The following is a 112916-nucleotide window of genomic DNA, read 5'->3' as shown; positions in this document are numbered from 1 at the left end:
CCGCCGAGACGTACCGTCTCTACGTCCTCGACGAGTTCGCGTACCCGATGCACTGGGGCTGGGTCGACACCGACGAGGTGATCGAGGTGCTGCGGAGCCGTCCCGGTACGCAGCATGTGGTCATCACCGGGCGCAACGCTCCCGAGAAGCTGGTGGCGGCCGCCGACCTGGTGACCGACATGTCGAAGGTCAAGCACCCGATGGACGCCGGTCAGAAGGGTCAGCGGGGCATCGAATGGTGAGGGGCCCGCGGTGAACGTTCCGCGTCTGGTGATCGCCGCGCCCGCTTCGGGGAGCGGCAAGACCACCGTGGCCACGGGGCTGATGGCGGCCTTCGCGGGGCGGGGTCTTGCCGTGTCCGCGCACAAGGTCGGGCCCGACTACATCGATCCCGGGTACCACACGCTGGCCACGGGACGCCCGGGGCGCAATCTCGACGCGTACATGTGCGGACCCGAGCTGATCGCCCCGCTGTTCGCGCACGGGGCGCTGGGCTGCGATCTGGCGGTCGTCGAGGGTGTGATGGGGCTGTACGACGGGGCGTCGGGGCAAGGCGAACTGGCGTCCACCGCCCAGGTCGCGAAACTGCTGCGGGCGCCCGTGGTGCTGGTCGTCGACGCGTCGTCGCAGTCGCGGTCCGTGGCCGCGCTGGTGCACGGCTTCGCCTCGTGGGATCCGCGGGTGCGGATCGGCGGGGTGATCCTGAACAAGGTCGGCTCCCCGCGGCACGAGGCGCTGTTGCGGGACGCGTTGGACGAGTCGGGCGTGCCGGTGCTGGGGGTGCTGCGGCGGACGGAGCGGGTGGCCGTGCCGTCGCGGCATCTGGGGCTGGTGCCGGTGGCCGAGCGACGGGCCGACGCGTCGGCCGCCGTGGCGGCGATGGCGGACCGGGTGCGGGCGGGGTGCGACCTGGACGCGCTCATGGCGTTGGCCCGTTCGGCGCCCGGGGTGCCGGGTGAGGTGTGGGACGCGGCCGGTGCGGTGGCCGGGTGCGGCGAGCCCGTTGCCGGGGCCGGAAGGGTCGCCGTCGCGGGCGGGCCCGCGTTCACGTTCTCCTACGCCGAGCACACCGAGCTGCTCGCCGCCGCCGGGGCCGAGGTCGTGCCGTTCGATCCGTTGCGGGACGAGGCGTTGCCCGAGGGCACCCGGGGGCTGGTCGTCGGTGGCGGATTCCCGGAGGTGTACGCGTCGGAGCTGTCCGCCAACGAGGCGCTGCGCGGGGCCGTTGTCGAGCTGGTGGAGTCCGGGGCGCCGGTGGCTGCCGAGTGTGCGGGGCTGCTGTATCTGGCGCGTTCGCTCGACGGGCTGCCGATGTGCGGGGTACTCGATGCCCGGGGGCGGATGTCCGAACGGCTGACGCTCGGCTACCGGGAGGCCGTGGCGGTCTCCGACAGCGTGCTGGCGGCGCCCGGGACGCGGGTGCGCGGGCACGAGTTCCACCGGACCGTGCTGGAGCCGGGCGCCGGGGCCGAACCGGCGTGGGGTCTGCATCAGCCGGAGCGCCGCGTGGAGGGGTTCGTCCAGCAGGGCGTGCATGCGAGTTATCTGCATACGCATTGGGCTTCGGCGCCCGGTATGGCCCGCCGATTCGTTGAGAGGTGCAAGGGATGAACCACGGTCACGGTACGAGCAGGCTGGTCGGCGTCGGTGTCGGGCCCGGTGACCCGGAGCTGGTGACCGTCAAGGGCGTGAACGCGCTGCGTGACGCGGCGGTCGTCGTCGTGCCGGTGATGGACACCGGTGAGCGGGGGCGGGCCGAGGCGACGGTGCTGCACTACGTGTCGGCCGACAAGGTCGTGCGGGTGGTGTTCGCGCTGAACGAGCGGACGGACCGGGCGCGCCGGGAAGCGGCGTGGGACGCGGCGGGCGAGCGGGTCGCGGAGCTGCTGCGTACGCACGGTTCGGTGGCGTTCGCGACGATCGGCGACCCCAATGTGTACTCGACGTTCACGTATCTCGCGCACACGATCGGTGAGTTGCTGCCGGGGACGGCCGTGGAGACCGTACCGGGGATCACCGCCATGCAGGATCTGGCCGCCCGCAGCGGTGCGGTGCTGACGGAGGGCACGGAACCGTTGACGCTGGTGCCGGTGACCGCCGGGGCCGCGGTCCTCAAGGAGGCTCTCGAAGGTCCGGGCACGGTCGTCGCGTACAAGTTCGGGCGGCTGGCCGCGGAGGTGGCCACGGCGCTGCGGGAGACGGGACGTACCGAGGACGCGGTGTGGGGTTCGGCACTCGGGCTGCCCGAGGAGTCGATACGGCCGGCGGCGGAGCTGGACGAGGGGCCGTTGCCGTATCTGTCGACGCTGATCGCGCCCGCACCGCGCGACGGCGGGCGGGGCGGGAAGTTGTGAGGCGCCGGGGTCCGGCACGGTGGTCAGTCCGCGATGCCCACCACCAGCCAGATGAAGCCCACCCCCGCCACGGTGCACAGCAGCGTGGAGCGGGCCGGGTGTGCGTGGTGTGCCTCGGGCAGGATCTCGGCGGCGGCGAGGTAGAGCAGTACACCGCCGAAGAAGCCGAGATAGCAGCCGAGCGCTTCCTCCGGAAGGGTGAACAGCAGCGTCGTCGCCGCGCCCACGAGCGGTGCCAGGGCGTCCGCGAACAGCATGAACATCGACTTGCGACGGGCGTTCCCGTACAGGCTGGTGACCGTGTAGGTGTTGAAGCCGTCGGCGAAGTCGTGCGTGATGACGGCGAGGGCGACGGCGGCTCCCATGCCGGCGCCCACCTGGAAGGCCGCACCGAGCGCGACACCGTCCATCAGGCTGTGGCCGACCATCGCCGCCGCTGCCGTGAGTCCGACCTGCGGCACCCTGCCCTCGCCCGCGCCGTGTGCCGCCTGGCGTACGGCGAGCAGACGCTCCACCAGATGGGCGGCCAGGAAGCCGCCCACGAACAGCAGCAGGGCCGCCGGGACGCCGAAGACCGGATCGCCCGCGGCACCGATCGCCTCCGGCAGCAGATCCAGGCCGACCACGCCGAGCATCAGTCCGCCGGCGAAGCCGAGCACCAGGTGACGGCGGTCGGTGACGCGCTGGGCGACCCAGCCGCCGGCCAGGGTCATCAGGAACGCGCCGAGCGCGACGAACACCGCCATGCGCTCTTGCTAGCCGATTGACCCGGGTGCGCGCATCTCACCGCGCCCTGCCTCACGCCCCGCCCTTCTGTCCGCTTTTCCCGTTTCCCCCGTTTCCCCCGTTTCCCCCGTTTCCCCCGTTTCCCCCGTTTTCTTCGTTTTCCGTTTCCCGAAAGGACCCCGTCCCATGTCCGAAGCAGTCGACGCAGCCGGCACGGTCGCCGCGCCCACCCACGGCAAGGTGACGTTCGTCGGTGCTGGCCCCGGCGCCGCCGATCTGCTGACCTTCCGGGCGGCGCGGGCCATCGCGGACGCCGACATCGTCATCTGGGCGGCCAGCCTGGTGCAGGCGGAGGTTCTGGAGCATGCCCGGGAGGGCGCGGAGATCCTCGACTCGGCGCAGATGTCGCTGGAGCAGGTCGTCGCCGTCTACGAACGCGCGGCGGCCGAGGGGCTGAAGGTGGCCCGTATCCACTCCGGCGATCCTGCGCTGTGGGGCGGCACGCAGGAACAGGTCGACCGCTGTGCCGGCCTGGGGGTCGCGGTCGAGATCGTGCCGGGGGTGTCGTCGTTCTCCGCCGTCGCGGCGATCGCGCAGCGGGAGCTGACGATTCCGGAGGTCGCGCAGTCCGTGATCCTGACCCGTCTCGGTGGCGGCAAGACGCCGATGCCGCCGGGCGAGGAAGTACGGGAATTCGCGCGCCACGGCACGACGATGGCGCTGTTCCTGTCGGCCGCCCGGTCCGGCCAGCTCACCCAGGAGCTGCTGGAGGGCGGCTATCCGACGTCGACGCCGGTCGTGATCGCGTACCAGGCGACCTGGCCGGAGGAGCTGATACTGCACTGCACGATCGGGACCCTGGAGGAAACGGTCAAGGAGCACAAGCTCTGGAAGCACACCCTCTTCCTGGTCGGCCCGGCGCTTTCGGCTTCGGGGACACGCTCGCACCTCTACCACCCGGGGCACTTCCACGGCTTCCGCAAGGCCGACAAGGCGGCGCGGGCCGAACTGCGCGCCCGGCGGTCCGGCTCGTGAACCCGGTCTTCGGCATGGGGACCGCGCCGATCCGGGTCTTCGGTACGGGGACGGGTCAGCCGCTCGGTTCCGACGCCCAGGACGCGCTGGCCGCGGCCACGTTGGTGGTCGGCGCCCGGCGGCATCTGGAAGCCGCGGGGCTGCCGGAGCAGGTCGAGCGCATCGTGCTCGGCCCGCTCGCGCCGGCGCTCGACCGGATCGCGGAGCATGCGCACGGAGGCGGGGCGCGGGTGATCGTGCTGGCCTCCGGTGACCCCGGATTCTTCGGGGTCGTACGGGCGCTGGCGGAGCGTTTCGGGGCGAGCGCGCTCGATGTGCGGCCGGGTTCGCCCTCCGTCGCGGTCGCGTTCGCCCGGCTCGGGCTGGCCTGGGACGACGCGGTCGTGGTCAGTGCGCACGGCCGTGACCCGCGTACCGCGGTGAACGCATGTCTGGCGCACCCGAAGGTGGCCGTCCTGACCGGGCCCGGCGCCGGGCCCGCGGAGCTGGCGGCCGGGCTGGTGCACGGTGCGGAGGGACGCACCCTGGTCGTGGCGACGGCGCTCGGCGATCCGGAGCGGGAGCGCATCGAGCGGCTGACCCCTGCCGAGGCGGTGGCCCGCGACTGGCCGGATCCGGTGAGTGTGGTGCTGTGTCTGGACGAGTCCCGGGTGCTCTCCCCGGTACGGACCGTCGCGGGGCCGCCCGCCGGGCCGGGCGGATGGGCGCTGGACGAGAGGGAGTTCGAGCACCGCGACTCGATGATCACCAAGTTCGAGGTGCGGGCGCTGGCGCTGGCCCGGCTGGGACCGCGCACCGGTGACCTGGTGTGGGACGTCGGTGCGGGTTCGGGTTCGGTCGCGGTGGAGTGCGCGCGGCTCGGCGCGGCCGCCGTCGCCGTGGAGAAGACCCCGGACGGGGTCGAGCGGATCAGGGCGAACGCGGTCGCGCACGCGGTGCATGTGCGCGCGGTGCACGGCTCCGCGCCCGCCGTGCTCGACGCTCTGCCCGACCCGGACGCGGTGTTCATCGGAGGCGGCGGGCGTGAGCTGCCCGCCATCGTGACGGCGTGCGCCCGGCGGGCGCGGCGCTCGGTGGTGGTGGCGCTGGCGGCGCTGGACCGGGTGCCCGAGGTCCGGGCGGCGCTGGCCGGTGCCGGGCTCGTGCCCGAGGGCGTGCTGCTGCAGTCCTCCCGGCTGGCGCCGCTGCCCGGTGAGGTGACGCGGCTCGCCGCGACCAACCCGGTCTTTCTGCTGTGGGGCACCCGCCCCGCGGTCCGTGCAAGTGAAGGAGCAACCCAGTGATCGGCCTGATCTCCGCCACGGCGGCGGGCACCGTCGCCCGCGACCGGCTGGCCGCGGCCTGGCCCGGCCGCACCGTGGTCTACGAGGGACCGGTGCGCGAGGCCGTGCAGCGGGCGTTCGCCGAGTGCGAGCAGCTGGTGTGTTTCCTGGCGACGGGGGCCGTGGTGCGGCTGCTCGCGCCGCTGCTGTCGGACAAGGCCTCGGACCCGGGTGTCGTCTGCGTCGACGAGGCGGGACGCCATGCGGTGGCACTGCTCGGCGGGCACGGCGGCGGGGCGAACGCGCTGGCCGGGGCGGTCGGTGAGGTGCTGGGCGCGGCGCCGGTCGTGACGACGGCGACGGACGCGGCGGGGGTGCCGGGGCTGGACATGCTGGGCCTGCCCGTGGAGGGCGATGTGGCGGGGGTGTCGCGCGCGATGCTCGACGGGGCGGGGGTGGAGCTGCGTGCTGATGCGGTGTGGCCGTTGCCGCCGTTGCCGGCGAATGTCTCCCCCGACGCCGGGGGTGGTGCGGTGCTGCGTGTCACCGACCGGATCGTGGAACTGGGGGCGCGGACCGCTGTGTTGCGGCCCGCGTCACTCGCCGTCGGGGTCGGCGCGTCAAAGGACGCACCGGCCGAGGAGGTCCTCGGGCTGATCCTGGACGCTCTGCACGACGCCGGGCTGTCGCCGCTGAGCATCGCGGAGTTGGTGACGGTCGACGCGAAGGCGGACGAGCCGGGGATCGTCGGCGCGGCCTCGCAGCTCGGCGTACCGCTGCGGACGTACGCCGCCGACGAGTTGGCCCGTATCGAGGTGCCCAATCCCTCCGGCGCGCCGCTGGCCGCCGTCGGGACATCCTCCGTCGCGGAGGCCGCCGCACTCGCCGCGGGGGGCGAGCTCCTCGTACCGAAGCGGAAGTCGAACCCCGCGGGGCGGGCCGCGATGGCTACCTGCGCGGTGGTGCGCCGGGCCCCGCGCGGGCGCCTGGCCGTCGTCGGTCTCGGCCCGGGCGCGCGTGATCTGCTGACGCCGCGCGCCCGTGAGGAGCTGCGGCGGGCCTCGGTGCTGGTCGGGCTCGACCAGTACGTCGACCAGATCCGGGACCTGCTGCGGCCCGGCACCACAATCCTGGAGTCGGGGCTGGGCGCCGAGGAGGAGCGGGCCCGCACCGCGGTCGCCGAGGCGCGCAAGGGGCATGCGGTGGCACTGATCGGCAGTGGTGACGCGGGCGTGTACGCGATGGCGTCGCCCGCGCTCGCCGAGGCCGGCGCCGACATCGATGTGGTGGGTGTGCCGGGTGTGACGGCCGCGCTGGCGGCCGCCGCGATCCTCGGCGCCCCGCTGGGCCACGACCATGTGTCGATCAGCCTCTCCGATCTGCACACGCCGTGGGAGGTCATCGAGCGCCGGGTACGGGCCGCGGCCGAGGCCGACATCATCGTGACGTTCTACAACCCGCGCAGCCGGGGCCGTGACTGGCAGCTCCCGAAGGCCCTGTCGATCCTGTCCGAGCACCGGGAGGCGGCCACTCCGGTCGGTGTCGTACGCAATGCCTCGCGCCCCGACGAGAGCAGCCGGGTGACCTCGCTGGCGGCTCTGGACCCGGCGACGGTGGACATGATGACGGTCGTCACGGTCGGCAACACGGCCACCCGGGAGATCGCCGGCCGCATGGTGACGCCGCGCGGCTACCGCTGGCAGTCGGCCACCGCGGCCCCCGCACAGGAGGGAGCCGAGTGAACCGGCCCTGGGAGAGAACCGTCCACCCCATCGAGCAGGAGTCGTACCGGCGGCTGCGCGCCCGCCTGGACACCTCGCACTTCCCCCCGCTCACCCGGGCCGTCGTGGAGCGGGTCATCCACTCCGCGGCGGATCCGGCGTACGCGACGGACCTGGTCTGCGACGAGGCGTCGCTCGTCCTCGCGCACGCGGCGCTGCACGCCGGCGCTCCGGTCGTCACCGACGTGGAGATGGTCGCGGCGGGCATCACCCGCCGCGAGACCGTGTGCCGTCTGAAGGAGGCCAGGTCCGCTCCCGGGCTGACCCGTTCGGCACACGCGATCCGGCTCGCGTACGAGCAGGTCGGGCCCGGCGCGATCTGGGTGATCGGCAACGCGCCGACCGCACTGGAGGAACTGCTCGTCCTCGACACCGCGCCCGCGCTCGTCATCGGGCTGCCGGTCGGTTTCGTCGGCGCGACCGAGTCGAAGGCGGCACTGCGCGAGAGCGGCCTGCCCGCCGTGAGCAACGTGTCCGAGAAGGGTGGCTCGGCGGTCGCCGCCGCCGCCCTGAACGCCCTGCTGTACCACCCCGTACCCCCCACGAACACCGAGGAGAACCTGTGACCACCGCGTCCACCCGGCCCGCACTGCTCATCGCCGGACACGGCACCAGGGACGAGGGCGGGGCCGCGGCGTTCCGTGACTTCGTGACCGAGCTGGGCGAGCGCCACCCCGAACTGCCCGTCGCGGGCGGCTTCATCGAGCTGTCCCCGCCGCCGCTCGGCGACGCCGTGACCGAGCTGGTCGGGCGCGGTGTGAAGCGCTTCGCCGCCGTGCCGCTGATGCTGGTGTCGGCCGGGCACGCCAAGGGGGACATTCCGGCGGCGCTGGCCCGTGAGAAGGAGCGCCACCCCGGCATCTCCTACACCTACGGCCGCCCGCTCGGCCCGCACCCGGCGCTGCTGAAGGTGCTGGAGCGCCGGGTCGACGCGGTGCTCGGCGACACCGACCGGTCCGAGGTGACGGTGCTGCTGGTCGGGCGCGGTTCGACGGACCCGGATGCCAACGCCGAGGTGTACAAGGCGGCGCGGCTGTTCTGGGAGGGCCGTGGCTACGCGGGGGCGGAGACGGCGTTCGTCTCGCTCGCGGCCCCGGACGTGCCGTCCGGTCTCGACCGTTGCGTGAAGCTGGGTGCCGGGCGCATAGTCGTTCTGCCGTACTTCCTCTTCACCGGCATCCTGCCGGACCGGGTGCGTCATCAGACCGAGGAGTGGGCCGCCGCCCACCCGGAGCTCGATGTCCGCTCGGCCGAAGTCATCGGTGCGGCCGAGGAATTGTACGACCTGGTCATGGAGCGCTACCGGGAGGCCGTCGAGGGCGATCTGCGGATGAACTGCGACTCATGCGTGTACCGGATCGCGCTGCCGGGCTTCGAGGACAAGGTGGGGCTGCCGCAGCAGCCGCACTTCCACCCCGACGACGACGGCCATCATCACCACCACACCCACGGCGGTCATGCACACTCCCACTGAAAGTCCCGACGCGACAAGCGCGGGCACGCACGATCTGCGGCACCACGGTGACGCGGAAGTACGGGGACGGGGACGGGATCTGACCGATCTCGCCGTCAACGTACGGGCGGATACGCCCCCGGCCTGGCTGAGGGCGCGGATAGCCGCATCGCTGGGCACGCTCGCCGCCTACCCGGACGGGCGTCCGGCGCGGGCGGCGGTCGCGGCCCGGCACGGGCTTCCGACGGAGCGCGTGCTCCTGACGGCGGGGGCGGCGGAGGCGTTCGTGCTGATCGCACGGGCGTTGCCGGCCCGCCGTCCGGTCGTGGTCCATCCGCAGTTCACCGAGCCGGAGTCGGCGCTGCGCGCGGCCGGGCACGAGGTGCGGCGGGTACTGCTGCCGGCCGAGGACGGCTTCCGGCTGGATCCGGCGGCCGTGCCCGAGGACGCGGATCTGGTGGTGGTCGGCAATCCGACCAACCCCACGTCGGTCCTGCATCCGGCGGCCGTGCTGGAGCAACTGGCGCGTCCCGGGCGGACGCTGGTCGTCGACGAGGCGTTCATGGACGCGGTGCCGGGCGAGCGCGAGGCGCTGTGCGGGCGTACGGACGTCCCCGGGCTCGTGGTGCTGCGCAGCCTCACCAAGACCTGGGGGCTCGCGGGGCTGCGGATCGGTTACGTACTGGCCGCCCCGGGGACGATCCGCGCGCTGGCGCAGGCGCAGCCGTTGTGGCCGGTGTCGGCCCCGGCGCTGGCTGCGGCCGAGGCGTGCGTGGAGCCGCGGGCCCTGGCCGAGGCGGCCGCCGCGGCGGAGCGGATCGCGGTGGACCGGGCCCATCTGGTCGCGGGGCTAAGGGAGTTCACCGAAGTGCGGGTGATGGAGCCGGCCGAGGCGCCGTTCGTGCTGGTGCGCCTGGAAGGGGCCGACGAGGTACGGGAGCGGTTGCGGGCGCTGGGGTTCGCGGCGCGGCGTGGAGATACGTTTCCGGGGCTCGGTCCGCAGTGGCTGCGGCTGGCGGTGCGCGACCGTGCCACGACCAATCGCTTCCTGCAGGCGCTCGACCAGGCGCTGCAGACGCTGACCGCGGTCACGCGCTGAGCCGACGGCTCGCGGGGAGCGGCGTTCCGTTGCGCGAACGCCGCTCCCCGCCCCCCTGGCCCACGGCCACCCCCTCGGGCCCCGGGCCCCGGGCCCCGGCCGAGCGGCTCAGTCCTGCGCGCGCCGCCTGGCCACGACCATCGCCCCGGCGCCCACCGCCAGCAGCAGGGCCGCACCGCCCGCGATGTACGGGGTCGCCGAACTGCCGCCCGTCTCCGCGAGGTTGGAGTCGACGTCGGGGGCATGGCCGGTGCCGGTCTGGGGCTTCACATCGCCGCCCGTGCTGCCGCCGCCGGAGGTGTTCGCGCCGCTGGTCCCGCCGTTGCCGGAGCCACCACTGGTGGAACCACCGTTGCCGGAACCGCCGTCACTGGAGCCACCACCGGTCGAACCACCGTTGCCGGAACCGCCGTTGTCACCGCCGCCCGACCCGCCCTTCGGCGTCTCGCAGGTCGCCTCGGCGAGCGTGACCTCGCCCTGCACATCGGCGACGTTGAGTTTGAGCGGATTGACGGAGACCTTCAGCTGGAGCGCTGCCGCCGCGGCGGTGCGCGAGGTGGTGTGCGTCTTCGACAGGTCGAGGGTCACCTCTCCGACGCCCGGCACCTTCACCTGTGTGGTACCGCCCGCGCTGAGGCTGATCCGCTTGCCGAGGATCGTCACGTGCCCGAGCACGTTCGACTCGGCGACCGGCTTCCTGCCCACCTCGCAGACCGCCTTGGAGGTGACCTGCTCGACCTCGATCAGCGAGAGCAGCGGCAGTCCGGGCACATGAACGCGGGCCTTCGCCACATTGCTGTACCCCTCGGCCTTGTGCTTGCCGACGGTGGCCCTCGCGGTGGCCACATCGGCGCTCAGGACGCTGAACGGCCGTCCGTCGTCCACCCCGTCGAGCCGGACGCTCAGCGCGGTCCGGTCGGCGCTGGCGGGCGCCTGCACCTCGTTGAGCGTGGCCTTGAGCGGCACATCGATCGTCTTGTTCAGGAGCGAGACGTCGAGTGCGGTACGGAGCACGACCGCGCTCGCCTTCCCGTCGCCGGTGGTCGTGGTGGTCGCGGCGGTGGCGTGCGCCGGGGCCGCGGCCAGCAGGGCGACGGGAGCGACGGCGACCGCCAGGGCGGCCAGGCGGAAGGTATTGCTGTTCAAGATGGTGGAACCCCCACATGAGACATGGAGCCACCGGCACCGTCCAATGGGGGACATCGCGGGCACCGGTGACCTCGACCCCGAAAGCTTTACGCACGGAGGGTGAACTGGCAGACACCTGACGTGAGTTCACCCCAAAGGGGGGTTTTCGCGTTTGTATTCGAATATCTCGGTACGTTCGTTCCTCGCAGTCACCCGATCCGCCGAGCGTGGAGGGCTCGGAGGCCGATTGCGCCGGAGTGCGCGCGAAAATGGTTCAACGACAGGGCAGGGACGCGGTAACTGCCCGTCAACGCGATGCCCCGGCCCGGAGCGGCCCCGCGAACCACTGCTCAGCCGATCACCCGCCCGTTCAGCACCACCCGTCGCGGCGCCGCCAGTACCCGTACGTCCGCCCGCGGATCCTCGTCGTACACCACCAGGTCCGCCGGGGCGCCCTCCTCCAGCACCGGCCGCCCGAGCCACCGACGCGCGCCCCAGGTGGTCGCGGACAACGCGTCCAGGGCCGGGATGCCCGCCTTCACCAGCTCGGCGACCTCGTCCGCCACCAGCCCGTGGGCGAGCACCCCGCCCGCGTCGGTGCCGACGAAGACCGGAATCCCGGCGTCGTACGCGGCGCGCACGGTGTCGTAGCGCCGCTCGTGCAGCCGCCGCATATGGGCCGACCAGCGGGGGAACTTGGCGTCGCCGTTCGCCGCGAGCGAGGGGAACGTGGCGATGTTCACCAGGGTCGGGACGATCGCGACACCGCGTTCGGCGAAGAGCGGAATGGTCTCCTCGGTGAGCCCGGTGGCGTGCTCGATGCAGTCGATCCCGGCCTCGACGAGATCGCGCAGCGAGTCCTCGGCGAAGCAGTGCGCGGTGACCCGGGCACCGAGCCGGTGCGCCTCGGCGATGGCCGCCTCGACCGCCTCACGCGGCCAGAGGGCGGTCAGGTCACCCACCTCCCGGTCGATCCAGTCGCCGACCAGCTTCACCCAGCCGTCGCCCCGGCGCGCCTCCTGCGCGACGTACGCGACCAGTTCGTCGGGCTCGATCTCGTGGGCGTAGTTCCGGGTGTACCTGCGGGGCCTGGCGATGTGACGGCCGGCCCTGATGATCTTCGGCAGGTCCTCCCGGTCGTCGATCCACCGGGTGTCGGCGGGCGAACCCGCGTCCCGCAGCAGCAGCGCGCCCGCCTCCCGGTCGGCCAGGGCCTGCTTCTCGCTGGTGGCCGCGTCGACGGCGCCGTGATGGTCGAGCCCGACGTGGCAGTGCGCGTCGACCAGGCCCGGCAGCGCCCAGCCGGTGACGGTCACCGCGTCGTCCGCGCCGGCCGGCCTCCCGTACGAGATCCGTCCGTCGACGGCCCAGAGCTCGTCCCGGACGTCCTCGGGACCGACGAGCACCCGCCCCTTCACGTGCAGCACCCGCGGTGCCGTGTGATCACTCATGAGCAGCACTGTAACGAGGCGGGGTGCGGCCCCCTGGGTACGCTTCGACGGAAACCCCGTCCGTACGCGGCACCCGCGCCGCGCCGACCCGATCCGAAGAGAGCACCACCGTGACGCACCCCTTCCTCGACCTCGCCCCGCTCACCGCCGCGCACTTCGCGGCCATCGAGAAGCGGGTGGCCGGCCTCCTCGCCACCGAGCAGGACGTCGTCATCATGCAGGGCGAGGCGCTGCTCCCCCTCGAAGGCTGCATCCGGGGCGGCGCCCGGCCCGGCTCGACCGCGCTGAACGTCGTCACCGGCCCGTACGGGCAGACCTTCGGGAACTGGCTGCGGGACTGCGGTGCCAACGTGGTCGATCTGGCGGTTCCGTTCCACACGGCGGTCACCGCCGACCAGGTCGCGCGGGCGCTGGCCGAGCACCCGGAGATCGACTTCGTCTCCCTGGTGCACGCCGAGGCGGCGACGGGCAACACCAATCCGGTCGCCGAGATCGGTGAGGCGGTCCGTTCGCACGGGGCCCTGTTCATGCTGGACGCCGTCGCCTCGGTGGGCGCCGAGCCGCTGCTGCCGGACGTGTGGGGCGTCGACCTCTGCGTGATCGGCGCGCAGAAGGCGATGGGCGGCCCGGCCGGGGTCTCGGCGGTGTCGGTGAGCGAACGGGCCTGGGAGCGGATCGCCGCCAACCCCGAGGCCCCGCGCCGCTCGTACCTCTCGCTCCTGGACTGGAAGGAGCGCTGGATCGACGGCGGCCGCAAGGCGCTGCTGCACGCCCCCGCCCAGCTGGAGATGCTGGCCCTGGAGGCCTGTGTGGAGCGGATCGAGACCGAGGGCCTGGACGCGCTGATGGCCCGGCACGCCTCGGCCGCCGCGGCGACCCGTGCCGGTGCGTTGGCTCTCGGCGGCGGGCTGTCGCCGTATGTGCACGAGGCGAAGGAGGCGGCACCGGTCGCGACCACGCTGCGTGCCCCCGCGGGGGTCGACGCCGCGGAACTGGTCGCGCGGGCGCTCGCGGCCGACCCGTCGCTGCCGCTGATCGCGGGGGGCGGGGCGCTGTCCAAGGAGATGATCCGGGTCAATCACTACGGTGTGGATGCGACGCGGGGCGCGGTGCGGTCCTCGCTCGCGGCTCTGGGGGCGGCGCTGGCCGATGCGGGCCGGCAGGTCGACTTCGAAGCTGCCCGCAAAGCCGTTTCGGAAACCTGGCCGAGCGAGTAGATCCACTCCGGGACATCAATATTCCACAAATGCGGGGAGCTGCTTTATTCAGAGCAGCTCCCCGCATTCTTCTGCCCGCTTTCCCGATTCCTAAACACCCGAGTTTTCCGGCGTTCGCCTCGGGACCGATCCACGCAATTCCGTTGCGTCACCCGAGAGTTACGACCTTGTGACCGACTCCACAGCGCGACCGTTATGCCGGATAAATAGACGCCAAAACGGTAGAAAGCGCAGCCGGATCGCACCGGCGTACGCGCCCGCGTGATAACACGACGGATCGTCCCGCCCAACCCCTTGCTTCGATGCAATTTGACAATTTGCTGGGTAAATTCAATTCACATGACCGCCGCACCAGCAGATTTTGCAAGTGCCCGAAGCGAATTTCTCACCATCGACACCCCACGAGTGGAGGACGGGGCCGCGATCTGGCGCATCGCCCGCGACTCCGAGGTCCTGGACCTCAACTCCTCGTACAGCTACCTGCTGTGGTGCCGCGACTTCGCGGAGACCTCCGTGGTCGCCCGCGACGAGACCGGCGAACCCATCGCCTTCGTGACGGGATACCTCCGGCCGGACCGCCCCGGGACGCTCGTCGTCTGGCAGGTGGCCGTCGACCACGGCCGCCGCGGGACCGGACTGGCGGGAAAGCTGCTGGACGCACTGACCTCGCGGGTCGCCGCCGCCCAGGGGCTGGCCTCGGTCGAGACGACCGTCACCCCGGACAACACCGCGTCGGACCGGCTGTTCACCTCCTACGCGCAGCGCCACGACGTCGCCCTGGAACGCGAAGTGCTCTTCGAGGGCGAACTGTTCCCCGAGGGAACGCATCTGCCGGAAGTGCTGTACCGCATCGGCCCGTTCCACACCTGAGCGCGTCCGCCGTTCCGTCTCCGGGCGCGTCGGCCGCCACCGTGTCCGCCCGCCCCGGCCGCTCCGTTCCCGAGCACCCCCGCACCCCTGCACCGTCGTCCGTCACACCCCCCTCAAGCAGGAGATTCCCTGTGACCATCACCCCGCCCGCACTGAGTGTCTTCGAGACCCTGGAGTCGGAGGTACGGAGCTACTGCCGCGGCTGGCCCGCGGTGTTCGACCGTGCGCAGGGCTCCCGTCTGACCGACGAGGACGGCCACGGCTACCTCGACTTCTTCGCCGGCGCGGGCTCTCTCAACTACGGCCACAACAACCCCGTGCTGAAACGCGCACTGATCGACTACATCGAGCGCGACGGCATCACCCACGGCCTCGACATGGCCACCACCGCCAAGCGCGCCTTCCTGGAGTCCTTCCAGAACAACGTGCTGCGCCCGCGCGACCTCCCGTACAAGGTGATGTTCCCCGGCCCGACCGGCACCAACGCCGTCGAGGCGGCTCTGAAGCTGGCCCGCAAGGTGAAGGGGCGCGAGTCGATCGTCTCGTTCACCAACGCCTTCCACGGCATGTCGCTGGGCTCGCTGGCCGTCACCGGCAACGCCTTCAAACGGGCCGGGGCAGGTATCCCGCTGGTGCACGGCACCCCGATGCCCTTCGACAACTACCTCGACGGCAGAGTGCCCGACTTCCTCTGGTTCGAACGGCTCCTGGAGGACCAGGGGTCCGGTCTCAACAAGCCCGCCGCCGTGATCGTCGAGACGGTGCAGGGCGAGGGCGGCATCAATGTGGCGCGCCCCGAGTGGCTGCGGGCGCTCGCCGATCTGTGCCACCGCCGCGACATGCTCCTGATTGTCGACGACATCCAGATGGGCTGCGGGCGCACAGGGGCGTTCTTCTCGTTCGAGGAGGCCGGTGTCACCCCCGACATCGTCACCCTGTCGAAGTCCATCAGCGGCTACGGACTGCCCATGTCGCTCTGCCTGTTCAAGCCGGAGCTGGACATCTGGGGACCGGGCGAGCACAACGGCACCTTCCGCGGCAACAACCCGGCGTTCGTCACGGCCGCCGCCGCGCTGGACGCCTACTGGGCGGACGGGCAGATGGAGAAGCAGACCCTGACCAGGGGCGAGCAGATCGAGCAGGCGCTGCTCGCGATCTGCGACGAACACACCCGGCTGGGCGCGCGGTTCCGGGGCCGCGGCCTGGTCTGGGGCGTGGAGTTCACCGACACGTCGCGCGCCGCCGCCATCTGCGCCCGCGCCTTCGAGCTGGGTCTCCTGGTCGAGACCTCCGGTCCGCGGAGCGAGGTCGTGAAGCTGCTGCCGCCGCTTACCACCACTCCCGAGGAGCTGGACGAGGGCCTGCGGACGCTGGCCCGCGCGGTCCGCGAGACCACCTGACCACCTGTCCGGGCCCTCCCGTCCCGGACAGGTACGAACCACGAGCACCGCCACAGAGAGAAAGGCACCGACCCACCGTGATCGTCCGATCGTTCAGTGACATCGAGAACACCGACCGGCATGTGAAGGCCGCTTCCGGAACCTGGGAGAGCAAGCGCATCGTGCTCGCCCAGGAGAAGGTGGGCTTCTCGCTCCACGAGACCACGATGTACGCGGGCACCGAGACGTCGATGTGGTACGCGAACCACATCGAGGCCGTGCTGTGCGTCGAGGGCGAGGCCGAGCTCACCAATGACGAGACCGGCGAGAAGCACTGGATCACCCCCGGCACGATGTACCTGCTGGACGGCCATGAGCACCACACCATGCGGCCGAAGACCGACTTCCGCTGCGTCTGCGTCTTCAACCCTCCGGTCACCGGACGGGAGGAACACGACGAGAACGGTGTCTATCCCCTGCTGACCGAGGAGGGCTGAACCATGACCACCGATGTACGCGCCGATCTGTACCCCACACGCGGTGCGGCCGAGATGACCACTCCCCGCCAGGACCCGGTCATCTGGTCCCCGCCCGGAGCCCCGGGGCCGGTTTCCGTGAAGGACCTGCAGGGCTTCGAGCGCGACGGGTTCCTCACCGTCGACCAGTTGATCACGCCGGACGAGGTCGCCGTCCACCACGCCGAACTGGAGCGGCTGATCGCCGATCCGGCGGTGCGGGCCGACGAGCGCTCGATCGTGGAGCCGAAGTCGCAGAAGGTGCGGTCGGTCTTCGACGTCCACCGGATCAGCGAGGTCTTCGCCCGGCTGGTCGGCGACGAGCGCGTGGTGGGCCGGGCCCGGCAGATCCTCGGCTCGGACGTGTACGTCCACCAGTCCCGGATCAACGTCAAGCCCGGCTTCGGTGCTTCGGGCTTCTACTGGCACTCGGACTTCGAGACCTGGCACGCCGAGGACGGTCTGCCGAACATGCGGGCGGTGTCCGTGTCGATCGCTCTGACCGAGAACCACGACACCAACGGCGGGCTGATGATCATGCCCGGTTCGCACAAGTCGTTCCTCGGCTGTGCGGGCGGGACGCCGAAGGACAACTACAAGAAGTCCCTGAAGATGCAGGACGCCGGCACCCCGTCCGACGAGGCGCTGACGAAGCTGGCGGACCGGCACGGCATCAAGCTCTTCACGGGCAGGCCGGGTTCGGCCACCTGGTTCGACTGCAACTGCATGCACGGCTCGGGGGACAACATCACCCCCTATCCGCGCAGCAATGTCTTCATCGTCTTCAACAGCGTGGAGAACGCCGCCGAGGAGCCTTTCGCGGCTCCGGCGCGGCGTCCGGAGTTCATCGGGGCGCGGGACTTCACGCCGGTGAGGTGAGGTGAGGGCTGGAGCGGGGTGGGGCGGCGCCCGTCGCCCCACCCCGCTCCGCTCCGAACTCGGTGGACCGCGGCGGCTGCCTGCGGCAAGAGTGGGGCCCATGACTTCACTCGTCCGTCACATCACGATCGACTGCGCCGACGCCTACGAGCTCGCCGGCTTCTGGTCCCGCGTACTCGATGCCCCGCTCTCCGACGAGGACGCCCCCGGCGATCCCGAGGCTCTCGTGGAGGCTCCCGGCGCCGCGCTGCTGTTCATCACCGTGCCGGAGCCCAAGGGCACCAAGAACCGTCTGCACCTGGACATACAGCCGCAGGACCGCACCCGCGACGAGGAGGTGGAGCGGCTGCTGGGCCTGGGCGCCGCTCTTGTGGCCGACCACCGCAAGCCCGACGGCCGGGGCTGGGCGACGCTGGCCGACCCGGAGGGCAACGAGTTCTGCGTCGAGTGCAGCGCGGCGGAGCGGGCGTCGCTCACCGGAACCCGGCTGCCGGTCACCGCGGACGACGTGACCACCGCGGTCCGTCTCGCGGTCGACGCGCTCCGGGAGTCCCCGGTGGACGACTGGCTGGTCCCGGCCGGGTCGTTGGAGTGGAACTGCTGGGAGACCGCGGAGCACCTGAGCGACGACCTCTTCTCCTACGCCACCCAGCTGGGCCCGCGGCGGCCGGCGCTGGACGCGTACATGCCGTACCGCTGGGGCGCCACTCGCGAGGGCGGTCCGGCGAACGCGGTCTTCGCGGACCCGTCGGCCGGACCGGCCGGACTGCTCCAGACGCTGGAGGCGAACGGCGCGCTGCTCACGGCGATGGTGCGGACGGCCTCGCCGGAGGTCCGCTCGTACCACTCCTACGGGGTGTCCGACCCGGAGGGCTTCGCCGCCATGGGCATCGTGGAGACCCTGGTGCACACGCAGGACCTCGCCGCGAGCCTGGACATCGCCTGGGCACCGCCCGCCGACCTCTGCGACCGGGTGCTGGCCCGGCTGTTCCCGGACGCGCCGAAGGACGCCGACCGGTGGGCCGTCCTGCTCTGGGCCACCGGCCGCGCCGAGCTGCCCGGCCGGCCGCGGGTCACGTCGTGGAAGTGGCACAGCGCGCCGCTGGACGAGCCCGGCCGGGAGTGACGGGAGCCCGGGGCGGCCTGGACGGCCGCCCCGGGACCTCTCGTCGGGATCGTGCCCGGCTCGCGTGCGCCGTCTCCCCGATCCGGCCCGACCCGGTCGAAGGGTCCTGGAGCGCCTCCCGGCCTCAGGACCGATCGGCGTCCAGGGACGGGTAGTCGATGTACCCCTTCGCGTCCCCGCCGAAGAAGGTCGACGGGTCCGGGGTGTTGAACGGGCCGCCGGCCTTCAGTCGGGCGGGCAGGTCCGGGTTGGCGATGAACAGGGCGCCGTAGGAGATGATGTCGGCGATCCCGTCGTCGATCACCGAGTGGTCGTCCGGCCCGGTCGGCCCGTCCGTCAGCACGTTGAGAATGAACGTGCCGGAGAACTGCTTGCGCAGCGCGAGGGTCAGCTCGCGGATCTCCGCCGCCTCCAGGACGTGCAGATAGGCGAGGCCGAGCGGCTCGATCTCCCGCACCAGCGCGGTGTAGACGGAGTCCAGCACGGGCTCGTCGATGTCGTTGTACGTGTTTCCGGGCGAGATGCGCAGCCCGGTCCGCTCCGCGCCGATCTCGGCGGCGACGGCCTTGACCACCTCGACGGCGAACCGGATGCGGGCCTCCTCGGAGCCGCCCCACTCGTCGTCGCGCAGGTTGGTGTTGGGCGAGAGGAACTGGTGGATGAGGTAGCCGTTGGCGCCGTGCAGCTCGACCCCGTCGAAGCCGGCGTCGATCGCGTTGCGGGCGGCCGTCGCGTAGTCGCCGATGGTCTGCCGCACTTCGTCGCCGGTCAGCTCGCGCGGGGTGGTGAAGTCCTCCAGTCCCGCGCCGGTGTAGAGCTGACCGGCGGGCTTGACCGCGGAGGCGCTGACCGGGGTGAGTCCGTCCGGCAGCAGGACCGGGTGGCCGATCCGGCCCGCATGCATGAGCTGGGCGAAGATCCGGCCGCCCGCCGCGTGCACCGCGTCGGTGACCTTGCGCCAGGACGCGATCTGCTCCGCGCTGTGCAGTCCCGGGGTGTCGGGGTAGCCCTGCCCCACCACCGACGGCTGGATGCCCTCCGTGATGATCAGGCCCGCCGACGCGCGCTGGGCGTAGTACTCGACGACGAGATCCGTGGCGGTACCGCCCTCACCGGCCCGGCTGCGGGTCATCGGAGCCATCGCTATGCGGTTGGTGAGCTGGGTGCCGGACAGGTCGATCGGGTCGAAAGCGGTGGTCATGAGAGCTCCCAGAAAATTATATGGTCGGCCAACTATTTTCCGTGTGCGTCACTGTAGCCCATTAATTGGCCGACCAAGGTAAAGTTCGCAGAAAGCGCCCGGATCCGCGCTTCCGGCCCGCCCCGCACCGCCGGGAGCGTCGGCCCGGCACCATCCCGAGGAGTACCGATGAAGGCCGATCCCGCCTGTACCGACCTGCCGAGCGCCGCCCTCGGCGGTCCCGTCAGCCATGCCGTCTCACGGGTCGCCCGGCTGCACCGGATCGCCGCGGGCAAACTGCTCAAGGGGCTCGGGCTCTACCCCGGCCAGGAGTTCCTGATGATGTACCTGTGGGACGCGGGTGCGGTGCGCCAGTCCGAGCTGATCAAGGCCGTGGACCTCGACCCGTCCACCGTCACCAAGATGCTCCAGCGCCTCGAACAGACCGGGCACGTCCGCCGCTGCCCCGACCCGGACGACCGCCGGGCCGTCCTGGTCGAGGCCACCGACGACAGCTGTGCGCTGCACACCGCCGTCCAGCGGGCCTGGACGAATCTGGAGGAGCACACCCTCGCCGGACTGGACACGGCCGAGCGCGAGGAGTTGGCGCGGCTGCTCGGCAAGGTCGAGGCGAACCTCTGCCAGGAGACCGCGGACTGCCCCGAGCGCCGCTGATCCCCCGGCATCCGGGCGGGCTCAGCCCGAGAGCACGTCCAGGGCCCGGTCGACATCCGCCTCCGTGTTGTACAGGTGGAAGGCCGCGCGCAGACTCCCCGCCCGGTCCGAGGCCACCACTCCGGCCCTCGCCAGCTCCGGCGCCCGCCCGCCGAGTCCGGGCACGGCGACGATCGCCGACTCCCCCGGCACCGCCTCGTGCCCCATTCCGGCCAGTCCCGCCCGCATGCGGCCCGCGAGACCGGTGGCGTGGGCATGGACGGCGTCGATCCCGACCTCGCCCAGCAGTGCGAGCGAGCGCTCGGCGCCGTGGTACGAGAGGAAGGCGGGCGGCTCGTCGTAGCGGCGGGCGCTCGGGGCGAGCCGCCCGACCGGGCCGTACGTGCTGTTCCAGGGGTCGTCGGAGGCGACCCACGCGGCGAAGACGGTCGGCAGGCTGCGCTGGGCCTCCTCGGTGACGGTGAGGAACGACACGCCCCGCGGACAGAGCAGGAACTTGAAGCCGCCGGTGACCGTGTAGTCGTACGCCCCGGCGTCCAGCGGAAGCCAGCCGGCCGACTGGGTGGCGTCGAGCAGTGTCCGGGCGCCGTGGGCGGCGGCCGCTTCGCGTACCGCGTCCAGATCGGCGATCCGGCCGTCGGCGGACTGCACGGAGGAGAAGGCGACCAGCGCGGTGCCGGGCCGTACCGCTTCGGCCAGCCCGTCCAGCGGGACATAGCGCATCCTGAGATCGCCGCGCACCGCGAACGGACTGACGACGGAGCTGAACTCCCCCTCGGGCGCCACGACTTCGGACCCCGGCGGCAGCGAGGCCGCGATCAGCCCGACGTGTACGGAGACCGAGCTGCCGGTGGCGACCCGGTCGGCGTCGACTCCGGCGAGGCCGGCGAACCCGGCACGGGCGGCGTCCACCGCCTCGAAGTCACCGGAACCGTTCCTGCGCCCCGTGGCGAGCGCCCCGGCGAGCGCCCCGACCGCCGCCACCGTGCGCCGGGGCAGCAGCCCGCAGCTGGAGGTGTTGAGGTAGGTGGTCTCCGGTGCGAACTCGTCGTCCACCGCACGGCTGAGCGAAGTAGTCTCCATGAGCCCAGCCTGGAGCCCCCTTGATCCATCGTCAATCACCACAAAACAAGGGGTGCACCCAAGTAATGCTTATGCGTGCGGCTCAGGACGGACCGTCGGGCGTCGCGCCGGCGTACGGGCCGCGCAGGCGACGCCACCGCCCGCCCACGGGGCCCTGCGGGCAACCACACGGCCCGGCTCGCGGATCCGCTCGGACGCCCCCGCCGCACCGGGCAACCGCTACCGTCTGCCCGCAGGCTCTCAGGCGCCGTTTCCCTGCGGGACCTCGCAGGCGCCATCGGCGTCGCAGGCCGCGGCGTCGCCGCCGATCACGGTCAGCGGCCGGTCCTTCCACGCCTGTTCGAGCGCCTGGGCGAAGACCTCGGCGGGCTGGCCGCCGGAGATCCCGTACCGCCGGTCGAACACGAAGAACGGCACCGCGTTCGCCCCCAGCTCGGACGCCTCGCGCTCATCGGCCCGCACCTCGGCGGCGTACGCCTCCGGGTCGGCGAGGACGGCGCGTGCCTCGTCGGCGTCGAGCCCGGCCTCGACGGCCAGCTCGACCAGCACGTCACCGTCGTAGACGGAACGCTCCTCGGCGAAGTTCGCCCGGTAGGCGAGGCCCAGCAGCTCGTCCTGACGGCCGCGGGCCTTGGCCAGGTGGAGCAGCCGGTGGATGTCGAAGGTGTTGCCGTGGTCACGGCCCTCGGTGAGGTAGCCGAGCCCTTCGGCCTGCGCGTTGGCCGCGACGTTCGCCTCCATGGCCTGCGCCTCTTCACGGGTGCGCCCGTACTTCCGCGCCAGCATGTCGATCACCTGCGCGGTGTCGCCCTTGGCGTGCCCCGGGTCGAGCTCGAAGGACCGGTGCACGACCTCGACCTCGTCGCGGTGGGCGAACCCCGCCAGGCCCTTCTCGAAGCGGGCCTTGCCTATGTAGCACCAGGGGCAGGCGATGTCGCTCCAGATCTCGACGCGCATGTCTCTTCTTCTCTCCGTGTTCTCGTCACTACGGCCGGGGCGGCACAGAGCCACCCTCCGCTCCCGATGCTCAACGCGGGAGCGGACTTCCTCATTCCCCGCCCGCGTGCGACGGCTCCCCCGCCGGGGTGCTCCGGTCGTCGAGCTCGACGACCGGGCGGTCGGCGACCACGGCCACGATGACCATCGGTGCGTCGCCGTCGCTCTGGTTGAGGGAAACCGCCACCCACCGGCCGGCCACCGGCCCCCACACCGCCAGATCACCGAGACAGTCCCGGTCGCACAGTGCCCGGTACAGCGGCGGCATGGGCTCGTCCGCGAGGTCGCGGAGATCGGCATCTCCGGCTCAGGTCACTGGCTGGCGCAGGTCAGGTCCCTCGCGGGCAGCCGGCCCGTGGTCAGGTACCGCGTGACGCCGGCGTCCGCACAGGACGGGCCGGCCACCACCACGCCGTGTCCCTCACCGCCGGCCACCGTGATCATCCGCGCACCGTGCAGCGCCCGACGCATGCCCTGCGCCATGGCCAGCGTCGCCTGCGGGTCCCACTGGTTCTGCACGATCAGCGCGTTGACGTCGTTGTTCACCACGGTGGCCGGCTCGCTTGCCGCCGACTTCCAGAACGCGCACGGCTGAATGTTGGCCCCCAGGTCGCCGGCCAGCGGGTACGTGGCTCGGTCTCGGATCACGTCCCGGCGGTACTGCTCGGGGCTGCGCGGCCAGCTGCGGGTGTCGCCGCAGAAGACGCTCCACACGACGGCGGACTGGTTGTCCGCCGGAACGTCCGCAGTGAACGCCCCCGCATCGGCGGACCGGACCGGGGCGGAGTCGGGGGCCGCCGATGCGGCCGACACCGCCGACGCGGTCGGCGCGGGCGGTCCGCCCTCGGCCGCAGCCTTCAACCCGACGATCCACGGGGTGACGCTCTCGACGTGGACGAACGCGTTGTACGCGGAACGGATGGCGCCGCCGCTGAGCGCCCCGCCCTCCGTCGGGACGGGCGTGCGGTCGGCACGGGCGATGAGCTCCCAGTACGTCTTCCGGACCTCCGCCGGAGTCGGGCCCAGCCCGTACGTGGCGTTGCGTGCGGCGGCCCACTCGGTCCACCGGGTGAAGGCGAGTTCGGCCCCGGCCGGCCATCCCCGGAACATCCCTCGCCACGCGAGCGTCGGATCGAGCGCGCTGTCGAGCACGAACCGGTCCGAGCGCTGGGGGAACATCTGCGTGTAGACGGCGCCCAGGTAGGTGCCGTACGAGTACCCGAAGTAGGAGATCTTCTTCTCTCCCAGTGCCGCCCGGACGACGTCCATGTCCCGTGCCGTGTTGCGGGTGGTGATGTGCGGCAGCACGTCCCCCGCCTTGGCCCAGCACTTGTCGGCCACCGTCCGGGCCCGGGCCACGTCCTTCGCGAACGTCCGTGCGGTGTAGGGGTGCTGGAAGGTCTGTTCGTCGTCCGTCAGGCCGCAGCCGATCGGCGCACTCTGCCCGACCCCGCGCGGGTCGAAGCCGATCAGGTCGAACCGCTCTCGTACCTCCGCCGGCAGCAGCGACTCCATCTCCGCGGGCATGGTCAGCCCCGGAACGCCCGGTCCCCCGGGATTCATCAGCAGCACGCCGTGCCGCTCCTTCGCGCTGCCCGCCTTGATCCGCGATATCGCGAGGTCGATCTTCCGGCCCCCGGGGGTGCTGTAGTCCAGCGGCACCTTGACCTTCGCGCACTCCAGGGCCGCCGGCTGGCCCGTGTCGCAGCGTGCCCAACGGAGCTTCTGCTGCGCGTACTGCTGGAGCGGATCCCCTGCCGCGAACGCCGTCACGGGGGTGAGCGCTGCCATCACGGTCGTCACCGCGCCGACCGTCAGCACGGAAATCGTTCGGGCGCCTCGCAGAGCCATGCCAGTCCTCTGTACAGAATCAGTGTCTCGGATTGCCTCCAGTCTCTGTTCGCTCCCATTCGTGCCTGTACGGCGCGGGGATGGGCTCGTGATCCAACTTGTGGAGTAGGACGACGCGCCGCCGTCCTGCTGGAGTCCTGCTCCTTGCCGTTCATCTCTCCGGGTGGGCGGCCGATCGGCCGGCTGCCGGCAGTCACGCCGTGGACCCCGGCCCGCAGCGCGGCGACGGCACGGGCGGCCGCAGCGCCGGCCTCCCTGTCTTCCGGGCTTGTCGGATCAGCGCGCGGATCCCCCGCCCCTAGGGGTTAGGGGAGGGATACCCGGCGTCGCGCGGCGAGCGAGATCCGGGAGAGAGGACCTGGACCAGGCGACTGCGGCCGTGACCGGCCAAGCCCCACGGCCCAACAGATCGAGGACGAGTGCGGCGATGTTCCACGCGTCGTCCTCGCCGCGGTGATGGCGTCCCTCAAGCGACAGTCCGGCGATCTGCAGGGCATGGTCCATGCCGGGCTTCTTGCGCAGCCCGTAGGCCGCGGCGAATACGGCCTTGGCGTTGGTGTGGGTGCGCTCCGTCGGATGGCCGAACGGGTACGCCACCCCGTCGGCCCGGCTCTGCCGAGCGAATTGCCGACGGTCGTACTCGCCCCAGCTCGCCCAGGGGCGCTCACCGGCCTCGTACTCCTCGACGAGGATCCGGCATGCCTCGGCGAAGGTGACGCCCCGTTCCACCTCGGCTTGCGTCAGTCCGGTCAGTTCGGCGCAGAAGTCGCTCACCGCCGACCGGGCGGGGCGGACCAGGACCCGGTGCCGGGACACGCGGCGCCGTTCTGACACGTCCACGACGGTGAGACCGATTTCGATGATCTCGTTCACAGAGCCGGGCGGCGGCTGTCCGTCCCAGCAGGTGGCTTCCACATCGATGACGTTCAGCAGGGCGGATCCGTGGCGCATGGGGCCGAGGGTAGGGATGCGCGCCCGGTTCCGGCACCCCAAATTCCGCATGCCCACACCGTCACCGCCAACAGCAACCTCTTCGAGCCGGACCTCAGACCTCACACCTTGATCTGAACCAGGAACACTCCCTAACGGCCATCGGGGCGCCGCACGGAGATCTCGGCCCAGACCGTCTTCCCGGACGGCGGGGACGGTCGCACGCCCCAGTCCGCGGCGAGAGCGCCGACGATGACCAGCCCCCGGCCTCCTTCGACCGCTTCCCGCTGCTCGGCGGGGAGAAGCCGTTCGCCACGCGGGTCGGTGACCTCGATCCGCAACCGGCTGGCCGGGAGGAGGGCGAGCCCGAGGCGGAATCCCCGCCCGTCCAGCCGCCCGTGCGTGACCGCGTTCGCCGCCAGTTCGGCGACGACCAGCGCGGCCGCGTCGGTGCGCTCGCCGTCACGCGGCCATCCCCACGCCGCCAGTTGTTCCACGGCAAGCAGGCGGGCAAGTCGGGCACCCCGGCGGGTGGCACTGAACAGCTGGGTGAACTGCGGTGCGGAGGCGGCCGGTTGCGGAATTTCGATCTCTACGGATTCGCTCGTCACGGCACTCAGCGTGGCCAAGCGACCGTACGCTGACCAGCAACGACAGCGGTACGTAGCGTGCGTGTACCGCTACTTGCGGCGACCGGTACCGGTTGTCCCCCGTACCGGGGCGACGAACGCGGTCGGCCCCATGGAGCGAAGGCGGGCAGCGATGGAGCTGGACGGTGCGATCGGTGACAACGACGACTCGGAGGAGGCCGCGGACCTGTTCCACGTGATCGGCAGCCAGCTCCGGCTGCTGCGCGAGCGGTCCGGGCTCACCCAGCGCGAGCTGGGCGACCGGCTCGGATACAGCGAGGACCTGATCCGTTCGCTGGAACGGGGACGCAGGACGCCGCAGCCCGAATTCCTGGACGCGGCGGACGACCTGCTGGCGGCGGGCGGCCTGCTGCGGGCGGCGAAGGAGCAGGTGGCACGGGCGAAGGCGCGGGCCCGGGTGAAGCATCCGGCGTGGTTCAAGGACTACGCGAAGCTGGAGGCGGATGCCGTCGAGCTCTCGTACTACAGCAACCACACGGTACCCGGCCTGTTCCAGACCGAGGCTCATGCTCGTGCCCTGTATGCCATGCGCAAGCCGCTACTGGACGACGACCTGATCGAGCAACGGGTCGCGGCACGCCTGGCACGGCAGGTGGTGCTGACGAAGCGACCAGTTCCGATGGTGAACTGCGTCATCGAGGAGGCTGTCCTGCGACGCCCGATCGGTGAACGGGACGTTCACAAGGAACAGCTCGACGAGCTGATCAGGCTGAGCAAGCTGCGCAACGTCGAGCTTCAGGTCATGCCCTTGGAGCACTCTGAACACGCCGGTCTGGGCGGCCCGTTCATCCTCCTCACTCCGGCGCGCAAACCCCAGGTCGGTTACCTTGAGGTGCAGAACATCAGTCGGCTGATCACCGACCCGGAGGAGGTCCGTATCCTGGCGTCACGATACGGATGCATCCGGTCCCAGGCACTCACACCGCGCAAGTCCTCGGCGCTCATCGAAAGGTTGCTGAAAGACCAATGAAGCCCGACGTCCGCGTTCAGAGGTCGACAGACAACTCGTGGTTCAAGAGCAGCTACAGCTCCAACGAGGGCGGCGAGTGCGTCGAGGTATCCGTCGCCGGACAGACGGTCCGCATCCGCGACTCCAAAGACACGACCCTCCCCCACCTCACACTCGACCGCACCGGCTGGGCACACTTCGTGCGGTACGCGGCCGGGGCCTGAGCGTCGGGACCGCCCGGTGCCGGTCGCACGACGCCGGGCGTTCATCCACGGGCCGTCGCCCGCCGACAGGAAATCCGGTGGCGGCCGGGCCCGTCCGTGGTGAAGATCGCGGCATGCCCATCTTCCTGGAGACCGACCGGCTCGTCCTGCGCGAGTTCACGACGGCCGACACCGACCACCTGGTCGCGCTGGACAGCGATCCCGAGGTCATGCGCTTCATCAACGGCGGCCGTCCCACCAGCCGTGAGGCCATCCAAGAGCGGACCCTGCCCCGGCTCCTGCTCGACCACCCCTGCTGGGGGGCCCGCGGCTACTGGGCCGCGCAGGACAGGGCCACCGGCGCCTTCCTGGGCTGGTTCGAGTTCCGGCCGCTGCGACAGGACAGCCCCGCCGTCGTCGAACTCGGCTATCGGCTGAACCGGACGGCGTGGGGGCGGGGCTGTGCCACCGAGGGATCCCGGGCCCTGATCCACAAGGGGTTCACGGAACTGGGGGTCGAGCGGGTCACGGCGAACACCATGGCCGTCAACGCCCGCTCCCGCCGCGTCATGGAGAAGTCGGGCCTGTCCTTCGTCCGGAACTTCACCGGGGACTGGCCGGAGGCGATCGAGGGTTCCGAGCACGGCGAGGTCGAATACGAACTCACCCGGACCGCGTGGGAGAAGTCTCGGTAGCCACCGGCGTTTTTTGTGGCCTCGGCCGAGTGGCCGAGGCCCTGGTCCTGTCCTACTTGGCGGTCCAAAGGCCCAGGTCGTTCACCTCGGAGTCCGCCGCCCGCTGCAGCGCCTTCGGGGAACCCAGCATGCCGTGCGGCAGATAACCGGACCGGACGCCCAGCTCCCACCCGTGCGCCTGGACCGCGAGGGCGGCCACGGCAAGGGCGCCGAGCGGCAGAAGGGTCCTGGGGGCGGGATCGGGGCCCGTACTCTCCCGGTGCTCGATGAGCCGGGCCACGAGGGCCTGCTCGAAGGCGTGCTGATCGTCGTCGAGGAGCACACGAAGGAGGCGCTGGTCCGGTGTCATGGGGCCGGCCGCGTCGAGTTGCCGGGCCGCCCCGGCGCGCTCGTCGGCGTCCGGCTTGCACAAGGTCACCGTGGGCCAGTCACGGGGCAGGTGCCCGCGGGACTCGGTCAGGTAGCCGCACAGTGCGTCCATCGCCGCGAGGTCCGCCGGATCCGACGTCGAGGTCAGCTTCGAGTACGGCACTCCCTCCCGGATCGCGGGTGCGTAGTCGTCCCGCAGCAGCAGGCCGATCACCCGCTGCCAGTCCCACACCAGGCCGCTGACCAGACACATCTCAAACGTTTCGATCCATGTCCTGGCCGTGGGGGCGTGCTCGACGATGTCGCCGAAAGCGATGTTCTCGCTGCTGAGCCCCTCGTCGATGAGCGGGAAGACGATCTCCTGGTCACCCTCGGGGAAGCAGCCGATGCTCAACACGCCCAGGGAGCATTCCGCCGCGGTCCGCAGTGCCGTGTGCGCCTGCTCGTCGAGCACCGGTTCCGCCACGGTGCGGGCGGCTATGTGGTCGAGGAGTTCGTCACGCATCTCCTGCAGCTTCTCCGGGGACGCGTCGTCGTAACGCATCCCGTGCCACCGCCCCCGGGTTCGCGGGCGGATGTCGTCGAGCGCCTGGTCCATCCGCTGTCCGCCGACCTCATGGCGCGTCACTTCCTGCACAGCTGCCGTCCTCCCGTGATCTTTCCGGCTGGACGCGGCACGCTACCAGCGGGCTCGGACATCGCCCGGTTCCGGCCACGGGATCCGAGCGTCCGCATGGGCATCGAGTGGACGGCGCCGCCCGGCTGGTCGCCCGGCCACAGGCCGCACAGCACGGCACAGGCATCCCCGCGGACGGAGCCGCCGGGGCCGGCACGGCCTGTCGGACCACTGGGAGGTCAGGCGTAACTGAGGATCAGCAATGCCGTCATGCACTGCGCCACGATGTGCAGGACCAGCAGCCAGGAGCGTGCGCGGACGAACGGCAGCCACCTTCTCGGCCACGCGACCGCCGCGATGCCGAGCACGATCGCCGCCACGAAACTCCCGGGGATCCAGCCCCGGGGGACGTTGGCGCAGTCCACGCCGTACGTCACACAGCCGGACGCCCGGGTCGTGCTCAGCACGAAGAGGCCGCAACCGATCAGCACGGGCACGAGCATGCACAGGGCGATCCAGGAGGCCGCGCGGGTATTGCGGTCCGTGCGTTCATGGTCGGCGGGTTCGGCGTCGGCCGTGCGGACCTCGGTGCAGGAGGGTGTGGCGTTCATGCCCTCCACCCAACCCTCCGCGGAGGCCGGAGGGTTGGGGGCCGGTACTCGTTTCCAGTGAGTACGTACGCTCATTCATTCGATGGCTCGAAGAATGTTCGGGAGAACTCAGCTCCCGTCGCGCAGATCCTCAAGTCCCGTCGCATGGAACGCGATCCGGTCGAATGATGCCTCGCAGCCCTCGCCCGTCGGCGACTGGACCAGGAAGCCGACCGACGCCTCGGCCGCGCGCTCCGGCTCGCCGAGGGCGAAGACACGGACGAAGGTCCACTTCTCGCCGTCGGCCGAGGCGTGGAAGGCGAACGCGTCGCCCGTGCGACTGAGGCGCAGCCAGCAGCTGTTGCCTTCCACGACGAAGGAGTTGACGTCGTCGGAGTGACCGCGGGTGACGACCGTGCAGACGGTGGGCAGGTCCGGGGAGAGTTCCAGGCAGATCTTGGCCCACTCCCGTTCCCCGACATGGAGGTAGAGGACCCCCGCGTCGAAGGCCGCGGCGAAGTCGACCTCGACCCGGGCGAGCAGCTGGAAGTCGCCCCGGGGTGCGGTGCCGAGGAGGCGGGGTGCGTCGCTCACGGAGTCCAGGGCTTCGCCGCCGGGTGGTACGAACCGGTCCTGGCGGGCTCCGGCCCGGCCGGTCAGCGTGCCGTTCTCGTACGTCCAGTCGGCCTCGGGTCCGAACGGGCTCAGCTCAAAGGGGAGTTCGGGAAGGTGCGGGGTCATGCGCGGTGGCCGTTCACTCGACGGGGCAGGTTCAGGGGGTTGTTGTCGCGGAGCTCCGGAGGGAGCAGGGCCTCGGGGGTGGTCTGGTAGGTGACCGGGCGCAGCCAGCGTTCGACGGCGGTGGCGCCGACCGAGGTGGACGTGGAGGTGGTGGCCGGGTAGGGGCCGCCGTGGTGCTGGGCGGGGGCGACGGCGACACCGGTCGGCCAGCCGTTGACGAGGACCCGGCCGGCCAGGGGCGTGAGGGCCGCGAGAAGTCCGGGGGCGTCGGCGTCGGCGTCGTCCGTGGCGATCTGGAGGGTGGCGGTGAGGTTGCCGGGGAGCCGGGAGAGGACGGCGGTGATCTCGTCCTCGGATGCGTAGCGGGCGACGACCGTGACCGGCCCGAAGCACTCCTCCAGAAGCGCGTCGTGCGGGCCCGGTGCGGCGAGCAGGTGCGCCGGCACGGTGAGGAAACCGGCCGAGACGGTGTGGTCGCCGCCCGAGCCGGGGGTGACCGGGGCCTCCACACCAGGGAGTTCGGCCCGCTCCCGTACCCCCGCGACGAAGGCGTCACGCATCCGGTGGTCGAGCAGCACCGCGGCCTCGGTGTCGCTGACGGCGTCGGTCAGCGACTTCAGCAGCCGGTCGCCCCGCTCGCCCGCCGGGGCCAGGACGAAGCCGGGCTTGGTGCAGAACTGGCCCGCCCCCATGGTCATCGAGCCGGCGAGCCCGGCGCCGATCTGCTCGCCGCGTTCAGCGGCTGCCGCCTCCGTGACGACGACGGGGTTGAGGGAGCCCAGCTCGCCGTGGAAGGGGATCGGTGCCGGACGGGCCGCCGCCGCGTCGAACAGGGCACGGCCGCCGCGTACGGAGCCGGTGAAACCGGCGGCGGCGACGAGCGGGTGCTTGATCAGTTCGACGCCTGCCTCGAAGCCGTGCACCAGGATCAGCACGTCCTCGGGCAGGCCGACCTGCGCCGCCGCCCGGCGCAGGAGGGAGGCGCACAGTTCGGAGGTGGCGGGGTGGTCGGGGTGCGCCTTGACGACGACCGGACAGCCGGCCGCCAGTGCGCTGGCGGTGTCGCCGCCGGGGACGGAGAAGGCGAGCGGGAAGTTGCTGGCCGCGTACACGGCGACGACGCCGAGCGGGATCTTGTAGCGGCGCAGGTCGGGCCAGGGCGGGGTGCGGGTGGCGTCCTCGTGGTCGATATGGATGTCGAGGAAGGCGCCCTCGTCGACGACCTCCGCGAATGCCCTCAACTGGGCTGCGGTTCGGGCGAGTTCGCCGGTGAGCCGGGCCGGTCCGAGCGCGGTCTCCGCGTCGGCGGCCTCGATGACGTGCTCCCCGGTCGCGGTGAGCAGATCGGCCGCGGCGCGCAGGAACGCGGCGCGCAGGGGGCGGTCGGCGAGCGATTCGCGTACCGCGTGGGCGGCCCGGACCGCGCGGTCGACCTCCTCGGCTGTAGCCTCCACCGCAACCTGCTCACGCGGGTTCCCGGTGCGGGGGTCGACGCTCCAGACTGGTGCTGCTGCCACCGTGATTCCTTCCGCTCCGCTGCCACACATCAGAAGTTGTTCGGTATTCTGAACAGAGTTCCCGATCGTGAATATGGGGCGACTCTATTTCCGGGCGTTCAGTGTTGGCAAGAAGTCACTGAGGTCAAGAAGTCGCAGGGTTTCGTAAGTGGGCTGGAAGGGGCGTAGGGCGATGTCGGCTGCCGAGTCTGGTGGGGCACAGGTCAAATCCGCCGTGCGGACGGTGGAACTGCTCGAATACTTCGCCGGGCGGCCCGGCATGCACTCGCTCGCGGCGGTGCAGGAGGCCGTCGGCTACCCGAAGTCGAGCCTCTACATGCTGCTGCGCACGCTGGTCGAGCTGGGCTGGGTGGAGACCGACGCGACGGGCACACGGTACGGGATCGGCGTACGCGCCCTGCTGGTCGGCACCTCGTACATCGACGGCGACGAGGTCGTCGCGGCCTCCCGCCCGACCCTGGACCGGCTCTCCGACGACACGACGGAGACCATCCACCTGGCCCGCCTCGACGGCACGAACGTGGTGTACCTCGCCACCCGGCAGTCCCAGCACTATCTGCGCCCCTTCACCCGTGTCGGCCGTCGGCTGCCCGCCCACTCCACCTCGCTCGGCAAGGCGCTCCTGGCCACCCACAGCGACGAGCAGGTCCGCAAGATGCTCCCGGAGACCCTGCCCGCGCTGACCGAACACACCATCACCGACCGCGAGAAGCTCATCGAGGAGCTGCACCTCATCCGCGAGCAGGGCTACGCGGTGGACCGCGAGGAGAACACCCTCGGTCTGCGCTGCTTCGGCGTGGCCATCCCGTACCGCACCCCCGCCCGCGACGCCATCAGCTGCTCGGTGCCGGTGGCCCGGCTCACGCCCGCGCACGAGCAGATGGTGAAGGACGCGCTGTTCGACGCGCGGGACCGGCTGACGCTGGCCACCCGCAGGCTCTGAATCATGCGAGTGGCACTGCGCGAGGTGTGCGACGGGGATCTGCCGCTGTTCTTCGCCTTCATGTCCGACCCGGAGTCGGTCAGGACGGCGGCCTTCACCAGCGAGGACCCCACCGACCGGCGTGCGTTCGACGCCCACTGGCGAAGGATCCTGGCCGACGGGTCCGTCGTGATACGGACGGTGGTCGTGGACGGCGTGGTGGTCGGCAACGCCGGGGTGTACGGACCGCCGGGCGACCGCCAGGTCACCTACTGGATCGACCGGGCGCACTGGGGCCGCGGGATCGCGACGGCCGCGCTGCGCGCGCTGCTCGACGCCGTACCGGAACGCCCGCTGCACGCACGGGCCGCGGCCGACAACACCGGTTCGCGCCGGGTGCTGGAGAAGTGCGGGTTCGCCGTCACCGGCGAGGACCACGGTTTCTCGCACGTCCGCGGCGAGGAGACCGACGAGCTGCTGTTCACCCTGCCGGGGTGACGCGGCGACGGTCCGCCCGCCACGCGGCGGAGGGGGACGCCGCCGCCGATCGGGGTCCGTGATCTCCCGGCCCCTGTGGGCACACCTCGGACACCGCCGCACCCCCCGGCCGATCATGAGGAATGGGTGAGAAACGGTACAACCGGAAACCCACGCCGCGCCCGGCTCGTCCTTTGAAGGGATGAACAAGACGATCAGGCGCACCTCGGTCTTCTGCCTGCTGCTGGTCCTCGCCCTGCTGATTCGGGCGACCTGGGTGCAGGCGTACCAGGCACGAGCGCTCGCAGACGACGACCACAACCGGCGGAAGACCATCGCGCAGTACGCGCAGCCGCTCGGCGACATCATCGTGGCCGGGAACCCGGTCACCGGATCGAAGAGGACGGTGGGCAGCGACCTCGCGTACAAGCGCACCTACACGCAGGGCGAGCTCTACGCGGCCGTCACCGGCTACAGCTCGCAGGCGTACGGCGCCACGCAGCTCGAAGGGATCTACAGCCATGTGCTGGACGGCACCGACAACCGGCTGAAGAACCCCATGGACGTGCTGACGGGCAAGCAGGCGGCCCCCGGCAACGTCCTGACCACGATCGACCCCGCCGTGCAGAAGGCGGCGTACGAGGCGCTCGGCAACGACAAGGGCGCGGCGGTCGCGATCGATCCGAAGACCGGCAGGGTCCTGGGCGTGGTCTCCACCCCCTCGTACGACCCGTCGAAGATCAGCGGGACGGGGGACGGCGACGCCTGGAAGAAGCTGCTGGACGACAAGGACAAGCCGACGGTCAACCGTGCGCTGCGGCAGCCGCTCGCGCCCGGTTCGACGTTCAAGCTGGTGGTGGCGGCCGCTGCCCTGGAGGACGGGCTGTACAGCTCGGTCGACGTGCCCACGGACAGCCCCAATCCGTACCCGCTGCCCGACACCAGCCGGAACCTGGAGAACGAGAGCGCCTCGGCCCCCTGCGAGAACGCCACACTGCGCACCGCGCTCCAGTACTCCTGCAACAACGTCTTCGGGAAGGTCGCCGTCGACCTCGGCCAGGACAAGGTCCGGGCGATGGCGGAGAAGTTCGGCTTCAACACCGACAAGCTCGACATGCCGGTGCGGGCCTCCAAGAGCATCTACCCGTCCGGCATGGACAAGCCGCAGACGGCCCTGTCGGGCATCGGCCAGTTCGAGGTCACCGCGACGCCGCTGCAGATCGCCATGGTCTCGGCCACGCTGGCCAACGGCGGCGAACTGGCGGCACCCCACATGGTGTCCGCGGTGACGGACTCCAAGGGCAACACGTTGCAGGACTTCGCGGACGGGGACACCAGGCGCGTCGTCTCGCAGTCGACCGCGGAGCAGTTGCGCAGCGCGATGGTGACCGTCGTCGAGGAGGGCACCGGCAGCAACGCCAAGATCGCCGGGGCCGAGGTGGGCGGCAAGACGGGTACCGCGCAGAACGGCGTGGGCAACAGCAAGACCCCGTACGCCTGGTTCACCTCGTACGCGAAGGACAAGTCCAGCGGCAAGGAGGTCGCGGTGGCGGTCGTCGTCGAGGACTCGGGCGCGGCCCGCGCGGAGGTCAGCGGCAACGGTCTGGCGGCGCCGATCGCCCAGAAGATGATGAAGGCGGCGCTGGCGGGCTGAGGGAGGGGCTGAAGCCCAGGTCGTGGTTCAGCATGCCGATGGTGCCGGAGTCCCACCGGGCGACCATGAGTCAACACTTCTGACCGGAGGACGTCGCCGAAATCCGGCATGCGCCGTAGGGCCGACGGGAGGACGACGGGCCGGGGCGGGCCGGGGTAGGCCATCCGCCCGATGCCGCCGGGCGTCCTTGGTCACCAGCCTGATGACGTGACGAAAGCACGGGTCAGGAGGGTTGTGGTGGGTGCGATGTCGGGGTCGGCGACGGTACGGGTGCTGCGGGACCGTACGGCGGGGCTGTTTCTGGCGGCGGTCGTCGTCTCCGGGTTCGGGACGTCCGCGATGTGGCTGGCGGCCGGGGTCTGGGTCAAGTCGCTCACCGGGTCGGACGGTCTGGCGGCGCTCGCCGTCTTCGCCATGTGGCTGCCGGTGCTCATCGGGCCCGTGCTCGGGACGATCGCCGACCGGCTCCCCAGGAAACCGCTCCTCGTCTGGTCGAACCTCGTCATGGCCGGGCTGCTGACCTCGCTGCTCCTCGTCGATTCGGCGGGGCGGATCTGGATCCTGTTCACCGTGCTCGTCCTGTACGGGGCGAGTTTCGTACTGATGGGCGCGGCCGAGTCGGCACTGATCGCCGGGGCCGTCGACAGCCGTCTGCTGGGTGATTTCAACGGGCTGCGGATGACGGCGAGTGAGGGCATGAAGCTGCTGGCGCCGCTGACCGGCGCCGGACTGTACGCCCGCTTCGGGGGCGGCACCGTGGCGCTGCTGGACGCGGTGTCGTTCGCGCTGGCGGCCGGGGTCTGCGCGATGCTGCCGGTGCGGGAGCCCGCCGGGACCGCTCCGGCCGCCCGACGGGGCGAACTCGCCGCCGGCATACGGTTGGTGTGGACGTCTCCGGTACTGCGGCCCCTGGTGCTGACGGGTTCGGTGACGATGCTCTGCGCGGGGCTCAACGGGGCCGCGATCTATGCCGTCGTCGACGACGGTCTCGGGCACTCCCCCACGTACGCGGGGGTGTTGTACGCGGTGCAGGGCGTCGGGTCGGTCGCCGTCGGGCTGCTGGCCGGGCCGCTGCTGCGGCGGATGCCCGAGCGGGTGTTCACGGCGGCGGGGGTCGCTCTTTTCGCGGTGGCGGTGGCGTCGCGGGCGCTGCCGGACGACGCGGTGGCGCTGGTGGCGAGCGCGGCCATCGGGTTCGGGCTGCCGTGTGTGCTGATCGCCGCGATGACGGCGGTGCAGCGGGAGACTCCGGACGCTGCGCTGGGCAGCACCACCGCGACCGCCAACACACTGATGATGGTGCCGAACGCGGTCGCGCTGGCGCTCGGCGCGGGGCTGATCGCACTGGTGGACATCCGGGTGCTGCTGCCGGTGGTCGGTGCGGCGGCGCTGCTGACCGCGGTCCTGCTGGTCACGGGCCGGCGGACGAGGTCTTCCCGGCTCGAACAGGATGGGGAGCCGGGGATGGCCGACGAAGGCCCCACCGGCCCGGTCCCCTCACCGCCCGAGGCGTGACAGTGCTCCGGCGACGGCTCGAAGATCCGGGTCGGAGGCGAGCCCGGCATGGTAGAGGCGCAGTTGGTTCGCACCGAGCGAGGCCGCGTGCGCCGCGTCCCGCTCCAGCGTGGCGGGGCTGCCCCCCATCCCGGAGACCACGGTGAAGTTGGCCGCGAGCACCCCCTCGCGGCCGGCGAACGGGCCGAGCACCGCCTCGCGCGCCGCGTCGCCACCGGTACAGGGCAGCACCACGCCGTCCACCACCGACACGATGTGCTCCGGGTCGACTCCGACGTTCGCACCGGAGCGGTACGGGGCGGGGTCGGCGTGCAGCAGCACCTGGAAGTCGGGCCCCGCCGCCGCCCGCACGGCGGCGACCACGGACTCCTGGAGCGTACGGGCGACCCGGCCGCGCCACTGGAGGGTGGTGGCGGCGAGGTCGGCGCCCAGGAGCTTCTCGACGCCTGCCCACCCGGCCTCCGGAGAACCGGAACCGGACCAGGCCGGCTCCAGCGCCCGACGCACGGAGGTGGCCAGCACGGCTGCTTCCAGGCCGTGTGCGGCGTAGCCGGCCCGGCACTCGGGGCAGAAGCAGAGCGACATCAGATACTGCGCCGCGTCCCCCAGGCCGACGCCCGCGATCTTGTCGTGGGCGTGCAGATGCGCGAAGCCGTACCAGCCGCAGGACTCCAGCTCGGTGCCGTACGCACCGCCGCGCACCGCCGCCTCCGCCGCCAGGTCCACCAGATGGGCGCGGACCGCGGGCTGCGCGATGCAGGGCGCCCAGGGATAGCGGTCGCCGTACGCGTTGACCACGGAGGTCTCCGGATGCTCGGCGCCCATCCGGGAGTTGTGTGCGAGGACCACCCAGGTGTGCACCTGGAGACCGGCGTCGGTCAGGGCTTGCGCGGCCTCGGTGTACGGGTCGTCCGAGGCCACCCAGGACTGCTCGTACGGGCGCAGTGCGCGCCCGGCCCACCGTGCGGCGTCGGGCGGGTAGAGCACCGCGGCGTGTTCGGCGGTGACGATGCGACGGCCGGGGTGGCGCGGGGTGAGCGCCCGGGTGGAGTGGTAGGCGGCGGCGAGCGTCACCTGCTGGACGCCCAGGTCCGCGACGCGGGCGGCCGCGTCCGGGTCGCCGACGACGTCCCAGGGGTAGAGGAAGGCAGAAGTCCTCATCCGCGCCGCTCCTGTCCGTACTTCTCCAGCAGGGCACGGCCGCGCGCGATGATCCCGGCCAGTTCCTCGATGTGGGCGGCGGACGGCTCGGTGAGCGGGGTCCGGACCTCGCCCACGTCCAGACCGCCGAGCCGGACCGCGGCCTTGACGAGTGAGACGGCGTAGCCGCGGCCCTTGGCGCGCAGTTCGACGAGCGGCCGGTAGAAGTGGTCCAGGAGCGCGCCCGCCAGGTCGTCGTCGCCGGAGTCCAGCGCGCGGTAGAAGGCCAGCGCGATGTCGGGCGCGAAGGCGAAGACGGCGGAGGAGTAGAGCGTCACGCCGATGCCCCGGTAGGCGAGCCCGGTGAGTTCGGCGGTGGGCAGTCCGTTGAAGTACAGGAAGTCCCGGCCGGGCAGTGCGGTGCGGACGGCGCTGACGATGCGCTGCATCAGATCGAGGTCGCCGTAGCCGTCCTTGAGGCCGATGACGCCGGGTGTTCCGGCCAGGGCGACGACGGTCTCCGGGGTGAAGACGGCGTTGTCGCGCTGGTAGACGATCGTCTCCAGACCGGTGGCCGCGGCCAGTGCCGCGTAGTGGCCCAGCAGCCCCGCCTGGTCGGCGACGACGAGGTACGGGGGCATGGCGAGGAGCCCGTCCGCGCCCGCCTCCTCCGCCAGCCGCGCGTACTGGATCGCGAGCGCCGTGCCGTATCCGGCCCCCGCGACGACGGGCACCTCTCCGGCGGTCTCCTCGACGGCCGCGGCGACGACGAGACGGAACTCCTCGGGCATCAGCGCGTGGAACTCGCCGGTGCCGCAGCAGGCGAAGACGGCCGCCGCACCGGCGTCGACGCCGGTGCGCACATGCGCCCGGAAGGCATCGAGGTCGACGGAGCCGTCCGGCCCGTACGCGGTGACGGGGAAGAAGAGCGGCCCGGCGACGCGGCCGAGTCGGGCGGCAAGGGGGGCTGAGGTCACGGGCGCTCCCTGAGCGAGTTCAGGCGTGCACAATTCTGATCGACGTCCATATTCATGAACGCCCTCACGCTAAGGCAGCCGCCCGGCACAGGTCAAGACGGGGGCGCGCGGCCCGTCCGGCCCCGAACCCGGAGCCGCCGACTCCGCGAGCGACTCCACCAGGAAGCCCCCGACACTTGACGCGAAACGCGGTGGCTTCTTAGCTTGTCCATACATATGAATGTCGTCCATGGATTTGATGTCCCGCGCCGCGTGCCGCAGGTACCGCCGGGGTCGCCCACACGCGCGGGCCGCGCGCGTGGGCCTATGTACCGAGGAGATCCGCGTATGCCCGCTCCCCGCACCGTCCTGCTCACCGGCGCCGCCGGCGGTCTCGGCACCCTGATGCGCGGACTGCTGCCCGCGTACGGCTACGAGCTCCGCCTCCTCGACCTCGTCCCCGTCGAGGGCGAACCCGACGCGATCACGGCCGACCTCGGCGACAGGGCGGCGCTGCGCGAGGCCGTGCGGGGCGTCGACGCGATCATCCACCTCGCCGGCATCTCCCTGGAAGCCTCGTTCGACAAGATCCTCAAGGCGAACATCGAGGGGACGTACAACCTCTACGAGGCCGCGCGCGAAGAGGGCGTCGGGCGCGTCGTGTTCGCCTCCTCGAACCACGTCGTCGGCTACACGCCCCGTCCGCTGCCCGGCGATCCGCTCATCCCCGTCGGGACACCGCGCCGCCCCGACACCTTCTACGGCCTGTCCAAGTCCTTCGGCGAGGACCTCGCCCAGCTGTACTGGGACCGGCACGGCATGGAGACCGTCTCCGTACGCATCGGCTCCTGCTTCCCGCAGCCGACGTCCGTACGGATGCTCTCGGTCTGGATGAGCCCCGAGGACGGTGCCCGGCTCTTCCACGCCGCGCTCACGGCCGAGAACGTGCGGCACACCGTCGTCCACGGCTCCTCCGACAACACCCGGCTGTGGTGGGACCTGACGACGGCCCGTTCGCTCGGGTACGAGCCGAAGGACGACTCGGAGCCGTACGCGGCCGCACTCGTCGCCGAGCAGGGGGAGCTGGACCCGGACAACCCCGACCACGCCCACCTCGGCGGCCACTTCTGCACCAACCCGCCGATCTGGCCGCACTGACACAAGGTCCGGGCGGCCGGGACGGTCCGGGTGATCGTGTCAAGAGTGCGCCAAGGCGGGTGAAGGTAAGGGAACGGCAAAGCCGGGTCGTTCGTTACCCCGTGCATGACCGCAATGACCCCCGGCTCGAACATCCCTCTCTCCGCCGCCCGCGTGGCAGTGGACGTCTCCGCTCCGGTGCGGCTCGACGTCTCGGGCCTGCTGCTCACCGTCGACGGCAAGGTGCGTTCCGACGACGACTTCATCTTCTACAACCAGCCCGCCGGCCCCGGGGTGACCTACCGCTCCGGCGGCGGGACCGCGCCGGACGCGATCCTGGTGGACACCACCGCCGTCCCGTCCGGCATCGAGAAGATCGTCATCACGGCGAGCCCGGACGAGGCGGGCCGGACCTTCCAGGGGATCGAGCCCACCGCGACCGTGCGCAACGCCGACGACGGCAGCGTGCTCGCCACGTTCACCCCGCCGCGGCTCGGCAGCGAGACGGCGCTCGTGGTCATCGAGGTCTACCTCCGCAACGGCGCCTGGAAGGCCCGCGCGGTCGGCCAGGGCTACGCGAACGGACTGGCCGGCATCGCCACGGACTTCGGTGTCTCGGTCGAGGAGGAGCCCGCCGCCGCACCCGTGCCCGTGCCCGCCGCACCTCCGATGCCCGCCGCGCCGCCCGTGGACCCGCGGATCGCCGCGCCTCCGGCCCCCGCCGCGCCTCCGGCTCCCGCCGCCCCGCCCGCGCCCGCCGCCTCCGGCAGGATCAACCTCGACAAGGGCCGGGTCAGCCTCCAGAAGAACCAGACGGTCTCGCTGGTCAAGGCCGGCCGGCCGCTGCTCTCGCAGGTCAAAATGGGCCTCGGCTGGGAGCCCGCGTTCCGGGGCAAGGACATCGACCTGGACGCCTCGGTGATCGCCTACGGCCCCAACCGGAACCACCTGGACAGCTGCTACTTCGGCAAGCTCTCCATCCTGAACGGCGCGATCAAGCACTCCGGCGACAACCTCACGGGTGAGGGCGCGGGTGACGACGAGGTGATCGTCGTCGACCTGGGCCGGATCCCGGCGGAGGCGACCGGTCTGGTCTTCACGGTCAACTCGTTCACCGGCCAGAAGTTCACCGAGGTCGCCAAGGCCTACTGCCGGCTGGTCGACGCCGCCACCGACGAGGAGCTGGTCCGCTTCGACCTGACCGGCGCGGAACCGCAGACAGGCGTGATGATGGCCAAGCTGATCAAGCAGTTCTCCGGCGAGTGGGAGATGACGGCCATGGGTGACTTCGTGAAGTCGCGCACCGTCCGCGGCATGGTGAAGCCCGCCGCCCAGGCACTCTGACGCCGCGAAGACGCCCGCGACGCGACTTCAGGGGCACCTGCGGATGCCAGGTGCCCCTGAGGACCTCGAAGTCCGGCGGGACGCGGAAGCCGCGCGCGCTCGCCGGCTCGCTCAGAGCTTGGTCAGCTTGGAGTACGGGCTCAGGATCCTCCCCTGTCGCCCCGAGAAGTCGATGAGCACCGCGTCGTTGTCGCCCTCGACGGCAAGGACGCGGCCGAGTCCGAACTGATCGTGCGACACCCTGTCGCCCACGTCGAACAATTCGACCGGTGGGGCCGCCTGGGCCGGGCGGTTGAAGGGACTGGAGGGCAGGTGGCGCCGGGATCCGGCTGACTGTTTCATTACCTTGAGTATGCGCCCTGGAAAGGCCCGACGCCATGCCCGTCCACTCCTGGGGCGTGCGGACGCCGGATTCGGCATCAGCCGTTCCAGGGCCAGTCCGCGTCCCGGCCGGCTTCCAGCAGCGGCACCATGCGGAACGCCGCGTCCGAAAGCCCCCCGAAGGTGTGGCGGTTCGCGTCCCCCGACGGAGCGTGTCCCACCCGGTGTCCGGCGAGGTTCCAGGTGTACACGGGCACGGTGGACGGCACGGCCGCGGTGGCGTCCGCGGCGTACGAGAACGCCGCCTGCTCGTCCGTGACGATCAGTACGCGGTCGTGGCCCCGGTAGTGCAGACGCACCGCCTCCGCGGTGTTGGTGCCGCCGAGGTCACCGAAACGCTCCAGCACCTTCAGCACGGACTCGCGGCGTCGATACGTCACCGGTGCACTGTTCGTCCCGAATTGCACCAGATCGGCATGGGACGCCCGCAGCGCCAGAGCCGTACCGAAGATCGCGGCGGCGTCGGCCCGGTTGAGCTGCGAACGGTCCGAGAGCGGCGACCACATCGAGCCCGAGCGGTCGACCAGGATCAGCGTCCGCCCCGGCAGTGCGGGCACATTGCGCAGGGAGTGACCGAGCGCCTTCTCCAGCGGGTGGGCCCAGCGCAGTGAGGGCGCGTGCCGATAGGCGGCGAGATAGCGGAACGGGAACTGTCGCGACGCGGCGACCACGTCCGGGTCGCAGATCCTCGCCGCCACCCGAGCGGCGACCTCGTCCGAGACGCCCGCCTCGTCGAAGTTGCGCAGATTACGCAGGAGCGCCATCGCGCCCATCGACGGAATGACCGCTTCCCAGGCTGCGGCGTCCATGGGCCCCTGCAGCCACCCGGCCAGCGCCTCCCAGGTCATGCCCGCGGCAGCCAGCCGGTCCGCGCCGTCCTCGCCGGTGACGACGGCCCGACGCTCCTCGACCGGCAGTTCCATCAGCGCGCGGTGGGCGGTGAGGGTGCGGTCGGAGGCCGGCACCACGGCCGCCTCCGGGTGGTGGCGACGGTCGAGGGCGTACCGGAACAGCTCGCCCTGCCACGGCTTCTCGGGGTCGGGCGAGGCGTGCACGATGTTCAGGATGTCGCCGAAGCGGTAGCCCTTGGACGCGGTGTCGTACTTCAGCAGCGACTTGCCGTGGTAGAGGCGGCGTACGGCATCGGCGATGCCGCGCTTGACGGGCTTGGGCACGGCACGGCCGTAGCGCGAGGTCCAGTAGCCGAGGAGTTCCCCGGGTTCGTCGGCACGCAGCAGGACGGAGTCGACGACCTGTCGGTTGGACGGACCGTCCTCGGCGCCCGCGTCGAGCCGCGCCTTCACGTACTCGGCGGCGCCGACGATCGAGGCGGTACGCATCTGGCCGTCGCGGCGCAGCCAGTGGAGCAGGCCGGCGGTCCACTCGGGGTCACCGACGGCGAGTACCCGCACCAGCTGGGCGAACCGGTCGTCGCGCTGCTCGCCGTCCTCGTAGAAGGTCTGCTGCGAAACGAAATTGGCGACCGCGAGCAGAAAGAGTTCGGAGCGATTGTCGCGGAGATGTCCTCGGCCGCCCTGATGGGTCGGCGCCGTCTGCCCGGACGACTTCACGGGCGAGGTGACGCGAGGCCGGACGGCGCGGATGTTGAAGCGTGCCATGTGAATTCCCCCGAATTCATTGGGAGAAGGCACAGCGGAAAAGGTGCCCGAGATCAGGAGTCGGTGACGGGCTTGCCCGATGCTCTACCGCCTTGAGCTACCGGCCGTGGCCGGACGGGACTTGAACCCGCAACTGTCGGATCCGAGAAGTAGCCGTCACCTGCGCACCGGGCACCCCCCGGCGTCTGTGCCTCCCGAGATCAGAGTCGGCGACGGCATTTTCTTGGAAGGAAGTAGCCGCAGCCTGCGCACCGGGAGGTGCATGCATTTCTTGCTGATGAAGTTGTCGATGTGCCCAGAGATCAGGGTCGACGGAACCGACGAAGGTGCTCTGCCGACTGAGCTACACCGGAACGAGATCCGGTGACGGGACTCGAACCCGCGACATCCCCATTATCAGTGGAAGTAGGTCCTGCCTGCGCACCTGGGCACAGACAGGACTCTAGAGGGGAACTCAGGGGCGCGCGAGGGAATTACCCGCGCCGAAATGGCCTCCGGGGACTTCCGGCGCCACGGCCGTCAGTGGCGGTTCGGCTGGCGCTTCCACGGACCGGTGATGGCGAGCATGATGCCCGGCGTCTGGATGTTCGCGTACAGCGTCCTGCCGTCGGGCGAGAAGGTGACACCGGTGAACTCGCTGTACTCCGGCTCCTCTTCGCTGCCGATGTTCAGCTCGTTGCGCGCGATCGGGTACGTACGGCCGCTCTCGGTCGCCCCGAAGAGGTGCTGGACGCCGTTGCCGTCCTCGGCGATGACCAGACCGCCGTACGGCGAGACGGTGATGTTGTCCGGGCCGTCGAAGGCACCGTCCTTCGACGGGTCGGCGTTCACGCCCAGGAGCACCTTCAGCGTCAGCGTGCGGCGCTTCGGGTCGTAGAACCAGACCTGGCCGTCGTGCTGGACGGGGCTCTCGGCGCGGGCGAACGAGGAGACGATGTACGCACCGCCGTCGCCCCACCACATGCCTTCGAGCTTACGGGCCCGGGTGACCTGGCCGTCCGTGAACTGCTTGCGCACCGAGACGGTCTTCGCGTCACGGTCGGGCACATCGGTCCAGTCCACGCCGTACACCGTGCCGATCTTCGTGGCGCGGGACAGGTCGTCGACGAACTTGCCGCCGCTGTCGAAGCACTTGGCGGCCTGGAGGACACCCGCGTCGTCGGCGAGCGTACGGAGCTTGCCGCGGCCGTGCCGGAAGCCGTGCGGCGGGACCCAGCGGTACAGCAGCCCGTTGGGGCCCGCGGCATCCTCGGTCAGATAGGCGTGCCCCTGCTTGGGGTCGATGACGACGGCCTCGTGGGCGTACCTGCCGAGCGCCTTGATCGGGCGCGGGTCGCGGTTGGCGCGCCTGTCGTACGGGTCGACCTCGAAGACGTAGCCGTGGTCCTTGAGCAGGCCGTTCTTGCCCGCCTTGTCCTCGGTCTCCTCGCAGGTGAGCCAGGTGCCCCACGGGGAGGCGCCACCGGCGCAGTTGGTGGACGTACCGGCGATGCCGACCCACTCGGCGGTACGGCCGTCGCGGCGGGTCTCCACGACGGTGCAGCCGCCCGCCGCGACCGGGTCGTACACGAGGCCCTCGGCGAGCGGCACCGGGTGCTCCCAGCCGGCGCGGGTCCCGCTCAGCTCGTGGTTGTTGACGAGGAGCGTGACGCCGCGCGGACCCTCGAAGGTGGCCGTCCCGTCGTGGTTGGAGGGGGTGTACTCCCCGGTCTCCAGCTTGGTGACACCGCTGTGGGTGATGACCTCGTACGAGAATCCGGCCGGCAGCGAGAGAAGGCCCTCGGGGTCGGCGACCAGCGGTCCGTATCCCGGCTCGTCGTGGTGACCGTGGTCGTGTCCGTGTCCGCGCTTCGAGTCCTCGGCGGCCAGGGCACCAGGCGCGGTGGCCAGCGCGGCGACAGTGCCGGTCAGGGCGATGCCTGCACCGGTGAGAGCGGACTGTCTGGTGAATTCCCTGCGTGTGAAGGGCATCACGTACTCCTGGAGCGACTGGGCGGGTTGTTGGCGCGCCCACAGTCGCGCCCCTGCACCAACACCAGGTGAACCACGGGCGACGTCGAGGGGCATCCTTCCTGTGCAGTTGGCCGGATGCGGTCGGCCTGATGCGACCGGAGGAGTGCCGGCCGCGCCTGATCCACACTGCCCGCCACGGCGCGCGGGCCGCGCGCCCGTCCGGGCCTCAGGCCCCCGTCCGCGACCGCGCCTTGAACGCCGCCTTGCGGGCCTCCTTGGCCTTCTTCTTGTCGCTGTGCAGCCGCCCCATCGCTTCGAGGACATCCGCCGTCGCCGGGTGCTCCACCCGCCACGCCTCGTCGAAGAAGCCGCCGTGCTGGCCCGCGAGCCCCTCGATCAGGACCTGGAGCTCGTCCAGATCGCCCTCGGCCGCCAACTGGGCCGCGATCGTGTCGATGGCGAGCCAGAAGATCATCGGCTCCGGCGGCGCGGGAACATCCGCCGCGCCCAGCTCCGCGAGCCAGACCCGCGCCAGCCCACCCAGCTCGGGGTCGTCCAGCACCGCGCGCACCGCAGGCTCCGCCTCCGCGCCGACCAGCGCAAGCGCCTGCTGGCAGTGGAGCCGGCGCAGCGGCGCCTGCTCGTCCGTTCCGCGTGCCGCCGCCAGGAGTTCGGCCGCGGCGTCGTCCGCGCCGCGCCGGGCGAGCCACATCCCGAACTCGTCGCGGGCCGCCGTCCCGGGGTAGTGGGCGATGCCGCCGAGAAGTGCGTCGGCGCCCTTCTCGGCGAGGTCGCCGACCATGGGGGCGTCCACTCCGGCCTCCAGCATCCGGGCCCGGATGCCGTACAGGCCGAGGGGTGTCAGCTTCACCATTCCGTACCGGGTGATGTCCTCGTCGTCGGGCTGCGGAGCGGTGTCCTCGCCCTCCTCGACCAGCAACGCCTCGTCCACCGGACGGTATTCGACGATCCCGATGGGTTCGAGGACCCGGAACTGGTCGTCGAGGCGCATCATCGCCTCCGACACCTGCTCAAGAATGTCGTCGGTGGGCTCGCTCATGTCGTCGGGCACGATCACGGACGCGGCGAGTGCGGGCAGCGGTACGAGATCCGTGTCCGCGCCGCCGTCGCCGACGGTGAGCAGATACAGATTGGCGAGGACCCCGTCGAGGAAGTCCGCCTCCACCTCCGGGTCCCAGTCCAGGGATTCGAAGTCGACCGAGCCGTCCTCGCCGATGAGATCGGCGAAGTCCTCGAAGACGGGAGCGGTGGCGTCGGCGAACACGGCCTCCAGTCCGTCGAGCCAGATCGAGAGGACGTCCTGCGGTGAACCGCCGGTGATCAGCGCCAGGTTCTCACCGGCGGCGGCAGTCCCCTCCGTGTCCTCCCCCGCCCGCTCGTACGGATCCTCGACGTCCACGAGCCCCGCGTCGACCGCGAGCCGCCACGCCTCGCTCGCCTCCGCCGCACCGTCCTCGTCCGCCGCGAGGCCGAGGTGCTCGGCCGCCGCGGGCAGTTGTGCGTCGACGAGCTCGCCACCGGCACCGACCCGGGTCCCGGGGCCCGCCCAGCGGGCGAGCCGGACGGCGCGGGCGAGCAGCGGCGCGGCGAGCGCGTCCCGTGCCAGCTCGGCCTCGGAGTGCAGCCGTACGGGCGGCAGGGTGGAGCGCTCTGCGGACATCAGGTGGTTCTCCTCGGGACGTACGGGGGTCGGGCGGCCCAAGCGTAGACGCATTTCGCCCCATGCCGCCCGGTTCATGCAACGGACAGTCGCAGCCCACCGTGACGACCTTGACAACCGCCTTGCGCACACAAGAGATTGACGCGCGTAGACCTCTACACCACCCTCGATTCCCCCCCGGAGTCCGTGATGCCCACCGCATCGTCCAGAACGACCGCCGTGTCCGCCGTCGTCACCGCCGCGCTCGCCGCGGGCCTGCTGACCGGCGCAGCCACCACCTCCGCGTCCGCCTCCCCGGCGCCCTCCCCCTCCTCGCCCACGGACGGCCAGGTCCGGATCCACGACATCCAGGGCACCACCCGGATATCCCCGCTCGACGGCCGGCAGGTCAGCGGTGTCACGGGCATCGTCACGGGTGTGCGGACGTACGGTTCGAAGGGCTTCTGGTTCCAGGACCCGAAGCCCGACGCCGACCCCGCCACCAGCGAGGGCATCTTCGTCTTCACCAGTTCCGCGCCGACCGTCGCGGTCGGTGACGCGGTGACGGTCTCCGGCACGGTCACCGAGTACGTCCCGGGCGGCGCCTCCTCCGGCAACCAGTCGCTCACTCAGATCAGCAGGCCCACCGTCGCGGTGCTGTCCTCCGGCAACGCCCTGCCTGCGCCGGTGACGATCTCGGAGCGCTCGGTCCCGTCCCGGTACGCCCCGGCGGGCGACCCCGCGGCGGGCGGCTCCATCAACGCGCTCCCCCTCGAACCGTCCCGCTACGCCCTGGACCACTACGAGTCCCTGGAGGGCATGAACGTCCGCGTCGGCACCTCGCGGGTGGTCGGCGCCACCGACCCGCACGCCGAGTTCTGGGTGACGGTGAAGCCGCACGAGAACGCGAGCCGGCGCGGCGGTACGGTCTACGGCTCGTACACCGCGCAGAACACCGGCCGGCTCCAGATCCAGTCGCTGGTGCCGCTCGCCGAGCGGCCCTTCCCGACCGCCGACGTCGGTGACGTGCTCTCCGGTACGACCGAGGGCCCGCTCGACTTCAACCAGTACGGCGGCTACACGCTGACCGCCCGCACCCTGGGCACGGTCTCGGGCAAGGACCTGCGCCGGGAGACGACCCGCAAGCAGCGCAGCGGCGAGCTCGCGGTGGCGACGTACAACGTCGAGAACCTCGACCCCACCGATCCGCAGGAGAAGTTCGACGCGCTGGCCGCCGCGGTGGTCGACAACCTCGCCTCGCCCGACATCGTCGCGCTGGAGGAGATCCAGGACGACGACGGCGCGAAGGACGACGGTACGGTCTCCGCCGACCGGACGGTCAAGATGTTCACCGACGCCATCGTGGCCGCGGGCGGCCCGGCGTACCAGTGGCGTTCCATCGATCCGGAGGACAAGAAGGACGGCGGCGAGCCCGGCGGCAACATCCGCCAGGTGTTCCTCTTCAACCCCGCACGGGTGTCGTTCACCGACCGTGCGGGCGGCGACGCGACGACCGCGACCGATGTCGTACGGCAGCAGGGCCGGGCGGCGCTGACCCTCTCCCCCGGCCGGATCGACCCGGCGAACGCGGCGTGGACGAACAGCCGCAAGCCTCTCGTCGGCGAGTTCGTCTTCCGGGGCCGCACGGTCTTCGTCGTCGCCAACCATTTGGCGTCCAAGGGCGGCGACGAGTCCATCGTGTCGCAGCACCAGCCGCCGACCCGCTCGTCGGAGGTCCAGCGGCACGCGCAGGGTGCGGCGGTCAACACCTTCGTCAGGAAGCTGCTGGGGGTCCAGAAGAACGCGGACGTCCTGGTCGTCGGTGACATCAACGACTTCGAGTTCTCCGGCACGGCCAAGGCGCTCACGGCCGGTGGGGTGCTGTACCCGGCGGTGGAGTCCCTGCCGCGCGCGGAGCGGTACTCGTACGTCTACCAGGGCAACACCCAGGTGCTCGACCAGATCCTGACCAGCCCGTCGATCGACGACTTCGAGTACGACAGCGTGCACATCAACGCCGAGTTCGCCGCGCAGAACAGCGATCACGACCCGCAGCTGCTCCGCTTCCGCCCGTAGCCCGTCGCGCCCCTACGCACCCGCCCCCGGCTCCGGCTCCGGCTCCGGCTCCGGCTCCGGCTCCATGCTGAGCGCGGGCGCGTAGCGGTGCACGCCGCCACCGGTCACACCCGGGTACGACTGCACCCGCTCCCACTGCGGCGTCCTCGATCCGACCCCGTCACCGGGGGCGGCCAGCGCGTCGACATGGTCCTGCGCACTCTCCCATTCGGCGTAATTGAGCACGCGCGTTCCGTCGACGCCCACATGGAAGTGCGCGGAGATGCCTCCGGGGGCAGGCGCCGGATCGGTCCCCAGGGCCTCGAACACGGTGTCCACCCAGTCCCGCTGCCGCGCCTTGTCCGCACCGTCGAACTCGACGTCGACGATCACGACGCACCCCGGCTCCCGCGCGTCCCCCTCCCCCGGCAGCGTGGAGCGGTACGGCTCAAGGGTGTGCAGCCCGAGCCGCCGGATGCCCGGCACGGCCGCGTCGATGTCCGCGTTGCGCTCGTCCCGGCCGTGCCGGAAGAAGTCCTGATAGGCCTGCTCCCCACTCCACTGGCTGTAGTGGAACAACGTCTTCCCGTCCTCACCCGCATGGACGGTGTACGAGAGGAGCCCCCGGTGCGGCCACTCCCGGTCGTCCCACGCCTTGCGGACGGCCTCGATCGTCCGCCGCTGCCGCTCGGGCGTGCCGACGTCCCAGGTGCTTGCCTTGACCAGTCCGACGTCGTTGCGGGCAAGATCGGGACGGGACTGGAACCGGACGCTCATGACGAGCCCTCCTGACCGGTGCACCCATGCGGCGCACCACTGCCGACCACACTGGTACGTCAAGTGCGCTTGAGGTCAACACCACTCCCGCGTCGACGCCCGCAGGTCCCTCGAAAGAACAACGACTCGACAGAACCACGAACGGAGCACCTCATGGATCTGCATGTCAGGGCGATCACCCGCGAGGAACATCTGGCGTTCGTCGCGAGCCGGCCCGCCGTGAGCCATATGCAGGTTCCGTCGTGGGGCGATGTGAAGCCCGACTGGCGCGCGGAGAGCATCGGCTGGTTCGACCGGGACTCCACCGGCCGGGAGCGGATCGTGGGCGCCGGGCTCGTCCTCCACCGGCCGATCCCCCGGACGGGACGCACCCTGGCCTATCTGCCGGAGGGCCCCGTCATCGACTGGCACGACACCGCCCTGCGGCGGTGGCTGGAGCCGATGCTGGCGCATCTGAAGGCGCAGAGGGCGTTCTCGGTGCGCATGGGCCCGCCGGTGGTCGTCCGGCGCTGGGACGCCGAGACCGTCAAGGACGCCATCGCCGAACCGTCCGCCGGGCGACTGCGCGACGTGGCCGCGGATGCGAACGAGCCGCAGGCGGCCGAGGTCGTGGAGCAGTTGCGCGCACTGGGCTGGCGGCAGGGCGAGGAGGACGGCGCGGGCGGTTTCGGTGCCGGGCAGCCCCGGTACGTGTTCCAGGTGCCGTTCGCCGGGCTGCCGCTGGAGGAGGTCCGGCGCAATCTGAACCAGCAGTGGCGGCGCAACATCAAGAAGGCGGAGAAGGCGGGCGTCAAGGTCGTCGAGGGCGGCTACGAGGACCTTCCCGCCTTCTACGAGCTGTACCGCGAGACGGCGGGGCGCGACCGTTTCATCCCCCGCCCGCTCGACTACTTCGAGCGCATGTGGACCGCGCTGCGGGCCGAGGACCCGGGCCGGATGCGGCTCTACCTCGCCCACCACGAGGGCGAAACGCTCGCCGCGGCGACGATGCTGACCGTCGGGAACCACGTCTGGTACTCCTACGGCGCCTCGACCGGCCGCAAGCGCGAGGTCCAGCCCAGCAACGCCATCCAGTGGCGCATGATGAGCGACGCGCACGAGCGGGGCGCGGCCGTGTACGACCTGCGCGGCATCACCGACACACTGGACGAGGGCAACCATCTCCTGGGCCTGCTCCGCTTCAAGGTCGGCACCGGCGGCCGGGCCGCCGAATACGTCGGCGAGTGGGACTACCCGATCAACAAGGTGCTGCACAAGGCCTTCGCGCTCTACATGGCACGTCGCTGACCACTGCGGCGGCGGTCGACGGGGGCGCCCCGGGTCACGCACACCGTGTGGTCGCTCACACGGCCGCGCCCATGCCCGGGTGCCGACCGCTCGGGCGTCCGTGCCAGACTCCCGGGCATGCTCCTTCGCACCGCCACCCGCGCCGACCTGCCCGCCGTCCTCGCGCTGCTCGCGGACGAGGAGCGGGTCGTCGACCCGGCCTCGGTCGTGGTCGACGAGACGTACGAGAGGGCCTTCGCCGCCATCGAGAGCGACCCGCGCAACGAGATGCTCGTCCTGGTGGAGGGGGAGACCGTGGTGGGCTGTCTGCAGGCGACGTACATACCGGGGCTCGGCAAGCACGGCGAGGAGCGGGCCCTGATCGAGGCGGTGCGCATCAGGGCCGACCGGCGGGGCGGCGGGCTGGGCCGGGAACTGATGAAGCAGGCCGTCGACCGGGCCCGGCTGCGGGGGTGCGGACTGATGCAGCTGACCAGTAACAAGCGACGCACCGACGCGCACCGGTTCTACGAATCTCTGGGTTTCGCCCGCAGTCACGAGGGCTTCAAGCTCGCCCTCTGATCCGGTTCGTCGCGACGCCGTCCCGCCGGTTCGGTCCGCCAGGCGGTCATGTTCAGCTCGTCGAGCAGCCGTACGTCGCTCCCCTCCAACGAGAAGGTACGCGTCTCCAGGCCGGGGGGCCGGTGCGATCTCCAGCGCGTCGCCCTCGACGAGGTCGCCGCCGGTCGGGGTGGAGACCCAGGCGAGAAGCGACCGCATCGTCCCTCCCGGCTTCAGCACGACCTCCTGAGGGCCCTCGTCGCTCCCCATGCAGGAGGAGCCCGGGTTCACCGGGACCGGCAGGGGGTCACCGGCGTCGTCCAGGGCCCGGACGGACGGATGGCCCTTGACGCGGTACGGCTCGCTGCCGCAGTTGGTGAGGGTGAGGCCGACGGCCCGGTGGCCCAGCGCGGCCTGCACCTCGCCCATGTCGACGACCACCCCGGAGGACGGGCAGCCGGCCCGGCCGGCGGAGGGCGTGGGGCCGGGCCCCTGCGCCGGGGGCGGCGGCCGGTCGGGGAGCGGGGCCGAGACGGTCGGGACGGGGGTCGGCAGCTTGTCGGCGTGCACCCTGTAGGGGGCACTCGGTGTCGGTGCCGGCTCGCCCTCGCCCGCCGGCACGGGAAACCCGGCACAGCCCGAGAGCGACAGGGCCAGCGCCCCGGTCATGAGCACGGCCACCACCGGTCTGCGTCGCCACGCCTCCGGCCCGGTCCCCGCCCCCGTCAGATCCCGCAGGCTCATGCCCCGCCCCCCACATCGGACTTCCGCATAGACGTTCGATCATGCCGGAGCGCACGCCCTCCTCCTCGCGACTGTTCAGCGATTCTTGCCTTTCATCCCAAGCAGAACTAAGTGGACCTTCACGGTCTGGTCGGCTGACACTTCGGGTATGACAGCACCTTCAGCACCTTTCGGCCGCGCGCTCTGCGCGATGATCACACCGTTCACCGCCTCCGGCGCACTGGACCCGGACGCGGCCGGGAAGCATGCCGCCTCACTGGTCGCCGACGGCTGCGACGGTCTGGTGCTCAGCGGCACCACGGGCGAGTCCCCGACCACGACCGACGCCGAGAAGACCGCACTGTTGCGCGCGGTCAGGGCGGCGGTCGGCGACGGTGTGCCGATCGTCGCCGGGGTCGGCGGCCCGGACACCCGGCACACCGTGGCCCTGGCCCAGCAGGCCGAACAGGCGGGCGCGGACGGCCTGTTGGTGGTGACGCCCTACTACAGCAGGCCGCCGCAGGCCGCAGTCGAGGCGCACTTCCTGCGCGTCGCCGACGCCACCGGCCTGCCGCTGATGCTGTACGACATCCCCGGCCGCACCGGCACCCGCGTCGAGCCGGAGACCCTGCTGCGGCTCGCGGAGCACCCGCGCGTCGTGGCCGTGAAGGACTGTGCGTACGACGTGCTCGGCTCCACGAAGGTGATCGGCGCGACCTCGCTGGCGTACTACTCGGGCTGCGAGGAGCTGAATCTGCCGTTGTACGCGGTGGGCGCGGCGGGCTGTGTCAGCACGGTCGCCAATGTGGTGCCCCGGCAGCTGAGGGCGGTCCTGGACGCGTTCGACGCCGGGGACACCGCCGGGGCCGCCCGGCTCAACGGGCTGATGGTCCCGCTCACCGAGTTGATGATGGCGTCCGGGCTGCCCGGCACGGTCACGGCGAAGGCACTGCTCGACGCCGGACCGGTCCGGGAACCACTGCAGCCCGCCGGGCGCGAGGCGACCGACGGGCTGCGGAGGGCGTACGAGGAACTTCTCGCCGCTACACGCTAGTTGTGGCTGTGCAGGACGTCGTTGAGGCCGTCCCAGACCGCGTTGTTCGGCCGCGCCTCCACGGCTCCGGTGACCGAGTTGCGACGGAAGAGGATGTTCGAGGCGCCGGAGAGCTCACGGGCCTTGACGATCTGTCCGTCCGGCAGCGTGATGCGGCTGCCGGCCGTGATGTAGAGCCCGGCCTCGACGACACACTCGTCGCCGAGCGCGATCCCGACACCGGCCTCGGCGCCGATCAGGCAGCGCTCACCGATGACGATGCGTTCCTTGCCACCGCCGGAGAGGGTGCCCATGGTGGAGGCGCCGCCGCCGATGTCGGAGCCGTTGCCGACGACGACACCCGCGGAGATCCGGCCCTCGACCATCGACGTGCCGAGGGTGCCCGCGTTGAAGTTGACGAAGCCCTCGTGCATGACGGTGGTGCCGGAGGCGAGGTGCGCGCCGAGCCTGACCCGGTCGGCGTCGGCGATCCGCACACCCTTGGGCGCGACGTAGTCCGTCATCCGGGGGAACTTGTCGACCGAGGTGACCTGCAGGTGCAGGCCCTCGGCGCGGGCGTTCAGCCGGACCTTCTCCACATCGTCCACGGCGACCGGGCCGAGCGAGGTCCAGGCGACGTTGGAGAGGAGACCGAAGAGGCCGTCCAGGTTCTGGCCGTGCGGCCGGACGAGGCGGTGCGAGAGGAGGTGCAGACGCAGGTACGCGTCGTGGGCGTCGAGCGGCTTGTCGTCGAGCGAGGCGATGACCGTACGGACGGCGACGATCTCGACACCGCGGCGGGCGTCCACACCGATGGCCTTGGCGGCACCCGCGCCCAGGAGGTCGACGGCCCGGTCGGGGGTGAGCCGTTCGGTTCCGGCCGGGCCCGGGTCGGCGGTGAGCTCGGGGGCGGGGAACCAGGTGTCGAGAACGGAACCGTCGCCGGCGATGGTGGCGAGGCCGGCGGCGACGGCGCCGGTGGTGCGAGCAGGAGTCGTGTCGGTCATGACAGGAAACCTAACCGGCGGGGCGCCGTCGGAGCCAACCGGTCTCGCCGGGTGGTCGCCCCGCACCCATGACCACCCGGTCAGCCGGACCGTGCCTGCCGTCCGGGCGCCGGTGCGGAGGCCTCCTCGCGCACCGGCGGACGCACCGCCACCGGCACCGGTTCCGCCGCCCGCAGCCGCCGGGCCGCCAGCACCGCCGCCCCCGCGCCGCCGGCCAGCACGGCGCAGGCCGGCCAGAGCAGGCCGGGCGCGGCGGCGTAGAGAGCGCCGCCGAGCGGTGGCGCCAGCACCTGACCGCTGATGGAGGCGCCCGCGTACAGGCTCTGGAAGCGGCCCTGCGCATGATCGGGAGCCTGGTCGGCGACGTACGCCGTCGCGGTGGTCTTGTACAGGATCTCGCCCGCGGTCAAGGCCGCCATCATGGTGACGGCGAACAGCGCTCCGGCCCCCGGGACGAGCACCGCGTATCCCAGCCCCACGAGCAACAGCCCGGTGCCCACGATGCCCAGCGGCTCCCGTCGGCGCAGCGCGTGCGCCGCGGGAAGTTCCAGCAGGAGGATGAGGCCGCCGTTGATCGCGAGCAGCCAGCCGTAGAACTGGGCGCCGTGGCCGTGCTCGGACAGGAAGACGGGCAGGGTCGAGTACTGCTGGCGGTAGACGAGGTCGACGCAGAGGATCGCGGCGAGCAGGACCAGCACCGCGGGCCTGGCCCGCAGCTCCCGCAGGAGCCCGGGTGCACCGGGCTCGCGGGCCGGCCGGCCGTGCGCGGTGCCGTGCGCCGGCAGCACCATGGCCGCGTACCCCGCGAAGAGCAGCGTCCCGAGACCGTCGGCGACGAACAGCCAGTCGTACGAGAAGCGGGCGGCGATCAGCGCGCCGAGCGGCGGGCCGACGGCGAAGGCCGCGTTGCCCCCGGCCCGCACGAGGGCGAAGCTCTGACGCCGCCCGCCCTCGGGGACACAGACCGCGACGAGTGCGGCGTTGGCGGCGCGCACGACTCCCGCCGCGTACTGCGCGAGCGGCAGCACCCCGTACATGGCCGCGACGGGCAGGACCGGCAGGGTGGCGAGCGCCGCCCCGCCGACCAGCGCACCGGTCAGGAGCATCCGGCGGTGACCGTAGTGATCGCCGAACCAGCCGCCGGTGAAGTTCCCCGCGACCAGGCCGATGCCGCCGACGCCCGCGATCACGCCGGCCTGGGGGACGGTCAGCCCGCGCGGGCCGGTCAGATAGACGAAGAGATAGACGAAGGTGAAGCTGACGACCCCGTTGAGGAAGGAGCCGAGAGCCAGCAGCCGTACCGTGCGTGGTACGTCCCGCACCATCCCGAAGAACCCCATCCGCAACACCCTCCCCAAGTGAGTCTCTCTTGGGAACGGACTATGGCATCATGCTTTCCTGCAGGTCAATCCGGTGAGATACGGCCGCGGGAGCACGAAGGAGGACCCATGCCCCAGCGCACCAGCCTGGCCGACGCCGACTGCGCCATCGCCCAGGCACTCGATGTCGTCGGCGACTGGTGGACCCTGCTGATCGTGCGGGACACGGCGCGCGGGGTGCACCGCTTCGACGCACTGCAACAAGAGCTGGGCGTCTCCCGCAAAGTGCTGACCGAGCGGCTGCGGCTGCTGGTCGACGCGGGAGTGCTGTCCCGGGAGCCGTACCAGGACCGGCCGCCCCGGTACGAGTACCGGCTCACCCGGCGCGGACACGCGCTGCTGCCCGTACTGATCGCGCTCCAGGACTGGGGCGACACCTGGGTGACGGGGGAAGGGGAAATGATGGCAACGGCCGCGGCGGCGTCGAAGGAGGCGGCCCGGGTGCACGCCCTGGTGGGCACCCGCCTGCCCGAGCTGCGCCTGCTGGACCACGAGGGCACGTCGCGTGACCCGGTCGCCGACACCCCGTACACCGTCCTGTACTGCTTCCCCGGCGCCTACGCCCGCCGGGACGCCTACCCGCCGGGCTGGGCCGAGATCCCCGGCGCGAGCGGCTGCACCCTCGAATCCTGCACGTACCGCGACCAGTTGGCCGAGTTCACGGCGGCAGGAGCGAGCGTGCGCGGGGTCTCGACCCAACGGCCGGACGAACAGCGGGCGTTCGCGGAGGCGGAACGGCTGCGCTTCCTGCTGCTGTCCGACGCGGAGCTGGACCTGGCGGCGGCCCTGCGGCTGCCGACCTTCCGCGCGGTGGGAACGAGCAGATTGAAGCGGCTGACGCTGGTGGTCGACCGGGACCGGACGATCCGCGAGGCGCTGTACCCGGTCACGGACATCGAGGCGAGCGTGCGGGCGGCCCTGGCCGCGGTCCGGAACGCGGGCCCGTCCGCCGAGTGAGGGGCACGTGCGGCCGGGTGCCGGGCCGGCCCGGCACCCGGGACCGGAACGGTCAGCCGACGATCCGGCTCATCATCTCGCGGGTGTACGCCTCGTCGTAGTCGCCGCCGGTGAGCAGCACCTGCAGGCAGATACCGTCCATGAGCGCGATCAGCGCCCGCGCCGTGACCGGATCGGTGCGCCGGGACAGCAACTCGGCCGTGCCGTCGGTCCACTCGGCGGCGACGGGCCGCAGCGCGGGCCTGCGCAGCGCGGCGAGGTACAGCTCGTACTCCAGCTCGGCCCGCCCGCGCCCGCCGGAGAAGTACTCCCCCAGCAGCCGGGCCAGCTCCTCGGCGAGGTCGGCCGCCGGGTCGGCCAGGGCCTCGCTCTCCCGCATGACCTCGGCGAAATTCTCGTTCGACCGGCGCAGCGCGGCGATCAACAACTCGTCCAGCGAGGCGAAGTGATAGGTCGTCGAACCGAGCGGCACGTCCGCCTCGGCCGCGACGGAGCGGTGGCTGAGCCCCGCGATGCCCTTGGCGCCGACGACCCGGATCGCGGCGTCCATGATGCGTCCGCGCCGCTCGGGATCGTAACGACGTGTCATCAGTGGGCCCCTCCCAGATTCAGCACCACCACTCCGGCGATGACCAGCGCTATGCCCGCCAGCTTGACCAGGTTGCCGGACTCCCCCATGAAGAGGATGCCGATGGCGGCGACGGCGGCGGTGCCGATCCCGGCCCAGATGGCATAGGCGGTGCCCATGGACAGCGTCTTCAGCGTCTGGGCGAGCAGGGTGAAGGCTATGAGATAGCCCGCGACGGTGATCAGCGAGGGCCAGAGTCGGGTGAAGCCCTCGCTGTACTTCATGGCCGTCGTGCCGGCCACCTCCGCCGCGATCGCCGCGGCAAGCAGTCCATATCCCATGTGTACGAGTGTACGCATCGCCGCTCGCACCACGGTACGACGAATTCACGCCACGCGGGACGCTACGGTGTCCCGACCGGCACACAGGACGACGACACAACGGAGCTGCAGTGACGCAGGACGCAGGGTGGGGCGGCGGTGCGCCGTACGGAGGAGCACCGTACGGAGGTCCACCGGGATGGGGTGGCTGGATGCCACCGCCGAAGCCCGGAGTGATACCGCTGGCACCCCTGAGGCTCGGGGACATACTCGGCGGCGCCTTCAGCACGATAGGCCGCTACTGGAAGCAGCTCTTCGGCGTCGGCGTGGCCGTGTACGGCGTGGCGCTGGTCGTCGTGGGGGCGGCGACGTCGATCGCGTACTCCGCGACCAGTGACCATCTGCACCGGATCATCTCGCTCAGCGCCGATCAGGACCCGTCGTCGGACGACCTCGCGCCGGTACTGATCGCCTTCGGCGCCATCTGGCTGGTCGCCATGGTCGCCCTCATGCTCTGTACGGCCCTGATGTACGCGGCCGTTCCCGCGATCCTGCAGGAGGCGGTACTGGGCAGGCCCACCACCTTCTCCGTCGTCTGGCGACGGGCCTGGGCGCGCGTGCCGGCGGTGATCGGCACGGTGATCCTGTCCAGCCTGATCGCGATGATCCCGGTGGTGCTCATGATGGTCGGCTTCTGCGCCCTCGTGATCAGTGCGATCACCCTGGCCCACGAGTCCGGTGCCGCGGTGTGGACCGCCCTCGGCCTCCTCGGCGCCCTGGCCACCGCTCCCCTGGCGGCCTGGCTCTGGGTGAAGTTCAGCCTGGCCGCCCCGGCCGCGGTCTTCGAGCGGCAAAGTCCGGTGGCGGCCCTGCGCCGTTCGTCGCAGCTGGTGCGCGGCGACTGGTGGCGGGTCTTCGGGATCAGTCTGCTGGCCTTCGTGATGGCGGCCGTGGCGAACTACGTCATCCAGATCCCGTTCTCGTTCCTCGGCATGTTCTCCGGCGCCATCGGCGGCTCGACCCTGGACGAGGACCCGAACCCCGCGTCGATCGCCTTCGCCATGAGCGGCTACCTGGTGATCTTCGTAATGGGGCAGCTCATCGGTCAGCTCCTCTCGGCGACGTTTCCGCAGCTGGTGACCGGACTTCTCTACGTCGACCGGCGCATGCGCGCGGAGAACCTTGGCCCGGTCCTCGCCGAGGCGGCGGCCGTACCGACGACCCCGTACGGCACCCATTGAGCGCTGTCCCGTGATCCATGGATCACGGGACAGCCCTTGGGCTCTCCTATCGGATCGGGCCGGGCTCCTCAGTCGATGAGCGAGTTCTTCGGACTCAGCACACAGAACTCGTTCCCCTCGGGGTCCTCCAGCACCACCCAACTCACCTCCGCCTGCTGCCCGATGTCCGCCCGCCGCGCCCCGAGCCCGATGATGCGCTCGACCTCGGCGGCCTGGTCATCGGGGGCGAGGTCGATGTGGAGCCGGTTCTTGCGCGCCTTGCGCTCCGGCACGGAGACGAAGCAGATCCCGGGAAGCGCCGACTTGTCGGCGCCGATGACGATTTCGTCGTCGGCCTCGAAGAGCACCTTCCAGTCGAGCACCTGGCACCAGAAGCGGGCTAGCGACGGAAGGTCGTGAGTGTCGACGACGACGCTGTGGAAAGAAACGGTCATGCCCGCCAGTCTGCTCGGCAGGCATGAGCGTTGACCATCCCGAATCGCGAAGGTGCCCGATCCGTCAGCTGCCGACGGTGAACCAGGTGGCCCGGGACTTCTTCCACTCGGCGTGGTCGAGGTCCTTCGCCTCCGTGCCGTCCCCGTACAGATCGGCCGATCCGGCATCCGTGATCAGCTGCGCACGGGCGCCCGGAACCGTCAGGTCCGGAACGTCGACGACGGCCTCCCAGCCACCCGGGTCGGCGGTCGGCAGATCGGCCCGCTCGACCGGCGCGTGAGCGGCGACCCCGTCCCAGCTGTAGAGGGCGTACGGGTCGGAATTGTCGTCGGCCGCCCAGGAACCGGCCACGATCAGATACTGGTCGGCCGCGTTCCTGCGGATGTCCCGGATGCTGAGTCCGCCGAGGTCCAGCTCGATCGGCGTACCGATGACCGCCTTCGCCCCGCTGCCGGCCACCTTGTCGAAGTTGGTGACGGGCAGGACGAGCGCCTCGCCCCCCGCTTTCGGCGGTACGAGCGGCGCCCGGAAACCGAGGTACGCGGTGGTCGTCGAGCCGGGGGCGAACTCCAGCCCCTCGACGTTGAATCCGTCGATCTGCTTGGGCGCTTCACCGTCCGCCGTCCCCGCGGCGAAGCCGTACCGGTTGCCGTTCGCCTTGTCCCAGGCGACGAGGTCGTCACGGAGCTTCTTGTACGAGCCGCCCACCGTCAGCCGGGTGGCGGCCCCCGAGCCGGTCACCGTCGTGGTGAAGACGGTGTTGCGGTCGGCCTTGTACACACCGTCCTTGTTGTTGCCCAGCGATCCGGTCCAGTAGATGGTGTTCCCGACCCGGGCTCCGGCCTCGATGTCGATCTCCTTCGACACCCCGAGATCCGAACCGACGTCCCAGCTCCGCACGGGCGCACCGGACACCGAACGGTCGTACAGGCGCAGCGTGTTGGACTCGTCGTCGGCGACGACCACATAGCCGCCGCCCGCGTCGACGGCGGCCGAGGCGTCCGACGAGCCGGTGAGGTAGCGCGTGTCGGCGGCGTTCTGCACCGCGGCGGACGCGGCGTAGTGCAGCGTTCTGGTGGCGGTCCTGCCGCCGAGTCCGGTGACCTTGATCGTGAGGTCCGTGTAGCCACGCCCGTGCGCGGCGACCGCGAGCTGCCGGGTGGCGCCGGTCCCGGTCACGGTCACGTCGCCGGTTCCGGCGACGGACGGCTTGGAGCTGGCGGACGCCGCCACCCCTAGCGCCGCGGCATCGGCGCCGCTCTGCGCGACGGTGACGGTCACCACCGGGTCACCGGTCGCGCCGACGGCACCGGAGAGATAGGAGACCGAGAGCCCGATCGTCGGCGTGCCGTAACCCGCGGCGTGCGCGGGGGCGTCGACGCCCAGGGCGGCCAGTACGAGAACTCCGCTCGCGGCGATGGCCGCCCGGCGGTTGTGGAGCGAAAGCTGATGCGACACAGCGAGCCTCTCGTCGGCGTGGGTTCGCGTTCAGACTCCCGTTCCCTCGCCAACGGCGGACACACATCACGCGTACGGCGGACGAACAACGACGAACGGCCCCCGGCGGTTGCCGGGGGCCGTTCGCGGACGCGGATGGCTCAGACGTTGAAGCCGAGCGCGCGCAGCTGCTCGCGCCCGTCGTCCGTGATCTTGTCCGGGCCCCACGGCGGCATCCAGACCCAGTTGATCCGCAGCTCGTTGACGATGCCGTCGGTCGCGGACTTCGCCTGGTCCTCGATGACGTCGGTCAGCGGGCACGCCGCGGACGTCAGGGTCATGTCGAGGGTGGCGATGTTGGCGTCATCGATGTGGATGCCGTAGATCAGGCCCAGGTTGACGACGTCGATGCCCAGCTCGGGGTCGACGACGTCGTACAGGGCTTCGCGGACCTCTTCCTCGGAGGCCGGCTTGGTCGTCAGGCCCTCGTTGGATGTCACCGTGTTCTCGCTCATGCCGTCTTCCCTTCGGACAGCGCTTTCGCCGTCGCGTCCTTCCACGCCATCCAGCTCAGTAGCGCGCATTTGACCCGGGCCGGGTACTTCGAGACACCGGCGAACGCGACCGCGTCCTCCAGTACCTCCTCCATCGCGTCGTCCGGCTCCAGCTGGCCCTTCGACTGCATCAGCTCCAGGAAGGTCTCCTGGATCTTCTGCGCCTGGCCCAGCTCCTTGCCGACCAACAGATCGTTCAGCACGGAGGCGCTGGCCTGGCTGATGGAGCAGCCCTGACCCTCGTACGACACATCGGTGATGGTCTCGCCGTCGTACTTCACCCGGAGAGTGATCTCGTCGCCGCACGTCGGGTTGACGTGGTGCACCTCGGCGTCGCCGTCCCGCAGGCCGCGCCCGTGGGGGTGCTTGTAGTGGTCCAGGATCACTTCCTGGTACATGGAATCAAGCTTCACCAGTCAACCCTCAGCCGCTCTGCCTAGTAACCGCTCTGCCTATTACCCGAAAAAGTTCCGTACGTGCTCCAGACCGTCCACCAGGGCGTCGACCTCGGCGGGCGTGGAGTACAGATAGAACGACGCTCGCGTCGTCGCAGGAATTCCGTACCTCAGGCAGACCGGCCGCGCACAGTGGTGTCCGACCCTGACCGCGATGCCCTGTTCGTCGAGTACCTGACCCACGTCGTGGGGGTGGATGTCACCGAGCGTGAAGGAGATCGTGGCGCCGCGGTCCTCGGCCGTCGCAGGACCGATGATCCTGAGGTCCGGCACCTCCAGCAGCCGCTTCACCGCGTACTCGGTGATCGCGTGCTCGTGCCGGTAGATGTTCTCCATGCCGATCGCCGAGAGGTAGTCCACGGCCGCGCCGAGGCCGACGGCCTGGGCGATCGGGGGCGTACCGGCCTCGAACTTGTGCGGCGCGGGGGCGTAGGTCGACGAGTGCATCGACACGGTCTCGATCATCTCGCCACCGCCGAGGAACGGCGGCAGGTCCTCCAGGAGCTCCTGCCGTCCCCAGAGCACACCGATGCCGGTCGGGCCGACCATCTTGTGGCCGGTGAAGGCCACGAAGTCGGCCTGCAGCGCCTGCACGTCCAGCACCATGTGCGGGGCGGCCTGCGAGGCGTCGATGCAGACCAGCGCGCCGACCTGCTGGGCACGGCGGATGATCTTCTCGACCGGGTTGATCGTGCCCATGATGTTGGAGACCAGGGTGAAGGAGACGATCTTCGTCTTCTCCGTGATGATCTCGTCGATGTTGGACAGGTCGAGCCGGCCGTCGTCGGTGATGCCGAACCACTTCAGCTTCGCGCCGGTGCGCTGCGAGAGCAGCTGCCACGGCACGATGTTGGAGTGGTGCTCCATCTCCGTGGTGACGATCTCGGTGTCGTGGTCGACCCGGTAGGGCTCGTCGGCCCAGCCGAGCATGTTGGCCACGAGGTTCAGCGACTCGGAGGCGTTCTTGGTGAAGATCACCTCGTTGCGACTGGGCGCGTTGATGAACGCGGCGACCTTGTCACGGGCGCCTTCGTACAGCGCCGTGGCCTCCTCCGCGATCGTGTACACGCCGCGGTGCACATTGGCGTTGTGCCGCTCGTAGTACTCGTTGAGGGCGTCGAGCACCTGGCGCGGCTTCTGCGAGGTCGCCGCACTGTCCAGGTAGACGACCTTCTTTCCGTCGTGGACCGTACGATCCAGCAGGGGGAAGTCCTTGCGGATCGCCTCGGTGTCGAGGAGGCCCGGCAGCTGTGTCACGCGGAAGCGCCACCCTTCACATATGCCTCGTAGCCCTCGTTCTCCAGCTTGTCGGCGAGCTCGGCGCCGCCGGACTCGGCAATACGGCCGTTGGCGAAGACGTGCACGAAGTCGGGCTTGATGTAGCGGAGGATCCGCGTGTAGTGCGTGATCAGCAGGGTGCCGACCTCGCCGGTCTCGCGGACCCGGTTGACGCCCTCGGAAACGATGCGCAGGGCGTCGACGTCCAGGCCGGAGTCGGTCTCGTCGAGGATCGCGACCTTCGGCTTGAGGAGCTCCAGCTGAAGGATCTCGTGGCGCTTCTTCTCACCGCCGGAGAAGCCTTCGTTCACGTTGCGCTCGGCGAACGCCGGGTCCATCTGGAGCCGGCCCATCGTCTCCTTGACCTCCTTCACCCAGGTACGCAGCTTGGGCGCCTCGCCGCGGACGGCGGTGGCGGAGGTGCGAAGGAAGTTGGAGACCGAGACACCGGGGATCTCGACCGGGTACTGCATCGCGAGGAACAGACCGGCGCGGGCCCGCTCGTCGACGGTCATCTCCAGGACGTCCTCGCCGTCCAGGGTCACCGAACCGCTGGTGATCGTGTACTTGGGGTGACCCGCGAGGGAGTACGCGAGGGTGGACTTGCCGGACCCGTTGGGGCCCATGATGGCGTGGGTCTCGCCCTGCTTCACGATCAGGTCGACGCCCTTGAGGATCTCCTTCGTGGCGTTGTCGGCCTCGACGGAGACGTGCAGGTCGCGGATTTCAAGCGTTGCCATGGGTGACTCAGGACTCCTGGGTGACGGAGACGAGCACATCGTCCCCTTCGATCTTGACGGGGTATACGGGGACGGGGCGCGTCGCGGGAAGACCGGACGGCTTGCCGGTGCGGAGGTCGAAGCTGGAGCCGTGCAACCAGCACTCGATCATGCAGTCCTCGACCTCTCCCTCGGACAGTGAGACGTTCGCGTGCGAGCAGATGTCGTTGATCGCGAACACCTCGCCCTCGGTGCGGACGACGGACACCGCAATGCCGTCGAGCTCCACCCGCTTCGGGGTGTCGTCCTCCAGCTCGCTCAGCGCACAGGCTTTGACGAAGGCCATCAGACGGACGCCTTCAGCTCGGCCTCGATCTTGTCGAGCAGCCGTGCCTCGACGTCCGGCAGCCCGATCTGCTGGACCAGTTCGGCGAAGAAGCCGCGCACGACGAGCCTACGGGCCTCCTCGGCCGGGATGCCGCGGGACATCAGGTAGAAGAGCTGCTCGTCGTCGAAGCGGCCGGTCGCGGAGGCGTGGCCGGCGCCGACGATCTCGCCGGTCTCGATCTCCAGGTTCGGCACCGAGTCGACCCGCGCGCCGTCGGTGAGGACGAGGTTGCGGTTCATCTCATAGGTGTCGGTGCCCTCGGCCCTGGCCTGGATGAGGACGTCACCGATCCACACCGCGTGCGCGTCGTCGCCCTGGAGCGCGCCCTTGTAGGCGGCGTTGGACTTGCAGTGCGGGGTGTTGTGGTCGACCAGGAGACGGTGCTCCTGGTGCTGGCCCCTGTCGGTGAAGTACAGGCCGAAGAGCTCGGCCTCGCCGCCGGTGCCCGCGTAGCTGACGCGCGGGTGGAGACGGACGAGGTCACCGCCGAAGGTGACGACGATCGACTTGAACGAGGCGTCCCGGCCGACCAGCGCGTTGTGCTGGCCGACGTGGACCGCGTTCTCGTCCCAGTCCTGCACGGAGACGACGGTGAGCTTCGCGCCGTCGCCGAGGACGTAGTCCACGTTGGCGGCGAGCACCGCGTCACCGGTGTGGTCGATGACGACGACGGCCTCGGCGAAGGCTCCCAGCTCGACGACCTGGTGGCCGTAGGCCACACCGCCCTCGCCGTGCACCGCGATGCGGATCGGCTCGGTGAGCACGGCCTCCTTGGCGACCGTGACGACGGACGCCTGCTCGAAGGACGTGTACGCCTGGGCGGCGACGCGGTCCACCGGGGTGCCGGCCTTCCCGAGCCGGGAGTCGTCGCGGCCGACGGTCTCGACCGTGACGCCCTCGGGGGCCTCGATCGCGACCTTCACGGCGCCGCCGGTGGCGACGGCGGTGCCGTCGTGCAGTCCGCGCAGCCGCTCCAGCGGCGTGAACCGCCACTCCTCCTCACGACCGTGCGGGACGGGGAAGTCCGCGACGTCGAAGGACGGGGGCGCGCTCATGCGTGTGGCGACGGTCGACTCGGCGGCCACCGCGATGGAGCCGGTGGTGGTGGACCCCGCCGGAATGTTCTGAGCCTCAGCCATGGCTGTCGTAGTGCTCGCTTTCTCTGTCAAAAGTCGGGGGATTCGGTCGTCGGGCCGTGCTGGGCCCTGTCAGCCGACCGAGCCCTCCATCTGCAGCTCGATCAGCCGGTTGAGTTCGAGGGCGTACTCCATCGGCAGCTCCTTCGCGATCGGCTCGACGAAGCCGCGCACGATCATCGCCATCGCCTCGAACTCCGTCAGACCGCGGCTCATCAGGTAGAAGAGCTGGTCCTCGGAGACCTTGGAGACGGTGGCCTCGTGCCCCATCGACACGTCGTCCTCGCGGACGTCCACGTACGGGTAGGTGTCGGAGCGCGAGATCGTGTCGACCAGCAGGGCGTCGCACAGGACGTTGGACTTCGCGCCCGGCGCGCCTTCGCCGATCTCGATCAGACCGCGGTAGGAGGTGCGGCCGCCGCCTCGCGCCACCGACTTGGAGACGATGTTGGAGGAGGTGTTCGGCGCCATGTGGACCATCTTGGCGCCGGCGTCCTGGTGCTGGCCCTCGCCCGCGAAGGCGATGGACAGGGTCTCGCCCTTGGCGTGCTCACCCATCAGGTAGACGGCCGGGTACTTCATGGTGACCTTGGAGCCGATGTTGCCGTCGACCCACTCCATGGTCGCGCCCTCGTAGGCCACGGCGCGCTTGGTGACCAGGTTGTAGACGTTGTTCGACCAGTTCTGGATCGTCGTGTAGCGGCAGCGGCCGCCCTTCTTCACGATGATCTCGACGACCGCGGAGTGCAGCGAGTCGGAGGAGTAGATCGGGGCGGTGCAGCCCTCGACGTAGTGGACGTACGCGTCCTCGTCGACGATGATCAGCGTCCGCTCGAACTGGCCCATGTTCTCCGTGTTGATACGGAAGTAGGCCTGCAGCGGGATGTCGACGTGGACACCCTTGGGCACGTAGATGAACGAGCCGCCGGACCACACGGCCGAGTTCAGCGAGGCGAACTTGTTGTCGCCGACCGGGATGACGGTGCCGAAGTACTCCTTGAAGAGCTCCGGGTGCTCCTTCAGCGCGGTGTCGGTGTCCAGGAAGATGACGCCCTGCTCCTCCAGGTCCTCCCGGATCTGGTGGTAGACGACCTCGGACTCGTACTGCGCGGCGACACCGGCGACCAGGCGCTGCTTCTCCGCCTCCGGGATGCCGAGCTTGTCGTAGGTGTTCTTGATGTCCTCGGGCAGGTCCTCCCAGGACTCCGCCTGCTTCTCCGTGGACCGCACGAAGTACTTGATGTTGTCGAAGTCGATGCCCGACAGGTCGGAGCCCCAGCTCGGCATGGGCTTCTTGTCGAAGAGCCTGAGGCCCTTGAGGCGCAGCTTCAGCATCCACTCGGGCTCGTTCTTCTTCGCCGAGATGTCGCGTACGACATCCTCGGAGAGCCCGCGCTTGGCTGCGGCGCCTGCCGCGTCGGAGTCGGCCCAGCCGAATTCGTACGTACCCAGACCCTCGAGCTCAGGGTGGGCAGTCTCCGTAGGGAGCGTCATGCGGGGTTCCTCCCGGCCGTGCTTGCAGATGCTGAATTGATGGTCTGTGGTGCTGAGTGGCCGCTGCGCGGAATGTACGTCGTGCACACACCGTCGCCGTGGGCGATGGTGGCCAGACGCTGCACATGCGTCCCGAGGAGGCTGGAGAAGAACTCCGTCTCCGCCTCGCACAGCTGCGGGTACTGCTCGGCGACATGAGCGACCGGGCAGTGGTGCTGGCACAGCTGTTCGCCCTGCTGCGGGCCGGGCGCGCTACGCGCCGTAGCAGCGTACCCGTCGGCGGACAAGGCCTTGGCCAGCGCCTCCGTGCGCGCCTCGGGGTCGGCGGCCTCGACCGCCGAGCGGTAGGCCTCGGACTGGGCCGCGATCCTGGCCCGCGCGAAAGCGACGACCGCTTCGTCGCCCGAGGTCTCGGCGATCCACCGCAGGGCGTCCGCCGCGAGCTTGTCGTAGGACTGGTCGAAGGCGTCGCGCCCGCAGTCCGTCAGGGCGAACACCTTGGCCGGCCGGCCCCGGGTCCGCGCGCCGTACACCCGCTGTTCACGGGCCTCGACGACACCGTCGGAGACAAGGGCGTCGAGATGGCGGCGGACAGCGGCCTGGGTGAGGCCCAGGCGCTTCGCCAGCTCGGCCACCGTGGACGGGCCGTGGTCCAGGATGGAGCGCGCGACCCGGTTGCGCGTCGAGCGCTCGCCGGTCGCGAGTTCCTCCTGCGGAGCCTCGCCAACGTTTTTCACAACGCCATTGTTGCGTAATTCGCCGGGCCCTGACAACCACGGTCCGAAACGATCTACGGTGCGGTTCATCACTTAGGGTTACCTAATTCGGCCCCGCGACCCGGCCCCCTTCCGCTCCTGCCTACACTTACCGGCCATGAAGAGCGAGTCCGTCGTACAGGTCAGGAACCTGGTGAAGCGGTACGGCCCCAAGACCGCTGTGGACGGCCTCGACCTGTGTGTACGCACCGGCACCGTCACCGCCGTCCTCGGCCCCAACGGCGCCGGGAAGACCACCACCGTCGAAACCTGCGAGGGGTTCCGCCGTCCGGACGGCGGAACGGTGAAGGTCCTCGGTCTCGACCCGGTCGCCGACGCCGCGGAGCTCCGCCCCCGGATCGGCGTGATGCTCCAGTCGGGCGGTGTCTACTCCGGCGCACGCGCCGACGAGATGCTCCGGCACATGGCGAAGCTCCACGCCCACCCGCTGGATGTCGACACGCTGATCGAGCGCCTCGGCCTCGGCAGCTGCGGCCGGACGACCTACCGCAGGCTCTCCGGCGGCCAGCAGCAGCGGCTCGCCCTGGCCATGGCCGTCGTCGGCCGCCCCGAGCTGGTCTTCCTGGACGAGCCGACCGCCGGCCTCGATCCGCAGGCCCGCCGCTCCACCTGGGACCTCGTGCGCGAGCTCCGCGCCGACGGTGTGTCGATCGTCCTGACCACCCACTTCATGGACGAGGCCGAGGAGCTCGCCGACGACGTCGCCGTCATCGACGCGGGCAAGGTCATCGCCCAGGGCAGCCCCGAGACGCTCTGTCGCGGCGGCGCCGAGAACACTCTGCGCTTCACCGGTCGTCCCCGTCTCGACCTGGGTTCCCTCCTGAAGGCGCTGCCCGACGGCTCGGAGGCGGCGGAGCTCACCCCGGGCACGTACCGCATCACGGGCGACGTCGACCCGCAGCTGCTGGCCACCGTCACCTCCTGGTGCGCGCAGCACGGAGTGATGCCGTCCGGCATCTCCGTGGAGCGGCACACCCTGGAGGACGTCTTCCTGGAACTGACCGGCAAGGAGCTGCGCGCATGAGCGCCGGTACGTACACCCCGCGGCCGGGCGCCGCCCCGCTCTCCCGCATGATCGCCACGCAGACCGCGCTGGAGACGCGGATGCTGCTGCGCAACGGGGAGCAGCTGCTGCTGACCGTGATCATCCCGACGCTGCTGCTGGTGCTGTTCAGCGCGGTCGACATCGTGGACACGGGCGAGGGCAGGTCGGTCGACTTCCTGACGCCCGGCGTCCTCGCGCTCGCCGTGATGTCCACGGCCTTCACCGGCCAGGCCATCGCCACCGGTTTCGAGCGGCGGTACGGGGTGCTCAAGCGGCTGGCCGCCTCGCCGCTGCCCCGCTGGGCGCTGATGACCGCCAAGACGCTGGCGGTGCTCGTCACCGAGGTGTTGCAGGTGGTGCTGCTCACGGTGATCGCGTTCGCGCTGGGCTGGTCGCCCCACGGCAACCCCTTCGCCGTCCTGCTGCTGCTCGTGCTCGGCACCGCGGCCTTCTCCGGGCTCGGTCTGCTGATGGCCGGGACGCTGAAGGCGGAGGCGACGCTCGCCGCGGCCAACCTGGTCTTTCTGCTGCTGCTGGTCGGCGGCGGGGTCATCGTGCCCCTCGACAAGTTCCCGGACGCCGCGCAGTCGGCACTGGGCCTGCTGCCGATCGCAGCCCTGTCGGACGGGCTGCGCGACGTGCTCCGGCACGGCGCGTCGATGCCGTGGGGCGACCTCGGCATCCTCGCGGTGTGGGCGGTGCTCGGGCTGGGCGCGGCGGCCAGGTTCTTCCGCTGGGAGTGAGCCGGCGCTCCGGCCGGGAGTGAGCCCGCGGGCGCGCTCCGTCGCCGGTTCGGGGTAACTCGTCCCCCTCGTGAAAGCTTGCACAAGCCGCCGCCTACGATGGTGCGCGTGCCCAAGCTGACCCGAGCCGAAGTCGCTCAAGCCGCGCGGAACCCGCTCCTCTACATCGCCGAGCGATGGACTCCGTCCCCCCGCACGGTGCGCCGTGCAGCCATGTCGGCCGTCGTCATGGCCGTGCTCATCGTCGTGACCGGCGGTGCGGTGCGGCTGACCGGCTCCGGCCTCGGCTGCCCGACCTGGCCCAAGTGCACCGACGAGAGCCTGACGGCGACGAGCGCGATGGGCTTCCACGGCGCCATCGAGTTCGGCAACCGGATGCTGACGTACGTCCTGTGCGCGGCGGTCGGGTGGGCGATCATCGCCGCCCGGTCCGCGAAGCCCTGGCGCCGCAGCCTCACCCGGCTCGGCTGGACGCAGTTCTGGGTCGTCATGGGCAACGCGGTGCTCGGCGGCATCGTGGTGCTGGTCGGCCTCAACCCGTACACCGTCGCGGCACACTTCCTGCTGTCCACGGCGCTGCTCACCGTCGCGATGGTGACCTGGCAGCGGGTCCGCGAGGGGGACTTCGCGCCGCGTCCGCTGGTGGGCAAGGCGGTGTCGCAGCTGGCCTGGCTGCTCGCGGTCGTGGCGGGGCTGCTGGTCGCGGTCGGCACGGTCGTCACCGGCGCCGGACGGCACGCGGGTGACTCCAGCGACGTCCACCGCATCCCGATCGACTGGAAGATGATCACGCAGCTGCACGCCGATCTGGCCTGGGCCGTGGTGGCGCTCACCGTGGCCCTCTGGTTCGTGCTGAAGGCCGTGGACGCGCCCATCGGCCCGCTCCACCGCGCCCGTGATCTCTTCCTGGTGCTGATGGGTCAGGGCGTCATCGGTTACGTCCAGTACTTCACCGACACCCCCGAGGTCCTCGTCGGCCTGCACATGTTCGGCTCGTGCCTGGTGTGGATCGCGGTCGTGCGGGTGCTGCTGTCACTGCGTGAGCGCCCGGTGGCCGTCGCCCCGGTACCCGGCGCCGCCGAGCAGCCGGAGCCCGCCGCGGCGGCGGGCTGAGCTCCGGGCGCCCGGAACCCCTCCCCATACGTCGATCGCCGGACGGACCTGTACGCGGGTCCGTCCGGCGATCGACGTATGGGGGTCCGTTCGCTCAGGCCTTGTCGGAGGGGCCGCCCACCTGGATGCCCGCCATTCGCGTCCACTCGTACGGGCCGGTACGCACCTTCGCGGCGAACTCGCCGTCGAAGGACTCGTGCATCGTGATCCCGGCCTTGCGCGTGGCGCTCTCGGCGACCGCGTACGACGGGGCCACCAGATCGCCCCAGCCGCCGTCCTCGCCCACGAGAACGATGCGGGTGCCCATCTGCCCGATGTAGGCGAGCTGTCCCTCCGCACCGCCGTGTGCCTTGGAGAAGGCGCCGATCTGCTTGGCGAGCTTCGCCGCCCTGCGCTCCGCGCGGGCCGCCTGCTTGCCGCTCTCCACCTGGGTCTCTGCCGTCTCTGCCATGCTCAAGATGCTACCGACGGGTAGATCGACGCGCGACGGGCGGGACACGTGGCATGGGCCACGCGCCCCGCCCGTCGGCGGGAATCGATGAAGCGGGACTACCTCAGGAAGGGGTCGACCGCCACCGCGACGAAGAGCAGCGAGACATAGGTGATCGACCAGTGGAACAGCCGCATCTCCTTGAGCTTGGCCCCGGACACCCCGGCCTTCGCCCGGCTTTGCAGACCGTGCGCCTCCCAGAGCCAGAACCCGCCGGTCAGCAGCGCCACCGCCGTGTAGAACCAGCCGGTGTAGCCGAGCGGGGTGAGCAGCAGCGAGACCGCCACCATCACCCAGCTGTAGATGACGATCTGGCGGGCCACCACCCGGTTGGAGGCAATGACCGGGAGCATCGGGACGCCGACCCGGGCGTAGTCGTCCTTCACCTTCATCGACAGCGGCCAGTAGTGCGGCGGCGTCCAGAAGAAGATGACGGCAAAGAGGATGACCGCGGCCCAGGACATCGAGTCGGTCACGGCGGACCAGCCGATGAGCACCGGCATGCAGCCCGCGATGCCGCCCCAGACGATGTTCTGCGAGGTGCGGCGCTTCAGCAGCATCGTGTAGCCGACGACGTAGAAGAGCAGCGCACCGAGCGAAAGCGCCGCCGACAGCCAGTTGACCAACAGTCCGAACCAGACCGTCGAGATCACGGCGAGGGCGATACCGAAGGCCAGGCACTCACGCGGGCTCACCATGCCGGTGACCAGCGGGCGCTGCGAGGTACGGTCCATCAACGCGTCGATGTCGCGGTCGATGTACATGTTCAGCGCGTTGGCGCCGCCCGCGGAGAGATATCCCCCGATGGTGGTGGTGAGAACGAGCCACAGATCGGGTACACCCTGAGCGGCCAGGAACATCACCGGAACAGTGGTGATCAGCAACAGCTCGATGATCCGAGGCTTGGTCAGCGCCACGAATGCCTTGACACGGGCCCCGAACGGGCGGTGGCCCCCCGGGCTGGGAGTCAAGGCGACCCCTGCGGGTCGGGACTCGACGGCCGTCACGCACACCCCTGACAGAGAAATCCCAGCAAGCTCCGGGCGTGAGGGCCCGGTAAAGACTTGCGCGAACCAGACCACTGTAGACGTTGGCGGACAGGCCACCCTTCGCGGGGGTGGGGTCGTGTTGAAGTGGCGCGGGAGCACGGCGTCCGGCTCGTCGGAGTGCCGCGGGAGCAGGCGTGTCCGCGCTCGCCGGTGTGCCGCAGCAGCGGGGAGACGGAACGCGGAGAACGCCGACATGGGGACGAGCCCGTCGATGCGCATCAGTAGGAGGATGCGCTCATCGGAGGGCGCATCGGTAACGGGGCGCGCTCATCGGAGGGCCCAGAAGTGAGCCGTTGCGCTCATACGGGAGGCGAACTCCGCGGGCCGCCTGCACCCTGGAAAGCAGCCGGAAAATGCGTGTTCCGACGGGGGTAGGCTCGACAACGCCCGGTGCGGTCACAGTCACCGGTTTTCAAACAGTGGAGAGGAGCCCTGACTCAGGGTGAGCACCAAGCCGACCACCACAGATCTCCAGTGGACCGAATTGGACCAGCGGGCCGTGGACACTGTCCGCGTCCTTGCCGCCGACGCCGTACAGAAGGTCGGAAACGGCCACCCGGGCACGGCGATGAGCCTGGCTCCCGCCGCGTACACCCTCTTCCAGAAGGTGATGCGGCACGACCCCGCCGACGCGGAGTGGACCGGTCGCGACCGGTTCGTGCTCTCCGCGGGTCACAGCAGCCTGACCCTCTACATCCAGCTCTACCTGGCCGGCTACGGCCTGGAGCTCGATGACCTCAAGGCCTTCCGCACCTGGGGCTCGAAGACCCCCGGTCACCCGGAGTACGGCCACACCACCGGCGTCGAGACGACCACGGGCCCGCTGGGCCAGGGTGTCGCCAACGCCGTCGGCATGGCGATGGCCGCCCGTTACGAGCGCGGCCTGTTCGACCCGGAGGCGGCCCCCGGCACCTCCCCGTTCGACCACATGGTCTGGGTCGTCGCCGGTGACGGCTGCCTCCAGGAGGGCATCTCCGCGGAGGCGTCCTCGCTGGCCGGCCACCAGAAGCTCGGCAACCTGGTCGTGCTGTGGGACGACAACCACATCTCCATCGAGGGCGACACGGAGACCGCGGTCTCCGAGGACACCCTGAAGCGTTACGAGGCGTACGGCTGGCACGTCCAGCGCGTCGACCAGCTGCCCAGCGGCGACCTGGACCCGGCGGGTCTGTACGAGGCGCTGCAGGCCGCCAAGGCCGAGACCGAGCGCCCCTCGTTCATCGCGGCCCGCTCGATCATCGCCTGGCCCGCCCCCAACGCCCAGAACACCGAGGCCTCGCACGGCTCGGCGCTCGGTGACGAAGAGGTCGCCGCGACGAAGAAGGTCCTCGGCTTCGACCCGGAGAAGTCCTTCGAGGTCTCCGACGAGGTCATCTCCCACACCCGTGAGGCGCTGGACCGCGGCCGTGAGGCCAAGGCCGAGTGGGAGAAGTCCCTCGCCGCCTGGCGCACCGCCAACCCGGAGCGCGCCGCCGAGTTCGACCGGATCTCCGCGGGCGAGCTGCCCACGGGCTGGGAGGACAGGCTTCCGGTCTTCGAGCCGGGCAAGAGCGTCGCCACCCGTGCCGCCTCCGGCAAGGTGCTCCAGTCGCTCGGCGAGGTCATCCCCGAGCTGTGGGGCGGCTCCGCCGACCTCGCGGGCTCGAACAACACGACGATCGACAAGACGTCGTCGTTCCTCCCGGCGGGCAACCCGCTGCCGGGCGCCGACCCGTACGGCCGCACGATCCACTTCGGTATCCGCGAGCACGCCATGGCCGCGGCCATGAACGGTATCGCGCTGCACGGCCACACCCGCATCTACGGCGGCACGTTCCTGGTGTTCTCCGACTACATGCGCAACGCCGTTCGACTGTCCGCGCTGATGCACCTGCCGGTGACGTACGTGTGGACGCACGACTCGATCGGCCTCGGTGAGGACGGCCCGACCCACCAGCCGGTGGAGCACCTGGCCTCGCTGCGCGCCATCCCGGGCCTGAACATCGTCCGCCCGGCCGACGCCAACGAGACCTCCATCGCCTGGCGCGAGATCCTGCGCCGCTACACCAAGGTGTTCGGCAAGGGGGCCCCGCACGGTCTGGCGCTGACCCGCCAGGGCGTGCCGACGTACGAGGCGAACGAGGACGCGGCCAAGGGCGGCTACGTGCTCTTCGAGGCCGAAGGCGGCGACGCCCAGGTCCTCCTCATCGGTACGGGATCCGAGGTGCACCTCGCCGTCGAGGCGCGCGAGGAGCTGCAGGCGGCCGGCATCCCGACCCGGGTGGTGTCGATGCCGTCGGTCGAGTGGTTCGAGGAGCAGGACCAGGCCTACAAGGAAAGCGTTCTGCCGCCGTCCGTGAAGGCCCGGGTCGCGGTCGAGGCCGGTATCGGTCTGACCTGGCACCGTTACGTGGGAGACGCAGGCCGGATCGTCTCGCTGGAGCACTTCGGTGCCTCGGCCGACGCCAAGGTCCTCTTCCGTGAGTTCGGCTTCACCGGCGAGCACGTCGCCGCCGCAGCGCGGGAATCTCTCGCCGCCGCCACGCGCTGACGCCCTTATACGACCAGTAGGAGATGCAATTCTCATGACAGACGCACTCAAGCGCCTCTCCGACGAGGGCGTGGCGATCTGGCTCGACGACCTGTCGCGCAAGCGGATCACCTCGGGCAACCTCGCCGAGCTGATCGACGAGCAGCACGTCGTGGGCGTCACCACCAACCCGTCGATCTTCCAGAAGGCGATCTCGCACGGCGACGGCTACGAGCAGCAGCTCACCGACCTCGCCACCCGCAAGGTCACCGTCGACGAGGCCATCCGCATGATCACGACGGCCGATGTACGGGACGCGGCGGACATCCTGCGTCCGGTCTTCGACGCCACGGACGGCCAGGACGGCCGGGTCTCCATCGAGGTCGACCCGCGTCTGGCGCACCGCACCGCCGCCACCGTCGCCGAGGCCAAGCAGCTGGCGTGGCTGGTGGACCGGCCCAACACGCTCATCAAGATCCCGGCGACGAAGGCCGGTCTCCCGGCGATCACCGAGGTCATCGGCAAGGGCATCAGCGTCAACGTCACGCTGATCTTCTCGCTGGAGCGCTACCGCGAGGTCATGGACGCCTACCTGGCGGGTCTGGAGAAGGCGAAGGCCGCGGGCCTGGACCTCTCCAAGATCCACTCGGTGGCCTCCTTCTTCGTGTCCCGCGTGGACACCGAGATCGACAAGCGTCTCGACGCGATCGGCACCGACGAGGCCGAGGCCCTCAAGGGCAAGGCGGCGCTCGCCAACGCCCGGCTCGCCTACCAGGCCTACGAAGAGGTCTTCGGCTCGGAGCGCTGGGCCGCCCTGGACAAGGCGCAGGCCAACAAGCAGCGTCCGCTGTGGGCCTCGACCGGTGTCAAGGACCCCGCGTACAAGGACACCCTGTACGTCGACGACCTGGTCGCCCCCGGCACGGTGAACACCATGCCCGAGGCCACTCTGGACGCCACGGCGGACCACGGGCAGATCACGGGCAACACCATCGCCGGCACCTACGAGCAGGCCCGTGCCGAGCTCGACGCGGTCGCGAAGCTCGGGATCTCCTACGACGACGTCGTCCAGCTCCTTGAGGACGAGGGCGTCGAGAAGTTCGAGGCGTCCTGGATCGACCTGCTCAACTCGACCGAGGCGGAGCTCAAGCGCCTCGCTCCTTCGGAGGGCTGACGACCTTGTCTGGTGTTCCCGGAGCCAACCCGCTTCGTGACCCCCAGGACCGACGGCTCCCGCGCATCGCGGGACCGTCGGGCCTGGTGATCTTTGGCGTCACGGGCGATTTGTCCCGTAAAAAGCTGATGCCCGCCGTCTACGACCTGGCCAACCGCGGCCTGCTGCCGCCGGGCTTCTCCCTCATCGGCTTCGCGCGCCGCGAGTGGCACGACGAGGACTTCGCACAGGAGGTCCACGACGCCGTCAAGCAACACGCGCGTACGCCGTTCCGTGAAGAGGTCTGGCAGCAGCTCATCCAGGGGATGCGCTTCGTCCAGGGCAACTTCGACGACGACGACGCCTTCGAGACCCTGAAGGCCACGATCCAGGACCTCGACAAGGCACAGGGCACGGGCGGCAACTTCGCCTTCTACCTCTCCGTGCCGCCGAAGTTCTTCCCCAAGGTCGTCCAGCAGCTCAAGAAGCACGGGCTCGCCGACCAGAAGGAGGGCTCCTGGCGGCGTGCCGTCATCGAGAAGCCCTTCGGCCACGATCTGAAGAGCGCACAGGAGCTCAACCAGATCGTCCACGATGTCTTCCCGCCCAACGAGGTCTTCCGGATCGACCACTACCTGGGCAAGGAGACGGTCCAGAACATTCTGGCGCTGCGATTCGCCAACACGATGTTCGAGCCGATCTGGAACAGGTCGTACGTCGACCACGTCCAGATCACGATGGCCGAGGACATCGGCATCGGTGGCCGGGCCGGCTACTACGACGGCATCGGCGCCGCCCGTGACGTCATCCAGAACCACCTGCTCCAGCTGCTGGCGCTGACGGCGATGGAGGAGCCCGGCTCCTTCCACCCGAAGGCCCTGGTCGCCGAGAAGCTCAAGGTGCTCACGGCGGTGGAGCTGCCGGAGGACCTGGGCAAGCACACGGTGCGCGGCCAGTACGCGCACGCGTGGCAGGGCGGCGAGGAGGTCCTCGGCTATCTGGAGGAGGACGGCATCGACCCCAAGTCGACGACCGACACCTTCGCCGCGATCAAGCTGACGATCAACAACCGCCGCTGGGCGGGCGTGCCGTTCTACCTCCGGACCGGAAAGCGGCTCGGCCGCCGGGTCACGGAGATCGCGGTCGTCTTCAAGCGCGCCCCGTATCTGCCCTTCGAGTCCGGCGCGACGGAGGAGCTGGGCGGCAACGCCCTGGTCATCCGGGTCCAGCCGGACGAGGGCGTGACCGTGCGGTTCGGCTCCAAGGTGCCCGGCACCTCGATGGAGGTGCGGGACGTCACGATGGACTTCGCGTACGGCGAGTCCTTCACGGAGTCCAGCCCGGAGGCGTACGAGCGGCTCATCCTCGATGTGCTGCTCGGCGACGCCAACCTCTTCCCGCGGCACCAGGAGGTCGAACTCTCCTGGAACATCCTCGACCCGATCGAGGAGTACTGGGACAAGCACGGCAAGCCCGCGCAGTACCTGGCGGGCACCTGGGGCCCGGCCGAGGCGGACGAGATGCTTGCACGAGACGGACGGAGCTGGCGGCGGCCATGAAGATCGATCTCACGGAAACCACTTCCAGCAAGATCAACCAGGCGCTGGTGTCGGCCCGCCGTGCCATCGGCACCCCGGCCATCGGCATGGTGCTGACCCTGGTCATCGTCACGGACGAGGAGAACGCGTACGACGCGCTCAAGTCGGCCGGTGACGCCTCGCGCGAGCACCCCTCGCGGATCATCGCGGTGATCAAGCGGGTCAGCCGCTCGCCGCGCAGCCGCCGCGACGCCCGGCTCGACGCCGAGGTGCGGGTCGGCTCCGACGCGGGCACCGGCGAGACCGTCGTCCTGCGCCTCCACGGCGAGCTGGCCAACCACGCCCAGTCCGTGGTCCTGCCGCTGCTGCTGCCGGACGCCCCGGTCGTGGTCTGGTGGCCCGAGGACGCGCCCGTCGACCCGGCGAAGGACCCGCTGGGCGCACTCGCCCAGCGCCGGATCACCGACGCGTACGCATCGGAGCACCCGGGTGACGAACTCGCGGTGCGCGCCCGGTCGTACACCCCGGGCGACACCGATCTGGCCTGGACCCGCATCACGCCGTGGCGCTCGATGCTGGCGGCCGCGCTCGACCAGCAGCAGGTCGAGGTGGTCTCGGCGACGGTCGAGGGCGAGTCGGAGAACCCGAGCTGCGAGCTGCTCGCCATGTGGCTCGCGGACCGGCTCCAGGTTCCGGTGGCACGCACCCTGTCCGACGGTCCCGGTCTGACGGCCGTGCGGATGGAGACCAAGAACGGCGTCATCGTGCTGGACCGGCCGGACGGTTCGCTGGCCACGCTCTCGATGCAGGGCCAGCCGGACCGTGCGGTGGCGCTCAAGCGGCGGGACACGGCCGAGCTGCTCGCCGAGGAGCTGCGGCGCCTGGACCCGGACAACACCTATGCGGCGACGGTGAAGTTCGGCGTGGAGAAGCTCGCCGGACCGGAGCAGAAGCCGGCCGAGCCCGCTCCCGCCGCCGCCCCGGCCGCCGCGAAGAAGACCGCGGCCAAGAAGGCGGCGGCGAAGTGAGTGCCCCTCAGCTTGTCGTGCACCGCGACAAGGAGCTGATGGCGCAGGCCGCCGCGGCCCGGCTGATCACGAGGATCGTGGACGCCCAGGCCGCACGCGGCTACGCCTCGGTGGTCCTCACCGGCGGGCGCAACGGCAACGGCCTGCTGGCCGCCCTCGCCGACGCGCCCGCCCGGGACGCGATCGACTGGTCGCGGCTCGACCTGTGGTGGGGCGACGAGCGGTTCCTGCCGGAGGGCGATCCGGAGCGCAATGTCACGCAGGCCCGCGAGGCCCTGCTGGACTCGGTGCCGCTGACCCCGTCACGGGTGCACGCGATGCCCGCCTCGGACGGTCCGTGCGGCGGTGACGCCGACGCGGCGGCGGCCTCGTACGCCGCTGAACTGGCCGCCGCGGCCGGCCCCGAGGACCACGGCCCGGTGCCGACGTTCGATGTCCTGATGCTGGGCGTCGGTCCGGACACGCATGTCGCGTCGCTCTTCCCGGAGCTGCCCGCGGTACGGGAGACCGAGCGCACCGTCGTCGGTGTGCACGGCGCCCCCAAGCCGCCGCCCACCCGCATCTCGCTCACGCTGCCCGCGATCCGGGCGGCGCGCGAGGTATGGCTGCTCGCCGCGGGTGAGGACAAGGCGGAGGCCGCGGAGATCGCGCTCTCGGGCGCCGGGGAGATCCAGGCCCCGGCGGCCGGTGCGTACGGACGCAGCCGCACCCTGTGGCTGCTGGACGCGGCGGCGGCCTCGCGGCTGCCGCGCGCGCTGTACCCGCCCGCCTCCTCCTGAGCGGTCCTCAGTGCCGTTGTACACAGGCCCGGTTCGTTCCTCGGAGCGAACCGGGCCTGCGGCGTGCTGGGCACGGCCCGGGTGCGACCGTGGTGACGGGCGCGGCGTGCGTCAGCGGCGGGGTTCAGCAGGGGCCGAGCCCGGTCCGGCACCGCACGCACGCGCGCCGAGGGCGTCGGACGGGCTCTGCTCGTCGAACCGGCGCACGGCCGGGCACCGCGCGGTCACCCGGCGGGCGGAGTGCGCTCCAGGAAGGGCTCCAGCAGGCCCGGAACGGCCTTGGAGGCGAAGTCGAGTCCCTCGTTCGCGTCCGCGTCGTACGCCGTGTACGCGCCCGCTCCGGCGGCCGTCGTCGCGGTGAGGCTCAGCAACCCGGCCCGCCGCTGGAAGTACGTCTGCCTGACCGTCCAGCCGATGACACCGGCCCGCTCCAGGGCGGCGGTCGAGCGCCGCACCGTGCCGGACCGGACCACCAGGTGGTCGCCGTTGACGGTGTGTCCCAGGCCGCGGTACGCGTCCCGGGCCAGGAGCGCCCCGACGGGCAGCCCGACGACAGCGCCGGCGAGCGCGATCCAGAGCAGGACGGGTGTCAGCAGCACCCCCAGGAGGACGAGGACGGCGACGGGGGCGACGACGGCCCCGCACGCCCGGCGCAACCGCCGGCCCCGGGCCGCGCGGGGGTGTCCGGTCAGCGGGGCGCCCGTCGGGGACGTGACCTCGCGCAGGACGTCGGCGGCCACCGCGTCGGCGACGCGGCGCGGCGCGGCGGGCAGCAGGGTGTTGTGGTCGCCGTGCTGCTCCTCGTCGTCCTTGGCGAGCCCGGTGGTGATCGCGTCGACCCTGGCGGCGCCGAACAGCCGCACGCCGAGCGGTTCGACGAGGTCGACACCGCGCAGCCGCCGTTCCTCGATGGAGACGGAGCGGGAGGTCAGCAGTCCGCGTCGGACGCGCAGGGTGCCGCCGGGTTCGCGCTCCAGCCGGTAGCCCCACCACATCTCGACCCACAGGCCGAGCGCGCCGACGACCCCGGCGGCGACCGCGGTGACGACGAGGATCACGATCATGGTGATCAGTGAGGTGTCCCGGAACCGGTCACCGATCCAGTCGATCACCTGTCCCTGCGCCCCGAACCAGTCGCTGACCTGCATCACCCCGCCGGCTGCCGCGCCGCCGAGTGCGGGGGCGACGAACGAGACCGGTGCGTAGCGGATCCAGCGCGGGTCGAGGGAGGCGAGTTCGCCCTCGCGATGGGTGCCCGGGGCTCCGGTGGCCGTACGTTCCAGCAGTTCGCGGCGGAGCCGTTCGCCCTCGGCCCTGGGGACCGGGTCCAGTTCCAGGGTGGATTCGTTGCCGGAGTGCTCGCCGGTGCCGATGCGGACGGTGACCAGGCCCAGGACCCGTTGCAGCGGGTGGGCGGTGAGGTCGACGCTGCGGATGCGCGGCCGGGCCAGTGAGCGCTTCTTGACCAGGAACAGGCCGGTGTGGAGCTCGACCCGTTCGGCGCCGATGCGGTAGCGGGTGCGGCGCCATCGCACGTGGTCGCCGCCCGCGGCGCCCGCGATCAGCAACACGGCACCGGCCAGTACCCAGGCGACCGCGGGGCCGAACCCGAGCCGCCCGGAGAGACCCAGCGTGGTGGGTACGGCCGCGCCGGCCGTCACCCCGGCCGCGAGAAGTGCGCTGAGGAGGACCGTACGCCGGTCCAGCCGCCGCCAGCCGGCAGCGGCATCGGGGCCGTCGGCGCTGTCGTCGCCGGCCGCCGGGAAGACGGTCGTCCCGGTGCTCATGTGGCGTCCCCGGGGGTGTCCTGGGTTATCCGGGTCAGCCGCTCGGCCAGCTCGGCCGCCAGCTCATGGCCCAGTCCCTCGATCCGCAGCGCGCCCTTGGACGACGCGGTGGTCACGGTGACCGTGGCGAGCCGGTAGAGCTGTTCGAGCGGGCCGCGCACGGTGTCCACGGTCTGGATCCGGGACATCGGGGCGATCCGCCACTCCTGACGCAGCACGCCGGTTCTGACGTACACCGCTTCGTCGGTCACCTCCCAGCGGTGGATGCGGAACCACCAGAGGGGGAAGAGGACGGCGCAGCCGCCGCCGAGGACCGCGAGGACCGCGGCGGGCAGCAGCAGCCAGAACCGGGCGGGCTCGATGAGCGCGCCCAGCACGGCCAGGACCACCACCGGTGCCGCGGTCAGCAGCAGCCACCGGGCCCGCCACCAGCCGACGGCCCTCGGGTCCAGGGTGTTGTTCGGCGGCCTCAGCCGCACCGACCGCTCCCCCGTGGTCATCGGCTCAGCGCCCCCTGCGGGCGCGGTACGCCTCGACGAGTGCGGCGGTCGAGCTGTCCAGCCCCTCGCCTCCCCGGCCTTCGGTCAGCACCGGCTCGATCCTCTTGGCGAGCACCTTGCCCAGTTCGACGCCCCACTGGTCGAAGGAGTCGATGTTCCAGACGGCGCCCTGGACGAAGACCTTGTGCTCGTACAGGGCGATCAGCTGGCCGAGGACGGACGGGGTCAGGCGGTCGGCCAGGATCGTCGTCGTCGGGTGGTTGCCCTTGAAAGTCCTGTGCGGCACCAGTTCCTCGGCGACGCCCTCGGCACGGACCTCGTCCGGCGTCTTGCCGAAGGCCAACGCCTGCGTCTGGGCGAAGAAGTTGGCCATCAGCAGATCGTGCTGGGCGACCAGGCCGGGCAGCAGGTCCGCGACCGGCTCGGCGAAGCCGATGAAGTCGGCCGGGATGACCTTGGTGCCCTGGTGGATCAGCTGGTAGTAGGCGTGCTGCCCGTTGGTGCCGGGGGTGCCCCAGACGACCGGTCCGGTCTGCCAGTCGACCGGCTCGCCGTCCCGGTCCACGGACTTGCCGTTGGACTCCATGTCCAGCTGCTGCAAGTACGCGGTGAACTTGGACAGATAGTGGCTGTACGGCAGCACGGCGTGCGACTGGGCGTCGAAGAACGCTCCGTACCAGACGCCCAACAGGCCCAGCAGCAGCGGGACGTTCTCCTCGGCGGGGGCGGTGCGGAAGTGCTCGTCGACGAGGTGGAAGCCGTCGAGCATCTCGCGGAACCGGTCCGGACCGATGGCGATCATCAGCGAGAGGCCGATGGCGGAGTCGTACGAGTAGCGGCCGCCGACCCAGTCCCAGAACTCGAACATGTTGGCGGTGTCGATGCCGAAGTCCGCGACCTTGCCGGCGTTCGTCGACAGCGCCACGAAGTGCTTGGCGACCGCTTCCTGACCGGCCCTCAGACCGGTCAGCAGCCAGTCGCGCGCGGAGGTGGCATTGGTGATGGTCTCGATCGTGGTGAAGGTCTTCGACGCGATGACGAAGAGCGTCTCGGCCGGGTCGAGATCGCGCACGGCCTCGTGGAGGTCGGCGCCGTCGACGTTCGACACGAAGCGGACGGTGAGCGAGCGGTCCGTGAAGGAGCGCAGCACCTCGTACGCCATGGCGGGTCCGAGGTCGGAGCCGCCGATGCCGATGTTGACGACGTTCTTGATGCGCTTGCCGGTGTGACCGGTCCACTCGCCCGACCTGATGCGGTCGGAGAAGGACGCCATCTTGTCGAGCACGGCGTGCACACCGGGCACCACGTTCTCGCCGTCGACCTCGATCACCGCATCGCGCGGGGCACGCAGCGCGGTGTGCAGGACGGCGCGGTCCTCGGTGGTGTTGATCTTCTCACCGCGGAACATCGCGTCCCGCAGCTGTGCCACCCCGGTGGTCGCGGCCAGTTCGCGCAGCAGCCGGAGCGTCTCGTCGGTGACCAGGTGCTTGGAGTAGTCGACATACAGATCGCCGACCCGGAGGGTGTATCCGGTACCGCGCTGCGGATTGTCCGCGAAGAGCTGCCGCAGATGCGTGGTCCCGAGCTGCTCACGGTGCTTGCCCAGAGCGTTCCATTCGGGCGTCTGGTTGAGCCTGGTTCGGCTAGGTGTATTCATCCCGGATATCAGCCCACTTCTTCTCGTGCCTGCAGATGCCCCGCTGCCTCTCCAACTTAATTGATCAGAGGGGTTGACGAGACAAGGGGAAGCTGCGGCACGGCAAAAGCAGTCCGGCCGGGCACCCTGTGGGTGCCCGGCCGGTGAACGTCCGGTGTGAGACGCTAGATTTCGCCCCGGAGTTTCGCCAGGGCCTCGGCGAGGATGGCCTCGCCGTCCGCGTCGCTCCGCCGCTCGCGTACGTACGCGAGGTGCGTCTTGTACGGCTCGGTACGCGGCGGGTCCGGCGGGCTGTCCTGGTCCTGGCCGGCCGGGAAACCACAGCGCGGACAGTCCCAAGTCTCCGGTACCTGCGCGTCACTGGCGAAGCTCGGCTGCGTCTCGTGCCCGTTCGAGCACCAGAAGGAGATGCGGAGACGTGGCGCGGACTCCCCACGCTCGGCCTCCCCCATCGGCCCCGCTCCGACCCGGCTTCCCCGGATCGCGTTGCCACTTGCCACGGTCGTAACTCCCTGCGTGATGGTGCTCGAAGATGCCCCAGTCTACGTAAGGCCCAACGCGCGTCCAGTGAAAGGAGTTACACCCTCACCGGGAATCGCGTACGACGGGTCAGTTGTCCAGCTTGATCAGCAGACCAAGCACAACAATGCACGCGAACCAGGCCAGACCGATGAACACGGTGATCCGGTCGAGGTTCCGCTCGGCGACCGAGGAGCCGCCCACGGACGACTGCATGCCGCCACCGAACATGTCGGAGAGACCGCCGCCCTTTCCCTTGTGCATCAGCACCAGCAGCATCAGCAGCAGGCTGAAGACGATCAGGGCGATCTCGAACGCCAAAATCACGGCTGGTCCCTACTTTCCGGAATTCCTCTGGACTGCATGTGCGAACAACGGGGGCCGGGAGGCTACACCCTCCCCGGCCCCCGCAAGGGTACGACGGATCCGCGCTACCGCATACTCACTGGTCGCGGAAGCGGACGATCTTGACGAACTCGTCGGCGTCCAGCGCTGCGCCGCCGACGAGGGCGCCGTCCACATCCGGCTTCGACATGATCTCGGCGACGTTCCCGGACTTCACGGAGCCGCCGTACTGGATGCGGACCTTGTCGGCCAGCTCCTGGGAGTACAGCTCGGCGAGGCGGCCGCGGATCGCCGCGCAGACCTCCTGGGCGTCGTCGGCGCCGCAGACCTTGCCGGTCCCGATCGCCCAGACCGGCTCGTACGCGATCACGATCGACTCGGCCTGGTCGGCCGGGATGTCCCGCAGACCGCCGTCGACCTGGGCGAGCGTGTGCGCGACGTGGTTGCCCGCGTCACGGACCTCCAGTTCCTCGCCGACGCAGAGGATCGGGGTCAGGCCGTGCTTGTAGGCGGCCTTCACCTTGCTGTTGCAGATCTCGTCGGTCTCGCCGTGGTACTGCCGGCGCTCACTGTGGCCGACGGCGACGTAGGTGCACTTCAGCTTGGCGAGCATCGGGCCGGAGATCTCACCGGTGTACGCGCCGGAGTCGTGCGCCGAGATGTCCTGGGCGCCGTACTTGATCTTCAGCTTGTCGCCGTCGACCAGCGTCTGCACGGAGCGCAGGTCGGTGAAGGGCGGCAGGACGGCGACCTCGACGGCTTCGTAGTCCTTGTCGGCCAGGGCGAAGGCGAGCTTCTGGACGTGTGCGATGGCCTCGAGGTGGTTGAGGTTCATCTTCCAGTTGCCCGCCATCAGCGGGGTGCGAGTGGTCATGAAAGGTCAGTCCTCCAGTGCGGCGAGGCCGGGAAGCGTCTTGCCCTCAAGGTATTCGAGGCTGGCGCCGCCACCGGTCGAGATGTGTCCGAATGCGTTTTCGTCGAAGCCCAGGATGCGGACGGCGGCGGCGGAGTCACCACCGCCGACGACGCTGAAGCCCGAGGAGTCCACGAGGGCCCGGGCGACGGCCCGGGTGCCCTCGGCGTAGTCGGGGTGCTCGAAGACGCCCATCGGACCGTTCCAGAAGACGGTGACGGCGTCGGCGAGCTTCGAGGCGTACAGCTTGTTGGTCTCGGGACCGTTGTCCAGCCCCATGAAACCGGCCGGGATGGCGTCCGCGGGCACGGTGCGGTGCTGCGTCGGGGCCTTGGCCTTGAGGTCCGGGAACTGCTCGGAGACCACGACGTCGACGGGGAGCACGAACTCCACGCCCTTCTCCTCGGCGCGCCTGAGGTACTCCAGCACCGCCGGGATCTGGTCCTCCTGGAGGAGGGAGCTGCCGACCTCGTGCCCCTGGGCCTTGAGGAAGGTGTACGCCATACCGCCGCCGATGAGAATGCGGTCGGCGCGCTCCAGCAGGTGGTCGATGACACCGAGCTTGTCCGAGACCTTGGAGCCGCCGAGCGCGACGGCGTAGGGGCGCTCGACGTTCTCGGTGAGCTTCTTCAGGACGCCGACCTCGGTGGCGATCAGGTCACCGGCGGCGTGCGGCAGCCGGGCCGGGAGGTCGAAGACCGAGGCGTGCTTGCGGTGCACGGCTCCGAAGCCGTCGCCCACGTACACGTCGGCGAGCTCGGCGAGCTGGTCGGCGAACGCGCCGCGCTCGGCGTCGTCCTTGGAGGTCTCACCGGGGTTGAAGCGGAGGTTCTCGATGACGGCGACCCGGCCGTCGGTGAGCGCGGCGACCGTGGCGCGTGCGGACTCGCCGACCGTGTCGGTCGCGAAGGCCACGTCGGCACCGAGGAGCTCACCGAGGCGGGCGGCGGCGGGCGCCAGGGAGAAGGCGGGGTCCGGTGCCCCCTTGGGACGGCCCAGGTGCGAGGCGACGATGACCCGCGCCCCGGCCGCGGCCAGTTTCTCCACGGTCGGCTGGACGGCGCGGATGCGGCCGTCGTCGGTGATGGTGGTGCCGCTCAGCGGCACGTTGAGGTCGGCGCGGACGAATACGCGCTTGCCGGTGACCCCTTCGGCGAGAAGTTCGTCGATCGTCTTCATCGTGCTGGACTCCTTGGAAGGACGAGGGAGCATGCAACGGGGCTCGAACGGCGCGGCGTTGCGCTGTTCGAGCCCCGTGCTCACATCGAGATGCCTGCCGACCCGGAGGTCAGAGCTGGTTGCCGACGAAGACGGTCAGGTCGACAAGACGGTTGGAGTAACCCCACTCGTTGTCGTACCAGCCGAGGATCTTCACCGACTTGCCCTCCTGAACCATCGTCAGCGAGGAGTCGAAGGTGCAGGACGCCGGGTCGCCGACGATGTCCGAGGACACGATCGGGTCCTCGGTGTAGTAAAGGATGCCCTTGAGGTCGCCGTCGTCGGCGGCCTTCTTGAACGCGGCGTTGACCTCGTCCTTGGTGACCTCGCGCTGCAGCTCCACGACCAGGTCGGTGGCCGAGCCGGTCGGGACCGGGACGCGCATGGCGATGCCGTCCAGCTTGCCCTTCAGCTGCGGGAGCACCAGGGCGGTGGCCTTGGCCGCGCCGGTGGTGGTCGGGATGATGTTCTCGGCGGCGGCACGGGCGCGACGCAGGTCCGAGTGCGGGAAGTCCAGGATGCGCTGGTCGTTCGTGTAGGCGTGGACCGTCGTCATCAGGCCCTTGACGATGCCGAAGTTCTCGTCCAGGACCTTGGCCATCGGCGCGACACAGTTGGTGGTGCAGGAGGCGTTGGAGATGACGTGGTGGTTGGCCGCGTCGTACTTCTCCTGGTTGACACCCATCACGATGGTGATGTCCTCGCCCTTGGCCGGAGCCGAGATGAGGACCTTCTTGGCACCGCCGGCGATGTGCTTCTCGGCGTCGGCCTTCTTGGTGAAGATGCCGGTCGACTCGATGACGATGTCGACGCCCAGTTCACCCCAGGGGATGTCGGCCGGGTTGCGCTCGGAGAGCACCTTGATGGTGTGACCGTCGACGGTGATGGTGTCGGTGGTGTGGCTGACCTCTGCCTTCAGACGACCCAGAATGGTGTCGTACTTCAGCAGGTGGGCCGTGGTCGCAGTGTCACCCAGGTCGTTGACAGCCACGATCTCGATGTCCGCACCCTGCTCCAGCAGCGCGCGGAAGTAGTTACGTCCGATGCGGCCAAAGCCGTTGATGCCTACGCGGATCGTCACGAACCGATCTCCTCGTTAGGTACGCCGGTTTTCGACGCCGGCGAGTTGTATGGGATGTCCCCGACCGCCTCCGACCCTACCTCTCCGACGGCGCCGGAGTGACATCGAGCGGGGCCGGAGGAGCCGCGGAGGCCCGTACCCCCCGGTAGGGGTACGGGCCTGCGAATACCCGGTCGAACACGCAGTCACGACTACGGGACGTCAACACCCCGGGGATTTCCCGGCGTTCTGAATTCGGCCGATTTCACAGCCTTCGCGGGTCACCCCACCAGTCCGTCGGCGAGCTCCTCGCTGAGGGTCGATTCCGTCCCCGGGATACCCAGGTCCTGGGCCCGCTTGTCGGCCATCGCCAGGAGTCGGCGGATCCGGCCGGCGACCGCGTCCTTCGTCAGCGGCGGGTCGGCGAGCGCGCCCAGCTCCTCCAGGGAGGCCTGCTTGTGCTCCATGCGCAGCCGTCCGGCCGCCGCGAGGTGCTCGGGCACCTCCTCGCCGAGGATCTCCAGCGCACGCCCCACCCGGGCGCCCGCGGCGACCGCGGCCCGCGCGGAACGGCGCAGGTTGGCGTCGTCGAAGTTGGCGAGCCGGTTGGCCGTGGCGCGGACCTCGCGACGCATCCGCCGCTCCTCCCAGGCCAGCACCGACTCATGGGCGCCGAGCCGGGTGAGCAGCGCACCGATCGCGTCGCCGTCACGGACGACGACCCGGTCCACCCCCCGCACCTCGCGGGCCTTCGCCGCGATGGAGAGCCTGCGGGCCGCGCCGACCAGTGCGAGCGCCGCTTCCGGACCGGGGCAGGTCACCTCCAGCGAGGAGGAGCGGCCCGGTTCGGTGAGCGAGCCATGGGCCAGGAAGGCCCCGCGCCAGGCGGCCTCGGCATCACAGGTGGCCCCCGAGACCACCTGCGGCGGCAGACCGCGGATGGGCCGGCCGCGACCGTCCACCAGGCCGGTCTGGCGGGCCAGCTGGTCGCCTCCCGCCACCACCCGGACGACATAGCGGGAGCCGCGTCGCAGCCCGCCGGGAGCCATCACGATCAGCTCCGAGCTGTGCCCGAAGATTTCGAGGATGTCCCGCTTCAGCCGGCGCGCCGCCATCGCGGTGTCCAGCTCCGCCTCGATCACGATCCGACCGCTCACCAGGTGCAGCCCGCCGGCGAACCGGAGGATCGCCGAGACTTCTGCCTTCCTGCAGCAGGTCCGGGTCACGGGAAGCCGAGAGATTTCGTCCTTCACCGCGGGCGTCATCGCCATGGGCCGATCCTTCCATGCATCCGAAAAATACGGTCGTACGCGGCGGCCAACAGCTCCGGATCATGGATCGGAACGCCGTCGGGTGAGGCCACCGGCGCCAGCTCGACCGCGGCGCCGAGCCGCTTGGCGGCGTCGGCGAGGGACTCACGATCGGGCACGGCGGCTTCGTCGGCCAGCACCACGTCCATGGCGAGTTTAGGGGCGTGTCGTCCCAAAACCTCCAAATGACGCTGCGGAGAGAAGCCATCAGTTTCACCGGGTTGCGGTGCGAGGTTGAGCGAGAGGACCTTGCGGGCCTTGGTCTCGACGAGCGCGTCGAGCAGTTGCGGGACGAGCAGATGCGGGATCACGGAGGAGAACCAGGACCCCGGACCGAGCACCACCCAGTCGGCGTCCAGGACGGCGGCGACGGCCTCGGGAACGGCCGGCGGGTCGTGCGGGACGAGATGGACGGACTGCACCTCGCCCGGGGTGAGCGCCACGGTGGCCTGGCCGCGCACCGTGTCCACGTCGTCCGGGCGGTCCGGGTCGTGGCCCCGTACGAGCGCCTGGAGCTCCAGCGGCACGGCGGACATGGGCAGCACCCGGCCGTGCGCCCCGAGGAGCTTGCCGACCAGGTCCAGGGCCTGGACATGGTCACCGAGCTGCTCCCACAGGGCGACGATCAGCAGATTGCCGACCGCGTGTTCGTGCAGATCGCCCTTGGACTGGAAACGGTGCTGGATGACCCGGGCCCAGGTCTGGCCCCAGTCGTCGTCACCGCACAGGGCGGCGAGCGCCTTGCGCAGGTCGCCGGGCGGCAGGACGCCGAGCTCCTCGCGGAGCCGGCCGCTGGAGCCGCCGTCGTCGGCGACGGTGACCACGGCCGTGAGATCGCCGGTGATCCGGCGGAGCGCGGCGAGTGACGCGGACAGCCCCATGCCGCCGCCGAGCGCGACGACCTTGGGCTGCGCGCCGCGCTTGCGGCCGGGCAGCGCAGCGGTGGCTCTGCGCAGCCGCCGCAGGCGCAGATTACGGCTGGTCACTCGCGCCCCATGTCCCGGTGGACGAGGACGGTCTCGATGCCTTCGGTCGCGAGCCTGGCCGCGAGCTTCTCCGACATGGCCACGGAGCGGTGCTTGCCGCCCGTGCAGCCGACGGCGATCGTCACGTAGCGCTTGCCCTCGCGGCGGTACCCGGCGGCGATGAGCTGGAGCAGTTCCGTGTACTGGTTGAGGAATTCCTTGGCGCCGGGCTGGTCGAAGACGTAGGCGGAGACCTCTTCGTTGAGCCCGGTGAACGGCCGCAGCTCGGGAACCCAGTGCGGGTTGGGCAGGAAGCGGCAGTCGACCACCAGGTCGGCGTCGACCGGCAGGCCGTACTTGAAGCCGAAGGACATCACCGTGGCGCGCAGCTCCGGTTCCTCGTCGCCGGCGAACTGGGCATCCATCTTGGCGCGCAGTTCGTGCACGTTGAGGCTGGAGGTGTCGATCACCAGGTCGGCGTCGCCGCGCAGCTCGCGCAGCAGGTCGCGCTCGGCGGCGATGCCGTCGACGATCCGGCCGTCGCCCTGGAGCGGGTGCGGGCGGCGGACCGATTCGAAGCGGCGGACCAGGGCGTCGTCGGAGGACTCCAGGAAGACGATCCGCCGGGTGACGTGCTTGGCCTCCAGGTCGGCGAGGGAGTCACGGAGGTTGTCGAAGAAGCGGCGGCCACGCACGTCGACGACGACGGCGATACGGGCCACGTTGCCCTGCGAGCGGGCGCCGAGCTCGACCATGGTGGGGATCAGTGCGGGGGGCAGGTTGTCGACGACGAACCAGCCGAGGTCCTCCAGACACTTGGCCGCCGTGCTGCGTCCGGCGCCCGACATCCCCGAGATGATCACCAGCTCGGGGATGGCCGCGTTCCCGTCGCCCGTGTCGGTGGTGGTGCCCGTACTCACGTGTCCTGCTCCGTCTGTTCGGTCGGTGCTGTCGTGCTCGACATCGCGTTCCTGCTCGACGTCGTGTTCGTGCTCGTGCTCGTGCTCAGTCATGTCGTGCTGCCCCCGTCGTCCTCTTCAATGATCTCTCCTGTCGCCGTGTTCACGGCGGGCGTGGCCGGGGCGGCCGAGGCCAGGGCGACAGCCACTGATTCCGCCGTTCTGCGGCCTATCCCCGGAACCTCGCAGATCTCGTCGATTGTCGCCTGCCTCAGCTTCTTCACGGAGCCGAAATGCTTGATCAACGCCTGTTTCCGGGTCTCTCCGAGGCCTGCGACCGCGTCCAGGGGGCTGGAACGGATGCGCTTGGCCCGCTTGGCGCGCTGATACGTGATCGCGAAGCGGTGGGCCTCGTCACGGACGCGCTGGAGGAGGTAGAGGCCCTCGCTGGAGCGGGGCAGGACGACGGGGTCGTCGTCATCGGGCAGCCAGACCTCTTCGAGGCGCTTGGCGAGGCCGCAGACGGCGATGTCGTCGATCCCCAGCTCGTCGAGGGCCCGCTTGGCCGCGGCGACCTGCGGCTGGCCGCCGTCGACCACGACGAGCTGCGGCGGATACGCGAACCGCTTGGGCCGGCCGTCGTCCTCACGGGGCTCGGTGTCCGGGTCCGGGGCGCTGTCCGGGACGGGGCCGGTACCCGGCCCGGGGACGGTCTCCCCGGTGGGTGCGGTCCCGGGGCCGGAAGAGGTGTCCGTGCCGGGGGCGACGGCCGGGAGGAGCGCCGTGCCCGTGCCCCGTGCGGCCCCCGTGAGAGCGACCGTGTCGCCGGCGGCCGGGACGGGACCGGTCGGAGCGGGGGTCTCCTCCCACTCCCCCGTCCGCTCCTTCTCCTGGAGGTAGCGCTTGAAACGGCGGCCGATCACCTCGTGCATCGACCGGACGTCGTCCTGGCCCTCGAAGCCCTTGATCTGGAAGCGGCGGTACTCGCTCTTGCGGGCCAGTCCGTCCTCGAAGACGACCATGGACGCGACCACGTCGTCGCCCTGGAGGTGGGAGATGTCGAAGCACTCGATGCGCAGCGGGGCCGTGTCGAGGCCGAGCGCCTCGGCGATCTCCTCCAGGGCGCGGGAGCGGGTCGTCAGGTCCGAGGCGCGCTTGGTCTTGTGCAGCCCCAGGGCCTGCTGGGCGTTGCGCTGGACCGTCGCCATCAGATCCTTCTTGTCACCGCGCTGCGGGATGCGCAGGCTGACGTGGGAGCCCCGGCGGTCGGCGAGCCACTGGGAGATCGAGTCGGGGTCCTCGGGGAGAGCCGGGACGAGCACCTCCTTGGGGACGGAGTCGCCCGTCTCCTCGCCGTACAGCTGTTGCAGGGCGTGCTCGACCAGACCCGAGGTGTCGACGTTCTCGACCTTGTCGGTGACCCAGCCGCGCTGACCGCGCACCCGCCCGCCGCGCACATGGAAGATCTGGACGGCGGCTTCGAGCTCGTCCTCGGCGACCGCGATCAGGTCGGCGTCGGTCGCGTCGGCGAGGACGACGGCGCTCTTCTCCATGGCCCGCTTGAGGGCCTCCACGTCGTCGCGGAGCCGGGCCGCCCGCTCGTACTCCATCTCCTCGGCCGCCGCCATCATGTCCTTCTCCAGGCGGCGGATGTACGTACCGGTGCGGCCGGCCATGAAGTCGCAGAAGTCGACCGCGAGTTCGCGGTGCTCCTCGGGGGTGACCCGGCCCACGCAGGGGGCCGAGCACTTGCCGATGTAGCCGAGGAGGCACGGGCGGCCGGTCCTGGCGGCGTTCTTGAAGACCCCTGCGGAACACGTACGCACCGGGAAGACCCGGAGCATCAGGTCGACCGTCTCGCGGATCGCCCAGGCGTGCCCGTAGGGGCCGAAGTAGCGCACGCCCTTCTTCTTGGCCCCGCGCATGACCTGGACCCGCGGGAATTCCTCGTTGAGCGTGACCGCGAGATACGGATAGCTCTTGTCGTCGCGGTACTTGACGTTGAACCGGGGGTCGAACTCCTTGATCCAGGAGTACTCCAGCTGGAGCGCCTCGACCTCCGTGGAGACGACCGTCCACTCCACCGAGGCGGCCGTGGTGACCATCGTGCGCGTACGCGGGTGGAGCGCGGCCAGGTCCTGGAAGTAGTTGGCCAGGCGCTGGCGCAGGTTCTTGGCCTTGCCGACGTAGATCACCCGGCGGTGTTCGTCGCGGAATTTGTAGACCCCCGGGGAGTCGGGGATCTGTCCCGGCTTGGGGCGGTAGCTGGAGGGGTCTGCCATGTGTCCCACCCTACTTGCGGGCAGTGACAGTGCTGTCTGTCGGCGGTGGAGCCGTGCTCCGGGGCGCGGACCGGGGGAGCGCGCCCCGGAGCACGGGTCAGGGGATGCGGTCGCCGGTCACGGGGCTGCCCGGTGGCGGCGGCCGCGCAGGGCCGTGATGCCGCCGAGGGCGAGCACGGCGAGGGCCCCCGCTCCGGCGACGGCCGACGTGGCGGTCAGGGCCGTGTCGGAGGCCGCGCCCGCGGCAGCCACCCCGTGGTCCCCTCCGGCGTCCTCCCGGGGGCCGGATGAGCTGGTGGACGGTCCGTAGCCGCCCGCCTTGCCGGAGCGGGCGTAACCGGAGCCCGGGAGCTTGTCGCCGTAGGCCCGCCGCACCCGGGTGCGGTAGGCGGCCAGAGTGGTGCCGCGGACACCGACCGCACGGACCGCGTCCTCGTCCAGAGGGAGCACCCTGGACCCCTTCTGGACGTACCAGGCGTCCGTCTGCGGCTCATGGAACACCGTCCCGCCCGGGAGCTTGCGGGCGCCCGCGGCGGCGTACCGCGCCTCGTCGTCGCCGGTGGCGATGTTCACCACCTGCCAGGCGCCGTCCTTCCCCTCCGCCGGAAGGGTCCACAGGGACGCCTTCTGGCCGTCCGAGGAGACGGCCGTGGTCGCGAGGTGGTCCAGCCGGGCCACGGGCGCTCCCGGCTTCCCGGCGACGAAGTCCGGAGCGAGGCTGCGCACCGGGACGACGGGTCCCACGATGCGCGGTGCGGCCGCCGACCGGGTGATCGCGCCCTCGCGGGCGAAGAACCGGGACAGGGTGTCCAGGGTCGCGGGGGCGGTGGCCGCCCGGCGGGCGGCGCTCAGGGCGGCCGGATCGGAAGCGGGGCCGGTGGCGGCGGCCGCCTGCGGAGCCGTGACGGTGAGCAGGGCGGCACCGGCCAGAACGCCGGTGGCGGCTACCGCGGCGGCCACGGACCGAGCGGTGCGTGTGGTCCTGGAGATCATTTCGTCACGCTCCGATCCGGTAGAGCGAATGGGTCCAGGAGAACTCGTTGTTGCTCACGTACCAGGCGTGCGAGGCCCAGTTGTAGCGGTTGCTGGAGGGCCAGGGATCGCCCCAGTAGACCCAGCTGTTCGCGTCGTCGTACCCGTACAGGACATGCATGTGACCGCCGCCCGACGACCACTGGATACGGGTCTCGACGGGGCGTCCCGCGGCGATCTCGGCCTGGACGGTGGGGTAGCGCAGCCAGCCGGTGACGTACGAACCGGGGTTGATCCCGGCCCAGTCGAGTCCGTTCTGGACATTGCCCAGCGATGCCTGCGAGTTGGGGCAGTCATAGCCCTGGGCACGTCCGAGGGCGGCGTTGCAGAACTGGTTCTGCGAGTAGGTGCGGCCGAACCAGGTGGCGATGGTGGTGCCGGACGCCGCCCAGCACCAGTTGGTCTTCTGCTGCGCCTGCATGGTGATGTTCAGACGCTGGGTGGCGGCGATGCCGCTGCCGGCGGTGGTGGTGCGCCGTGCCGCCGAGGTGGTCGTGGTGGGGGCCTGCTCCGCCGAGGCGGTCGCCGTCGGTACGGCGAGCAGGACGGCTGCGAGGACGGCCGTGACCGGGAGTCGTCCCGGTCGGATTCTTCGGTTGCGCATGGCGTTCCTCCCAATGCAGGGGGCGGGTGATCGGAGGAGCGCGTCCGGACGCTGTTCGAGGAGCATCAACCGTTGTCGGGGACGGGTCAACACGCTTCAATGCGGGGGAACATCGCGGTGTGAACGGCGTGGCGGATACGTGAACGGATCCGCCCCGGCCACCTGCGGCACCGCCCCGCACCGACGTGGTCTCCCGACCCCGCGTCGTGAACGTTCACCTGGAGGACCTCATGCAGCACACCGAGGCCGAACTGGCGCAGGTGCTGCACACCGGCCCGTTCCATCTGGCGCTGCGCACCGCACTCGCGGTGCGCGGGCTGCCGCTCCAGCGGGTGCAGCACCATCTCGCACACCGTGGGGTCAAGGTCGGGGTGACCAGCCTGAGTTACTGGCAGCAGGGGGCCAGGCGTCCGCAGCGCGCCGAGTCGCTGCGGGCCGTGAAGGCGCTGGAGGAGGTGCTGGAACTACCGGGGAACTCGCTGCTGCGGCTGCTGGGGAGCGGGCGCGTGGACGCCGATCAGCCGGCCGCGCGTTCGTACCGTTCCCTGATGGAGGCGTCCGGGGCGGTGGAGCGGCTGCTCGCCGCGATGGGGTCGCCGGTGGACGGTGGGCTGCACACGGTCGGGCATCACGAGCGGGTATGGATCGGGCCCGGCCGGGAGCTGCGACGGCGGGGGTCGCAGCATGTGGTGCGCGCGCACCGGGACGGCATCGACCGCTATCTCGCCGTCCACCGGGGCGATCCGGGCTGCGATCCGGCGCGGGTGGGGGTGTCGGCCCGGGAGAACTGCCGGACGGGGCGGGTCCGCTGGGACCGGGAGACGGGGGTGCTCGTCGCGGAGCTGCTCTTCGACACCCGGCTGAGGGCGGGTGACACGTACCTCTTCGGCTACGGCTTCGACGACGCGACGGGAGGACCGTGCGGCGAGTACGTCCGCGGCTTCAGCTTCGGCGGCGGACAGTACGTGCTGCAGGTCGGATTCGACGAGGCCGCGCTGCCGGTGCGGTGCCGGAGCTTCGCCCAGGTCTCGGCGGGCGCACCGCGCGGTGCCCGTACGGATCTCATGCTCGCCGGCCGGCACCGGACCGTTCACCTGGTGGAGCAGGGGATACGGCCCGGCCTGGTCGGCATCGACTGGGACTGGGAGTGAATCCGTTCGCGGCGGAGATCAGGCCTCGGGGCCCGCGATGAGCTTCCCGCCCTCCAGCCGGACCGGCACCGCGGGCAGCGGCACGGTCGCCGGGCCGTGCAGCGCCTTGCCGGTGGTCGTGTCGAAGTGGCTGCCGTGGCAGGGGCACTCCCCCACGTTGTCCTCGATCTTGTTCAGCAGGCAGCCCGCGTGGGTGCACTGGGCGCTGAACGCCTTGTACTGCCCCTTGGCCGGGCAGCTGACGATGACCCGCTGGTCCCGGTAGAGCTTGGATCCGCCGACCGGAACCTCTTCCGGCGCGCCGAGTTCGACGGGCGCGGTCGGCGTCGGCGTCACGGCGTGGCCGAGCTTCGACTCGGTCGAGCAGGCGGCGGCTCCCAGCCCGGCGGCGCCGGCGAGCGCGGCACCCTTCAGCACGGTACGGCGGGCGGCGGGCTGGCCGGGCATGCGGGTCTCCACTGGTCAGAGGTGCAGGGTGCAGAGAGTCACCGCGGGCGTCGAGGCACCGCGAATACCGGAGGTACCGCGGGTATCAGAGCCATCGGTGACAGAACCGACGATACCGGCGAGGACCAGAGTCCCGCCGGCCGGGCCACCCCGGACGGGTCGTCCCTGGTCAGGAGGGTGCACACGCCCCGGATCAAAGTGCGTGGGGCGCTCGGCCGCAACAACGAGCGCCGGCGGGGCACCCCCGTGCCGACGAAAGCGGCGGCCCCGGAATCCGGGGCCGCCGCCCGTACGCGGGCCTCAGGCCTTGCGCGTGCGCGTCGCCTTCTTCGCAGCGGGCTTCTTCGCCGCTGCCGTCTTGGCGGTCCCGGCCGTGGCGGACTTGGCGGCCTGGCCCGCGCTCGTCCTGGCCGTGGCCGTCTTCCTGGCCGGGGCCGACTTCGCGGCGACGGCCTTCTTCGCCACCACGTTCCGCACCGGCTTGCGCGCCGCGGGCACCGCTGCTTCGCTCACCCGGTCCGGGTCCAGGATGCCCTGGAGGAACTTGCCGGTGTGGCTGGCCGGAACCCCGGCGACCTGCTCCGGTGTCCCCTCGGCGACGACCAGACCGCCGCCGTTGCCTCCTTCGGGGCCCATGTCGATGACCCAGTCCGCGGTCTTGATCACATCGAGGTTGTGCTCGATGACGATCACCGAGTTCCCCTTGTCGACCAGCCCGGAGAGCACCTTGATGAGCTTGCTGATGTCCTCGAAGTGCAGACCCGTGGTCGGCTCGTCCAGTACGTAGACCGTGCGGCCGGTGGAGCGCTTCTGCAGCTCGCTCGCGAGCTTCACACGCTGGGCCTCACCGCCGGAGAGCGTCGGCGCGGACTGGCCGAGCCTGACGTATCCGAGGCCGACCTCGTGGAGCGTACGGAGGTGGCGGGCGATCGTCGGGACGGCCTCGAAGAACTCCAAGCCCTCCTCGATCGGCATGTCCAGCACCTCGGCGATGGACTTGCCCTTGTAGTGGACCTCCAGGGTCTCGCGGTTGTAGCGCGCCCCGTGGCAGACCTCGCACGGGACGTACACATCCGGCAGGAAGTTCATCTCGATCTTGATCGTGCCGTCGCCGGAGCAGTTCTCGCAGCGGCCGCCCTTGACGTTGAAGGAGAAGCGGCCCGGCAGGTAGCCGCGCACCTTCGCCTCCATCGTCTCCGCGAACAGCTTGCGGACGTGGTCGAAGACACCGGTGTACGTGGCCGGGTTGGACCGGGGCGTACGGCCGATGGGCGACTGGTCGACGTGGACCACCTTGTCGACCTGGTCGTCCCCGTCGACCCGGGTGTGCCGCCCGGGGACCGACTTCGCGCCGTTCAGCTCGCGGGCCAGGTGGGTGTAGAGGATGTCGTTGACCAGCGTCGACTTTCCCGAACCCGAGACACCCGTGACGGCCGTGAGCACACCGAGCGGGAAGGAGACGTCGATGTCCTGGAGGTTGTTCTCGCGGGCACCGTGCACCGTGAGCCTGCGCGCCGGGTCGACGGGGCGCCGGATGTCGGGCATCCCGATCGACTTCTTGCCGTTCAGGTACTGGCCGGTGATCGAATCGTCATTGCCCAGCAGTTCCTTGAGCGATCCGGAGTGGACCACCTTCCCGCCGTGCTCACCGGCGCCGGGGCCGATGTCGACGACCCAGTCGGCGACCTTGATGGTGTCCTCGTCGTGCTCGACGACGATGAGCGTGTTGCCCATGTCACGGAGCCGGACCAGGGTCTCGATCAGCCGGTGGTTGTCCCGCTGGTGCAGGCCGATGGACGGTTCGTCCAGCACGTACAGCACACCGACCAGGCCGGAGCCGATCTGGGTGGCCAGCCGGATGCGCTGGGCCTCGCCGCCGGACAGGGTGCCTGCCGCGCGGTTCAGCGAGAGGTAGTCGAGGCCGACGTCGACCAGGAACCTCAGCCGTTCGTTGACCTCCTTCAGCACCCGCTCGGCGATCTTCTTGTCGCGGGCGTTCAGCTTCATCCGGCCGAGGAATTCGGCGCACTCGCTGATCGACATCGCGGAGACCTCGGCGATGGACTTCTCCATCACCGTCACCGCGAGGACGATGGGCTTGAGCCTGGTGCCCTCACAGGTCGGGCAGGGCACCTCACGCATATAGCCCTCGAAGCGCTCCCGGCTGGAGTCGCTCTCGGCCTCGGAGTGCCGCCGCTTGACGAACTGGACCGCGCCCTCGAAGGCGGGGGTGGTGTAGGCGCGCTCGCGCCCGTAGCGGTTGCGGTAGCGGACCTCGGTCTGGATCTTGTGGCCGAAGAGCAGGGCCTTCTTGGCACGCTGCGGCAGCCCGGCCCATGGGATGTCCGTACGGAATCCGAGCGCCTCGGCGAGCGCCCCGATCAGCCGGCCGAAGTACTCCTTGGTGTGGCCGTGCGACCAGGGGTGGATCGCGCCCTCGTCGAGCGACCTCTCCTCGTCGGGGACGATCAGCTCCGGGTCGACCTCCATCCGCGTGCCGATACCCGTGCAGTCGGGGCAGGCGCCGAAGGGTGAGTTGAAGGAGAAGGAGCGCGGCTCCAGCTCCTCGAAGGAGAGGTCGTCGTACGGGCAGTAGAGGTGCTCGGAATACATCCGCTCACGCTCGGGGTCGTCCTCGGGGAGGTCGACGAAGTCGAGCACGACCATGCCGCCGGAGAGCCCGAGCGCGGTCTCGACCGAGTCGGTCAGCCGGCGCTTGGCACTGTCCTTCACCGTGAGACGGTCGATGACCACCTCGATGGTGTGCTTCTCCTGCTTCTTCAGCTTGGGCGGCTCGGAGAGGTGGACGGTCTCGCCGTCGACCCGGGCCCGGCTGTAGCCCTTGGTCTGCAGATCGGCGAAGAGATCGACGAACTCGCCCTTGCGTTCGCGGACCAGGGGCGAGAGCACCTGGAAACGGCTGCCCTCGGGCAGACCGAGCACCTTGTCGACGATGGCCTGCGGCGACTGGCGCGAGATGGGCCGCCCGCACTCGGGGCAGTGCGGCTTGCCGATCCGGGCGAAGAGCAGCCGGAGGTAGTCGTAGACCTCGGTGATGGTGCCGACCGTCGAGCGCGGGTTGCGCGAAGTCGACTTCTGGTCGATGGAGACGGCGGGCGAGAGGCCCTCGATGAAGTCGACGTCCGGCTTGTCCATCTGGCCGAGGAACTGGCGGGCGTACGAGGAGAGGGACTCCACGTAGCGCCGCTGGCCCTCGGCGAAAATCGTGTCGAACGCGAGAGACGACTTGCCCGACCCGGAAAGCCCGGTGAAGACGATGAGGGAGTCGCGGGGAAGGTCGAGCGAGACGTTCTTGAGGTTGTGCTCGCGAGCGCCACGGACGATGAGACGGTCGGCCACGCCGGTCCGCACCTTTCTAGAGAGAAATGGGGGAACTGAGCCCCTGTCCCAGGGTATGGGGGGCGCCACAGCGATGTACGAAGCTTTCGACTCCGAGCGTATAGCACGCACATTCGATTTACGGACGCCCATGGACTCCTTCACCCGAATGAGTGGCGAGGCTAGGCTCAGCCTCATGATTGATCACGCGCACGACCTGGAAGCCCTACGTGAAGCGACTGATCGACTGCTCAGCGCCACAGGGAAATTGGACGACGCCTCGCTTGCCGGGCCCTCGCGTCTGCCGGGCTGGAGCCGGGGCCATGTCGTTGCGCACCTCTCTCGTAACGCCGACGCGCTCGTAAATGTTCTCCACGGCCGGCCCATGTACGCAGACAGCGAAACCCGCGACCGCGACATCGAGCGCGACGCGACCCGGCCGAGGGCCGGACAGCTGGCCGACCTGACCGAGAGTGCGGCCCGCTTCGCGGCCGCCGCTTCGGCCCCGGCCGACTGGTCCCGCACGGTCACACTGCGCAACGGCGTGACGGACTCGGCCTCCCGGGTCCCCTTCCGCCGCCGCGTCGAGGTCGAGCTGCACCATGTCGACCTGGGAATCGGTTACGAGCTGGAGGATCTTTCCGACGAGTTCGTCGCCCGGGAGATCGACTTCCTCGCGGAACGGTTCGGCGGTCACCCCGATGTCGTGTCCACGGCCGTGGCCGACGACGAGGGCCGGGTGTGGACGACGGGCGGCGGAGCGGAGGGCGGTCCCGTCTCGGTCCGCGGTACGGCCCCCGAGCTGCTCGGCTGGCTCTGCGGGCGTCGCGACGGGTCGGCGCTGACCGTCGAAGGCGGCCCCCTCCCCGCACCGCCCCCGCTATAGGCTGAGACGCATGACGTACAGCGGAGCGGTCAAGGTCGGCGGTCGTGCGGATGTACACGAGTTGACGGATCTGATGATCTCGAAGGTCGCCGTCGGCCCGATGGACAACAACGCCTATCTGCTGCGCTGCCGGGCCACCGGCGAGCAGCTCCTGATCGACGCGGCCAACGAGGCCGGGACCCTGCTGCGGCTGATCGGTGACGACGGCATCGCCTCCGTCGTCACCACCCACCGGCACGGCGACCACTGGCAGGCGCTCGGCGAGGTGGTGGCCGCCACCGGCGCGCGTACGTACGCCGGGCGCCACGACGCGGAGGGCATCCCGGTCCCGACCGATGTCCTGGTCGACGACGACGACACGATCCAGGTGGGCCGGGTCCGTCTGACCGCCCGTCACCTCGTCGGCCACACCCCGGGCTCCATCGCGCTGGTCTACGACGACCCGCACGGCGCTCCGCACCTGTTCACCGGGGACTGCCTCTTCCCGGGCGGGGTCGGCAACACCCACCAGGACCCCGAAGCCTTCGCGAACCTGCTCCACGACGTGGAGACCAAGCTCTTCGACCAGTTGCCCGACGAGACCTGGGTCTATCCGGGCCACGGTCACGACACCACGCTCGGCGACGAGCGTCCGCAGCTGCCGCAGTGGCGCGCCCGCGGCTGGTGACGGCAGCCGTACCGCGGCCGACGGGCCCGCGCGGGAGTTGAGCGCCGCCGATGGACCACCGCTCCCGGACCGGGGGCTCTCCACCCGTACGAGCACCGGCCGGGGCGGGCGACCACGCGTCGCCCGCCCCGGCCGGTGCCGGTTCCCCTCCGCCCCGATCAGGCGTCGATGCTGGAACCCCGGTCCGCGGGCCCGTCCGCTTCCGTGGCCGCCTCGGCCCGCTCCCGCTTCTTGTTGGCGACGAGGCTGGTGATCGTGGTGATCACCAGCACGCCGCAGATGACGCCGAGCGAGACCGGGATGGAGATCTCGGGAACGTGCACTCCGGACTCGTGCAGTGCGTGCAGCACCAGCTTCACGCCGATGAAGCCGAGGATGACCGAGAGGCCGTAGCTGAGGTGGACCAGCTTCTTCAGCAGACCGCCGATCAGGAAGTACAGCTGCCGCAGCCCCATCAGGGCGAAGGCGTTGGCGGTGAAGACGATGTACGGGTCCTGGGTCAGGCCGAAGATCGCGGGGATGGAGTCCAGGGCGAACAGCACGTCGGTCGTGCCGATGGCGAGCATGACGACCATCAGCGGCGTCAGGACGCGCTTGCCGTTGTTACGGATGAAGAGCTTGGTGCCGTGGTACCGGTCGGCGACGCCGAAGCGGCGCTCGATCGTCTTGAGAAGGCGGTTCTCCTCGAACTCCTCCTCGTCCTCGTCGGCCCGCGCCTCCTGGATGAGCTTCCAGGCGGTGTAGATCAGGAACGCGCCGAAGATGTAGAAGACCCACGAGAAGTTGGCGATGACGGCCGCGCCGGCGGCGATGAAGCCCGCTCGCAGCACCAGCGCGATCAGCACACCGACGAGCAGCACCCGTTGCTGGAGGTGGGAGGGGACCGAGAACTTCGCCATGATCAGGACGAAGACGAAGAGGTTGTCGACGCTGAGCGACTTCTCGGTGATGAAGCCGGCGAAGAACTCGCCCGAGGCCTGGCTCCCGCCGAACACCAGCAGACCGATTCCGAAGAGTGCGGCCAGCGCGATCCAGACGATCGTCCAGATTCCGGCTTCCTTGGTCGTCACGTCATGGGGCTTGCGCCCGATGAAGAAGTCGACGGCGATAAGGGCCGACAGACCGAGAATGGTCAGCACCCAAAGGGTCCATGAAACGTCCACTGCGCCTCCGGCAGTTCGCTACGGCTACTGATCAGCGTCGTCGCTGCCGGAGGTCTCTTCCACCCGGGCGCACGGGCTGCGCGCCACGGGCCGGCGCCCCGGGACCGGTCACAGTCCGTACTGACGGGCACGCCGCGTATGGGAGTACTCCCCTCCGCTCAAAGAACAGTACAGGGAACACCAAGGAAAGGTAAAGAGAAGGGTAAAGATCCCCCAAACGAGCAGGTCGGGGACGATGAGGTGCAGCAGTCACGCCTCACGGGCGCCGGGGACGCCGAGCCGCGGTCACCCTGGCGAGCACCTGTTCGAGGACCCGACTGCCGGGCGGCATCCTCAGCGGCTCGTACGTCCATGCGTGGCCCACCCAGGGATCGGCCAGGTGGTCGTCGGCGACCGGCGTGATCCGGAGCAGCGAGCGCCACAGGGGGTCGAGCACCGGCCCGTACGCACTGGCGTCCGCCCGGTCCGCGACCATCAGGAGATGGACGCCGACCGAGGGCCCCTCATCGGCCAGGTAGCGCAGCTGGGTGACGGACCGGTCGTCGAATCCGTGCGGGAAGTCGTTGACGATCAGCAGTTGCTGGCCCAGGTCCAGGTCCGGCGGCAGCGAATCGGCGGCGCCGGCCCGGATCGCCATCTGCACCAGGTCGACGCGCCGGGTGAGCTGGGCGAGGACCGGGGCCACTCCCCCGGCTCCGGTGGCGGGCGGTCCGGCGAGGGCCCCCGATCCGACCAGGGGCGCGAGGGCTCCGGCCGCCGAACCCGCGGGGTCGATGACGTGGACGGAGAACTCGTCGGCCGGGTACACGGCCAGCAGCCGGGCCGCGTGCGCGACCGCGTTCTCCATGGCCAGGTGGCGCAGTCGGGCGCTGTCCATGAGGGACGCGGCCTCGGACGCCGTACGGCTGCTGTCGATCCAGAGCCCGCGCTCCAGGGGGAGCCGGACCAGCAGCGGGATGCGCAGCCCGGTGTTCTCGGGCAGATGGAGGTCGCCGATGCGCAGCGCCATGGGGATCTCCATCGGGACGCGGTAGGCATGCCAGACGGGGTTGTCCCAACCCGCGAACGCGGCGGGCAGGGCGGGTTCGACCACGGCGGACTCGGCCGCGAGCTGGGCGAGGTCCCGGTCGAGGACCTCGCGGGCCCGGGCCGTCAGCTCGTCGCGCTTGGCGCGGGCCTGCTCGCGGGCCCGGTCGCCGGCGCCGCCGATCCGGTTGCGCGGATCGGACAGGGTCCGGTCGAGCTCCTGGTCCATGCGGGACTCGGCGAAGTCCACGGCGCTGCGGTACGCGGCGGTGGTGCGGGCCAGGTCTTCGAACATGCCCCAGATCTGGTTGTAGAGGCGCTCCTCCATGGACCAGCCGGTCGCGTCTCCGGCGACGGGTCGGGCGGGGCGGCCCGGCTCGGCGGGCGGCGCGGTGGGCGGGGGCGGCGGGGGCGCGGAGGTCTGGCGGCGCGGGTGCGTGTAGTCGATGGGGCCGCCCGTAGCGGCCGTGGGCGTCGGGGTGGTGGGCTCGGTGAGCGGCTGGGAGGGCTGCGCGGCCGTCGTCGGTGCGACGGGAGGCCTGCGGCCGTCCGAGGGCGGTACGGAGCCCGTGCCGTGGCCGACCCTGTCTGCGCCCGGGGTGCGCGGCGGGGGCGGAGCGACCGAGCGGGCCATCCCCCGGGCGACCGCGTCCTCGATCGAGCGGGCCAGCTCGGCCGCCTGGGCCAGGCCCTGATCGGCGAGCATGGCGGCGAGGCCGCCCGCGTAGCCCTGACCGACGGCGCGGACCTTCCAGGCGCCCTGGCGGCGATAGAGCTCCAGTGCGGTGACCGCGGACTCGGTGTCCAGGCCGGTGAGGGTGAAGGTGGCGATCTCGGTGCCGTCGAGGCCGGTGACGGCGACGAACGGCGCGGAGACCGCGCCGAACCGGGCCGGGCCGCCGACGCCCGTGGGCAGGGCCAGCAGCACGGTGACCCGGTGCACAGAAGCGGACAGGGCATCGAGGTCCACGGCGAGCCGGTGGTCCGCTGCGGCCTGCCTGGACACTTCGAGCCCGGGCAACTGGGGCGACCCCGGGTGCGCGATCGACTCGGTGCCGTGCACGGTGCCGTTCTCGTCGCCGAGCGTGGCACCGGCCACGACGGGCGTGCCGGCCGATACCCGGATCTCCAGACGGGTCTGGGGCAAGGTGTGGTTCTGCCCTCGGACCAGCTCGGCCGTCATTGCTCTGTCCCCTCGATGAGTCGCCGCCGCGCGGTGCGGTGAGGCGTGGTGCCATGTGATGCAGCTCCCGGCGGCCGATGCCTCCGGGAGCTGCGCGTACCGATGTCGACCGGTCGGTCCGGCCGTGCCTACAGATGCGGCAGGATCGCCGGCATCAGGTCCTGGAAGGTGCGGCCGTTGGCCGGGTTGCCGAGCGCGGTCATCTGCCAGCCGTTCCCCGAGCGGTGCACCTTCGCCATGATCTGGGCGGTGTACTGCCCGCCGCCGTCCAGCGTGTAGCGGGCGAGCTCCTGGCCGTTGGTCTCGTCGACGATGCGGCAGAAGGCGTTCTGCACCTCCTGGAACGTCTGGCCGGTGAAGGAGTTCACCGTGAAGACGATCTGGTCGATGTGGACCGGCACCCGCTGCAGGTCGACGAGGATCGCCTCGTCGTCCCCGCCCGAACCGGCGCCGCCGACCAGGTTGTCACCGGTGTGCTTGACCGAGCCGTCGTCACTGACCAGGTGACGGAAGAAGACCACGTCGACCGGCTGCTTGTCGGCGAACAGCACCGCCGACGCATCGAGGTCGATCTCCCGCGTACGCGAACCGAACAGACCACGGCGTGGCGCCGCCTGCCAGCCGAGCCCCATCCGTACCGCGGTCAGGGTCCCCCCGTCGTTCTTCTGCAGGCTGATGGCCTGGCCCTTGGTCATGTTGACCGTCACGCGCTGTCCCCTCTCCGCTTGCCCCGCGCCCGTCCGTGCGCGGTTTTCCAGCACCCTACGCAGTCGCGCCGGAAACACGGCCGCTCGGGGCGTTTTTGTGTCGGTCCTGCAACACACAGGACGTGGCAGGGTCAGGCGAGACCCGCCTCCCGCATCTGCCGCAGCTCCTTCTTCAACTCACCGACCTCGTCGCGCAGTCGGGCCGCCACCTCGAACTGCAGGTCCGCGGCGGCCGCCCGCATCCGGTCGGTCATCTCCTCGATGATCCCGGCGAGTTCGGTGGCGGGACGGTCGGTGACCACGGCGCCCGCAGCCCCGGCCTTCCTGGTTGTGGCCTTCTTGGTTCCGGCCGCCTTCGCGCCCAGCGTGGGTACGGGGGCCTTGGCACCCTTCCCCTGGCGGTAGCCGGTGCCGAGCAGTTGCTCGGTGTCGACCTCCTCGCGGGCGATCGTCGCGACGATGTCGTTGATCTTCTTGCGCAGCGGCTGCGGGTCGAGACCGCGCTCGGTGTTGTAGGCGATCTGCTTCTCGCGACGGCGGTTGGTCTCGTCGATGGCCTGTGCCATCGCCGGGGTGATCTTGTCCGCGTACATATGGACCTGCCCCGACACGTTTCGGGCGGCGCGCCCGATGGTCTGGATCAGGGACGTCCCGGAGCGCAGGAAGCCCTGCTTGTCCGCGTCGAGGATGGCGACGAGCGACACCTCGGGCAGGTCCAGGCCCTCGCGCAGGAGGTTGATGCCGACCAGTACGTCGTACTCCCCGGAGCGCAGCTCCCGCAGCAGCTCGATGCGGCGCAGTGTGTCGACGTCGCTGTGCAGGTAGCGGACCTGGATGCCGAGCTCCAGGAAGTAGTCGGTGAGGTCCTCGGCCATCTTCTTGGTGAGAGTGGTGACCAGGACCCGCTCGTCCTTCTCCGCGCGCTTGCGGATCTCGTGCACCAGATCGTCGATCTGGCCCTCGGTGGGCTTGACCACGACCTCCGGGTCGACGAGACCGGTGGGACGGATGATCTGCTCCACGAAGCCGTCGCCCCTGGACAGCTCGTACTTTCCCGGCGTGGCGGAGAGATAGACGGTCTGGCCGATCCGGCCGAGGAACTCCTCCCATTTCAGGGGGCGGTTGTCGAGCGCGGAGGGGAGCCGGAAGCCGTGGTCGACGAGGGTGCGCTTACGGGAGGCGTCGCCCTCGTACATCGCACCGATCTGCGGCACGGTGACGTGCGATTCGTCGAGGACGAGGAGGAAGTCCTCGGGGAAGTAGTCGAGGAGGGTGTTGGGGGCGGTGCCGGGCGAGCGGCCGTCGAAGTGCATCGAGTAGTTCTCGACACCGGAGCAGGTGCCGATCTGCCGGAGCATCTCGATGTCGTACGTGGTGCGCATCCGCAGCCGCTGGGCCTCCAGCATCTTTCCCTGCTTCTCCAGCTCGGCGAGTCGCTGTTCCAGCTCCCGCTCGATGCCGTTGACCGCCTTCTCCATGCGCTCGGGGCCCGCGACGTAGTGGCTGGCGGGGAAGACATGGAGGGACTGGTCCTCGCTGATGACCTCGCCGGTGAGCGGGTGGAGGGTGGAGAGCGCCTCGATCTCGTCACCGAACATCTCGATGCGGACGGCGAGCTCCTCGTAGACCGGGAAGATCTCGATGGTGTCGCCCCGCACCCGGAAGGTGCCGCGGGTGAACGCGAGGTCATTGCGGGTGTACTGGATCTCGACGAAGCGGCGCAGCAGCTGGTCGCGGTCGATCTCGTCACCGACCTTGAGCTGGACCATCCGGTCCACGTACTCCTGGGGCGTACCCAGGCCGTAGATGCAGGAGACGGAGGCGACCACGACGACATCGCGCCGGGTGAGCAGCGAATTCGTCGCGGAGTGACGCAGCCGCTCGACCTCCTCGTTGATCGAGGAGTCCTTCTCGATGTAGGTGTCCGACTGCGGGACGTACGCCTCGGGCTGGTAGTAGTCGTAGTACGAGACGAAGTACTCGACGGCGTTGTTGGGGAGCAGCTCGCGGAACTCGTTCGCCAGCTGGGCCGCGAGCGTCTTGTTCGGCGCCATGACGAGGGTGGGGCGCTGCAGCTTCTCGATCATCCAGGCGGTGGTCGCCGACTTGCCGGTGCCGGTCGCACCGAGCAGGACGACATCCTTCTCGTCCGCGCGGATGCGTCGCTCCAGCTCGGCGATGGCCGCGGGCTGGTCGCCGCTGGGCTGGTAGGGACTGACGACCTCGAAAGGCGCCACCGAACGTTCGATCTTCGAAACGGGCCGCATGCAACCACCGTACGACCCCCCACTGACAACCGGGCCGGGTCAGCCGTCGTGCCGGAGCGGGGTCATCGTTCCGACGGCGGCGCGGGATCGCGCGGCCGGGAATGGAACGACGCCGGATCGGCGTGTGTGCCGAACCGCGGGACGTGCCGCTGGGCCGGGATCCCGAGGGGGCGTCCGGCCCCGTTCACGGCTTCGGGCCCGTCCCGGTCCGGGGTGCCCATCACCATCAGGGGGTCGAACATCACGACCACCGCGGCCAGGAACAGGAAGCAGCCGGGGCCGATCAACAGGGGGACGAGGGAGGCGCCGTGCCCCTCGGCCGAAGCGGTACCGGCGAGGGCGCCCGGGTGCAGATGGACGCTGAGCGCGGCCATGGCCGTGTAGTGCATGCCGCTCACCGCGACGCCCATCACGACGGCGGCGCCGAGGCTGGACAGGAAGCCGTGGATGGAGACGGCCGCCCAGAGCGCGGTCGTGGCGGCCACCACGGCGATGACGACGGAGAGGGCCACGGTGACGGTGTCGTACTCGAACTGTCCTTCGAGGCGCATTCCAGCCATGCCCAGGTAGTGCATGGTGGCCACCCCCAGCCCGGTGATCGTGCCACCCGTCACCAGTGCCATGCGGGTGGCGCCCCGGTACCCGACGATGAAGATCCCGATGGCGACCATGCCGATCGCGACCGCGAGGCTGGCGAAGGTGATCGGCTTGTCGTAGCCGATGGTGACCCCTTCGACGGAGAAGCCCATCATCGCGATGAAGTGCATCGTCCATATGCCGGAGCCGATGGAGGTCGCGCCGAGGGCCAGCCAGCCGGCCCTGAAGGAGCGTCCGGTGCGCACCGAACGGGTAGTGCAGCGCAACCCGAGGGCCGCGCCGAGGCAGGCCATGAGGAAGGCCGCGACGGGCGTCACCGCTCCATAGCTGAAACCGTCGATCGTGCCCTGCATGCTCGTACGCCCTTCGCGGAAGCCCGGGTTCGGGGTGACCCTAAGGCGCGCGGCCCGGCAGACAAACAGATCAGCCGCATTTTATCGACAAGGAAATCGGCCCGTGACCCGGTTCCAACAGCGGCGTTCACGTTGTGGCCATCCTTCGCCTGTCCTTTGTTGGGCGGTGGCTGCCACTCTCGGCCCGTCCGTAACTCTGACGCGAGGAGTACACGTGTACGCACGCACCGCCACCGCCGCCGTCGCAGCCACCGCCCTCATGGGTGCCGGCGCGTTGCTGATGTCGACCGCCGACACGCAGACGACGGGCCGGGCCGCAGCCGGGCACACGGGCACGGTCACGGGTCTTCGGACCGTCAGCGCCCGGACCACGGACATGAAGGGGGCCGCCCCGGTCGTCGTCGCCCACCGGGGTGCCTCGGCCTACGCGCCGGAGAACACCCTGGCCGCCGTCGACAAGGCCGACGCCCTGGGCTTCGACTGGGTGGAGAACGACGTCCAGTTCACCAAGGACGGTGTGCTGGTGGTCGTACACGACACCGATCTGAAGCGGACCACCGATGTCGAGGAGGTCTTCCCGGACCGCGCGCCGTGGGCGGTCAAGGACTTCACGGCCGCCGAGATCGCCCGGCTGGACGCGGGCAGCTGGTTCGGTCCGCAGTTCGCCGGAACCCGGGTGCCCACCCTCAAGCAGTACCTGGACCGGATCGAGCGCAATCACCAGAAGCTGCTGCTGGAGATCAAGAGCCCGGAGCTCTACCCGGGCATCGAGAAGGAGACCCTGCGGGTACTGGGCCAGAAGGGGTGGCTCGACCGCGACCACGTCAGGAACAGGCTCGTCATCCAGAGTTTCGGCGCGGACAGTGTGCAGAAGGTGCACCAGCGGCGTCCGGACGTCACGACCGGTTTCCTCGGCACTCCCGCGGTGGCCGACCTGCCCTCGTACGCGGCGTTCACCGACCAGATCAACCCCTCGTACACATCGATCTCCGCCGACTATGTGAAGGCGGTGCACGCTCTGAAGGGCGCACACGGCAAGAAGCTCCGGGTCAACACCTGGACGGTCAACGACGCGGCGAACGCGACCAGGGTGGCGGGCTTCGGCGTCGACGGGATCATCACCAACACCCCTGACGTGGTGCGCGGGGCCACGGGCTGACAGCGCCACCGCCCCCGTCGCCACGACGGATTGTCAGTGGCGGGTCGTACGGTGGTCCCCATGAACAGCAACGGGGTCGTCGAGTGGGCCGTCGTCGAGAGCGACATCGGCCCGCTGCTGCTCGCCGCGACCGACGCGGGCCTGGTGAGTGTGGTGTTCCACGCCCGTCCCGAGGTGCGGAGGAGGGCGGTCGAGCAGCTGCGGACGCGACTCGGTGCGGAGCCGGAGGAGAGTCCGCGCTCCGCGCGGCTCGCCGAGCCGATACGCCAGCTCGCGGAGTACTTCGCGGGCGCGTCGCGGGAGTTCTCGCTCGACCTGGACTGGTCGCTGACGTCCGGCTTCAATCGCCAGGTGCTCCGCGAGCTGGCGGCGGGGGTGCCGTACGGGACGGTCGTCGGATACGGCGATCTCGCCGAGCGCGTGGGGCAGCCGGGGGCGGCACAGGCGGTCGGGGCGGCCATGGGGTCCAATCCCCTGCCTGTGGTGGTGCCGTGCCATCGCGTGGTGGAGAGCGACGGCGGACTCGGCGGGTTCGGCGGTGGTCGCGAAACCAAACGGAAGCTGCTGGCGCTGGAGGGCGTGCTTCCCCAGCCGCTCTTCTGACCCGGCCGCTCTTCTGACCCGGCCGCTCTTCTGACCCGGCCGCTTTCCGGCCCGGCCGCTTTCCGGCCCGGCCGCTGTACTGCTCCGGATCCCGGTGACCTGCCGCTGCCCGATCGGGATCCCGGCCACCCGTCACCGTCTCCGGGCTCCGGGCTCCGGGCTCCGGGCTCCGGGCTCCGGGCTCCGGGCTCCGGGCTCCGGGCTCCGGGCTCCGGGCTCCGGCGACTGTGTCGCTCCTGTCCTTTGTGCCGGGCGGCCCGGCCCCGGTTCCGTGCCCGTGTGCGGGCTGGCACACTGCGTCAGTGACCAACACCCCCGACGCACCTGACACCCCCGTTGGACCCGGCCTGGTCACGGCGGCCGAGCTGCCCCGGCTGCGGCGCAGAACGTCCGCGGTACTCATAGCCAGCCAGATACTCGGCGGCCTCGGCGTGCCCATCGGGATCGCCCTGGCCCCGGTCCTGGCCACGGAGGTGAGCGGCTCCGAGGCACTGTCCGGCCTGGCCCCGACCGCGTCGGTGGCGGGTACAGCACTGCTTTCACTGCCGCTCGCGGCGCTGATGACCTCGCGCGGCCGACGCCCCGGTCTCGTACTGGCGTATCTGATCGGTGCGCTCGGCGCGGGACTCGTGGTCCTGTCCACCCTCGTGGAGAGCTTCCCGCTGCTGCTGCTCGGCATGGCCGGGTTCGGTGCCGGGTCCTCGGCCAATCTGCAGGCCCGGTTCGCCGCCGCGGATCTGGTCGAGCCCGACCGGCGCGGCCGGGCGATCTCCACCGTCATCTGGGCCACGACGATCGGTTCGGTTCTGGGGCCGAACATAGCGGCGCCGGTGGGACAGGTCTTCCGCGGCACCGCGATATCCGAGAAGGCCGGTCCCTTCTTCTTCGCGGCCGGGATCTTCCTGCTGGCCGCCGTGGTGGTCGGGGTGCTGCTGAGGCCGGACCCACTGCTCACGGCACGGGCGTTGGCGCCGCAGAGCGACGAGTCCTCCTCGGGCCGTTCACTGCGGGCCGGCATCGCGGCGGTCCGGGCGTCCGCGACGGCGCGGCTCGCCCTGGTCACGGTGGCCGTCTCGCACACCGCGATGGTCTCGATCATGGTGATGACCCCGGTCGATCTGGGCCATCATGGCGCCGGTCTCCAGCTCATCGGCCTGGTCATCAGCGGCCACATCGCAGGTATGTACGCGTTCTCGCCGGTGATGGGCCGGCTGTCCGACCGCTTCGGCCGGCTCACGGTGATCGGTCTGGCGGTCGGACTGCTGTCCTGTGCCGCGCTTCTGGCCGGCACCGCAGGTCCGAGCCACGGCAGGACCGCGGCAGGCCTGTTCCTGCTCGGGCTCGGCTGGTCGGCCGGGCTGGTCGCCGGCTCGGCGCTGCTCACCGACTCCGTACCGCAGCCCGCCCGTGCCGCCGTGCAGGGTCTGTCGGACCTGACCATGAACACGGCGGCGGGCATCGGCGGCGCGATCGCCGGGGTGATCGTCGCCCGAGCGAGCTACGGCTGGCTGAACGCGATCGCAGCATGCCTGCTTCTTCCGATGGCGGCACTCGCACTGCGCCGGGTGTTCACACGATCGGCCGCACCGGCCGTGCCCGCCGCTCCCGACGCGGCCACCGCACCCGTCACACCGACAGCAGCGACTGCGCCCACCGAGCCCTGAGGCCTCAGAGGCTGATGTGATACGCCTTGCGCAGCGTCTCGTGCACGGTCCACGTCGTGCGGTCGCCCTCGCGCAGCACGCAGGCGTCGCCCGGCCCGATCTCCAGCGTCGCTCCGCCCTCGACCACCACGGTCGCACGCCCGCTCACGACCACGAACAGCTCGTTGGCCTCCGTGTCGGTGACGACGCCGGGCGTGATCTGCCAGATCCCGCGCACCTGCTTGCCGTCGGGCGACTCCCAGAGCACCTTGCCGGTCACCACGGGCTCGCCCGAGACGATCTGTGCCGGGTCGAGCGGTTCCGGTTCGAGTTCGGCGTCGGGAATGTGGACGGCAAACGAGGCGGGAGCTTGATCAAATGTGGTCATGGCCGGTCACCCTAGCGACCGCTTCGAGGTCGCTCGGCACCAGGACCGGGAAACCCTGCCGGACGGTGGGCTTTCCGGCCGGTGTCCCGGCCGCACGTTTGAGGTCGGCGCACCCGCGACAGGGATGTGGACATGTCATTCAATGCGTCGCACGGCGCGCAGTCCTCCTACGCCCCCGTCCTCTCCACCGAGGTCCGGGCCGCCCTCGCCACGCACCACCCCGTCGTGGCCCTGGAGTCGACGATCATCGCCCACGGCCTGCCGCGCCCCCGCAATCTGCGGGTCGCCGAGGAGCTCGAAGAGCTCGTACGGTCCGCGGGCGCGGTGCCCGCCACGATCGCCGTACTCGACGGCCGGGCCCACATCGGTCTGAGCAAGGACCAGTTGGAGCGGGTCGCCGCCGACCCGGCGATGCGGAAGCTGGGCCACCGGGACCTCGCACCGGCCCTGGCGACGGGAGCGAGCGGGGCGACGACCGTGTCCGCGACGGCGTTCCTGGCCGCGCACGCGGGCCTGCGCGTCTTCGCGACCGGCGGTCTCGGCGGTGTGCACCGGGAATGGACGCGGACCCAGGACGAGTCCGCGGACCTCCGGCTCCTCGCGCGGACCGGCATCACCGTCGTGTGTGCGGGGGTGAAGTCGATCCTGGATGTGCCCGCCACGCTGCAGCGCCTGGAAACGCTCGGCGTCGGGGTGCTCGGCTACGGCACCGACCGCTTCCCCGGCTTCTACCTGAACAGTTCGGGCGAACCGGTCGACTGGACGGTGCGGACGCCCGAGGAGGTCGCGGAGGTGATGCGTGCTCAGGACGCGCTCAAAGGCCCCGGCTCGGCGCTGATCGTCGCCAACCCCGTGTCCGTCCAGGACCAGTTGGATCCCGCACTCCATGACCGTGTGCTGGCCGAGGCGCTCGCCGCGTGCCGGGAACTCGGCATCGCGGGCCAGGCCGTCACGCCGTTCCTGCTGGACCGGTTGATGCGGGGCACCGGGGGCGCCTCGCTGGAGGCCAATCTGGCGGCCGTGCGCGGGAACGTATCGCTCGCCGCGCGGATCTCCGGGGCGTGGGCCGCCACCGCCCGGGACACGACGACGCACCCGGACGCGCGGGATTCCGCATCGCCCCGCCGCCCGGCGGCCGGCCGATGACCGACGGCGGCCTCCTCGTCGTCGGCGACGTGGTCACCGACGTGGTGGCCCGCCACGGAAGGACGCTGATCCACGGCACGGACACCGCGGCCCGGATTCGTACCCTCCCCGGCGGGGCGGGCGCCAATGTCGCCTGCTGGGCGGCACGTTCGGGCTGCCGCGACGTACGGCTGCTGGCCCGGGTCGGCGCCGACAGTGCGGCCTGGCACCGGGACGCACTGCGCAGGGCAGGGGTCCGTTGCCTGCTGGCCGTGGACGACGACGTACCGACCGCCACCGTCGTCGCCCTCGTCGATTCCGCCGCCGAGCGCACCTTCCTCACCGACAGCGGTGCCGTGCTCCGGCTCTCCCCCGACGACTGGTCGCCGTCGATGCTCGACGGCATCGCCCATCTCCATCTCTCCGGGTACCTGCTCTTCGCCGCGACGAGCCGGGCCACGGCCCTGCTCGCCCTGCGGGAGGCCCGGCGGCGGCGGATCACGGTGAGCGTCGACCCGGCTTCGGCCGGCTTCCTCGCCGATCTGGGCGCCGACCGGTTCCTGGCCTCGGTGGAGGGCGTGGATCTGCTGCTGCCCAACGCGGACGAGGCCCGGTTGCTGACCGGACTCCCCGAACCGGCGGAGGCCGCTGCCGAGCTGAGCCTTCAGGTGCCCCGGGTGGTCGTCACACTCGGCGCCCACGGCGCCCTGCTGGCCGCCGCGGGCGAGGTGACCCGGCGCATCCCGGCGGTTCGGATGCGGGGCGCCGTCGACTCGACGGGGGCGGGCGACGCGTTCACCGGCGGATTCCTCGCGGCCCGGCTGTCGGGGGCGGACGACGCCTCGGCCGTGGCGGCGGGCTGCCGGTCGGGGGCGGAGGCGGTCACCACCGTGGGGGGCCGCCCCGGTCCGTGACGTACCCGGCGCACCACGGCTCCCGGCTCCCCGTTATCTTTTTCGCGGTCCTGCAACGGGACCGCCGGCCTCCGGGCCCGGTATGACTGTGTCCCCCTGTCGAACGGATGGCCTGGGGGGTGG

106 protein-coding genes and 1 pseudogene (1 of these 107 running past the window's edge) are annotated in these 112916 nt (G+C 70.7%); 47 read left to right on the top strand and 60 right to left on the bottom strand.

The window, feature by feature from the left end:
* The 3 genes in view from cobO to cobI are tightly spaced (at most 10 nt apart) and all read left to right on the top strand, a layout consistent with a single transcriptional unit that may run on beyond the window.
* On the top strand, nt 1-242 hold the final stretch of the coding sequence (gene cobO, locus ACIOHC_RS26920) for a cob(I)yrinic acid a,c-diamide adenosyltransferase (RefSeq protein ID WP_376210088.1). Its footprint begins 358 nt before the window's first position; the window shows 242 of its 600 coding nt (coding positions 359-600); the start codon falls outside the window, past its left edge; the stop codon is at nt 240-242.
* Nucleotides 243-252: 10 nt separating this feature from the next.
* Nucleotides 253-1611: a cobyrinate a,c-diamide synthase gene (locus ACIOHC_RS26915; protein ID WP_401844275.1), complete on the top strand. Its 1359-nt coding sequence runs from the start codon at nt 253-255 to the stop codon at nt 1609-1611.
* The gene (gene cobI, locus ACIOHC_RS26910) at nt 1608-2354 is read left to right on the top strand and encodes a precorrin-2 C(20)-methyltransferase (RefSeq protein WP_351078974.1); all 747 of its coding nucleotides are present in this window, start codon (nt 1608-1610) and stop codon (nt 2352-2354) included. The genes ACIOHC_RS26915 and cobI overlap by 4 nt, the downstream gene beginning before the upstream one ends.
* A 23-nt stretch (nt 2355-2377) precedes the next feature.
* On the opposite strand, the gene ACIOHC_RS26905 is transcribed toward cobI, so the two are convergent.
* Entirely contained in the window at nt 2378-3100 is a 723-nt protein-coding gene (locus ACIOHC_RS26905; RefSeq protein WP_351078971.1) for a ZIP family metal transporter, read from the bottom strand.
* Nucleotides 3101-3266: 166 nt separating this feature from the next.
* On the opposite strand from ACIOHC_RS26905, the gene cobM reads away from it, so the two are divergent.
* From cobM to cobC, 6 genes are read left to right on the top strand one after another with little or no spacing between them, the layout of a single operon-like run.
* On the top strand, nt 3267-4115 hold the full coding sequence (gene cobM, locus ACIOHC_RS26900) for a precorrin-4 C(11)-methyltransferase (protein ID WP_351078969.1): 849 nt from the start codon (nt 3267-3269) through the stop codon (nt 4113-4115).
* Nucleotides 4116-4129: 14 nt separating this feature from the next.
* On the top strand, nt 4130-5398 hold the full coding sequence (gene cbiE / locus ACIOHC_RS26895) for a precorrin-6y C5,15-methyltransferase (decarboxylating) subunit CbiE (RefSeq protein ID WP_351078966.1): 1269 nt from the start codon (nt 4130-4132) through the stop codon (nt 5396-5398).
* On the top strand, nt 5395-7119 hold the full coding sequence (gene cobJ / locus ACIOHC_RS26890; RefSeq protein WP_351078963.1) for a precorrin-3B C(17)-methyltransferase: 1725 nt from the start codon (nt 5395-5397) through the stop codon (nt 7117-7119). The genes cbiE and cobJ overlap by 4 nt, the downstream gene beginning before the upstream one ends.
* On the top strand, nt 7116-7724 hold the full coding sequence (locus tag ACIOHC_RS26885; RefSeq protein ID WP_351078961.1) for a precorrin-8X methylmutase: 609 nt from the start codon (nt 7116-7118) through the stop codon (nt 7722-7724). The genes cobJ and ACIOHC_RS26885 overlap by 4 nt, the downstream gene beginning before the upstream one ends.
* Entirely contained in the window at nt 7721-8632 is a 912-nt protein-coding gene (locus ACIOHC_RS26880) for a sirohydrochlorin chelatase (protein ID WP_401844272.1), read from the top strand. The genes ACIOHC_RS26885 and ACIOHC_RS26880 overlap by 4 nt, the downstream gene beginning before the upstream one ends.
* Nucleotides 8616-9710: an Rv2231c family pyridoxal phosphate-dependent protein CobC gene (gene cobC, locus ACIOHC_RS26875; RefSeq protein ID WP_401844270.1), complete on the top strand. Its 1095-nt coding sequence runs from the start codon at nt 8616-8618 to the stop codon at nt 9708-9710. Before ACIOHC_RS26880 ends, cobC begins: the two co-directional genes overlap by 17 nt.
* 108 nt (nt 9711-9818) lie before the next feature.
* On the opposite strand, the gene ACIOHC_RS26870 is transcribed toward cobC, so the two are convergent.
* Nucleotides 9819-10856 (bottom strand): SCO1860 family LAETG-anchored protein, encoded by a 1038-nt coding sequence (locus ACIOHC_RS26870; RefSeq protein WP_351078955.1) that lies wholly within the window; start codon nt 10854-10856, stop codon nt 9819-9821.
* A 332-nt stretch (nt 10857-11188) separates the two neighbouring features.
* Nucleotides 11189-12265, bottom strand: coding sequence for an amidohydrolase family protein (locus tag ACIOHC_RS26865; RefSeq protein WP_351079015.1), 1077 nt, complete (start codon nt 12263-12265; stop codon nt 11189-11191).
* Nucleotides 12266-12399: 134 nt separating this feature from the next.
* On the opposite strand from ACIOHC_RS26865, the gene ACIOHC_RS26860 reads away from it, so the two are divergent.
* From ACIOHC_RS26860 to ACIOHC_RS26835, 6 genes are all read left to right on the top strand, one after another.
* Entirely contained in the window at nt 12400-13506 is a 1107-nt protein-coding gene (locus ACIOHC_RS26860; RefSeq protein WP_351078952.1) for an aminotransferase class V-fold PLP-dependent enzyme, read from the top strand.
* A gap of 405 nt (nt 13507-13911) precedes the next feature.
* Entirely contained in the window at nt 13912-14376 is a 465-nt protein-coding gene (gene ectA / locus ACIOHC_RS26855; protein WP_365692013.1) for a diaminobutyrate acetyltransferase, read from the top strand.
* 131 nt (nt 14377-14507) lie between these two features.
* Nucleotides 14508-15776 carry a diaminobutyrate--2-oxoglutarate transaminase gene (ectB, locus tag ACIOHC_RS26850; protein WP_351078948.1) on the top strand — a complete coding sequence of 423 codons (1269 nt, stop codon included), beginning with the start codon at nt 14508-14510 and terminating at the stop codon, nt 15774-15776.
* A 77-nt stretch (nt 15777-15853) separates the two neighbouring features.
* Complete coding sequence (locus ACIOHC_RS26845; RefSeq protein ID WP_351078947.1) at nt 15854-16252, top strand: ectoine synthase; 399 nt, start codon at nt 15854-15856, stop codon at nt 16250-16252.
* 3 nt (nt 16253-16255) lie between these two features.
* Nucleotides 16256-17149 (top strand): ectoine hydroxylase, encoded by an 894-nt coding sequence (gene thpD / locus ACIOHC_RS26840; RefSeq protein ID WP_351078944.1) that lies wholly within the window; start codon nt 16256-16258, stop codon nt 17147-17149.
* A 100-nt stretch (nt 17150-17249) separates the two neighbouring features.
* Nucleotides 17250-18275: a VOC family protein gene (locus ACIOHC_RS26835; RefSeq protein ID WP_351078943.1), complete on the top strand. Its 1026-nt coding sequence runs from the start codon at nt 17250-17252 to the stop codon at nt 18273-18275.
* A gap of 124 nt (nt 18276-18399) precedes the next feature.
* On the opposite strand, the gene ACIOHC_RS26830 is transcribed toward ACIOHC_RS26835, so the two are convergent.
* The gene (locus ACIOHC_RS26830; protein WP_351078940.1) at nt 18400-19476 is read right to left on the bottom strand and encodes an alkene reductase; all 1077 of its coding nucleotides are present in this window, start codon (nt 19474-19476) and stop codon (nt 18400-18402) included.
* A gap of 168 nt (nt 19477-19644) precedes the next feature.
* Here ACIOHC_RS26830 and ACIOHC_RS26825 point away from each other — a divergent pair, with 168 nt between their 5' ends.
* The gene (locus ACIOHC_RS26825) at nt 19645-20130 is read left to right on the top strand and encodes a MarR family winged helix-turn-helix transcriptional regulator (protein ID WP_351078937.1); all 486 of its coding nucleotides are present in this window, start codon (nt 19645-19647) and stop codon (nt 20128-20130) included.
* A gap of 21 nt (nt 20131-20151) precedes the next feature.
* On the opposite strand, the gene ACIOHC_RS26820 is transcribed toward ACIOHC_RS26825, so the two are convergent.
* The 6 genes from ACIOHC_RS26820 to ACIOHC_RS26795 all read right to left on the bottom strand — a co-directional run bounded on the left by ACIOHC_RS26820 (nt 20152) and on the right by ACIOHC_RS26795 (nt 25601).
* Nucleotides 20152-21213, bottom strand: a complete 1062-nt coding sequence (locus ACIOHC_RS26820; RefSeq protein ID WP_401844264.1) for an aminotransferase class V-fold PLP-dependent enzyme — start codon at nt 21211-21213, stop codon at nt 20152-20154.
* Between the two features lie 240 nt (nt 21214-21453).
* Nucleotides 21454-22170 carry a DsbA family oxidoreductase gene (locus ACIOHC_RS26815; protein ID WP_365691968.1) on the bottom strand — a complete coding sequence of 239 codons (717 nt, stop codon included), beginning with the start codon at nt 22168-22170 and terminating at the stop codon, nt 21454-21456.
* Between the two features lie 91 nt (nt 22171-22261).
* A complete protein-coding gene (locus tag ACIOHC_RS26810; protein WP_351078929.1) occupies nt 22262-22477 on the bottom strand; it encodes a hypothetical protein in 216 nt (71 codons plus the stop codon).
* A gap of 44 nt (nt 22478-22521) precedes the next feature.
* Nucleotides 22522-24060, bottom strand: coding sequence for an alpha/beta hydrolase (locus tag ACIOHC_RS26805; RefSeq protein ID WP_389637894.1), 1539 nt, complete (start codon nt 24058-24060; stop codon nt 22522-22524).
* Between the two features lie 276 nt (nt 24061-24336).
* Nucleotides 24337-25011 carry a 3'-5' exonuclease gene (locus ACIOHC_RS26800; protein ID WP_351078924.1) on the bottom strand — a complete coding sequence of 225 codons (675 nt, stop codon included), beginning with the start codon at nt 25009-25011 and terminating at the stop codon, nt 24337-24339.
* A gap of 131 nt (nt 25012-25142) precedes the next feature.
* Complete coding sequence (locus tag ACIOHC_RS26795; protein WP_351078922.1) at nt 25143-25601, bottom strand: ATP-binding protein; 459 nt, start codon at nt 25599-25601, stop codon at nt 25143-25145.
* Nucleotides 25602-25752: 151 nt separating this feature from the next.
* On the opposite strand from ACIOHC_RS26795, the gene ACIOHC_RS26790 reads away from it, so the two are divergent.
* The 3 genes from ACIOHC_RS26790 to ACIOHC_RS26780 all read left to right on the top strand — a co-directional run bounded on the left by ACIOHC_RS26790 (nt 25753) and on the right by ACIOHC_RS26780 (nt 27487).
* A complete protein-coding gene (locus ACIOHC_RS26790; protein ID WP_351078920.1) occupies nt 25753-26610 on the top strand; it encodes a helix-turn-helix transcriptional regulator in 858 nt (285 codons plus the stop codon).
* Entirely contained in the window at nt 26607-26813 is a 207-nt protein-coding gene (locus ACIOHC_RS26785; protein ID WP_351078917.1) for a DUF397 domain-containing protein, read from the top strand. The genes ACIOHC_RS26790 and ACIOHC_RS26785 overlap by 4 nt, the downstream gene beginning before the upstream one ends.
* 113 nt (nt 26814-26926) lie before the next feature.
* Nucleotides 26927-27487: a GNAT family N-acetyltransferase gene (locus ACIOHC_RS26780; RefSeq protein WP_351078915.1), complete on the top strand. Its 561-nt coding sequence runs from the start codon at nt 26927-26929 to the stop codon at nt 27485-27487.
* 52 nt (nt 27488-27539) lie between these two features.
* Here the strand turns inward: ACIOHC_RS26780 and ACIOHC_RS26775 are convergent, their stop codons facing one another.
* From ACIOHC_RS26775 to ACIOHC_RS26760, 4 genes are all read right to left on the bottom strand, one after another.
* Nucleotides 27540-28493 (bottom strand): immunity 49 family protein, encoded by a 954-nt coding sequence (locus ACIOHC_RS26775; RefSeq protein WP_365691978.1) that lies wholly within the window; start codon nt 28491-28493, stop codon nt 27540-27542.
* Between the two features lie 218 nt (nt 28494-28711).
* A complete protein-coding gene (locus ACIOHC_RS26770; protein ID WP_389637890.1) occupies nt 28712-29083 on the bottom strand; it encodes a hypothetical protein in 372 nt (123 codons plus the stop codon).
* A gap of 108 nt (nt 29084-29191) precedes the next feature.
* On the bottom strand, nt 29192-29803 hold the full coding sequence (locus ACIOHC_RS26765) for a DUF1349 domain-containing protein (protein ID WP_351078910.1): 612 nt from the start codon (nt 29801-29803) through the stop codon (nt 29192-29194).
* Entirely contained in the window at nt 29800-31320 is a 1521-nt protein-coding gene (locus tag ACIOHC_RS26760; RefSeq protein ID WP_389637888.1) for an aldehyde dehydrogenase (NADP(+)), read from the bottom strand. Before ACIOHC_RS26760 ends, ACIOHC_RS26765 begins: the two co-directional genes overlap by 4 nt.
* 172 nt (nt 31321-31492) lie before the next feature.
* Here ACIOHC_RS26760 and ACIOHC_RS26755 point away from each other — a divergent pair, with 172 nt between their 5' ends.
* From ACIOHC_RS26755 to ACIOHC_RS26740, 4 genes are all read left to right on the top strand, one after another.
* The gene (locus ACIOHC_RS26755) at nt 31493-32263 is read left to right on the top strand and encodes an IclR family transcriptional regulator (RefSeq protein ID WP_351078905.1); all 771 of its coding nucleotides are present in this window, start codon (nt 31493-31495) and stop codon (nt 32261-32263) included.
* A gap of 3 nt (nt 32264-32266) precedes the next feature.
* Nucleotides 32267-32740, top strand: coding sequence for a GNAT family N-acetyltransferase (locus ACIOHC_RS26750; RefSeq protein WP_351078903.1), 474 nt, complete (start codon nt 32267-32269; stop codon nt 32738-32740).
* A gap of 181 nt (nt 32741-32921) precedes the next feature.
* On the top strand, nt 32922-34373 hold the full coding sequence (locus tag ACIOHC_RS26745; protein WP_351078901.1) for a penicillin-binding transpeptidase domain-containing protein: 1452 nt from the start codon (nt 32922-32924) through the stop codon (nt 34371-34373).
* Between the two features lie 246 nt (nt 34374-34619).
* Nucleotides 34620-35888: an MFS transporter gene (locus tag ACIOHC_RS26740; RefSeq protein WP_351079014.1), complete on the top strand. Its 1269-nt coding sequence runs from the start codon at nt 34620-34622 to the stop codon at nt 35886-35888.
* Here the strand turns inward: ACIOHC_RS26740 and ACIOHC_RS26735 are convergent.
* Entirely contained in the window at nt 35871-37049 is a 1179-nt protein-coding gene (locus tag ACIOHC_RS26735; protein WP_351078898.1) for a hypothetical protein, read from the bottom strand. The genes ACIOHC_RS26740 and ACIOHC_RS26735 overlap by 18 nt on opposite strands.
* Nucleotides 37046-38005, bottom strand: coding sequence for a 5-dehydro-4-deoxyglucarate dehydratase (locus ACIOHC_RS26730; RefSeq protein WP_365691982.1), 960 nt, complete (start codon nt 38003-38005; stop codon nt 37046-37048). Before ACIOHC_RS26730 ends, ACIOHC_RS26735 begins: the two co-directional genes overlap by 4 nt.
* Before the next feature lie 327 nt (nt 38006-38332).
* Between ACIOHC_RS26730 and ACIOHC_RS26725 the strand changes: the two genes are divergently transcribed.
* Together ACIOHC_RS26725 and ACIOHC_RS26720 are read left to right on the top strand one after the other, a co-directional pair.
* Nucleotides 38333-39142 (top strand): NAD(P)-dependent oxidoreductase, encoded by an 810-nt coding sequence (locus ACIOHC_RS26725; protein WP_351078892.1) that lies wholly within the window; start codon nt 38333-38335, stop codon nt 39140-39142.
* Between the two features lie 105 nt (nt 39143-39247).
* Nucleotides 39248-40465, top strand: coding sequence for a TerD family protein (locus ACIOHC_RS26720; protein WP_365691984.1), 1218 nt, complete (start codon nt 39248-39250; stop codon nt 40463-40465).
* Between the two features lie 111 nt (nt 40466-40576).
* On the opposite strand, the gene ACIOHC_RS26715 is transcribed toward ACIOHC_RS26720, so the two are convergent.
* The 4 genes from ACIOHC_RS26715 to ACIOHC_RS26700 all read right to left on the bottom strand — a co-directional run bounded on the left by ACIOHC_RS26715 (nt 40577) and on the right by ACIOHC_RS26700 (nt 46099).
* Nucleotides 40577-40807, bottom strand: coding sequence for a hypothetical protein (locus ACIOHC_RS26715; protein WP_037711258.1), 231 nt, complete (start codon nt 40805-40807; stop codon nt 40577-40579).
* A gap of 77 nt (nt 40808-40884) precedes the next feature.
* Nucleotides 40885-42465, bottom strand: coding sequence for a TROVE domain-containing protein (locus ACIOHC_RS26710; protein WP_401844251.1), 1581 nt, complete (start codon nt 42463-42465; stop codon nt 40885-40887).
* A gap of 519 nt (nt 42466-42984) precedes the next feature.
* Nucleotides 42985-44436, bottom strand: a complete 1452-nt coding sequence (locus ACIOHC_RS26705) for an alkaline phosphatase PhoX (RefSeq protein WP_351078885.1) — start codon at nt 44434-44436, stop codon at nt 42985-42987.
* A 208-nt stretch (nt 44437-44644) separates the two neighbouring features.
* Nucleotides 44645-46099, bottom strand: coding sequence for a hypothetical protein (locus tag ACIOHC_RS26700; RefSeq protein ID WP_401844248.1), 1455 nt, complete (start codon nt 46097-46099; stop codon nt 44645-44647).
* Between the two features lie 189 nt (nt 46100-46288).
* On the opposite strand from ACIOHC_RS26700, the gene ACIOHC_RS26695 reads away from it, so the two are divergent.
* Nucleotides 46289-48154 carry an endonuclease/exonuclease/phosphatase family protein gene (locus tag ACIOHC_RS26695; protein WP_401844245.1) on the top strand — a complete coding sequence of 622 codons (1866 nt, stop codon included), beginning with the start codon at nt 46289-46291 and terminating at the stop codon, nt 48152-48154.
* Between the two features lie 12 nt (nt 48155-48166).
* On the opposite strand, the gene ACIOHC_RS26690 is transcribed toward ACIOHC_RS26695, so the two are convergent.
* Nucleotides 48167-48910 (bottom strand): antibiotic biosynthesis monooxygenase, encoded by a 744-nt coding sequence (locus tag ACIOHC_RS26690; protein WP_389637882.1) that lies wholly within the window; start codon nt 48908-48910, stop codon nt 48167-48169.
* Between the two features lie 153 nt (nt 48911-49063).
* Between ACIOHC_RS26690 and ACIOHC_RS26685 the strand changes: the two genes are divergently transcribed.
* Both ACIOHC_RS26685 and ACIOHC_RS26680 read left to right on the top strand, forming a co-directional pair.
* Nucleotides 49064-50197 (top strand): lipid II:glycine glycyltransferase FemX, encoded by a 1134-nt coding sequence (locus ACIOHC_RS26685; protein ID WP_401844242.1) that lies wholly within the window; start codon nt 49064-49066, stop codon nt 50195-50197.
* Nucleotides 50198-50314: 117 nt separating this feature from the next.
* Nucleotides 50315-50758: a GNAT family N-acetyltransferase gene (locus ACIOHC_RS26680; protein ID WP_351078870.1), complete on the top strand. Its 444-nt coding sequence runs from the start codon at nt 50315-50317 to the stop codon at nt 50756-50758.
* Nucleotides 50759-50914: 156 nt separating this feature from the next.
* Here the strand turns inward: ACIOHC_RS26680 and ACIOHC_RS26675 are convergent.
* Nucleotides 50915-51166: pseudogene (locus ACIOHC_RS26675) on the bottom strand (DUF4232 domain-containing protein); the annotation flags it as partial.
* A 463-nt stretch (nt 51167-51629) separates the two neighbouring features.
* Here ACIOHC_RS26675 and dapA point away from each other — a divergent pair.
* Nucleotides 51630-52514: a 4-hydroxy-tetrahydrodipicolinate synthase gene (dapA, locus tag ACIOHC_RS26670; RefSeq protein ID WP_351078867.1), complete on the top strand. Its 885-nt coding sequence runs from the start codon at nt 51630-51632 to the stop codon at nt 52512-52514.
* On the opposite strand, the gene dapD is transcribed toward dapA, so the two are convergent.
* On the bottom strand, nt 52511-53500 hold the full coding sequence (dapD, locus tag ACIOHC_RS26665; RefSeq protein WP_351078864.1) for a 2,3,4,5-tetrahydropyridine-2,6-dicarboxylate N-succinyltransferase: 990 nt from the start codon (nt 53498-53500) through the stop codon (nt 52511-52513). The genes dapA and dapD overlap by 4 nt on opposite strands.
* Before the next feature lie 80 nt (nt 53501-53580).
* Entirely contained in the window at nt 53581-54840 is a 1260-nt protein-coding gene (locus tag ACIOHC_RS26660) for an MFS transporter (RefSeq protein WP_351078861.1), read from the bottom strand.
* A gap of 108 nt (nt 54841-54948) precedes the next feature.
* Here ACIOHC_RS26660 and ACIOHC_RS26655 point away from each other — a divergent pair, with 108 nt between their 5' ends.
* A complete protein-coding gene (locus ACIOHC_RS26655) occupies nt 54949-55836 on the top strand; it encodes a winged helix-turn-helix transcriptional regulator (RefSeq protein ID WP_401844238.1) in 888 nt (295 codons plus the stop codon).
* A gap of 52 nt (nt 55837-55888) precedes the next feature.
* Here the strand turns inward: ACIOHC_RS26655 and ACIOHC_RS26650 are convergent, their stop codons facing one another.
* Both ACIOHC_RS26650 and ACIOHC_RS26645 read right to left on the bottom strand, forming a co-directional pair.
* Nucleotides 55889-56425, bottom strand: coding sequence for a TetR family transcriptional regulator (locus ACIOHC_RS26650; RefSeq protein ID WP_351078855.1), 537 nt, complete (start codon nt 56423-56425; stop codon nt 55889-55891).
* Nucleotides 56425-56745, bottom strand: coding sequence for a multidrug efflux SMR transporter (locus tag ACIOHC_RS26645; protein WP_351078852.1), 321 nt, complete (start codon nt 56743-56745; stop codon nt 56425-56427). The genes ACIOHC_RS26650 and ACIOHC_RS26645 overlap by 1 nt, the downstream gene beginning before the upstream one ends.
* Nucleotides 56746-56936: 191 nt before the next feature.
* On the opposite strand from ACIOHC_RS26645, the gene ACIOHC_RS26640 reads away from it, so the two are divergent.
* Complete coding sequence (locus ACIOHC_RS26640) at nt 56937-57965, top strand: hypothetical protein (protein ID WP_351078849.1); 1029 nt, start codon at nt 56937-56939, stop codon at nt 57963-57965.
* Nucleotides 57966-58033: 68 nt separating this feature from the next.
* Here the strand turns inward: ACIOHC_RS26640 and ACIOHC_RS26635 are convergent, their stop codons facing one another.
* From ACIOHC_RS26635 to ACIOHC_RS26590, 10 genes are all read right to left on the bottom strand, one after another.
* Nucleotides 58034-58399, bottom strand: a complete 366-nt coding sequence (locus ACIOHC_RS26635; protein ID WP_351078846.1) for a VOC family protein — start codon at nt 58397-58399, stop codon at nt 58034-58036.
* Between the two features lie 64 nt (nt 58400-58463).
* Nucleotides 58464-59858, bottom strand: a complete 1395-nt coding sequence (locus ACIOHC_RS26630) for a hypothetical protein (protein WP_351078843.1) — start codon at nt 59856-59858, stop codon at nt 58464-58466.
* 140 nt (nt 59859-59998) lie between these two features.
* Nucleotides 59999-60352: a metal-sulfur cluster assembly factor gene (locus ACIOHC_RS26625; protein ID WP_376209992.1), complete on the bottom strand. Its 354-nt coding sequence runs from the start codon at nt 60350-60352 to the stop codon at nt 59999-60001.
* Nucleotides 60349-60804, bottom strand: coding sequence for a Fe-S cluster assembly sulfur transfer protein SufU (gene sufU, locus ACIOHC_RS26620; protein WP_344516247.1), 456 nt, complete (start codon nt 60802-60804; stop codon nt 60349-60351). The genes ACIOHC_RS26625 and sufU overlap by 4 nt, the downstream gene beginning before the upstream one ends.
* Nucleotides 60805-60846: 42 nt before the next feature.
* A complete protein-coding gene (locus ACIOHC_RS26615; protein WP_351078840.1) occupies nt 60847-62103 on the bottom strand; it encodes a cysteine desulfurase in 1257 nt (418 codons plus the stop codon).
* Entirely contained in the window at nt 62100-62864 is a 765-nt protein-coding gene (sufC, locus tag ACIOHC_RS26610) for a Fe-S cluster assembly ATPase SufC (RefSeq protein WP_351078837.1), read from the bottom strand. The genes ACIOHC_RS26615 and sufC overlap by 4 nt, the downstream gene beginning before the upstream one ends.
* 7 nt (nt 62865-62871) lie before the next feature.
* Nucleotides 62872-63189 carry a bifunctional 3-phenylpropionate/cinnamic acid dioxygenase ferredoxin subunit gene (locus ACIOHC_RS26605; protein WP_351078834.1) on the bottom strand — a complete coding sequence of 106 codons (318 nt, stop codon included), beginning with the start codon at nt 63187-63189 and terminating at the stop codon, nt 62872-62874.
* Nucleotides 63189-64370, bottom strand: coding sequence for a Fe-S cluster assembly protein SufD (gene sufD / locus ACIOHC_RS26600; protein ID WP_351078831.1), 1182 nt, complete (start codon nt 64368-64370; stop codon nt 63189-63191). The genes ACIOHC_RS26605 and sufD overlap by 1 nt, the downstream gene beginning before the upstream one ends.
* Before the next feature lie 69 nt (nt 64371-64439).
* Nucleotides 64440-65861, bottom strand: coding sequence for a Fe-S cluster assembly protein SufB (sufB, locus tag ACIOHC_RS26595; RefSeq protein ID WP_351078828.1), 1422 nt, complete (start codon nt 65859-65861; stop codon nt 64440-64442).
* Nucleotides 65858-66598: a metalloregulator ArsR/SmtB family transcription factor gene (locus tag ACIOHC_RS26590; protein WP_351078826.1), complete on the bottom strand. Its 741-nt coding sequence runs from the start codon at nt 66596-66598 to the stop codon at nt 65858-65860. The genes sufB and ACIOHC_RS26590 overlap by 4 nt, the downstream gene beginning before the upstream one ends.
* Nucleotides 66599-66734: 136 nt before the next feature.
* Between ACIOHC_RS26590 and ACIOHC_RS26585 the strand changes: the two genes are divergently transcribed.
* The 3 genes from ACIOHC_RS26585 to ACIOHC_RS26575 all read left to right on the top strand — a co-directional run bounded on the left by ACIOHC_RS26585 (nt 66735) and on the right by ACIOHC_RS26575 (nt 69538).
* On the top strand, nt 66735-67661 hold the full coding sequence (locus tag ACIOHC_RS26585) for an ABC transporter ATP-binding protein (protein WP_351078823.1): 927 nt from the start codon (nt 66735-66737) through the stop codon (nt 67659-67661).
* Entirely contained in the window at nt 67658-68425 is a 768-nt protein-coding gene (locus tag ACIOHC_RS26580) for an ABC transporter permease (protein ID WP_365692007.1), read from the top strand. The genes ACIOHC_RS26585 and ACIOHC_RS26580 overlap by 4 nt, the downstream gene beginning before the upstream one ends.
* A 99-nt stretch (nt 68426-68524) precedes the next feature.
* Entirely contained in the window at nt 68525-69538 is a 1014-nt protein-coding gene (locus tag ACIOHC_RS26575; protein ID WP_365692010.1) for a COX15/CtaA family protein, read from the top strand.
* 94 nt (nt 69539-69632) lie between these two features.
* On the opposite strand, the gene ACIOHC_RS26570 is transcribed toward ACIOHC_RS26575, so the two are convergent.
* The gene (locus tag ACIOHC_RS26570) at nt 69633-69989 is read right to left on the bottom strand and encodes a hypothetical protein (RefSeq protein ID WP_351085039.1); all 357 of its coding nucleotides are present in this window, start codon (nt 69987-69989) and stop codon (nt 69633-69635) included.
* 98 nt (nt 69990-70087) lie between these two features.
* The gene (locus tag ACIOHC_RS26565; RefSeq protein WP_351085041.1) at nt 70088-71041 is read right to left on the bottom strand and encodes a heme o synthase; all 954 of its coding nucleotides are present in this window, start codon (nt 71039-71041) and stop codon (nt 70088-70090) included.
* A gap of 478 nt (nt 71042-71519) precedes the next feature.
* Between ACIOHC_RS26565 and tkt the strand changes: the two genes are divergently transcribed.
* The 5 genes from tkt to pgl are packed head-to-tail and all read left to right on the top strand — an operon-like array spanning nt 71520 to nt 78084.
* The gene (gene tkt / locus ACIOHC_RS26560; protein WP_351085043.1) at nt 71520-73607 is read left to right on the top strand and encodes a transketolase; all 2088 of its coding nucleotides are present in this window, start codon (nt 71520-71522) and stop codon (nt 73605-73607) included.
* A 34-nt stretch (nt 73608-73641) separates the two neighbouring features.
* Nucleotides 73642-74760 (top strand): transaldolase, encoded by a 1119-nt coding sequence (gene tal, locus ACIOHC_RS26555; protein ID WP_351085045.1) that lies wholly within the window; start codon nt 73642-73644, stop codon nt 74758-74760.
* Nucleotides 74761-74765: 5 nt separating this feature from the next.
* Nucleotides 74766-76298: a glucose-6-phosphate dehydrogenase gene (zwf, locus tag ACIOHC_RS26550; protein WP_351085047.1), complete on the top strand. Its 1533-nt coding sequence runs from the start codon at nt 74766-74768 to the stop codon at nt 76296-76298.
* On the top strand, nt 76295-77305 hold the full coding sequence (opcA, locus tag ACIOHC_RS26545) for a glucose-6-phosphate dehydrogenase assembly protein OpcA (RefSeq protein WP_351085049.1): 1011 nt from the start codon (nt 76295-76297) through the stop codon (nt 77303-77305). The genes zwf and opcA overlap by 4 nt, the downstream gene beginning before the upstream one ends.
* Nucleotides 77302-78084, top strand: coding sequence for a 6-phosphogluconolactonase (gene pgl, locus ACIOHC_RS26540; RefSeq protein ID WP_351085050.1), 783 nt, complete (start codon nt 77302-77304; stop codon nt 78082-78084). The genes opcA and pgl overlap by 4 nt, the downstream gene beginning before the upstream one ends.
* Nucleotides 78085-78308: 224 nt before the next feature.
* Here pgl and ACIOHC_RS26535 read toward each other — a convergent pair whose 3' ends face one another.
* The 14 genes from ACIOHC_RS26535 to ACIOHC_RS26470 form a co-directional block, all read right to left on the bottom strand.
* Complete coding sequence (locus tag ACIOHC_RS26535; RefSeq protein ID WP_365693920.1) at nt 78309-79871, bottom strand: PH domain-containing protein; 1563 nt, start codon at nt 79869-79871, stop codon at nt 78309-78311.
* The gene (locus tag ACIOHC_RS26530) at nt 79868-80371 is read right to left on the bottom strand and encodes a PH domain-containing protein (protein ID WP_351085054.1); all 504 of its coding nucleotides are present in this window, start codon (nt 80369-80371) and stop codon (nt 79868-79870) included. Before ACIOHC_RS26530 ends, ACIOHC_RS26535 begins: the two co-directional genes overlap by 4 nt.
* A gap of 4 nt (nt 80372-80375) precedes the next feature.
* The gene (gene pgi / locus ACIOHC_RS26525) at nt 80376-82028 is read right to left on the bottom strand and encodes a glucose-6-phosphate isomerase (protein ID WP_351085057.1); all 1653 of its coding nucleotides are present in this window, start codon (nt 82026-82028) and stop codon (nt 80376-80378) included.
* A gap of 164 nt (nt 82029-82192) precedes the next feature.
* Nucleotides 82193-82528, bottom strand: coding sequence for an RNA polymerase-binding protein RbpA (locus tag ACIOHC_RS26520; RefSeq protein WP_148834157.1), 336 nt, complete (start codon nt 82526-82528; stop codon nt 82193-82195).
* Between the two features lie 109 nt (nt 82529-82637).
* Complete coding sequence (gene secG, locus ACIOHC_RS26515; protein WP_114243929.1) at nt 82638-82874, bottom strand: preprotein translocase subunit SecG; 237 nt, start codon at nt 82872-82874, stop codon at nt 82638-82640.
* Nucleotides 82875-82989: 115 nt separating this feature from the next.
* Nucleotides 82990-83766: a triose-phosphate isomerase gene (gene tpiA, locus ACIOHC_RS26510; protein ID WP_351085059.1), complete on the bottom strand. Its 777-nt coding sequence runs from the start codon at nt 83764-83766 to the stop codon at nt 82990-82992.
* 6 nt (nt 83767-83772) lie between these two features.
* The gene (locus ACIOHC_RS26505; RefSeq protein ID WP_401844229.1) at nt 83773-84984 is read right to left on the bottom strand and encodes a phosphoglycerate kinase; all 1212 of its coding nucleotides are present in this window, start codon (nt 84982-84984) and stop codon (nt 83773-83775) included.
* Between the two features lie 109 nt (nt 84985-85093).
* Complete coding sequence (gene gap / locus ACIOHC_RS26500; RefSeq protein WP_351085063.1) at nt 85094-86104, bottom strand: type I glyceraldehyde-3-phosphate dehydrogenase; 1011 nt, start codon at nt 86102-86104, stop codon at nt 85094-85096.
* A gap of 260 nt (nt 86105-86364) precedes the next feature.
* A complete protein-coding gene (whiA, locus tag ACIOHC_RS26495; protein ID WP_030919772.1) occupies nt 86365-87354 on the bottom strand; it encodes a DNA-binding protein WhiA in 990 nt (329 codons plus the stop codon).
* On the bottom strand, nt 87345-88379 hold the full coding sequence (gene yvcK, locus ACIOHC_RS26490) for a uridine diphosphate-N-acetylglucosamine-binding protein YvcK (protein ID WP_351085066.1): 1035 nt from the start codon (nt 88377-88379) through the stop codon (nt 87345-87347). Before yvcK ends, whiA begins: the two co-directional genes overlap by 10 nt.
* Nucleotides 88376-89371 (bottom strand): RNase adapter RapZ, encoded by a 996-nt coding sequence (gene rapZ / locus ACIOHC_RS26485; RefSeq protein ID WP_351085068.1) that lies wholly within the window; start codon nt 89369-89371, stop codon nt 88376-88378. Before rapZ ends, yvcK begins: the two co-directional genes overlap by 4 nt.
* Complete coding sequence (uvrC, locus tag ACIOHC_RS26480) at nt 89368-91539, bottom strand: excinuclease ABC subunit UvrC (protein ID WP_351085070.1); 2172 nt, start codon at nt 91537-91539, stop codon at nt 89368-89370. Before uvrC ends, rapZ begins: the two co-directional genes overlap by 4 nt.
* A gap of 117 nt (nt 91540-91656) precedes the next feature.
* Entirely contained in the window at nt 91657-92532 is an 876-nt protein-coding gene (locus ACIOHC_RS26475; protein WP_365693930.1) for a hypothetical protein, read from the bottom strand.
* 4 nt (nt 92533-92536) lie between these two features.
* Nucleotides 92537-93175 (bottom strand): papain-like cysteine protease family protein, encoded by a 639-nt coding sequence (locus tag ACIOHC_RS26470; protein ID WP_351085072.1) that lies wholly within the window; start codon nt 93173-93175, stop codon nt 92537-92539.
* Between the two features lie 230 nt (nt 93176-93405).
* Here ACIOHC_RS26470 and ACIOHC_RS26465 point away from each other — a divergent pair, with 230 nt between their 5' ends.
* Complete coding sequence (locus tag ACIOHC_RS26465; RefSeq protein ID WP_401844226.1) at nt 93406-94326, top strand: hypothetical protein; 921 nt, start codon at nt 93406-93408, stop codon at nt 94324-94326.
* Nucleotides 94327-94344: 18 nt separating this feature from the next.
* On the opposite strand, the gene ACIOHC_RS26460 is transcribed toward ACIOHC_RS26465, so the two are convergent.
* Together ACIOHC_RS26460 and uvrA are read right to left on the bottom strand one after the other, a co-directional pair.
* Nucleotides 94345-94773, bottom strand: coding sequence for a Rieske (2Fe-2S) protein (locus ACIOHC_RS26460; RefSeq protein WP_351085074.1), 429 nt, complete (start codon nt 94771-94773; stop codon nt 94345-94347).
* A 300-nt stretch (nt 94774-95073) separates the two neighbouring features.
* Nucleotides 95074-98133 (bottom strand): excinuclease ABC subunit UvrA, encoded by a 3060-nt coding sequence (uvrA, locus tag ACIOHC_RS26455; protein ID WP_351085076.1) that lies wholly within the window; start codon nt 98131-98133, stop codon nt 95074-95076.
* A gap of 175 nt (nt 98134-98308) precedes the next feature.
* On the opposite strand from uvrA, the gene ACIOHC_RS26450 reads away from it, so the two are divergent.
* Together ACIOHC_RS26450 and ACIOHC_RS26445 are read left to right on the top strand one after the other, a co-directional pair.
* A complete protein-coding gene (locus tag ACIOHC_RS26450) occupies nt 98309-98998 on the top strand; it encodes a maleylpyruvate isomerase family mycothiol-dependent enzyme (protein WP_351085079.1) in 690 nt (229 codons plus the stop codon).
* A gap of 10 nt (nt 98999-99008) precedes the next feature.
* Complete coding sequence (locus tag ACIOHC_RS26445; protein ID WP_351085081.1) at nt 99009-99665, top strand: MBL fold metallo-hydrolase; 657 nt, start codon at nt 99009-99011, stop codon at nt 99663-99665.
* Nucleotides 99666-99823: 158 nt separating this feature from the next.
* On the opposite strand, the gene ACIOHC_RS26440 is transcribed toward ACIOHC_RS26445, so the two are convergent.
* The 5 genes from ACIOHC_RS26440 to ACIOHC_RS26420 all read right to left on the bottom strand — a co-directional run bounded on the left by ACIOHC_RS26440 (nt 99824) and on the right by ACIOHC_RS26420 (nt 106961).
* The gene (locus ACIOHC_RS26440) at nt 99824-100828 is read right to left on the bottom strand and encodes a TerC family protein (RefSeq protein ID WP_401844223.1); all 1005 of its coding nucleotides are present in this window, start codon (nt 100826-100828) and stop codon (nt 99824-99826) included.
* A gap of 256 nt (nt 100829-101084) precedes the next feature.
* Complete coding sequence (locus ACIOHC_RS26435) at nt 101085-103037, bottom strand: TerD family protein (RefSeq protein WP_365692236.1); 1953 nt, start codon at nt 103035-103037, stop codon at nt 101085-101087.
* Nucleotides 103038-103165: 128 nt separating this feature from the next.
* A complete protein-coding gene (locus tag ACIOHC_RS26430) occupies nt 103166-103744 on the bottom strand; it encodes a TerD family protein (RefSeq protein WP_351081610.1) in 579 nt (192 codons plus the stop codon).
* 131 nt (nt 103745-103875) lie between these two features.
* Nucleotides 103876-106011 (bottom strand): excinuclease ABC subunit UvrB, encoded by a 2136-nt coding sequence (uvrB, locus tag ACIOHC_RS26425; protein WP_351081608.1) that lies wholly within the window; start codon nt 106009-106011, stop codon nt 103876-103878.
* 62 nt (nt 106012-106073) lie between these two features.
* Complete coding sequence (locus tag ACIOHC_RS26420) at nt 106074-106961, bottom strand: MHYT domain-containing protein (RefSeq protein WP_351081606.1); 888 nt, start codon at nt 106959-106961, stop codon at nt 106074-106076.
* Nucleotides 106962-107175: 214 nt separating this feature from the next.
* On the opposite strand from ACIOHC_RS26420, the gene ACIOHC_RS26415 reads away from it, so the two are divergent.
* The 3 genes from ACIOHC_RS26415 to ACIOHC_RS26405 all read left to right on the top strand — a co-directional run bounded on the left by ACIOHC_RS26415 (nt 107176) and on the right by ACIOHC_RS26405 (nt 110387).
* The gene (locus tag ACIOHC_RS26415; protein WP_351081604.1) at nt 107176-108120 is read left to right on the top strand and encodes a glycerophosphodiester phosphodiesterase family protein; all 945 of its coding nucleotides are present in this window, start codon (nt 107176-107178) and stop codon (nt 108118-108120) included.
* A 60-nt stretch (nt 108121-108180) separates the two neighbouring features.
* Nucleotides 108181-108723 carry a methylated-DNA--[protein]-cysteine S-methyltransferase gene (locus tag ACIOHC_RS26410; protein WP_351081602.1) on the top strand — a complete coding sequence of 181 codons (543 nt, stop codon included), beginning with the start codon at nt 108181-108183 and terminating at the stop codon, nt 108721-108723.
* Between the two features lie 302 nt (nt 108724-109025).
* On the top strand, nt 109026-110387 hold the full coding sequence (locus tag ACIOHC_RS26405) for an MFS transporter (protein WP_389637218.1): 1362 nt from the start codon (nt 109026-109028) through the stop codon (nt 110385-110387).
* A gap of 4 nt (nt 110388-110391) precedes the next feature.
* Here ACIOHC_RS26405 and ACIOHC_RS26400 read toward each other — a convergent pair whose 3' ends face one another.
* A complete protein-coding gene (locus ACIOHC_RS26400; protein ID WP_259929375.1) occupies nt 110392-110754 on the bottom strand; it encodes a cupin domain-containing protein in 363 nt (120 codons plus the stop codon).
* A gap of 132 nt (nt 110755-110886) precedes the next feature.
* Between ACIOHC_RS26400 and ACIOHC_RS26395 the strand changes: the two genes are divergently transcribed.
* Both ACIOHC_RS26395 and ACIOHC_RS26390 read left to right on the top strand, forming a co-directional pair.
* A complete protein-coding gene (locus tag ACIOHC_RS26395; RefSeq protein ID WP_351081600.1) occupies nt 110887-111900 on the top strand; it encodes a pseudouridine-5'-phosphate glycosidase in 1014 nt (337 codons plus the stop codon).
* Nucleotides 111897-112793: a PfkB family carbohydrate kinase gene (locus tag ACIOHC_RS26390; protein WP_351081598.1), complete on the top strand. Its 897-nt coding sequence runs from the start codon at nt 111897-111899 to the stop codon at nt 112791-112793. Before ACIOHC_RS26395 ends, ACIOHC_RS26390 begins: the two co-directional genes overlap by 4 nt.
* Nucleotides 112794-112916 lie beyond the last annotated feature (123 nt).

Source organism: Streptomyces sp. NPDC088252, assembly GCF_044740965.1.
GTDB lineage: Bacteria > Actinomycetota > Actinomycetes > Streptomycetales > Streptomycetaceae > Streptomyces.
The sequence above is the reverse complement of the archived record's forward strand: the minus strand, read 5'-3'. Positions and strand labels throughout refer to the sequence as shown.

Excerpts from the sequence above, each read along its gene's own strand:
- ACIOHC_RS26820 (WP_401844264.1), bottom strand. The coding sequence starts at position 21,213 with ATGGAGACTACTTCGCTCAGCCGTGCGGTGGACGACGAGTTCGCACCG.
- ACIOHC_RS26755 (WP_351078905.1), top strand. The coding sequence starts at position 31,493 with ATGTCGGCTGCCGAGTCTGGTGGGGCACAGGTCAAATCCGCCGTGCGG.
- ACIOHC_RS26705 (WP_351078885.1), bottom strand. The coding sequence starts at position 44,436 with ATGCCCTTCACACGCAGGGAATTCACCAGACAGTCCGCTCTCACCGGT.
- ACIOHC_RS26715 (WP_037711258.1), bottom strand. The coding sequence starts at position 40,807 with ATGAAACAGTCAGCCGGATCCCGGCGCCACCTGCCCTCCAGTCCCTTC.
- ACIOHC_RS26740 (WP_351079014.1), top strand. The coding sequence starts at position 34,620 with ATGTCGGGGTCGGCGACGGTACGGGTGCTGCGGGACCGTACGGCGGGG.
- ACIOHC_RS26825 (WP_351078937.1), top strand. The coding sequence starts at position 19,645 with ATGAAGGCCGATCCCGCCTGTACCGACCTGCCGAGCGCCGCCCTCGGC.
- ACIOHC_RS26835 (WP_351078943.1), top strand. The coding sequence starts at position 17,250 with ATGACTTCACTCGTCCGTCACATCACGATCGACTGCGCCGACGCCTAC.
- dapD (WP_351078864.1), bottom strand. The coding sequence starts at position 53,500 with ATGACCGACACGACTCCTGCTCGCACCACCGGCGCCGTCGCCGCCGGC.
- ACIOHC_RS26570 (WP_351085039.1), bottom strand. The coding sequence starts at position 69,989 with ATGGCAGAGACGGCAGAGACCCAGGTGGAGAGCGGCAAGCAGGCGGCC.
- ACIOHC_RS26830 (WP_351078940.1), bottom strand. The coding sequence starts at position 19,476 with ATGACCACCGCTTTCGACCCGATCGACCTGTCCGGCACCCAGCTCACC.
- ACIOHC_RS26780 (WP_351078915.1), top strand. The coding sequence starts at position 26,927 with ATGCCCATCTTCCTGGAGACCGACCGGCTCGTCCTGCGCGAGTTCACG.
- sufC (WP_351078837.1), bottom strand. The coding sequence starts at position 62,864 with ATGGCAACGCTTGAAATCCGCGACCTGCACGTCTCCGTCGAGGCCGAC.
- pgi (WP_351085057.1), bottom strand. The coding sequence starts at position 82,028 with ATGAATACACCTAGCCGAACCAGGCTCAACCAGACGCCCGAATGGAAC.
- ACIOHC_RS26700 (WP_401844248.1), bottom strand. The coding sequence starts at position 46,099 with ATGTCCGCAGAGCGCTCCACCCTGCCGCCCGTACGGCTGCACTCCGAG.
- whiA (WP_030919772.1), bottom strand. The coding sequence starts at position 87,354 with ATGGCGATGACGCCCGCGGTGAAGGACGAAATCTCTCGGCTTCCCGTG.
- ACIOHC_RS26690 (WP_389637882.1), bottom strand. The coding sequence starts at position 48,910 with ATGAGCGTCCGGTTCCAGTCCCGTCCCGATCTTGCCCGCAACGACGTC.
- ACIOHC_RS26605 (WP_351078834.1), bottom strand. The coding sequence starts at position 63,189 with ATGGCCTTCGTCAAAGCCTGTGCGCTGAGCGAGCTGGAGGACGACACC.
- ACIOHC_RS26575 (WP_365692010.1), top strand. The coding sequence starts at position 68,525 with ATGGTGCGCGTGCCCAAGCTGACCCGAGCCGAAGTCGCTCAAGCCGCG.
- dapA (WP_351078867.1), top strand. The coding sequence starts at position 51,630 with ATGACAGCACCTTCAGCACCTTTCGGCCGCGCGCTCTGCGCGATGATC.
- ACIOHC_RS26800 (WP_351078924.1), bottom strand. The coding sequence starts at position 25,011 with ATGCGCCACGGATCCGCCCTGCTGAACGTCATCGATGTGGAAGCCACC.
- ACIOHC_RS26905 (WP_351078971.1), bottom strand. The coding sequence starts at position 3,100 with ATGGCGGTGTTCGTCGCGCTCGGCGCGTTCCTGATGACCCTGGCCGGC.
- ACIOHC_RS26390 (WP_351081598.1), top strand. The coding sequence starts at position 111,897 with ATGACCGACGGCGGCCTCCTCGTCGTCGGCGACGTGGTCACCGACGTG.
- ACIOHC_RS26625 (WP_376209992.1), bottom strand. The coding sequence starts at position 60,352 with ATGAGCGAGAACACGGTGACATCCAACGAGGGCCTGACGACCAAGCCG.
- opcA (WP_351085049.1), top strand. The coding sequence starts at position 76,295 with ATGAAGATCGATCTCACGGAAACCACTTCCAGCAAGATCAACCAGGCG.
- ACIOHC_RS26765 (WP_351078910.1), bottom strand. The coding sequence starts at position 29,803 with ATGACCCCGCACCTTCCCGAACTCCCCTTTGAGCTGAGCCCGTTCGGA.
- ACIOHC_RS26790 (WP_351078920.1), top strand. The coding sequence starts at position 25,753 with ATGGAGCTGGACGGTGCGATCGGTGACAACGACGACTCGGAGGAGGCC.
- ACIOHC_RS26785 (WP_351078917.1), top strand. The coding sequence starts at position 26,607 with ATGAAGCCCGACGTCCGCGTTCAGAGGTCGACAGACAACTCGTGGTTC.
- cobI (WP_351078974.1), top strand. The coding sequence starts at position 1,608 with ATGAACCACGGTCACGGTACGAGCAGGCTGGTCGGCGTCGGTGTCGGG.
- ACIOHC_RS26720 (WP_365691984.1), top strand. The coding sequence starts at position 39,248 with ATGACCGCAATGACCCCCGGCTCGAACATCCCTCTCTCCGCCGCCCGC.
- ACIOHC_RS26460 (WP_351085074.1), bottom strand. The coding sequence starts at position 94,773 with ATGCCCGGCCAGCCCGCCGCCCGCCGTACCGTGCTGAAGGGTGCCGCG.
- ACIOHC_RS26470 (WP_351085072.1), bottom strand. The coding sequence starts at position 93,175 with ATGCGCAACCGAAGAATCCGACCGGGACGACTCCCGGTCACGGCCGTC.
- ACIOHC_RS26710 (WP_401844251.1), bottom strand. The coding sequence starts at position 42,465 with ATGGCACGCTTCAACATCCGCGCCGTCCGGCCTCGCGTCACCTCGCCC.
- tal (WP_351085045.1), top strand. The coding sequence starts at position 73,642 with ATGACAGACGCACTCAAGCGCCTCTCCGACGAGGGCGTGGCGATCTGG.
- ACIOHC_RS26810 (WP_351078929.1), bottom strand. The coding sequence starts at position 22,477 with ATGCCGCCGCTGTACCGGGCACTGTGCGACCGGGACTGTCTCGGTGAT.
- ACIOHC_RS26645 (WP_351078852.1), bottom strand. The coding sequence starts at position 56,745 with ATGGGATATGGACTGCTTGCCGCGGCGATCGCGGCGGAGGTGGCCGGC.
- cobC (WP_401844270.1), top strand. The coding sequence starts at position 8,616 with ATGCACACTCCCACTGAAAGTCCCGACGCGACAAGCGCGGGCACGCAC.
- uvrC (WP_351085070.1), bottom strand. The coding sequence starts at position 91,539 with ATGGCAGACCCCTCCAGCTACCGCCCCAAGCCGGGACAGATCCCCGAC.
- ACIOHC_RS26465 (WP_401844226.1), top strand. The coding sequence starts at position 93,406 with ATGCAGCACACCGAGGCCGAACTGGCGCAGGTGCTGCACACCGGCCCG.
- ACIOHC_RS26680 (WP_351078870.1), top strand. The coding sequence starts at position 50,315 with ATGCTCCTTCGCACCGCCACCCGCGCCGACCTGCCCGCCGTCCTCGCG.
- ACIOHC_RS26475 (WP_365693930.1), bottom strand. The coding sequence starts at position 92,532 with ATGATCTCCAGGACCACACGCACCGCTCGGTCCGTGGCCGCCGCGGTA.
- sufD (WP_351078831.1), bottom strand. The coding sequence starts at position 64,370 with ATGGCTGAGGCTCAGAACATTCCGGCGGGGTCCACCACCACCGGCTCC.
- ACIOHC_RS26535 (WP_365693920.1), bottom strand. The coding sequence starts at position 79,871 with ATGAGCACCGGGACGACCGTCTTCCCGGCGGCCGGCGACGACAGCGCC.
- ACIOHC_RS26735 (WP_351078898.1), bottom strand. The coding sequence starts at position 37,049 with ATGAGGACTTCTGCCTTCCTCTACCCCTGGGACGTCGTCGGCGACCCG.
- ACIOHC_RS26635 (WP_351078846.1), bottom strand. The coding sequence starts at position 58,399 with ATGACCGTTTCTTTCCACAGCGTCGTCGTCGACACTCACGACCTTCCG.
- ACIOHC_RS26450 (WP_351085079.1), top strand. The coding sequence starts at position 98,309 with ATGATTGATCACGCGCACGACCTGGAAGCCCTACGTGAAGCGACTGAT.
- ACIOHC_RS26585 (WP_351078823.1), top strand. The coding sequence starts at position 66,735 with ATGAAGAGCGAGTCCGTCGTACAGGTCAGGAACCTGGTGAAGCGGTAC.
- ACIOHC_RS26695 (WP_401844245.1), top strand. The coding sequence starts at position 46,289 with ATGCCCACCGCATCGTCCAGAACGACCGCCGTGTCCGCCGTCGTCACC.
- ACIOHC_RS26805 (WP_389637894.1), bottom strand. The coding sequence starts at position 24,060 with ATGGCTCTGCGAGGCGCCCGAACGATTTCCGTGCTGACGGTCGGCGCG.
- ACIOHC_RS26685 (WP_401844242.1), top strand. The coding sequence starts at position 49,064 with ATGGATCTGCATGTCAGGGCGATCACCCGCGAGGAACATCTGGCGTTC.
- ACIOHC_RS26530 (WP_351085054.1), bottom strand. The coding sequence starts at position 80,371 with ATGACCACGGGGGAGCGGTCGGTGCGGCTGAGGCCGCCGAACAACACC.
- uvrB (WP_351081608.1), bottom strand. The coding sequence starts at position 106,011 with ATGCGGCCCGTTTCGAAGATCGAACGTTCGGTGGCGCCTTTCGAGGTC.
- ACIOHC_RS26400 (WP_259929375.1), bottom strand. The coding sequence starts at position 110,754 with ATGACCACATTTGATCAAGCTCCCGCCTCGTTTGCCGTCCACATTCCC.
- tpiA (WP_351085059.1), bottom strand. The coding sequence starts at position 83,766 with ATGACCACTCGCACCCCGCTGATGGCGGGCAACTGGAAGATGAACCTC.
- ACIOHC_RS26640 (WP_351078849.1), top strand. The coding sequence starts at position 56,937 with ATGCCACCGCCGAAGCCCGGAGTGATACCGCTGGCACCCCTGAGGCTC.
- thpD (WP_351078944.1), top strand. The coding sequence starts at position 16,256 with ATGACCACCGATGTACGCGCCGATCTGTACCCCACACGCGGTGCGGCC.
- sufB (WP_351078828.1), bottom strand. The coding sequence starts at position 65,861 with ATGACGCTCCCTACGGAGACTGCCCACCCTGAGCTCGAGGGTCTGGGT.
- ACIOHC_RS26580 (WP_365692007.1), top strand. The coding sequence starts at position 67,658 with ATGAGCGCCGGTACGTACACCCCGCGGCCGGGCGCCGCCCCGCTCTCC.
- ACIOHC_RS26420 (WP_351081606.1), bottom strand. The coding sequence starts at position 106,961 with ATGCAGGGCACGATCGACGGTTTCAGCTATGGAGCGGTGACGCCCGTC.
- rapZ (WP_351085068.1), bottom strand. The coding sequence starts at position 89,371 with ATGACTGAGCACGAGCACGAGCACGAACACGACGTCGAGCAGGAACGC.
- ACIOHC_RS26445 (WP_351085081.1), top strand. The coding sequence starts at position 99,009 with ATGACGTACAGCGGAGCGGTCAAGGTCGGCGGTCGTGCGGATGTACAC.
- ACIOHC_RS26650 (WP_351078855.1), bottom strand. The coding sequence starts at position 56,425 with ATGACACGTCGTTACGATCCCGAGCGGCGCGGACGCATCATGGACGCC.
- ACIOHC_RS26505 (WP_401844229.1), bottom strand. The coding sequence starts at position 84,984 with ATGAAGACGATCGACGAACTTCTCGCCGAAGGGGTCACCGGCAAGCGC.
- cobM (WP_351078969.1), top strand. The coding sequence starts at position 3,267 with ATGTCCGAAGCAGTCGACGCAGCCGGCACGGTCGCCGCGCCCACCCAC.
- ACIOHC_RS26660 (WP_351078861.1), bottom strand. The coding sequence starts at position 54,840 with ATGGGGTTCTTCGGGATGGTGCGGGACGTACCACGCACGGTACGGCTG.
- ACIOHC_RS26725 (WP_351078892.1), top strand. The coding sequence starts at position 38,333 with ATGCCCGCTCCCCGCACCGTCCTGCTCACCGGCGCCGCCGGCGGTCTC.
- ACIOHC_RS26770 (WP_389637890.1), bottom strand. The coding sequence starts at position 29,083 with ATGAACGCCACACCCTCCTGCACCGAGGTCCGCACGGCCGACGCCGAA.
- ACIOHC_RS26815 (WP_365691968.1), bottom strand. The coding sequence starts at position 22,170 with ATGCGCGTCGAGATCTGGAGCGACATCGCCTGCCCCTGGTGCTACATA.
- ACIOHC_RS26745 (WP_351078901.1), top strand. The coding sequence starts at position 32,922 with ATGAACAAGACGATCAGGCGCACCTCGGTCTTCTGCCTGCTGCTGGTC.
- ACIOHC_RS26655 (WP_401844238.1), top strand. The coding sequence starts at position 54,949 with ATGCCCCAGCGCACCAGCCTGGCCGACGCCGACTGCGCCATCGCCCAG.
- ACIOHC_RS26395 (WP_351081600.1), top strand. The coding sequence starts at position 110,887 with ATGTCATTCAATGCGTCGCACGGCGCGCAGTCCTCCTACGCCCCCGTC.
- ACIOHC_RS26750 (WP_351078903.1), top strand. The coding sequence starts at position 32,267 with ATGCGAGTGGCACTGCGCGAGGTGTGCGACGGGGATCTGCCGCTGTTC.
- cbiE (WP_351078966.1), top strand. The coding sequence starts at position 4,130 with ATGGGGACCGCGCCGATCCGGGTCTTCGGTACGGGGACGGGTCAGCCG.
- ACIOHC_RS26435 (WP_365692236.1), bottom strand. The coding sequence starts at position 103,037 with ATGACGGCCGAGCTGGTCCGAGGGCAGAACCACACCTTGCCCCAGACC.
- ACIOHC_RS26410 (WP_351081602.1), top strand. The coding sequence starts at position 108,181 with ATGAACAGCAACGGGGTCGTCGAGTGGGCCGTCGTCGAGAGCGACATC.